The organism is Amycolatopsis sp. EV170708-02-1 (assembly GCF_022479115.1).
Taxonomy (GTDB): domain Bacteria; phylum Actinomycetota; class Actinomycetes; order Mycobacteriales; family Pseudonocardiaceae; genus Amycolatopsis.
Genome location: NZ_CP092497.1, coordinates 6609144 through 6724486 on the forward strand (window position 1 = coordinate 6609144; position 115343 = coordinate 6724486).

A 115343-nucleotide genomic window follows, 5' to 3' on the forward strand; every position below is an offset into this window, starting at 1 on the left:
GTCGTCCGGTCAGTCACGTGACATCGCCACTCACGAGGTTTGGAAGAATGCCGGTATGAGCGTCTCCCCTGAGAAGCGGCCTCTGGTCGCCGTCGCCGCCCTGGGCGGCACCATCTCCATGGTCCCCGGTGACGGCGAAGACCACGCCGTCCCCCGGCTCACCGCCGCCGACCTGCTCGGCGACCTGGGCGAGAACCTCGAGATGGACGTCCGCGCGGAGACGCTGGCGGGGATTTCCAGCGCCTCGATGGACTTCGCGACCCTGATCCGGACACGGGACTGGGCCGCCCGGGCCGTCGACGAAGGCGCTGAAGGCGTCGTCGTGATCCAGGGCACGGACACGCTCGAAGAGACCGCGTACTTCTTCGAGCTGACGTGGGCGTCCGAGGCGCCGATCGTGATCACCGGTGCGATGCGCAACCCCAGCCTGCCCAGCGCCGACGGCGCGGGGAACATCCTCGCCGCGCTGACCGTCGCCGCCGATCCCCGCAGCCGGGGACGCGGCTCGCTGGTCGCGTTCAACGACGACGTCCACGCCGCACGCTGGGTCCGGAAGACGCATTCGAGCCATGTCGAGGCGTTCTCCTCGGCTCCCGCCGGCCCGCTCGCGCTGGTCAGCGAGGGTTTGGTGCACTACTTCCACCCGGCGGCCGCCCGCCCGGCGGCGCTGCCGCTGGAGAACGCGGACTTCTCCGGGCTGGTGCCGATCGTCGAGAGCGGCGTCGAGGACACCGGCGAACTCCTGGAAACGCTGGTCAAGGCCGGGGTCAAGGGAGTGGTGCTCGCCGCGAACGGCGCCGGGCACGTTTCGGCGGGAACCGCCGACGTGATCGAGCGGGTCCTGCCGGAGGTGCCGATCGTGGTCGCCGGCCGCACCGGGGCCGGGCCGACGTTCCGCGGCACCTACGGCTTCCGGGGCTCGGAGTCGGATCTGATCGCCATGGGCGCGACGATGGCTGGCTGGCTGGACCCGCGCAAATCCCGGCTCCTGCTGCACACCCTGCTCGCGACCGGCGCCTCCCGTGAGCGCGTCGAAGCCGAATTCCGCCTGCGCGGCGACCTCGCCTGAAGCCCGCGTTCAGTCGCGGATCGGGCCCGTGACGGGGTCCAGGTGGTACGGCCGCATGGCGCGGGGCCGGTGCCGGTAGACGTGCACGCTGACGGCGGGATCCGGGCTGTCGTTGCGCACCTCGTGGACGTAGCCGGGGCCGAAGACGCGGGACTGCCCTTCCGACAGCGAGTGCAGCTCGGTCACGGCCCGGCCGTCCACCGCTCGCCGGGCGACGGTCTCGCTCAGCTTCCCGCTGACGACGGTGAACGCGCCCGCGGCGAATTCGTGGTCATGCAGGTCGGTGTGCTGGCCCGGCAGCCAGCTCATCAACCAGATCTCCTGCAGTTCGTCGGCGTCGACGAGGGCCGAGAAGCGCTCGTCGGGGTCGTAACGCAGCAGGTGCCGCCAGCGGTCACGGTCCGCGGCGAACTCGAGCGCGACGCGCACCGGGTGGCGCAGGGCGGGGTTTTCGGGAATGACGAGCGTGTTGTCCGGGACGGCGAACATGGAGGTGTCCTCGCAGAAGAAAGAAGGTGTCGAACTGGGCCGGGGCTGGGTTCACCGACAACAGCGACACGCGCACGCGACCGCACCAAGACCCGAGAGGCCCCGCGACACAGTCATCCCACGTGCGAACATGCGCCCAGCGAACCAGTGCGGGGCCCGGCGGTCAACAGATCTCATACCGTGGACCGTGAGTTCCGCACCTGGCGTCCATGCTCGCAGCACGGATCCGCCCCGGTCTGTCGCGATAGTGCGGTCTTCCAGTGTCTGTCGGTGAACCCGCGTCCGCGATCGACGTCGGCAGGGCGGGTTCACGCGTTGTGTCCCTTTCGCGAGATACGTCGCAGCTCCGCCGACAGGCTCTCAGGACCACTCGTGCTTCTGCGACCGCCCGAGCAGCTCGGCTCCCGCGCGCCGCGGGTCGACGCCTTCGTGGCACACGCGGTGCATCGCGTCGGTGATCGGCATGTCCACCCCGAGGCTCATCGCGAGTTCCCGGATCGACGTGCACGATTTGACGCCCTCGGCGACCTGGCCGCCGGTGGCCGCCAGCGCCTGCTCCAGCGTGTCGCCCCGGCCGAGCCGCTCGCCGAAGGTCCGGTTGCGCGACAACGGCGACGAACAGGTCGCCACCAGGTCGCCGACGCCCGCGAGCCCGGCGAAGGTCAGCGGGTCCGCGCCCAGTTTCGCGCCGAGCCTTGCCATCTCCGCGAGGCCGCGGGTGATCAGCGTGGCCACGGTGTTCGCGCCGAGCCCGAGCCCCGCCGCCATCCCGCAGCTGAGCGCGATGACGTTCTTGCACGCCCCGCCCAGCTCGCAGCCGACGACGTCGGTGTTGGTGTACGGCCGGAAGTACTGGTTGAAGCTCGCCCGCTGGATCGCCTTGGCGTTGTCGTGGTCGGTGCAGGCCAGTACCGCCGCCGCGGGCTGCCCCAGCGCGATCTCCTTCGCCAGGTTCGGCCCGGACACGACCACGATCTGCCCGTCGTCGACCCGCGCGATCTCGGCGATGACCTCGCTCATCCGCTTGAGCGTGCCCAGCTCGACACCCTTCGCGAGGCTGACGAGGATCGCGTCGGAGGGCAGCAGACCGGACCACTCCGACAGATTGGTCCGCAAGGTCTGGCTCGGCACCGCGAGGACCACGGCCTGCGCACCGTCGAGGGCCTCGGCCGGATCGGCTGTCGCGGTGATCCGCTCCGGCAGTCCGATACCGGGTAAATAGGACGTATTGAGATGCCGCTCCCGGATCTCGGCCGCGACCTCGGGCCGCCGGGCCCAGATGGTCACGTCGCGCCCCGCGTCGCCGAGCACCTTGGCGAACGCCGTCCCCCACGATCCGGCGCCGAGCACGGTCACCCGCTGGACCTCGGCCATCAGGCGTCGTCCTCCGGCTTCTTCGCGGGCGGTTCCTCCTGCCGGATCTCCGCGAGCAGCGCGGTGATCTCCGTCATCATCAGGTCGGTGACCTCGCGCAGCTTGGACGCGCTGCGGGTCGAACCCTCCTTGTAGGCCGAGAGGTCCATCGGCTCGCCGACCAGGTGCGTGATCTTCTTGCGCGGGAACGGCGTGAACTTCTTCGTGTAGCCGTTGAAGATGTGGTTCGTGCCCCAGCGGGCGATCGGGATCACCGGCACGTCGGTCTCCAGCGCGAGCCGCGCGGCCCCGGTGAACGGCTTCTTGGGCCAGCCGTCGGGGTCCTTGGTGATCGTCCCCTCCGGGTAGATCACCACGACCTTGCCGTCGCGCAACGCCTGGTGGGCGGCCTTGAGACTGTCGCCCGCGGCGGCCGAGCCACGGGAGACCGGGATCTGGCCGGCGCCGACGAAGATCTTGCCGAAGAGCGGCGCCCTGGTCAGGCTCTCCTTGCCGAGGAACCGCGGCACCCGCTTCTGCCGGTGCACGAACACCGCGTCCACCGCCGGATCCATGTGGGACACGTGGTTGAGCAGGAGGAGCGCGCCGCCTTCGCGGGGGATCCGCTCGGCGTTGCGGTAGACCCGCTTGCCGATGGCCGTCGCCGGGTAGAACAGTGCGGCGGCGATGCCCACCCAGATGCCGCCCTTCTCACGCCGGGCCAATTCGTCCTCCTCGAAGTCACACGTGTCGTCCCAGACACCTGATCCTGCCGCGCGCGTACGAGCGCGGTCCAGGGAGGGTCGGGTAAGAAGTGAGATGTGGACAGTGTGGGCTTCGACCTGATCGTGCCGATGAAACGCCCCGCGCAGGGCAAGTCACGGCTTCGCGGCGCGGTCGTGCCCGAGCGGCACGCCGAACTGGTGCTGGCGCTGGCCTACGACACCTTGTCCGCGGCGACCTCGGCGGACGGCGTGCGGCGGGTGCTGGTGGTCGCCGCCGACCCGGCGTCGGTGGCGGATCTCACCGAGCTGGGCGTCGAGATCGTCACCGAACCGTCGCACGGCGGATTGAACGCGGCCCTGCGCCACGGCGAGGAGCTGCTGCGCCGGGACACGCCGTCCGGTCTCGTCGGCGCACTGCAGGCCGACCTGCCCGCGCTGCGGACCGAAGACCTCACCGCCGCGCTGGCCGAAGCTGCCGGACGACGGGCGTTCGTCGCGGACCGGCAGGGAACGGGCACCACCCTGTTGCTCGCGGGCGACGGCCAGGCACTGGCGCCCCGCTTCGGCGCGGGTTCCGCGCGGGCCCACACCGTCTCCGGTGCGACCCCGCTCACGATCGCGGCGGAATCGCTGCGCGCCGACGTGGACACCGCGGATGATCTCGCTCACGTCCGCACCCTCGGTGCCGGAAAGCGCACCTCGACGCTACTGGGAACACCCTGCGTGGTGATGTGACGAGAGTTCACCCTGCCGACCCGCGCGCGGCGCACATAATCGCCCCGAGTGGTGAACAATGAAGCCCGTGAGCACAAATGACGGCGGCACCTCGAACTCGGCAAGGAAGCGGAAGACCTCCGCCGCGAAACCGGAACCGGACAACGGCACGGCGAAACCCGCCCGCGCGCGGAAGACGACCAGCCCGGCCCCGCGCACGGCCGTCCGCGCGACGCGCGGTGGTTCGGCGAGCCGTCCCGCCCAGGAGTTCCGCGCGCTGCCCGCCGCGCCACCCGCGGTGACGGCGGCGCCCACGGCCGCCGGGAGCCTTCCCGACGACCGGTACTTCAACCGTGAGCTGTCGTGGCAGGACTTCAACGCGCGCGTGCTCGCGCTGGCCGAGGACGAGTCTCAGCCGCTGCTCGAACGCGCCAAGTTCCTGGCGATCTTCGCGTCCAATTTGGACGAGTTCTACATGGTGCGGGTCGCCGGGCTGAAACGCCGCGACGAGACCGGCCTCCCGGTCCGCAGCGCGGACGGGCTCACCCCGCGCGAACAGCTGGCGTACATCGCCAAACGCAACCAGGACCTGGTCGAGCGGCACACGAACGCCTTCGAGCTGCACCTGCGGCCGCAGCTGGCCGACGAGGACATCCACATCGTCGGCTGGAACGACCTGACCGGCGCCGACCAGCTCCGGCTGTCCAACTACTTCAGCGAGCAGATCTTCCCGGTGCTCACACCGCTGGCCGTGGATCCCGCGCACCCGTTCCCCTACATCTCCGGCCTTTCGCTCAACCTCGCGATCACCGTCCGGGACCCGGAGGCCGGCACCGAGCGGTTCGCGCGCGTCAAGGTGCCGAGCAACGTGCCGCGCCTGATGCGCATCGAGCAGCAGCCGCGTGAGGTCCGCACCGCGACCTTCCTGCCGCTGGAGGAACTGATCGCCGCGCACCTCGGCGAGCTGTTCACCGGCATGGAGGTCACCGAGCACCACGCGTTCCGCGTCACCCGCAACGCGGACTTCGAGGTCGAGGAGGACCGGGACGAGGATCTTCTCCAGGCGCTGGAACGTGAACTGGCGCAGCGGCGGTTCGGCCCGCCGGTGCGGCTCGAAGTGGCGCAGGACATGAGCGAGCACATGCTCGAACTGCTGCTGCGCGAACTGGAGGTCGACCCGCGCGACGTCGTCGAGGTCCCGGGTCTGCTGGATCTGACCTGCCTGCACCAGTTGTCCGGCGTCGACCGGAAGGAACTCAAGGACCGCCCTTTCGTTCCCGCCACGCATCCGGCGTTCGGTGAGCGCGAGACGCCGAAGTCGGTGTTCGCCACGCTGCGCGAGGGCGACGTCCTCGTGCACCACCCGTACGACTCGTTCTCCACCAGCGTCCAGCGGTTCATCGAACAGGCCGCCGCGGACTCGAAGGTGCTGGCGATCAAGCAAACGCTGTACCGCACCTCCGGCGACTCCCCGATCGTCGACGCGCTGATCGACGCCGCCGAGGCGGGCAAGCAGGTCGTCGCGCTGGTCGAGATCAAGGCACGGTTCGACGAACAGGCCAACATCACCTGGGCCCGCACGCTGGAACGCGCGGGCGTGCACGTGGTCTACGGGCTCGTCGGGCTGAAGACGCACTGCAAGGTGTCGATGGTGGTGCGCCAGGAGGGTTCGACCATCCGCCGCTACTGCCATATCGGCACCGGCAACTACAACCCGAAGACGGCGCGCCTGTACGAGGATCTCGGCATCCTGACCGCCGACCCGACGATCGGCGCGGACCTGACGGATCTGTTCAACGTGCTGACCGGGTACTCCCGCCAGGACACCTACCGCAACATCCTCACGTCGCCGCACGGGATCCGGCGCGGCATCGTGCGCGCGATCGGCGAGGAGATCGAGCTCGCCCGCGCCGGCCAGACGGCCGGGATCCGGATCAAGTGCAACTCGCTCGTCGACGAGCAGGTGATCGACGCGCTGTACCACGCCTCGCAGGCCGGGGTGCCGGTCGACATCGTGGTGCGCGGGATCTGCGCGCTGAAGCCGGGCGTGGAGGGGCTGAGCGAGAACATCCACGTGCGCTCGATCCTCGGGCGTTTCCTGGAGCACTCGCGGATCTTCACCTTCCTCGCCGGCGGCACGCGATGGATCGGCAGCGCGGACATGATGCACCGCAACCTCGACCGCCGGATCGAAGCGCTGGTGCGGGTCAAGGATCCGAAACTCACGGCGCAGCTGGACTACATCTTCGAATCCGCGCTGCACCCCTCGACCCGGTGCTGGGTGCTGGGTTCCACCGGCGAGTGGACCCCGTTCCCCGCGTCCGGGGACGACGTCCGCGACCACCAGGTCGAGCTGGCGAAGCGGCACGGAGCGGCGGGATGAGCGGGACCGTGCGGGCGGCGGGAGCCGTTCTCTGGCGCCGTCAGGGTGACCGGATCGAGGTCGCGCTGGTGCACCGGCCGCGGTACGACGATTGGTCGCTGCCGAAGGGAAAGCTGGATCCGGGCGAGACCATCGCGGGCGCGGCGGTCCGGGAGATCGGTGAGGAGACCGGGTTCGAGGCGGTGCTCGGCCGGTATCTGGTCCGGACCGGATACACCGTGGCGGGAGTGCCGAAGACCGTCGACTACTTCTCCGCCCACGCGGTTTCCGGCGCGTTCGCGCCGAACGAGGAGGTCGACGAGCTGCGCTGGCTCGACACGGAGTCGGCGGAGAAACTGCTGACCCGGCCGGGCGACGTCCGGGTGCTGCGCGAGTTCTCCGCGCTGCCGCCGGAACTCACCACGGTGATCCTGGTGCGGCACGCCAAAGCGGGTAAACGCGACGAGTGGAACGGCGACGACGACCTGCGGCCGCTTTCGGACGCGGGCCAGCGCCAAGCCGAAGCACTGCGTTCGCTGCTGCGGCTTTACGCGCCCGGCAGGGTGCTCTCGGCGCCGCGGCTTCGGTGCGTCCAGACGGTGAACGGGCTCGCCGAGGATCTCGGGGTCGAGATCCGGCACGAGCCGCTGCTGTCGGAAGAGGGCTACTGGCCGGACCCGGTGCTCGGTGTCGCGCGGCTGCTGGCCATCGCCGGTGACGGCGGGACGCCCGTGATCTCCAGCCAGGGCGGGGTGATCCCGGACGTCGTCAGCGCGCTGGCCGACCGCGACGGCGTCGACCTGACCGCCGCGCGCGGCGGGGTGGTGCCGTCGAAGAAGGGCTCGTTCTGGGTGCTGTCGTTCCGGGCGCCGACCGAAGAGGACGGGCCGGTGCTCGTGGCGGCGGACTACTTCGCGTCGCCTTTGCCCACGCCCGCTCCCGCACACCCCTGACGCTTTACCCGTGCTTGGAGACGCAACTCGCGTGTCTGAAGCCGTAACTCGCGAGTTACGCTTCCAGGCACGCGAGTTCCGTCTCCAAGCACGCGAGTTACGCCTTCAAGCACGAGGAAATCCGCAGCCGCTCCCCCACGTGGGTGACGTGCCTGCTCCGGCTGTGCCGATGCCGTCGCTCCACTGTGGAGCCGGCGATCGGGACGACGCGTCCATCGGGGTGACAGGGAAAGCCCGGGCGAAGCGGATTCTTTTCCGCTGACTTCGCCTCACCGGGCGAGAATCGCATCACATTCGCCCACAGGGCGGCGCGGATCCATGGCCGGACAAGATCCCCGAAGGCCGCGCGCGAGCGTGTCAGAGCGAACCAGGGGGCCCCGGAAATGCGGCAAGGCCCCGCGCGGGGCGCGGGGCCTTGCCGTTGGCTCTCTCGTGGAGAGGGAGCTTACTTCTTCTTCGCGGCAGCCGAAGTCCGCTTGGCCGGAGCCTTCTTCGCGGGAGCCTTGGCAGCGGTCGCCTTGGCGGCCGGCTTCGCGGCGGCCTTGGTGGCGGTCGCCTTCTTGGCCGTGGTGGCGCGAGTCGTGGCCTTGGCGGCGGTCTTCGGCGCGGCCTTGGTCGCGGTCGTCTTGGCCGCGGCCTTGGTCGCGGTCGCCTTGGCGGCCGGCTTCGCGGCGGCACGCGTCGTCGTGGCGGCGGCGCGCGTCCGCGTGGTGGTGGAACGCGTCGCGGCCGGGCGGCTGGCGGCCGTCCGGGTCGTCGTCGCGCGGGTGGCGGTGGCACGAGTGGCGGTGCCGGCGGTCGCGCGCTTCACAGCGGTGGCCTTCGGCAGCTTCTTCGAACCACTGATGACGTCCTTGAAGGTCGTGCCGGCGCGGAACGCGGGCACGTTGGTCTTCTTGACGCGAACGGTCTCACCGGTGCGCGGGTTCCGCGCGGTGCGGGCGGCGCGGGCGCGCTTCTCGAACACACCGAAGCCGGTGATGTTCACCTTCTCGCCCTTGTTGACCGTCCGGATGATGATGTCGACAAGGCCATCGACGGCCTCCGACGCGACCTTCTTGTCGCCCAGGCGCTCCGACAGCGCCTCGATCAGCTGGGCCTTGTTGGCCATTCCAGTCCTCCAAGAAGAACTACTTGTACACGGCCCCGTCGGCCGACTTAGCGCACACGGTATTACCAATGCAGCACAAATTCCAAACGACGCGCGGAAATTTCCCTTGTCTCGGGGGCTGTTCCGCCTCCCGAGGGACCCCTTCAGGGCCTCTCGAGGTGCCGTTCGGTGTGGTTTCGGGGCTGTGTCGAGGACCCCCTGCCGGGGCGCGGATTCCCTGCTCAGCAAGGGAATCCGGCCCCTTCGGCCGGTGCTAGGAGGAGGCCGCCGGGAGGGTCACGGGCTTCCAGGAGGGGCGCCCGGTCTCGAAAGTGTCGATCTCATCCGCGTGGCGGAGTGTCAGGGCGATGTCGTCGAGCCCTTCGAGGAGCCGCCAGCGGGTGTAGTCGTCGATCTGGAAGGGCGCGGTGAAGTCCTTGGCCCGTACCGTCTTCGACTCGAGGTCCACCGTGACCTCCGTCCCGGGCTCGTTTTCGAGCAGCTTCCACAGCAGTTCGACGTCCGCCTGCTCGACCTGAGCGGCGACAAGGCCCTGCTTGCCCGAGTTGCCGCGGAAGATGTCCGCGAACCGGGAGGAGATCACGACCCGGAAGCCGTAGTCCATCAAGGCCCAGACCGCGTGCTCGCGGGAAGAACCGGTGCCGAAGTCCGGGCCCGCGACCAGGACCGACCCGTTCCTGAAGGGCTCTTGGTTGAGGATGAACGACTCGTCGGACCGCCAGGCGGCGAAGAGCCCGTCCTCGAAGCCGGTGCGGCTCACGCGCTTGAGGTAGACCGCCGGGATGATCTGGTCAGTGTCCACGTTGGACCTGCGCAGCGGGACCCCGACGCCGGTGTGGTGGGTGAACGCGTCCATGTTGGGAACTCCTTCGCGGATGTCAGCGATGTCAGTGCCGTCAGCGGGCGGCGGCGGGCTGCAGGTCTTCGGGGCTGGACAGCGTTCCCCGCACGGCCGTGGCGGCCGCCACGAGCGGCGAGACCAGATGCGTCCGGCCGCCCTTGCCCTGCCTGCCTTCGAAGTTGCGGTTCGAGGTCGACGCGCTGCGCTCGCCCGGCTTGAGCTGGTCCGGGTTCATGCCGAGGCACATCGAGCAGCCGGCCTGACGCCATTCCGCGCCCGCTTCGGTGAAGACCTTGTCCAGCCCTTCGGCTTCCGCCGCCTGGCGGACGCGCATCGAGCCGGGGACGACGAGCATCCGCACCGAATCGGCGACCTTGTGCCCGCGCAGGACGTCCGCGGCGGCCCTCAGATCCTCGATCCGGCCGTTCGTGCACGAGCCGAGGAAGACGGTGTCCACCGCGATCTCACGCAGCGGCGTGCCCGGCTTCAGGTCCATATAGGACAGGGCCTTCTCAGCGGCGATGCGCTCGTTCTCGTCGCCGATGCGCTCCGGGTCGGGCACCTCGGCGCCCAGCGGGAGCCCCTGGCCCGGGTTCGTGCCCCACGTCACGAAAGGCGTGAGCTCGTCGGCGTTCAGGCGCACCTCGGCGTCGAAGACGGCGTCGTCGTCGGTGCGCAGTTCGCGCCAGTTTTCGACGGCGGCGTCCCAGTCCGCGCCCTGCGGGGCGTGCGGACGGCCCTTCAGATACGCGAACGTCGTCTCGTCCGGCGCGATGAGCCCGGCGCGCGCACCGGCTTCGATGGACATGTTGCACACCGTCATCCGGGCTTCCATCGACAGCTTTTCGATGGCTTCGCCGCGGTACTCGAGGACGTAGCCCTGCCCGCCGCCGGTGCCGATCTTCGCGATCACCGCCAGGATGATGTCCTTCGCCGTGACGCCGGGCCGCAGTTGGCCGTCGACCGTGATCGCCATCGTCTTGAATGGACGGAGCGGCAGGGTCTGCGTGGCCATCACGTGTTCGACCTCGGAGGTGCCGATGCCGAAGGCCATGGCGCCGAAGGCCCCGTGCGTCGAGGTGTGACTGTCGCCGCACACCACGGTCATCCCGGGCTGGGTCAGGCCCAGCTGCGGGCCGATGACGTGCACGATGCCCTGCTCGGCGTCGCCCATCGGGTGCAGCCGGACACCGAACTCCTTGCAGTTGGCGCGAAGGGTGTCGACCTGGGTACGGGAAACGGGATCCGCGATCGGCAGCTCGATGTCGATCGTCGGGACGTTGTGGTCCTCGGTCGCGATGGTGAGGTCGGGGCGGCGCAGTTTCCGGCCGGCCAGGCGCAGTCCGTCGAACGCCTGCGGGCTGGTGACCTCGTGCAGCAGGTGGAGATCGATGTAGAGCAGGTCGGGCTCGGCCCCCTCGCCGCGCCGCACCAGGTGCGACTCCCACACTTTCTCGGCCAGTGTCCGGGGCATTTCCGGCTCCTCACATGCGATGGAATAGGTGCTTCCCACCATCTGGACATCTCAAACTTCGGGAAGATAGTATCGGCTTGTGGGACAGCATAGCGGTATCGGAGTACTCGACAAGGCCGTGGCCGTGCTTCAGGCCGTGGCCGAAGATCCTTGTGGCCTGGCGGAACTGTGCACGCGGACCGGATTGCCGCGCGCGACGGCGCATCGGCTCGCGGTCGGCCTGGAAGTGCATCGCCTGTTGCGCCGCGGCCCCGACGGCCGCTGGCGGCCGGGTACCGCACTCGCGGAACTGGCGGGCGGCTCGACCGACCCGCTGCTCGACGCGGCGAGTTCGGTGCTGCCGAAACTGCGCGACATCACCGGCGAAAGCGTGCAGCTGTACCGCCGCGACGGCGTCCAGCGCGTCTGCGTTTCGACGGCGGAACCGCCGAGCGGGCTCCGCGACACGGTGCCGATCGGTTCACGGCTGCCGATGACCGCGGGCTCCGGCGCGAAGGTGCTCGCCGCGTGGTCGGATCCGCACACGCAGCGCACGATCCTCACCGAGGCGGTGTACGGGGAGCGCACCCTGCTCGAAGTGCGCCGTCGCGGCTGGGCCCAGAGCGTGGCCGAACGGGAACCGGGTGTGGCGAGTGTCTCGGCGCCGGTACGGGATTCGACGGGCACCGTCGTCGCCGCGGTGTCGGTTTCCGGGCCCATCGAACGGATAGGGCGCAAGCCGGGGGCACGCTGGGCCGCGGACCTCCTCGCCGCCGCGGACGCGCTGCAGGAGCGCCTCTGACCCTCGAAACGAGTGAAGGCCCCCTGCGCGGTGCAGGGGGCCTTCACTCGTACTTCCGAAGGGTCCTATCAGAACTCGTCGGCCTTGGTCAGCTCGTGTTCGAGGGTGTCGGCACGCGCGACGAGGGACTTCAGCGGATGTTCGAACTCGTTGACCAGATTCAGGTCGACCAGCGGGATCGTGTGCTTGAGCAGCGCGACACCGTCCACCACCGCCGCGCCGCCGACCGAGTCGCCGCCGGCCAGTTCGAGCAGGCGCCGCAGATCGATCTTGTCGGCCCAGCCGACCGGGGACGAGATCTCCACCCACTCCGCGCCGTCGTGGTCGGGCAAGTGGTGCAAGGACACCTGCTGGCCGCGGCCGTCGCCGGTGTCGACGCGGAACCGGAGCCAGCCGTCCCGCTCTTCGAGCACCTCGTACCGCGCCCGGACGAAATTGATCACGCCTGCCCAGATGGACACCCTCGTCACCTCTCGGTTTCGCCGCCTCGTGCGCTGTCGAGCATGGCACATCCGGGGCGCGTGGGGCCCGCGGGAGGGAGCTGAAGGGGACTTTCGCCGCGTCTCACGCCGCCAAGGACGCTTTCACCACGTGGCATGCGGTGAAAGCGTCCTTCAGTCGCCGTGACCTGAGTGGCGTGAGTGACTACTGAAGCGGCGCCATCCGGTAACCCGACCCTCGCACGGTGTGGATCAGCGGCGGATCCTTGAGCTTCCGCCGCAGGCGCGCGATCACGACGTCCAGCACGTTGGACGCCGGATCGGCCATCTCGTCCCACGCGTACCGGATCAGTTCCCGCCGCGAAACCGGCCGCCCGGTCGCGGCCATCAGCCGCTCCATGACGAGATACTCCTTGCGGGTCACGGTGAGCAACACGCCCGCCCGCGAGATCTGGTGCCTGCCGGTGTCGAGTTCGACGTCGGCGCAGCGCAGGATGACCGCCTGCCCGGCCATGTCCCGGCGGCACAGGCTGCGCACCCGCGCGATCAGTTCCGGCATCGCGAAGGGCTTGACCAGGTAATCACCGCCGCCGACGCGTAAACCGTCGATCCGGTCGGCGACGCTGTCGCGGGCGGTCAGGAACAGCACCGGCATCGGCCATCCGGCGCTGCGCCGGTTACGGACGTACGCCAACGCGTCGCCGGAAGGCAGCATCCGGTCGAACACCGCGCAGTCGTAGGCGTTCACCATCAGCGCCTCGTCCGCGCCCGGCAGGTCTGCGGCGGTGTCCACCGCGAAACCGTCGCCGCGCAGGGCGAATTCCAGCGCCACCCGCAAGTTTTCGTCGTCCTCGGTCACCAGCACCCGCACACCGGAACGTTAGCGTGTGATCGCGGCCTCGACATCGGCCACGTGCAACCCGCGCAGTTCTTCGACCGCGGGCATCCGGCCCAGCAGCCTCAATCGTTGTGACTGAGCCGTGCGCGCCTTCTCGAACAGCAGGCGCGCATCCCGCGCGTTGCCGAAGTTGACGTCGCCGGAAACGCGCTGGAAGTGGCCGGTCAGCACCGGGCCGGCGTCGGGATCGAGTTCGTAGTCCCCGGCGGCCGCCATCCGCCCGAAGATGGCGAGCAGTTCGCCGGGGCTGTAGTTCTCGAACTCGATCGTCTTGCCGAAGCGGGACGCGAGACCGGGGTTGGCGGCGAGGAAGTCGACCATCTCGCCGGTGTATCCGGCCACGATCACCGCCACCTCGTCGCGATGTTCCTCCATCAACGGCACCAAGGTGTCGATCGCCTCCTGGCCGAAATCGCCGCCGGAGCCGGCCAGCCGGGTGAGCGTGTACGCCTCGTCGATGAACAGGACACCGCCTTTGGCCTCCTCGAAGACCGTCGCGGTCTTCTCCGCGGTGTGCCCGATGTACTGTCCGACGAGATCCCTGCGGGACACCTCGCGGAACTGGCCGACCGGCAGGACTCCCAGCGCCTTCAGCAGTTTGCCGTAGATCCGCGCGACCGTCGTCTTCCCCGTGCCGGGCGCACCGGCGAAGATCAGATGGTGCCCGGCCGCCCCGACCGGCAGCCCGGCCCGGCGGCGCCATTCGTTGACCTGCAACTCGTCGACCAGTGAACGGACCTCTTCCTTGACCCCGGGAAGGCCGATCATCGAATCGAGTTCGGCGAGCATCTCCTCCAGGGCGCCGTCCCCCACCGCGCCGGGCTCCGCGGTGTCCCCGACCGTCGGCGTCGCCCCCTCGGCGATCGCGATCCCCGGTTCCGCGGTGTTCGAGACCCGGCAAGCGGAGATCTCGCCGCCACAACCGGACGCGAACGAGATCCCCGGGCCCCGGGTGTCGGTGACCGTGCACCGTTTGATCACCGGTACCCCGTGGTGCGCCACGGCGATACCTTCGTGACCGGTGTGCGAGACGGTGCAGCCTTCGACGACCGGCCGGGCGTACTGGTAGACGTAGACGCCCCTCAGCCCACAGCCGGTCACCGTGCACCCGGTGACGACGGGATCAGCGCCCTGCCCGACGGTGATCCCGTCTCCCAGCACGTCTTCGACGGTGGTGTCCGCGATCCTCCCCGGCGCGCCGTCGACGAGGATCCCCTGCTCCGCCGCCGAGATCACGCAACCGCTCACGGCGAACTCCGTAGTGCCGCGGATCGCGATCGCCGGACCGCGCCCGCCGGAGACGGTGCAGTTCCGGACGGCCAGCTCCGTGTCGTCGGCCTGGATGGCGGACGCGCCGCCTGCCAGGACTTCGATCCCTTCGAGGGCGAGAGCTCCGCCAGTGGCACGGAAAACGGGCCGGTCGGCTCCTCGGCCGTCGACGACGACGGTGGCGCCGTCCGCCGCGGCCAAGGTCACCCGGAGACCGGCGAGCTCGATGGTCTCCGCGTATTCTCCGCCCGCGATGGTGATGACGGCACCGTTAGAGGCGTCAGCCAACGCGTCGCCGATGGTCGGGTACGCGCCGGGCCGCTGGGCCACCAGCAGGACACGACCGGGAGTCGAGGTGGTCATCAGCCTGCCTTCGCCATCAGCCAGCCACGGTCGACGGCCTTGGCGCCGGCCTGGAACCGGCTGCGAGCGCCGAGCCGGTTCATGATGTCGGCGACCATCCGGCGCACAGTGCGCACGGAGACGCCGAGCCGCGCGGCGGCGGATTCGTCGGTCGTGCCGGAGAAGAGCAACGTCAGCAGTTCCTGTTCGCGGCAGGTCAGGATCGAAGCGTTCTCGGGTTCGGGGAGCTCCAGCGGGACGAGCGGGGCGGCGGTCTGCCAGATCCGCTCGAACAGCCCGACCGTCGCGGTGACCACGCCGGGCAGCCGGAACACCGCGGAACCGGCCTGCCTGCCTTCCGCCGGAAGGACGACCGAGGTCCGGTCGATCACCAGCGCGTCCATCGGGACCTCGGCGTCGGTCCGCACCTCGGCACCGGCCCGCGACAACCGGTTCAGCGCGCCGGACATCCGCGCGGAGTCGGGGAAGAGCACCTTGTGGCGTACGCCGGGGCGCACGTTCGCGAGCGCGATCCGCTGGAACGCGGTGTCCGTCCCCGTGCTCATGACGAGCACCTCGCCGGTCGCTTCCGCGAGCAGTTCGCCGAGCCCCGCCCGGTCGCTGCCCGGGCCCGCTCCCGTGACCAGACTGAGCTGGCCGGTCTGCACGGTCATCGCAGGTACCTCCCTCTTCCCCCGGCGCGGTGCCGCCGACGACGTCCTGTTCATGCCAGTTCCCCGCCGTCCGGGCGGCCACGGGCACCCGACGCGTTAGCGTTCAGGGGCACCGGGAACTGCACGCGTCTACTTTCGCTGTCCGAACATGAGGTTTTGATGACACGGGTGATGGTCGTCGAAGACGACGGGAATCTGCGGCTCGCACTGGTCACGCAGCTGCGCGCGGCCGGCTTCGCCGTCGACGAGGCGGGCGACATCGCGACCGCGGACCGGCTGCTGCGCGGAACGCACCACGACTGCGTGGTGTTCGACCGGATGCTGCCGGACGGCGACGCCATCGAATACGTGCACATGCGACGGCAGCTGGGCTGGCGGGCGCCGGTGCTGTTCCTCACCGCCCGCGACGCGCTCGCCGACCGCGTGGCCGGTTTCGAGCACGGCGGCGACGACTACCTCGTGAAGCCGTTCGTGATGGCCGAGCTGACCGAGCGGGTGGCGAACCTGTGCCACCGGTCGGCGTTCGACCGGCCCTCGGTGCTGCAGCACGAAGACCTGGTGATGGACTGCGCGCGTCGTGAGGTGCGCCGCGCGGGCGTGCTGCTCACCTTGACCAACAAGGAATACGCGGTGCTCGAATACCTGCTGACCAGGGCGGGCCTGCCCGTGCAGCGGGCCGATCTGATCGAGCACTGCTGGGACGCGCAGGCCGATCCGATGTCCAATGTGGTCGATGTGGTGGTGAAGCGGTTGCGCCGCAAGCTGAAGGAACCCGAACTGATCCACGCCGTCCGCGGCCTCGGCTACCGGCTGGGCGCCCGGTGAACACCCACTCCTCGGCCGACCGGCTGCGCAGGCTGCGCTGGACGCTCACCGCGTTGTTCACCGTGATGAACACGCTCGGGCTGGTCGTCTTCGCCTGGCTGCTCATCGACGAGGACGGCGACCAGGGTGAGGAACGGATCGACGCCGCGCTGAACCAGGTCACGTCTTCGGTCAGCAGGCTGGTCGAATTCGACGGCACCGTCGGCTTCGGTCTGGTCAACACCGACGTGCTGAACGACCGCTGCCCCCAGTTCGCGATCCTGTCCGGCGGGGCGCCCGCGTTCCAGCCGCATTTCTCGCGGGCGAACTGCGTCCCGATGAGCGCGCAGCTGTTGAACGGCCTGGCGACCGAGGCGGTGAAGACCGGCAAGCTGGTGCAGGGACACCAAAAGGCGACCGACGGCGCCATGGTCAAGGTCCGCGCCGAACCGCTGCGCGACAACGACGGCAAGACGTTCGCGGCCGTCGTCGCCGTGCAGTCCACCGAGGCCGAGGACGCCGCGCACACCCAGTTCACGCTGCTGGTGATCGGCGGCACCGTGCTGCTGGTCGCGATCCTGGGCTTCGCGGGGCACCTGCTGTCCGGCCGGTCGATCCGCCCCGCGGCCGCGGCCCTGCAGCAGCAGGAGGTCCTGCTCGCCGAAACCGCGCACGACCTCCGCACCCCGGTCGCCGCCCTGCGCGCGCTCGCCGAAACCGCGATGGCCAACCCCGCGCAGTCCGCGGAACTGTTGCCGCGCACCGTCCGGCTCGCCGCGAGAATGGGCGGGATCATCGACGACCTGCTCGTCCGCGCCCGGCTGGCCGCGGGCGTGGAACAGCTGAGCATCCAGCCGATCTGGCTCGATCAGCTGGTGGTGGGCATCGTCGAGGACACCGCGACCGACGGCGCCGAGGTCACCGTCACCGCCGCGCCCACGAAGGTCAACGCCGACCCGGCGCTGCTGCAACGGGCGATCGGCAACCTCCTCGACAACGCCATGCGCTACGGCCGCCACCCGGGCGCGAAGGCGTTCGTGCACCTGACCGTCGCCGGCGGCACCGTGACCGTCGCCGACCACGGCCCGGGGATCGACGCGACGCTGGCGGGCGACGCCTTCGACCGGTTCGCCAGCACCGGCGGGTCTTCGGGGCTCGGGCTCTCGATCGTGCGGTGGGTCGCGCAGGCGCACGGCGGCACGCTCGCGGTGTACAACGCCGACGAGGGCGGCGCGATCTTCGAACTGCGGTTCCCGGTCAGCCCGAACTGAGGAGGGAACCGCGCCGGCCTCACCTCTCAACGCTCCCCTGGCTCCGCGCCGTCGCGGAGCCAGCCGGGAACGTGCTCGGCCTCACGCGGGTACATCCGCAGTTCCTCTTGGAAGAATCGCGCGTCCGGGCGGTGATCCCAGTCCGGCTCGTCGTACCAGTCGTATTCGGCGCTGAACTTCCCGCTGACCACGAGGTGGAACCTGACGGACGTCCAGGTCCCCTCGCCTGGCTTGTACATGTCGCCCCGCAGACTGGTGAAGAACTCGACCGCCCCCGGGGGTTCCCACTCGATCATCTGCCCGAAGACGGTCATCACCTGCGCACGGATCTCCACATAGCCGCCGACCGAACGGAAGTCGACGAAGAGCTGCTGCCAGTCGACCGGAAGACGCTGGATCAGGTGATCGCGGAACGCCGTGACCACCTCACCGAGCTGTGCCTGGTTCAGCGGGATCAACTCGGTGACGTCCTTTTCCGGCGGAGCGGGGCGGTCCTTCCATTCGGGCAGCTTGTCGCGCAGCCACCCCGGCGTGTGTTCGAGATCCCTCGCGAACAGCTTGAGATCCTCCGCGTAGCTCGAATCCTCGATGGCCGGATTCCACTCCGGTTCGTAATCGCGGTTGTAGCTGCGGAAGAACGCGCCCGATGACTCGAGGGTGAACCTCGCGGAGAACCAGGCACCCCGCTCCGGATCACGCCGGTACTGCGCGACACGCAAGCGCGCGAGAGGCCGGTTCAGGTCCACCGGTGGGGCGATCTCCAGCGTCGAACCGTCCTCGCGGAGAACGGTGAGCGCCAGGTCCTGCACAGGGACGGTCATCCGGCTGATCAGGTCGATACGGCGCCAGCCGCTCTCCCCGACGAGGTCGACGAGCGCGTTCCCCACCCGCTGCTCCAGCTCGACCGGATCGTCGTCAGCCCCTGAAGTCCTTGGGCCAGAGTTCGACGTTGTGGTCATTGGGGAAGCTCCTCACGTGGATGGTCGTCCTGCCGTTTTCGTCGACTTCTCGCCACCGGACGTGACGTGAATGCGCGTCGTCCACCCCGCGGTCACGAAGCTCGAAGACATCTTCCCAAACGACATCACCCGCGGCGTCCTGGCGACGTTCGAGTGCGAAGAAGGTGTCGTCCTTCGGAGTGAGCGGTGTGTCCTCGTTGCCTTGATTCTGTCGGCGCCCTTCGGTGCCCTGGTTGATCGCCTCGCCGCCGCCACCCGCGCGGTACCGCGGTGGTGGCCACCGTCGTCGATGTTCTTGCCGATACTGCCGTCGGGCTTCACCTCGGGACCACCGCGCGCGCCGACCTCGCTCTGTGCCTTGCCGTCGCGCCGCAACTGGGAGGCGCCGTCCGGATCCGGCACGCCCGAAGTCGCCACGGTGTTGCCCCTGGCGTCGGTGCGATGGAAAGCGGTTCCGCCGTCCACACTGACCACCGCCGACCTCGGCGGCCGGTTGAGGTCTGCGTCGAACGGCTTTCCGGTGTGCACATGGGTGACCGTTCCGGCGGGTCCGGTCTGGAAAGTGCCGTACGGCAGGCCCTTGTGATCGATGAGGGTGAACCGCGTGTTCGGCGGGAGGTCGGTCCGGTTCGCGAACGGTTTGCCGTTCTTGCCGCTGAACTCGTTCGCCACCCGCTCGCGTTGCTGGGGCGACCAGTCCCCGGTCTCCCCGCGGGTGAACGTCTTGTCCTTCGCGTTGTAGGTGACGTCGTTGTCGGGATTCGGCCAGTTCTGCTCGGGGTTCTCAGCCTTCTTGGTCCCGTAGAAACCGTCCTGGGTGACGTCCGCTCCCGCCTTGGTGCCGTGTTTGATCTCGGGGTTCGTCCGGCCGCGCTGGCCGGTCTCGGCCTCGACGTGCGTGATCTTCCCGTCCGCGTCGGTGTAGTGGGTCGCGCGGGGTTGCCCGTACTCGTCGGTGACCGTATGCGCCCTGTTCGGTTCCAGGGTCGGGTTTCCGTCCGCGTCCAGCTTGGGGTTCCCGGCGGCGTCCGTGTGCTTCCGGTTGAACGCCTCGGATTGACGGACCTCGCGCTCGTGAGGTACCGGCGGGCCCTCCGTGCGAGGTCGTTCGTACTTCACTCCGGGCTCAGGGATCCCGTCGCCGTCGACACGGTATTCCTGGTGCATCGGCCCGCGATCGACCCGGTAGTTGGCGTCGCCGACCCGGTTCGCCAGTTCCGGGTTCGTCCTGCCCGGATGCTGATCGGTGTCGATCCATTTGACCTTGCCCGTTCCGTCGGTCTGGAAGGTCCCGCGCGGATTCCCTTCGGCGTCGACGACGTGGTACCGGGTGTCCGGCTGCAGATCCGTGCGGTGGCTGAACGGTTCGTCCACCTTCGGCGCGGGGACGTCTTCGTTCGGTACTCGCACCGTCTTCGACGGGACGCCCGGTTCTTCGACGTCCGCGTTGCGGGTCACGAACTGCTTGCCGTGGACGGTGTCGACCCGCTTCGCCGACGTCGTGGTGTGGGTCGTGCCGTCGGCCCTCGTCGCGAACGAGTCCACCCGGTGGCCTGCCTGGACGCGGTAGTCGGCGTTTCGGGCGGGCCAGGCGACTTCCGGGTTGATGTGGTGCCGGTTGTTCGGCACGACGGCCTCGACGTGCGTCACCACACCGCGGGAATCGGTGTAGGCATGGCTCCGTACGGTGCCTTCGGGACCGTAGACGTCGTACCGGGTGCGAGGGCTCAGACTCTCCGCGGAAGCGAAGAACGAATCGTTCTCGCCCAGATGCCTCGGCTCCACCCGGTCGAATCCGGGCTCGTGCCACCTCGTCTGGATCTGCGGGTCCAGATCGGGGTCGGGAGCACGATGCGGGGCGAGTGGATCCTGGTCCGGGATACCCGTTTCCTCACGTGGAGGCGGTGAATCGCCGGTGTCACCGCCGTCGTGGTGGTTTCCACCCGGTGCCACGGGGTCATCCGGATTGATGACGGACTCGATGTCCCGTACCGGAGGAACGTGCTCCTCCGGAGCCCGTGGCGCAGGGACTTCCCCGTCCGGCGCGCGCGCCGGCTGCGGATGACTGGGGTGGTCTCCTCCTCGTATAGGAGGCCCCGACCGCCCGGAATTCAGGTCCAGGAAAGGATCGCCCATCGGCATCCTCGAGCCCGGACGGCGCGGCCCTGGTTCCGGCCACAGGCCGCCCGAGCCCACGGGCGAGCGAGTGGGCGGCCGCGGCGTCTCCGGCGCGGGACCTTCCGCACGGGCCGCCGCCCCGGACGAAGGCGTTTGCCCGGCCAGTTCGGGCTCGCCTTTCGGGGGCGGCGCGTCCGGATGCTCGGCCGGGCGAGGTTTTCCGGTGTCCAGGTCGAGGTCGACGAGGTCAGGGTCATGCCGCGGCGGTAGTCCGGGATCACCGTCCGGCAGGGATTTGGGCGGGGCCACCTCCTCGGGCGCCGCTTCCTTGTCCTTGTCCTTCGGGGTGGCTTCCTTGGGCGGAGGCGTATCCGTCACCTTGCTGGTGGGCAACGGGGTGTGCCCTGTGGCGCCGTCTTCGACGGTGTGCACGAGGCCGAGCACCCTGGCGACCGTGTAGAGCGCCTTCTGCCTCGGTGTCTGCGGGTTGACCGGCGTGCTCCCCGCCCAATCCTCCTGCGCCTTCCGGACGGTTTCCTTCTCCGGGAGCCCCACATGTTCGCGTGTGTCGGCCGGGTCGACCCGGTCGGACATCCTGACTTCACCGGTCTCGGGATTGATGGTGGCCGTCGGCTCGTCGGCGTCCCGCGCGCGATGTCCTGTCGCTTCGGGACTCCCCGGCGAGCCGTCCGTCCGGGAGTGATGGGACGGCGCTTCGGAAGCCGCGGGGCTCTCGCCGCGAGCCGCCGGTGCGGGAGTCTCGTTCGCTTTGGGAGCGGGGGAACCTTGCTCGCCTCCGGGAGTGCGGTGTGAGCCAGGGTCCATGGCTTCGCCGACCGAACCGGGTCGTGTCGGAGGCTCGGGCCGGGTGACGGGCTCGGGCCGCGTGGGAGGGTCCGGCCGGGGCGAAGGTTCGGGTCGGGGCGAAGGGTCAGGTCGAGCGGAGGGTTCGGGCTCCCGTACCGGGTTTCGCTCCTCGGGCGCCCTGCTCGGTCGCCGTTCGTCGGGAATCTGGTCCGGTGTCCGGTCACCGGGCGGCCGGTTCGGCGGTCCCTCGGGCGGCGGCCCGTCCGGTGTCCGGTCACCCGATGGGTTTGCCGGTGGTGTTTCGTCGGGTGTTCGCGGGTTGTGCGGCGGAGGCGGGGTGTCCCCGGCGTGCGCCGGAACCCCGGCGGGCGAATTCCCGAGCCCGACCTTCGCGAGCAGAGAGTCGACACCAGGGATCTTGCGGACGGCTTTCGCGGCCAGTTCGGTCCCGGTGGGGATCTTCGTGATCGCCGTCCCCGCCTTTTCGGCGACACGGCCCGCGGCCGCGACGGCACTGACCTTGCTCCCGGCCGCCGCGGTGCCCGCGCCCCGGATCGCCGCACCGGCGCCCTTGGTGCCGAGCACCGCGCTGGCGATGTTGAAGGTGGCCTTACCGGCCGCCCGGGACGGATCCTCGCTCCAGGTGTCCCAGGCGACCATGGTCTTGCCCGCTTCGACCAGCGTCGAGCCCATTTCGCCGCGCTCGAACCCCGGGAGGCCGACGGTCTGGTCGAGCTGGGCCAATCCCGGGGTCGAATAGGTCGCCACGGCAAGGCCGAACTTGCCCAGTCCCTTCCACGCTTCACCGAAAGTGGACCAGGAGAAATGGCCGTCGCCGTAGCCCGCCAGCGCGGCGAAGCCCACGAACATCTCGACCGCGCCTTCCCACACACCGACGAAGAAGGAGCCGAGTTCTTCCATGCCGTCGACGAACCCGCCGAGGAATCCCTCTCGTGGCTTCTTCGGCGGTTTGGTCTCCTCGCCCGCCGGTTTGCCGACCTTGCTCGCGTACTCGGTCAGCAGGGTGCTGAGCTGATGGGCGACCTGGATGGCGAAAACCGTCCGCGACGCCCAGCTGGTGCATCGGTCGAAAAGTTCGTTGTTGTCGGAGATGTGCTTCCTGATCGCGTGCTTCGCGGCGACGATGAGGTTTCCGTAGTCCCGGCACGCCGCGGACAGGCTGTCCATCGCGCCCAGCATCTCCTTGACGCCCGGTTCGCCGGGTGATCCGTTGTTCAAGGAATGAATGGCGTAGAACAGCTCGAAACCGGCGGCGTCCGACCAGACCTTGCGCAGCTCCGCCGCGGCACTGTCGGAGAGTTGGATGGCGGCACGCAGCGCGTTCGCGGACGCGGTCCACGCCGTCGCCAGATCCCAGGCGGCGGTCTCGCTGTCCGAGGGCCAGATCGCTTCCTTGGTCTGGCCGCCGTTCTGGACCACCCAGTTCCAGAGGTCCCCGTCCGGCTCGACGATATCGGTCATGACGGCGGCGGTTTCACCGCTCGAATCGGCCGGCGATGGTGCTGTCGACGGCTTGGTAGGCCTGCACCGCCTGGCCGCCGTTGTCCGCCAGCTGCCGGTAGATACCGGGAATCTGGTCCATGGCCCCGGCCACCGCGGTCCTCGGTGTGGTGTAAAGCGCGGTGAACGCGCGCCCCAAGGGGCCTGTGCCGATCTGGCCGGGGGCGTCGATCTTGCCACGTTGGAGCGCCCAGGCCGGGTCGAGCTCGTCACCCGCGGCGCGCAGCCTGTTCAACTGCCCCGACGTCTCTTCGGGGAGCATGTCGATCTTGCCGTCGCCGTTGCGGTCGATTCCGGTCATCGAAGCCTCCGGTCCAGTTCGTGCAGCAGCGGGTCGAAGCGCAGATCCGTCGTCTCGGGAGTGGCGTCGGCGGGCAGGAAGCCCGCGACGATCTCCATGACCTCTTCCTGGGAGCGTTCGACGGCCCGATGGAAGGTCTCGGTGATGTCCCGTGCCAGCGCGGCCGAATCGGGCGCCCGGTAGATCCGCGGGTCCAGCCACAGTTCGACGAGCTCACCGGCCCCGCCGACGGTCACGCCGATCAGTCCGTCGTCCGATTCGGCGGTGGCCCGGATCTCGGCCATCCTCCGTTGAGTGGACCGGATGTCCTGGGCCAGTCGCCCGTACTCGGCCCGCATGTCCAGCCGGAACGGCGAATCCATGGCACCTCCCCTGTTCGCGTCCCGGTCAGCTTGTCCGCGTCCGGCGCTTCGCGGGGCGGCGTGACCTGTTGCTGTCACGCGGGTTCATCGCCTCGTTGCGCACACGACCATGTGAGACGAGGAAAGGAGCCGACCGGATGACCTTCGACGTCGTCGGCCTGTGCCGCCGGGAACCCGATGCCGACGCGCTGATCTCGGCGATCCGGGCCGCGAGCCCACTGTCCGAAGTGGAAGTCGACGAAGACCGCATGCTGTTCCTCCTGCGGCATCCCGGCGGACGGGTGGTGCTGACCATCGAGAACGCCAGGTCGGTCCGGGTGCCGGGAGAAGTGCGGCGGCTACTCGGAATCGACGTGCCGCCGCCGGTGTGGTGGGTCGAAAGCCGGGCCCCGGAAGACGACGCCGAGGCGGAAGCGATCGCGCGAGGATTCACCGCCGCCCTGGTCGCCGTGACCGGCGGATCGTCGTGGTCGAGCCGATGACCGGGCATCCGGGCGCATGGGCCCGTGCCACGCCCGAAGCGATCGTCGTCGAACAGTTCCGTGACGTGGTGCCGGCTTCCACCTGGCTCATCGACGCGGCCAGGACGGCCGTCGAAAGCGGGCGAGCGCTGCAACTCGTCACCGGTGCACGAAGCGGGCTCACCTTCCCGATGGAGTCCCTGTTGGGGGACGCGGGCGCCGGTTGGGTCGTCCGCGACGAAAACGGGGGGCATCGCGACGGCTTCCTGGGGCTTCCCCTGGACTGGAACGGCTCCCGATTCGTTCCCGAGAAGGGTGCGACGATCCCTCCGCCGAGGAAGTACTCACCGGGAAGCGGAGACCTCGAAGTCCGGATCACCACGCCGTTCCCGGCGGGGGAACCGCTCAAGCTCGGCAGGAGTACCGACACCGCGATGCGCGCGCTCACCGGCACCGGCCCGACCGGCTGGGGTGTCGCGGAACCGGTCACCGAACCCTGGTCGGTTTCCGGGATCTCCGCTCATTGCACCCGCCGGGCACCGGCTTCGGCGATAGTCGTCGGGGAAGGTGTGACCGGCAGGCTGCAGGTGTCGCAAGGGGACGACGTCGTCGTCGAGGAGGTCCGGCTGAGCGGGCCTGCCGCCGGATCCGTCGACACCCGCCGCATCGAAGACCTGGCCGCCGAATGCGCGGGCACCGTGAGGCGGATGATCGTCGGCGCGGCACCCGGGCGGACCGAGGGGGTGCGTTCCGCGATCCCGGCGCCGCCCGCGCTGCCCTACGGAGTCCTCTTCGGACATGAACTGGTCTCCGCCGCCGGAATCGCACACGCGCACCGGACCCCGGCCGCGCGGGTGAGGCTTCTGGGTGCAGGCGATCGTAAAGCCGTCTGGTGCCGGTTCGACGGCGGTGCTTCGGCGCCGTTCGAGCAACTCACCGACATCCTCCACCACTATGCGACACCCGCCGGGAGCTGAAACCGTGAAACGCACACTGGCGGCCACCGCACTCGTCGTGACCGCCCAAGTCCTCGGAACCGCGCCCATCGCCGAGGCGGCACCCCCGCCGGGTGCCTGTCAGAATCCGGAACCGGCACGGTCCGCCGTACCGGCGCAACCTTGGGCGCAGCAAGTGCTCGATCCGCGCCGGGCATGGCCGCACAGCCGGGGCGGCGGGGTACTGATCGCGGTGGTCGACTCCGGTGTCGACGCCGACCACCCGCAGCTCCAGCGTCCGGGGAAGGTCCTTCCCGGCCGGGACTTCTATCTCGCCGGCACCTTTCCGGGATCCTTCGACTGCGTCTCACACGGAACGGGGGTGGCCGCCATCGCCGCCGCGGATCCGGTCTCCGGTATCGGTTTCCACGGTGTCGCGCCGGACGCGCGGATCCTGCCGGTGCGGATCAACGATCGCGACGTCGGCGACCAGGGCGAGTCGTTGCGGATCGACCCCCAGGTCGTGGCCAACGGCATCCGGTACGCCGCGGATCAGGGCGCCAGGGTGATGAATCTTTCGTTGTCGGGGCACGAGGATTTCGCCGTCATCCGCGAGGCCGTCGCCTACGCGGTCGCGAGAGACGTCCTGGTGGTGGCCGCGGCGGGCAACGGACAGCGCGACGTGAACACCGAGCTGCCTTCGTATCCCGCCTCCTACCCCGGCGTACTCGCGGTGGGCGCGGTGGACATCGACGGCGCGCGGATCCAGGGTTCTCAGGTCGGTCGTTACGTCGATCTCGTCGCCCCGGGCGCCAAGGTGCTGACCGCGACGAGAGCGGCAGGCCACGCCTATGTCGACGGCACGAGTTTCGCCGCCCCGTTCGTGGCCGGCACCGCCGCGCTGGTTCGCTCCGCCTGGCCCCGCCTCAATGCCGCCGAAGTCACGCAACGGCTGGTGGCCACGGCAAACCCGGCCCGTGGCGGGCAGGGGAGTCCCGCCTACGGGGCCGGTCTGATCGATCCGTACCGAGCGGTGACCGACGGACTCGATCCGCAGAAACCGGCGGCTCTGCCCGCTTTCGTCCCGTCACCTCCTGACCAGGCGCGGCTCGACAGGGAAGCCTCTGACGAGCGCGCGGCGAAAATCGCGAAGTGGCTCACCATCGCAGCGGTGACCGGAATCGCGCTGGCGGCGCTGATCGCGGTCGCCGTGCCCCGAGGGCGCCGCCGTCGCTGGCGGCCCGCTCGCGCGGAGGCAGTGCCCGATCAGCCCGCCGTCGTCGAACCGCCGGAACAGGTGTTCCTGATCTCGGAGCCGTGATCGCCGTCCATGAAGAATCCCCGGAGCGCATCGCTCCGGGGGATTCTTCATGGACGGGAAAAACGATCAGCCGAACAAAGCACTGCATTTCGCGACAGTGTGCTCGTAACCGTCGGCCGCGCCATTGGTGACCACGCCCTTCTGCTGGCCACACTCGATGTCCTCACCGGCGATCTTCTGGTCGCGCATCAGCGCCGCGTAGCCGTCGACGTTGTTCTGGCCCTCCCAGAACTCCTCCGCACGCAACGCTTCGTGCCGCTGGTCGTCCAACGACTGGCTGTGCTGAGCCATCGTGCTCTGCAGGTTACCCGCGATCGCGCGCAGGTCCCCGAAGTTCGCCGAAATGAGCGAGTCGGACATTTGATCTCCCTTTCAACTCCTACGATCAGTTGATGACCGAGCCGATGGCGTTGCTCCACTCGTTGTCCACGTCGTCGTAGTTGACGTGCACCTGAGTGATCTTGTCGGACATGACGTCCACGTTCTCGGTGTTCCGGCCCCAGTTCCCTTGCCTGGTGATCTCGCCGGCCTCCGACATCCGGCTCGCCTTCCCCTTCCAGCTCGCGCTGTACCCCTGGACGGCGCTGAGGCTCGACTGCACCTGTGCGTTGATGTCCTCACCGATCGCCCGCGTCTTCGCCGCATACGCGGCCATCGCCGCGGTATCGCCGGAGAAAAAGGTCACTTCGTCCTCCATTCCACGACATGAGTGCTCCTTACCCTGGCCAAATTAGTGAGCGATCAGGGCACTTTCCGGTGGTCGGCAGCTTCCTGCCAGCGCGGTCCCGGAGCCGCCGCGGTGGCCGACGATCGATCTCGTGTCGACAGTCGTGGTGAAGCGCCCCACTCGCAGGCCGGGCCCGGAGATGCCGTCCGGTGAGCTGATCCTTCAGCCGCCGCCGGAGATCCCGCCCCCGCCCGCGCGGCAGTGGGCCCAGGTGCTGATGGTGCTGCCGATGGTGGCGATGACGGCCGGGATGCTGCTGATGTACTCCGGCAACATGGGTGGATCGATGCGCTTCGCGATCTACGGGATCATGGGTGTCGGCATGCTCGGCATGGTCGTCATGGGCTTCCTGCAGGGTGGTGGCCCGAGCAAACGGGAAATGGGACACGCCCGGCGGAAGTACCTGCGGCATCTGGCCCAGCATCGGCTGCGCCTGCGGCGTTCGATCCGCAAACAGCGCGAAGCGATGGAGTACCTCCACCCGGATCCGGCCTCGTTGTGGTCGCTCGCCGGAAGCTACCGCCTGTGGGAGCGGCGCAAGGAGGATCCGGACTTCGGCGTCGCCCGCATCGGGCTGAGCCCGCAGAGCCCGGCGACGACCCTGGTCGCTCCCGACACCAAACCGCTCGAAGAACTGGAGCCGCTGTCCGCGCTGGCGCTACGCCGGTTCATCACCACCCATTCCACTGTGGACCGGTTGCCGATCGCCATCGCGATCAACGGATTCAGCCGGATCTACCTGCGGGGAGACCGGGAGGCCACCCTCGGCATGCTGCGCGCGACCTTGGCGCAGCTGGCGACCCTGCATTCCCCCGACGACCTGCGCGTCGCGGTCTGCACGGACGAGGAACACCGGGCCGTCTGGGAGTGGACCAAGTGGCTGCCGCACGCCCTGCACCCCGAGCGTTCGGACGCCCTCGGCCCGCTTCGCCTGGTGGCACCGAGCGTGCCGGCGCTGGAGTCGATACTCGAAGAGGAGCTGGCCAAACGGCCGAGATTCGATCCCGAATCGGATGTCCGGCTGCCCGGGCCGCATCTGGTGGTGGTGCTCGACGGCGGCGCCGTCGCCGGCTCGTCCCACCTCATGACCGGGGGCGGGGTCGAAGGCGTGACGGTCGTCGACCTGACCACGATGCCGCCGCGGGCACTCGACCGGACCACCGTCGTTCTCGCCGTCGACGCGGACGGCGGGATGCTCAGCGAGACGATCGACGGCGAAGCCCCGCTGGGGAAGGCCGATCTGCTCGGACCGGTGGCGGCCGAAGGGCTCGCCCGCCAGCTGGCGCCGCTGCGACTCACCGCGGGTTTGCGCGGCGAAGCACCGATGAGCACCGAACTCGGGCTGGCCGAACTGCTGGAGCTGGGCGACCCGTACGAATTCGATCCGGCCGACACCTGGCAGCCGAGGCCGAACCGGGACCGGCTCCGGGTCCAGTTCGGCATCCAGGCCGACGGCGCCCCGATCGAACTCGACCTCAAGGAGTCGGCGCAGGACGGTATGGGGCCGCACGGTCTGCTGATCGGGGCCACCGGCTCCGGGAAGTCGGAACTGCTGCGCACGCTGGTCCTCGCGCTGGCGGTCACCCATCCGCCGAGCTCGCTGAACTTCGCGCTGGTCGACTTCAAGGGCGGTGCCACGTTCGCCAGGTTGGACGCGTTGCCGCACACCAGCGCGGTGATCACCAACCTCGCCGACGAACTGCATCTGGTCGACCGGATGACCGACGCGATCAACGGCGAGCTGATCCGGCGTCAGGAACTGCTGCGGGCGGCGGGGAACTTCTCCTCCTTGCGCGACTACGAGAAGGCACGGGCCGCGGGTGCCCCGCTGCCCGAAGTGCCCACGTTGCTGGTGATCTGTGACGAATTCTCCGAACTGCTGTCCGCCAAGCCCGATTTCATCGACATGTTCGTCCAAATCGGACGTGTCGGGCGCTCGCTCGGTGTGCATCTCCTGCTCGCTTCACAGCGTCTCGAGGAGGGCAGGCTGCGTGGCCTGGAAACCCATCTGTCCTACCGCGTCGGGCTCCGTACGTTCTCCGAGATGGAGAGCCGGGCGGTGCTCGGGGTCACCGACGCCTTCAAACTTCCGCGCGCGCCCGGGCACGGCTTCCTCAAGGTCGGCACCGAGCCGATGGACCGGTTCCGCTCCGCCTACGTCTCCGGGGTGTACCAGCGCTCCACGGGCGGAGGCGTGCCCACGACGCTGGGGGAACGCCTGGTGCTGCAGGAGTACACCACCGCCTACGTCGCCGAGGAACTCGACGTCGAGCCGGAAGAGTCCACCGAGCAGGACGACGACACGGCCGTCGGTGAAACCCTGCTGGACATCCTGGTCGACCGGCTCGAAGGACAGGGGACCCCGGCCCATCAGGTCTGGCTGCCGCCGCTGGCGGAATCGCCGACGCTGGACGCGCTGCTGCCCCCGCTGGTCACCGATGCCCGGCGCGGGCTCTCCGCCGGCGCGAGTGGTTCGCTGCGGCCGGTGCTGGGCACCGTGGACCGGCCGTTCGAGCAGCGACGCGACCCACTGGTGCTGGACCTGACCGGCGCCGCCGGGCACGTGCTGGTCATCGGCGCTCCGCAGACTGGGAAGAGCACTGTGTTGCGGACGCTGATCGCCAGCCTCGCCCTCACGCACACGCCTCGCGAAGTCCAGTTCTACTGCCTCGATTTCGGCGGGGGAACGCTCGCGTCGATCGCGGGCCTGCCGCACGTCGCCGGCGTTTCGGGCAGGCTCGACACCGGCGCCGTCCGGCGGACGGTGGCCGAGGTGTCGACGATCCTGGCTCAGCGGGAACGGCTGTTCGCCGAACAGCAGATCGACGGCATCGCCACCTATCGCAGGTTGCGCGCCGAGAACCGGTTCCCGGCGGAACGACACGGCGACGTCTTCCTCGTCATCGACGGCTGGCAGACGCTACGCGGCGATTTCCCGGAACTCGAAGAGACGGTCGGCGACATCGCCGCACGCGGCCTTTCCTATGGCGTCCACGTCGTGGCCGGGTGTTCTCGTTCGTTCGACCTGCGGATGAACGTCCGTGACCTGTTCGCCAGCAGGCTGGAGCTGAAGATCGGCGACCCGATCGACTCCGTCATCGACCGTCGTGCCGCGATGAGTGTGCCCGCCGACGCGCCGGGCCACGGCATCGCCATGAGCGGGCACCAGATGCTGATCGCGCTGCCCCGCATCGACGGTGTCACGGAGACGGACGACCTCGCCGACGGCGTCGGCGCGCTCGTCGAGGCGGTGCGGACGGCGTGGCCGGGCGAACCCGCGCCGTCGGTCCGGCTCCTGCCGGGAATCCTGCCGTACGAGGAACTCCCTCCCACCGACGGTGTGGACGGCGAAGAAGCGGGGCTCGCGGTCGGTATCCACGAAAGCGACCTGTCACCGATGCGACTCGACTTCGCCAGCGATCCGCACTTCTTCGTGCTGGCGGACACCCAGAGCGGCAAGACGTCGTTCCTCCGGGTGCTCGCCAAACGGATCCAGAAGGCCTACACCCCGGACGAAGCCCGCATCATCCTGGTCGACCACCGCCGGAGCTTGCTCGGCGAAGTGGGCGCGGACCACCTCCTCGGCTACGGCACCAACGACGAGCAGAGCGGCCGAATGCTCCTGGAGACGGCGAAGGCACTGTCGAAGCGGCTGCCGGGGCAGGACGTCACCCCCGAGCAGTTGCGGAAGAGGAACTGGTGGGAGGGGCCGGAGATTTTCGTGCTCGTCGACGACTACGACATGGTGGCGACGCACAAGGAACATCCGCTCATGGCGTTGCTGCCGCTGGCCGCACAGGGTTCGGACATCGGACTGCACGTGGTGCTGGCCCGCCGTACCGGTGGTGCGGGCCGCGGCTTGTTCGAACCTTTCCTCGGCAGGCTGCGGGAAGTGGGCACGCCCGGCCTGATGATGTCCGGCGACCGTGACGAAGGCCCGCTGCTGGGCGGCATGCGAGCGCAGGTCCTGCCCCCGGGCCGGGGCTGGCTGGTGGACCGCCGCGGCCAGAAGGGGCTGGTGCAACTCGCCTGGCTCCCGCAGCGGGAGTGACCGCTTCCTGTCGCCGCGCCCTGTCCGGCGCCCGGAAGTGTTTGCCTGTCCTCAAAACGACGTGAGGAGTGACGATGAGCGGTGACGAGATCAACGGCGACACCGACGCCATGCGGGAGTTCGCGTCCCGGATCATGGGGAGTCTCGACAAGCCGCCGGTCAGCAACATTTCCCGGAACGACGGCGAGTCGACACCGTGCGCGGGCGGGCTGGACGACTTCTGCATGCATCTCGCTATCGCGGAAGGCACAACCATCAGGAAACTCCAGACCTTCATCACACAGGCCGAACAGGGATTCGCCGCGTACAGCGCCTTTGTCCAGCAAACGGCCGCGAGCTATCTCCGTGCCGACGAGACGGCGCGCCAAGAGATCTTGAACACCTTCGTCACGCGGCGTCCGGAAGGGCTCCCGTCGGTCGATCCCCGGCTCCTGGCGCCACGCGCCGGACAACACTGAGGGGACTCCATGGCGTCCATCGAGGAGATGTACAAGCAGCTCACGACCGAGGTGAACACCCATATCCCCAAGCTGGCGGCCTCCAGCTGGCTGTGGAGAGAGGCGAGGGCCTGGATCGACGAGCAAGCGACTCTCCTGTACCAGCAGGCGAATCAGCTCGTCACCCAGGATCGGTGGCCCGACGCCGCCGGGCGTCAGTTCCTGGCACGAGTGGGCCGGGACGTCGGCGTCATGCGGACCTGGACCGACGACACCGGCATGGCCGACTCGATCCTCGACAACCGGGTTCCCGTGCCGCAGACGATGTCCACGCCGAACGTGCTTCAGGGCATCACCGATCTGGACGCAGCGCTCTGGACGGTCCATCGCGAGGTGGAAAAGCAGGTCATCCACTACAACGGGCTGTCCGAAGAGGACAGGGGAAAGCAACGGCAGGACATCGAGAAGGCCATCGCCGCCGAGATCGCCAAACTCGCCCAGCCGTACGAGGCGGCGGCACGGGCCATGTGGAACGCCGTCGGCAGAGACTGGGAGGGACCGCGGGCCGCGACGTCCGGGCAAGGAAACCCCGGACCGGCCACGAACGGCGTCCCCGTCTCCGGTGCCGCTTCTCCCAGTGCCTCGCCCTCGCCTTCTTCCCCGCAGCCACAGGAGCCCAGTCCCACCGAGGAAGAAGCCCCGGAGGCGACGGATCCGCTCAAGGACGCCCTCGAAGCGGCTCCCGGCGCCCTGGACGCCCTGAGCCAGGTCATGCAGTCGGCACAACAGCTGCTGGGCGGCGGCACGGCCTCCCCCAGCCCCACACCGCTCAGCCCGGTCGATCCGCTCGGCACGGGGAATTCCCCGACGCCCGCGGAAGTCGCGGACCGGCTCGCGGAGCTCGGTGGTGACGGCGCAGGGCTGCCGAGCCTCGCCGGCGGCGGGGTGAGCCCTGTCGGTACTTCCGGGGGCGGAGCCGGTGGTGTGCCTTCCCCGGTGACGCCGCTCGGTCAGCCATCACCCGGCGGCCTCGGCACCACCGCCTTCCCGGCGGTGGCTTCGATGTCCGCGTCAGGTTCCGGCGGCACCGGGGCGACAGGTGCTCCCGGCGCGATGCCGCCCCAGCAGCAGCAACCACAACGCGGCGGCGCGAGGACGGGCGACGGGATCAAACCCGGCGCCGCCGAGCACGCCGCCACCGGACGGTCCAGGGACCGCAAGACCGGTGCGACCCCAGGGGTTTCCCTGCTGGGCCGGTCCGGACGTGGCCGTCCGGCCGGAAGGCACACCGAACCGGCCCCGGCACCGCGCCGGTGGGACCGGGAAAACGACACGGTCCAGCTGCTCGACGAAGAGTTGTGGCAGGTCGAACAGGAAGACACAGGTCCGCGCTATCGCGCCGGACAGTGAGGAGGGGTAGATGCCCGATCGAATCAACGCGGACACCGAGTCGATGAGCGCTTATTCGAGTCAGCTCACCGCACCGGAGATGCCGCCGTCCCTGGCCCGGCTGGGAACACCGCCGAATCTGACCGGCCTCTTCGAAGGCATCGCGATGTCGGTGCTGGACAAGGCCGCGACCGCGAGCATGGCCGCGTTCATGACGAAGATGACCGAAGAAATGGTCACCGACTCGACGAAGGTCAAGACCGCCGCGATCACCTACAGCGCGGCGGACGTCACCAGCGCGCTCGAACTGGCCACATCCGCCACGAAGGTGCTCAAACAGGGCATCGATCTGGTGAAGCAGACCGCGGGCTCCGCACAGCAACCGTCCACCGCCACCGAAAAACCGGCCGAGGGGTCCGCGGGCGGCGCCCCGCAGGACCTGGTCTGAGGAGCTGATCATGGCTGTTCCCTACAACCTGCTGCCGATCGAGGCACATCTGGCGATGATCACCGCCGAGCAGGCCAATGTCGCCGTCCTCACCGACGCGGCTCGCATGTGGACCGAATCCCGTGCCTGGATCGAAAGCGCGTCGACCGAATTGCACACCAGGGTGGGCGAGCTTTCGCCGACCTGGCAGGACGACGCGGGCCGCGCCCACGAGGAAAGGGCGCAACGCTCACTCGCCGAACTCCAGTTCTGGGGCGAGCGGATCGATCTCGCTCAGCCGGCCGAGACATTGACGACGCTGGCGAGCGGTATCCAGGAGACGATGCAGGAAGTGTCGTTGCTGCACAGCCAGTACATGGCGGCGATCGCCAATCCGCTGACCGCCTGGGCGGCTCCGCTCATCCAGCAGGCCTCGGGTGCACGGATGACCGCGCTCGGCGCACAGTTCGACATGTCCATGCTCAAGGTCGTTTCGGCTTCCGGGATCCAGCAACCCGATCACATGATGCCCGAGACCCCGCAGGCCTCGGCGGAGGGGAACTCGCCCGCCGACTTCATCAAGGCCGCGGAAGCGGGCATGAACGCGCTGTCCGAAGTGCAGGGTCTGGCCGAGTCCCTAGGTGTCGGCGGCGGCAGCGGCGGGACGGGCTCGGACATCTCGGTGCCAGAAATCCCCGGCTACGACGGCGCGTCAGGTGTTTCGCTCGCCGGCCTCGCCCCGCTGCCGACCGCGGCCGGGGCGGTCCCCGCTCTCGGCGGTTTGCCGGGCGGTTCGGGAGCGCCGCCGGTTCCGACGGGGCTGCTCGGCGGCATCGGCGTGGCGGGCGGGGCGGGACTTCCGGTGGCGGCAAAGCCGATCGGGACCAAAAAGGCGCCCAGCCTGGCTTCCGAAATCCAACCGGGGGCGGCGGGCTCGTCCACCGCGAAGGCGACGACGGGCCCGATGTCCCCGATGGCGCCGCCGCACGCCGGTGGGCAGAACACGGCGAGCACGCTCAGGCCGTCGTCGAGCGACCAGCCGGTCGGGCGGAACGGGTCCGGCCGCCGGGCGTCCTCGGGCGGCAGCGACGGGGTTCCGGCGAAGCTGCGCGGCCGTGCGGCCAACGGCAATCCGGACGCCGGGTTCACGCTGACGCGCGGCCGGCGGCCGGGTGAGTCGGAGTCCGGCTCCGTACAGATGCTCGACGAAGACCTGTGGCGGACGAACCCCCGCTGAGCCGCTGGACGTGAAGGCCCCCTTCACTGCGCTAGACGCAGTGAAGGGGGCCTTCACGTCGTTTCAATTCCTGGCACATGGCGTGATGGAAGACGGAACTCGCGTGATTTAGGAGCGAACTCGCGTGTTTGGAGGCGGAACACGCTGAGACCGGATCCGCATCGTGTGTTCCGCCTCCAAGCACGCATGATCCGCCTCCAAGCACGCGAGTCACGCGCCGGGACACGGGAATCCGGTCAGCCGCCCAGGGTTTGGCGCCGCGCGGCGGCCGGGTCGAGGCTCGGGCCCTCGGGCAGCCGCGCCACCAGGCCGGCGGGCAGCCGCACCGGACGCGCCGACGGGTAGCCCAGCATCTTCAGTACATCGGGCGAAGCCAGCGGATAACGGCGCCCCATGTCGGTCACGACGGTAAGCGTTCCGGCGGGTGCCTGTGCTGAGGGCATCGCTTCGACGACGATCGCGCTGCCGGGCGGCACGTGGACGCGGTCCGCGAGCGGGGTCCCGGAGGCGGTCCGGCGGGCGGTGGTGGACATCGGATCCGCGGGCGGCATCGCCGGATCGACGGTCAGGGCGGGCGCCGCGGCGCCGTCGCCGAAGGTCGCGCACACGGTGGTGTCCTGATCGCGCAGGCGCGCGATGGCCGGACGGGTGGCGGGTGCGGCGCCCGCGTCGGCCTGGACGGGGTCCAGTTGCCGGGACATGGTCGCCAGCGATGGCGGCAGCGGCACGGTTTTCGGTTCGCCGCCGGGATAGGCGGCGAGCATCTGGGCGCTCGCGCGCTGGACGTCGTACTGCAGTTCGCTGATCGGCCGCAGGGCGTCCCGTTCGGCCAGATAGTGCTGCTGTCCCCCGCCGGAGGTCTGCACCATCAGCAACATCCCGTTCCGGATGTCGGTCCGGCCCGGCACCGCGGTCGACACCTCGCCCGCCGCGGCCACCGGCAGCGGGCCGATCGGCGTGCCTTCGGGGAGCACGTCGAGCCACGCCCGGCCGACCCGCGCCCACGGCTCGGCGGTCAGCGCGAGCCCGGTGCCGACGGCGCCGTAGTCGGTGATCCGGTGCCGGTGCCCGCGCCACACGACGAACCGGTCGCCGGTCGACGTCGATTCCACCAGCAGCGCCTGGTCCCCCAGTTCCGCGCCACCGGACGGCGAGGCGCCCGCCAGCAGCACCGATTCCTCGATCCGGCTGCCCGCCAGGTCGCTCGCGGGCGCGGAGCACAGCGACCACGATCCGGTGAGCAGTTTTTCGGGGCCGGGCAAGCCGTCCGGCGCGTCGGCGATACCGATCCGGGGCCCCCGCGGGACTCCGGCGAGTGATTCGCGCGAAACCCGTTCCGTGGTGCCGTGTTCGCCGAGCAGCAGCAGCGCGGACGCGTAGTTCGCGACGGGATGCAGCCGTTCGTCCAGGTAGACGTACCTGGTCCCGCTCTCCTTCTCCACGATGACGGCGGCGTTCTTGCGCCAGGCATTGTTCCCGCCGGGCACGATCATCCCGTAGACCCCGACGCACGCCAGCGCCACGATCGCCAGTGCGACACCGGCGAAAGCGGCACCGGAGGGACGGCGGAACGGCGGCTGCTCCGGGTCGGTCTCCCTCGTCACGAGCGCGGAGATGGCGCGCTGCACCAGGAATTGGTACGCCTGCAGCTGATCCCGTTTGGACGCCATGGTTTCAGCCCCCCAGTCCGCGCACGTAGCCGTACAGGCCGAGCACCGAGCACGCCACCGGGACGACGGCGATCGTCACCAGGATCTCGAAGTACTCGGCGATCCTGCCGAGATACGGGTTGGCGGCGCGGGTGCTCAGCACGACGCCGGAGGCGATCACGCCCGCCGCCACCGCCAGCGACAACGGCCCGGCCAGGACGAGCAGCAGCGAGCGGTCCGCCATGAGCGGGCCTGCCAGCAGGCATCCGGCGCCGAAGATCCCGGCCACCAGGATCGGCGTCCGTTGCCGCAGGATCGGGTACAGCCGTGCCCGCACCAGGAATCCGGCCGCGAGCAGGGCGACGAGGACGACCGCGGCTTCGCTGTCGCTGCGGATCAGTTGCAGCTGGCAGTACATGGCGACGATCGCCGCCCCGCCCAGCATCCCGGTGAGCAGCGCGTCCGCTCTGGCGACGGCGGCGTGCACGAGTTCGAGCGGTGGCTGGGGATCGTCGCGGACCAGATCCGCGGTCGACCGCGGCAGCACCGGCATCGGCACCCGGCCGAGCCGCAGCGAGAGCGGCGCGAACGTGGTCGAGAGCACGAGCACCCCGCCGCCGATCACCGCCGCCGACCGGTAGCCCGCCAGATCGTCGAAGGTGGCCAGCCAGCCGCCGAGCACCCCCAGGAGGCCGACGGTGGCGGCCCCCGCGAACAGGGCGGGCGCGGCGGTCACCCCCAGATGACCGACGACCGCCGCGAGCAGCAGCGCCGCGCTCGCCAGCAGCAGGTGACCGGCGGACAGCGCGCCGATCGGATCGTCGCCCGCCAGCAGCAGACCGCCGCCGGCGAAGGCGAACGGGAGCGCGACGGCGGCGAGCACCGCCCCGGCCCCGGCGTCGCGCAGCGCCCGTGCGAGCAGGACACCCGCCGCCAGCAGCAACGCCGAGACGGCCAGCGCCCAGGCCGCCGGCGCCGTCCACGCCGGGCCGGCGCGCAGCACCGCTAGCAGGCCGAAGGACATCGCCACCGCGCCGACGGCCAGCCCGGCCTGCCGCGTGTGCCGCGGCCCCCAGGCCTTGCCGGTACGGCCGGAACCGGTGGCGATCGCGTCCACGAGGTCGTCGTACTCGGGCTCCGGCCATTCGGCGCGGCGCGGCGTCAGATGGAGGATCTCCCCGTCCCGGACGCGATGCGCGCCCAGCGTCCGGTCCAGATCGAAGGCCGTCCCGTCGGCGCGGCGCAACTGCCAGCCGCCGCCGGCGACCCCGTCGTCCGCCATTCCTTCGCCCGCCCGCGCGAGCAGTCCGGGGAGGATTTCGGCGACGGACGCGTGTTCCGGCAGCGCCATGTCGATGCGCCGGTGCGGAGTGGTGATGGTGACCCTGACCAGGCCGGCAGTCTGCATGGGAAAAGGGTCGGCCAGCGACGGGCCCGCCGGGCACCGGCGGCAGGAACCTGCCGCCGGGAAAGTACTCCGGATCCGGACCTCTTGCGCGACAATGGGGTCATGAGCATCGAGACAGGGCTGCTCGCCCAGGGCCCCATCGCGACCGTGTACGCGGGCAAGGATCCCGCCACGGGCAACGACTTCGCGATCAAGATGTTCCCCGGCACCTTCGACCGCGAGACCTCCGCATGGCTCGAACGGGAGCGCAAGGCGCTGGCCGCCGTGCGCTCGACGCGCTCGGTCCTGCAGATCGACGACGTCCTGACGCTTCCCGACGGCCGATCCGGTGTCCGCCGCGAACTGTGCGCGGGTTCACTGGCCGGTGTGCTGGATTCCGGCGCCCGGCTGGGTGTTCCGGACGTGCTCGCCCTCGGCGCCGCGATCGCGTCGGCGCTCGCCGCTGCGCACGGCGCGGACGTCCTGCACGGCGGTGTGAACCCGCACAACGTGTTGTACCGGGCGTCCGGCGAGTTCGTGCTCGCCGACTTCGGCGTGGCCCTGCGGCGGCGATTCCCGCGCGACCCGATGTACGCGGTCGAGTACACCGCCCCGGAAACCCTGCGCGACGACACGCTTTCCCCCGCGTCCGACCTTTATGGACTCGGCGCGGTGCTCTACGTCGCGTTGACCGGAACGCCGCCGTTTCCGCGCCACACCGGGCAGCAGCCGGGCGAGCGGATCCTCCAGGTGCTGCGGGAACCGGTCGCGCCGATCCAGGTTCCGGGTGTCCCGGGTGAACTCTCCGCCACGATCCTGCGGTTGCTGGCCAAGGAACCGGCCGACCGGCCGCAGGACGTCGCGTCGCTGGCACGGCTGTTCACGAAGCTGAGCCGTCCCGGCGGCGAGGTCGTCACCGGTGATTCCTCAGACCTGCCAAGCGAAGAAGACGTCGAAGTCGAATTCGACGACTTCGCCGACATCAACCGGCCCGCCGCCCCGGTCCACGCCGCCCCGGCGCCGGTCCAGGTGGTGCAGGCGCCGCCGCGGGGCGGCCGCACCCTCATCCGCGAGTTCAGCGGTCCGCTCAAAACCGAACGCGGGCTTCCCTGGAAGCCCTTCGCGCTGGCGGGCGCCGGGGTGCTCGCCGCCGGGCTGGCCGTGCTGCCGCTGGTACTCGGCCCGGCGGAGATCGGCGGGCAGGCCGTCCCGGTGGCGGCCGCGATCCCGCCGCCCGCACCGGCTTCCGCGCCGGCGCCGGACGTCAAGCTGGCCCTCGCGCCGCCGAAGGACCAGAGCGATCACGTGCAGCTGACCTGGACCGCGGAAGGCGAACTGGACTTCGTCGTGATCATGGCGGGCGAGCGGATCGAAACGAAACAGCTCGTCGCGCACCGTCAGCGCAGCCTGGACGTCCCCGTCGACCCGGCGCGCCGATACTGCTTCCAGCTCAGGGCGACCGACGGACGGCACATCTACACCACCGAGCCGGTCGCGATCCGCGGCGCCCGCTGCAACCCGTGAGCTGAAGGGGACTTTCCCCGCATAGGACGCGACGAAGGGCGCTTTCCCCGCATGGCATGCGGGGAAAGCGTCCTTCAGCCCCTCCCCCGGGACTTGATCGGCACCAGGGTCCGCGGCTCGAGTGCCGCCAGCACCCGAGCCGCGAACGGTCTGGTGGCCAGCCCCCGGCGCACCTCGCCGACCTCCTGCCACGCCCGCCGGACCGAACCGTCCCCCACCGGGACGCCGGACCACAGCGTCACGTCCAGCACCTTCGCCAGCCGGGCGACCGGCTCGCGGATCCCTTCCCCGGCAAGCGATCCGGCCGATTCGGCGAGATCGCGCGGGGTCATCCCGATCCGGAACGGCACGCCGTGCGCGCGCAACCGGTCGCGGATCTCGTCCCACGCGCCGAGCACCCCTTCGGCACCGGACCGGCGACGCCGCCGCCGGGCGCGGACGACCTTGGCCACCGGGACCCCGACGAGCCAAAGGAGTCCGAAAAGGACGATCGCGGCGACGAGCGACGGCCACCACCAGCTCATCCCCGCTTCGGCGCTCTCGTCCTCGGCGGATTCCGCGGGCGTGCCCGGCGGGAGCTGGGGCGGCCGCAACTGCTGTTCGGCGGGGAGCTGGGCCCTCGCGCGGGCGACCGCCTTGCCGGGCCCCGCCTGGCTCCGCTCCGCCTTACCCGCGGCGGCGGTCGGGTCGAGCGCCACCCAGCCCGCCCCGGCGACCGCGACTTCGGGCCACGCCAGGACATCGCGGTTGCGGACGACGTGCATCCCGCCGTCGGTCTCGGCCGTGCCCCGGAACCCGACGACGAGCCGGGCCGGGATACCGCTCATCCGCGCCAGGACGACGTACGCGGCGGCGAACTGCTCGCTCGTCCCCCGCTTGCTCTCCAGCAGGAAATGCCTCAGCTGCGGCCAGCCGTGCCCGGTCGGCAGCTCCTCCGTACCCGTCGCGACCTGATAATTGGTGCTGAGGAAGCGTTCCAGCTGCAACGCGGACTGGAACGTCGGGCGCAGGCCGCGCACGGCGTCCTTCGCCACGTTCTCGATGTCGGGCGGCACCGTGCCGAGCCCGCCGAGCCCGCCCGGCACCCCTGCGTCGATCTCCCCGGCGCCGAGATCGACCTCGGGTGAAGACCAGCTGAGCCGGTAATTCCGCTCCTGGCCCGTCGACGGCGATTCCATCATCAGGGTGCCCGCCGACTCGTCCACCAACGGTGTCAGACCGTCCACTCCGGTCAGATCCTGATGGCTCGGCAGCCACGGTCCCGAAAGCCCGCGCACCTTCAGTTCCGCGCTGCCACTCACGCCGGGCGCGCCTTCGAGGCCCGCGCCGAGCCGCCGGAGCCGGGAGTCGGACAGCCAGTTCGCCCCGTCGAAACCGTTCAGCACGATCAGGCGCCACTGATCGACCGGGGTGTCACCGCGGTAGCGGAACACCTCCTCGCCCGGCCGGATGAGCCGCTGCGCGATCTCGTCCAGCGGGTTGCCGACCCGGCTCCTCGGCGGCGGCGCGGCCTGCGTGTCCTTGAGCGTCAACGGATCGCGGCCTGCCGGGTCGAGCCCGGCGAGCGCGACCGCTCCGGCGACGAGGGCGACCACAGTGGACAGTGCGGGCCAGATCGCCGAGCCGGTCACCCGCCAGGAGAACCGGGGGCCACCGGGCGCCCGGCTCACCGACCGGACGCGACGGCCCGACCACAACAGGAGCCCGGCGGGCAGCGCGTAGGCCAGCGCCGCCACCACCGCGAAGACACCCGTCACCGCCTGATACGCCTGGGCGAGACCGGCGACGGCCAGGCTGGGCACGAGCGCCACGAGCGGCTTTTTGAGACGCAGCAACAGTTCCAGGCCGAGCACGACGGCGAGCAGCACCGAAAGCGGCACGAACAGCAGCTGCTCGGGGATCGGCCGCGCGGGCCAGGTGGACTGCAGCGTGAGCCGCCAGCCTTCGGTGAGGCCGCGTGCCAGCCCCTGCAGCGAAGCGCCGGTCGGCAGGAAGGCGAGCGTGGTCGAGGCCAGCACCGTCTCGATCAGCCCGAGCAGGCCGAGCAGCGCGACGAGCAGCGGCCGGTAGGGGGTCAGCTTGGGGAACTTCGCGGTCAGTTCGGCGCAGCCGTACGCGACGAGGACGACCACGAGCACCGGGACGAGCAGCGCCGCCCAGCCGAACACGGGCGCGAACAGCAGCCCGGCGATCCCGGTCGCGCCGAGCAGCGCGGCGACCGCGATCCGGTCGAATCGGTCGCTCATGCCTTCCCCACCAAGGTATTCCACTGTGCCGCGGCACCGGCGGCGTCGACCGCGACGATCAGGCCGCGCGAGCCGGCCGACGGCCTGAGGTCACCGAGCCGGACCACGGTGTCGGGCCGCCAGCGGGCGGCGTGACCGAGATCGGCGTCGGGGCCGGTGATCAGCACGAGCACCCCGCCGGGGCGTTCGGCGGCGGCCAGTGCCGAGGGCAGCAGCGGCGCGTCGTCCGCCGCGTCCTGCGTGACGAGCGCGAGTTCGTCCAGCAGTGTCCGTGCCGCGCGCACCCCGCTGTCGGTCAGCGTGTCCGCACCCGCGGCGGTGATGAAGCGGCAGTGCTGCCCGGCCGACGCCGACGCGTAGAACAGGGAGGCCGCCACCTCGACGGCCTCCTCGAAAACCGCCGGGCTCATCGACGCGGGCCGCGTGTCGAGCACGGCGGTGAACCGGGGCTGGGCGGGGTCGGCGTACTCGCGCACCATGAGCCGTCCGGTCCTGGCGGTCGCCTTCCAGTGCAGATGCCGGACCTCGTCGCCGACCACGTACTCGCGCACCGCGCGCAGATCCGCCGAACCGCGCAGCGGCGGATCGGTGATCGGGCCTTCGTGGTGGTGCCGTGGATGACCGGCCTGCGCCGCGCGCACCGCGTGCCGCCGCGGGTGCACCCACAACCACGCGGAACTCCCGACGGTCTGGTCGCCGCGCGCGAGGTCGAACAGGTCGGGCCGGTGCACGACGAGCGGGCCGACCCGGAGTTTCCCGCGTCTCGTCGTCGGCAGCTCGTAGTGGTACGTCGCTTCCGCGCCGGGCGCGAGCGGGCGGACCCGCAGGCTGTGCGTTTCGCCGCCGATACCGTCCGCCGCGGCGAAACCGCCGTGCCGCCGCGAATCGGTGTTGCGCACGACGAGCGAGGCCAGCGCGGGTTTCCCGCGCTCGACCCGGTCCGGCTGGACGGTCCGGCCGATCTCCACCCTCGGCCGGAACCGGGTGGTGGCCAGCGCGATCAGCACCGCGCCCGCCGCGATCCCGGCGAAGGCACGGAAAAACGTGTACCCGGCCAGCTCGCCGAGGGCGTAGAACCCGGCGGCGAAGGCCAGCACGATGACGCCGCGGCGGGTGAGCCGCACGCCTACCTCCCCATCGCGGCCATGGGCGCGGCCGTGGCGCCCAGGAGTTCGTCGACGATGTCGGCGGTCCGCCGCTGGTTGAGTTCGGCGTCGGGGGTCAGCACGAGCCGGTGGTCGAGCACCGGATGCGCGACGTCCTTGACGTCGTCCGGGGTGACGAAGTCGCGGCCGAAGGTGGCGGCGAGCCCCTGTGCCGCCCGGATCAGCGCGATGCTGCCGCGCGGGCTCGCGCCGTAGCGGACGTCGGGATGCGAGCGGCTCGCCGCGGCCAGCCGGACCGCGTAGTTGACGATCTCCGGCGCCAGATGGGACTTCCGGACCTCGTCGATCACGGACTGGACGTCGGCGATGCTCAGTACCGGCTTCAGTTCGTCCGGCGTCACCCCGGCGCAATCCCCCATCACCACCCGCATCTCGGATTCCAGATCCGGGTAGCCGACCGAAATACGCATGAGGAACCGGTCGAGCTGCGCTTCGGGCAGCCGGTAGGTGCCCTCCAGCTCGATCGGGTTCTGCGTGGCCACCACGAGGAACGGCCTCGGCACCGCCTGTCCGACCGAATCGACGGTGACCCGGCGTTCGGCCATCACCTCCAGCAGCGCGGCCTGTGTCTTGGGCGTACCCCGGTTGATCTCGTCCGCCAGCACCACGTTGGCGAAGATGCCGCCGGGGTGGAACTGGAAGCGTTCGTTGTTCTGGTGGTAGACCATCACGCCGGTGATGTCGCCGGGCAGCAGGTCGGGGGTGAACTGGATCCGGCTCCACCGGCCGCCGATGCTGGCGGCGACGCAGCGCGCGATCGTCGTCTTGCCGACGCCGGGCACGTCCTCCATCAGCAGATGCCCTTCGGCGAACAACGCCGCCACGGTGAGCCGGACGACCTCCGGTTTCCCGCGCACCACCGATTGCACGTTCTCGGCGATCTGCTCGAAGGCGACCCTGGGTGTGAGCGTCACAGAAGTTCCTTTTCCTTTCGTCGGCGCAGGCCGACCATCGCGATCGGCCCGAGCCAGATCAGCGAGCCACCGGGGGCGCCGCCGCCCGCGCCGGGCGAACCGGTCCAGCTGTCCGTGCCGGTTCCCCCGGACGTCTTGATGGTGGCCGTCACCGTGATGGCACCGAAATAGACCACGTTGTTGATGTTCAAGCTGGTGGCGCCGGAGCAGGCCTTCGAGGCCGAACGGGCGCCGTTGAACTCCGCCTGGCAGGTCGCGGCCGCGCCCTTTCCGTTGGCGTTGACCGAAACGATCAGTCCCGTGGTGCCGACGCGGACACCGGAGATGGTGATCGACGGCGGATCCGACGGCACCGGCACGGTCACCTTCCGGCTGCCGGTGGCGCCGTTGATCGCCGCTCCCGAGCCGAACTTCGTGACCGCGCGGACCGTGACGGTCGCGGTGCCGGTGACCCCGGTGAACTCCGCGGACGTGGCCGAAACCGTGCGCTGGCCCTTGCCCGTCACGCTCACCAGGTAGTGCACCAGCGTGCCGCCGCGGAGGTCGGGCTGGGTCCAGCTCACCGAAACCTTGCCGGCAGCGGTGGCGTTCGCGGTGACGACCGGCGCCCCGGCAGGCCGGTTCGCGGGTCCCGGGATGACCGCCTTGGCGCTGGCGCCGACCCCGAGGCCCGCCGAGTTCTCCGCGACCACGGTGACCACGTACGGGGTTCCGTTGGTCAGCCCGGAGATCGTGGTTCCCCGTGACGATCCGCTCACCCGGGTGGAACCGCCGGTCCAGGTCACCCGGTAGGCCGTGATCCGCGCGCCGTTCTCCGCCGCCGGGCTCCACGAGACCTTGATCGAGCCGTCCCCCGAGCTCGCGCTCACCTTCCTCGGCGCGCCGGGCGGAGTCGCCTTCGCCACGGGAGGGGGCGGGGGCGCCTGCTGCGTGTTCGGCGGCGCCTGCTGTTGCTGTGGCGGGGGCTGGTCGCCGGACGGTTCCGGATCGGCCGAAGGCGCGCCTGCGGTCTGGGTGTTGGCCGCCTTGTCGACGTCGACGTCGACCACCGTGCCGTCGTCACCGTTGACGACCAGCACGTGCGAGCCGTCGGAACTGTCGACGTAGATCCGGTTGTCCTCGCCCTTGGCCAGCCTCGGCGGCGTGCCCTGCCCGGGCACCTTCGCGGTGGACTTGAGCTTGCCGTCGGCGTCGTAGGTCAGCACCTCGCCGCGGGTTTCGTCGACCAGGGCGACGACGTTCGAGGAGGAGAGCGGGCCGTTGAACCGGCTGCCCTTGGTCAGCTCGACCGAAATCGGCTTCGCGGAGGGGCGGTCCTGGTCGAGGCCGCTGATGTCGATGAGGTGGAGCTGGTTGCGCTCGGGGTCGGCGATGGCCAGCCGGTCGCCGACGGCGCTGTTGGCGACCTGTGCCGACGGCGAAAGCTTGATGCCGAGCGGAAGGCCGTCACCGAGCCCCTCCGGGCCGACGCGGTGGAGGCTGTCGCCGGTGGTGTCGAGCACGACCGGCCGGTCGCCGACGAGCGTGAGCCCGCCGCCGTGCCCCGGCGGGAGCTGAGCGGGGCAGGTCATGACGGCGGCGCCCTTGGGCAGATCGCAGACCGCGCCGTTGTCGACGCGGTGCGCCCACACCGTCCCCTCGGTGGTCGCGACCGGCCGGGACAGTGGCCCCCCTGCGGGCACTGTCGCGGCCGGGTCGCCGAGCCGCACGATCTGCCCGGCGTTGCGGTAGACCAGGTACGGGCCACCCGCGATCTCCATCACGAACGGCGTTTCCGGCGCGGGCGGCGGCGTGGACTCCGCCACGCTCAAGGTCGCCTTGTCGAACTCCGTGATGCGGTTCCGCTCGACCACGTAACCGGAGCCGTCCCCCTGCGCGACCTGGCTGCCGTTCGCGCCGGGCACGTCCGCGCGCGCGTCGACGCGGTTCGTCGAGCCGTCGATGTGGAACGCGGACTGCGCGGCGTCGTTGTAGACCCAGTGGCCGACCTGGACGAACTCCAGCCGTTCCGGGGTCGCCGCCTGTCCGGTCACGGCCAGCCCGATCAGCGCCAGGCAGCCAGCGACCACCAGCGCCACGGCCATTCTCGTCCTGGCGACCACGCTGAACCGCTTCGTGCCCCGCTCGTCGGTGTTCACGCGATCAAGCTAGAGAGCGACCATGAAATTTCGATGAAACCCCTGTCTCGCCGCCCGCGGACGCCGTGTCATCGAAACCTCATGTTCGCCGGGAAGGCTCGGGCGGACCCGGTTCGAGGAGGCAGGACGATGACCGATCTCGGCGCGGCGAGGGCGGACGGGCGGTACTCCGCACCGCCGCCACCGCTTCCGCATTTCGCCCCGGCCGTGCCGCGGGCCCAGGCCGTGGCCGATCCGCTCGCCTACGCCGCGCCCGCCGCGCGGGCCGCCGCCCGTGAAGCCGCGCTGGCCGCGCTCACGGCGGCTCGGCAGGCGGAGCAGCGGCCGCGCTGGTCCGCGGCGGCGCCCGTCGCCGCTCCTGCGCCCGGCCCGCCGCGGCCGAATCCGCCGTCGCCCGGCCGAGGACGGCGGCCCGGCCGGATCGGCGGGATCGGGGTGGCGCAGATCGTCTGCTGGCAGCTCGTCCTCGTCGCGCTCGTCCTGGTGGCGGGGCGGCCCTGGCCGCTGGCGGCCGCGGTGGTCACCGCCGCCGTGGTGGTCCTCGCGCTCACCGCCGTGCGGATTCGCGGACGCTGGCTCTACGCCTGGCTCGGTTCGGCGTCGGGCTACCTGACCCGCGACCGCGACCGGGATCTCCGGCACGCGGGCGAGGCGGGCCGGGCGCTGCTGCGCCTGCTGTCGCCGGAAGCGACCGGGATCACCGGCGAGATCGGCGACGAGCCGGTGTTCATGGTCAGCCGCGCCGACGGGATCACCGCTGTGCTGCAACCGAAATCCGCCGCGCGCGAGCAGCCGATGCCGTCGCCGGAGACCTTGCTTCCGCCGTCACGCGAGCAGGCATTGGACGTCGCCGCGCAGGTCATCCACCACATCGGCGCGGACCGCTCGCGGCCGCCGCGGGGCTGGGTCGCGCTGCAGGCCCTGCGCACCGCCGACGTCCACCGCGACGCCGATGTGCGGCAGGCACTCGGGAACACGGTCCGGCGCGTGCGGCGGCAGCTTCGCCGCGACGGCCTGCCGGTGCGGGCGCTCAGCGAAAACGAGGTCCTCGGCACGCTCGCGTCGCTCGCGCACGTCACGGCGGGCCGGGCGCGGATCCGTGAAGACTGGCGGTTCTGGCACAGCGGGCAGATCTGCCAGGCCACGTTCCGCCTCGACGGCTGGGACGCGCTTCCCCCGGTGCTCGCGGCGGATCTGTCACGCCGTCTGCTCGCCGCGGCCCCCGGATCCGCGGTGACCCTGGCCGTGACCGCGCGCCGGGGCGCCGCCGAGACCGAACCCGGCGTCAGCGCCGCGATCCGGATCGCGGCCGCGGGGGCTCAGGCGGTCGACCACGCGGTGCGGGACCTGGAACTCGCCGCGCGCCGCGGCGGGATCACCCTGGACCGGCTCGACGGCAGGCACGCCAAGGGAGTGGCCGCCACCCTGCCGATCGGGGTCAGTTGAGCACGACGATCGCGGCGGTGAGCGCGGTCGCGTACAGCGTCCAGGCGAGGTACGGCACCAGCAACGCGGCCGAGACCCGGGAAGACCGGCGGAAATACAGCGCGGTGACGACGATCGCGACATCGAGCAGGACGATGTCCACCAGCGCCAAGCCGTACGCGCCCGCCGCGAAGAACAGCGGCGTCCAAGCGGCGTTCAGGACCAGTTGCCCCGCGTACCAGGCCAGGGCCCGGCGGTCGCCGCCGGATTTCCAGTACAGCCAGCCCGCCACCGCGATCGCGAGGTACAGGACCGTCCACACCGGACCGAACAGCCAGGCGGGCGGCGCGAACGACGGCAGTTCGAGTCCACTGTAGACGGATCGGGCGCCGGCCGCGGCGAGCCCGCCGACGACCGCCACCACCGCGACCGCCGCCAGGAACGGGAGGAACGCCAGCGGCGCGCGGAGCCGTCCTGGGATCGTGGTCATCGTCCGAGCGTACGGGCGACGGCACGGGCTCGCGCGCTCAAAAACCCGTCGCTTCCGCGCGGGGCAAGGCTTTACGATCTTCCCGCGATGAACGACGACACTTTTCTCGCCCACGTGGCCGACGGCCTCGCCGCACTGCCCGCCGTGCACGCCGTCACGCTCGGCGGATCCCGCGCCCAGGACACCCACGGTCCCGGCAGCGACTGGGATTTCGCCGTCTACTACCGCGGCGGCTTCGACCCGGCCGACCTGCGCGCCGTCGGCTGGGACGGCGAAGTCTCCGAGATCGGCGCCTGGGGCGGTGGCGTGTTCAACGGCGGCGCCTGGCTCACGATCGACGGCAGGCACGTCGACGTCCACTACCGCGACCTCGACGCCGTCGAACACCATCTCGCCGAAGCACGGCAAGGCCGGTTCCATTGGGAGCCGCTGATGTTCCACCTCGCGGGTGTGCCGAGCTATCTGCCCGTCGCGGAACTCGCGGTCAACCGCGTGCTGCGCGGCGACCTGCCCCGACCGGACTACCCGGAAGCGTTGCGGGAGACGGCCCCGGAGATGTGGCGGGGCCGCGCCGGGCTGACGCTGCGGTACGCCCGCGGCGCCTTCGTCCCGCGCGGGCAGGCCACGGAGGTCGCGGGTGCGCTGGCCACCGCCGCCATGGAGACGGCGCACGCGGTCCTCGCGGCCCGCGGCGAGTGGGTCACCAACGAGAAACGCCTGCTGCGGCGCGCGGACTTGCGCGGGATGGACGCGATCCTCACCGGTTTGCGCGCGGATCCCGACGTCCTCGCCAAGGCGGTGGACGACGCGGAGACGCTGTTCCGGACGGCCTGATCCCTGTGGCGCGGGTCACGGAATGACCGGCGATCTTCAGCGCTACAGAGAGATGAGACCCGTTCCGTACCGAGGGAGAGACATGTCCGCCACCGCCACGCCGGAAGAGACCGCTCTGGCCGTCCCCGCGCTCGACGATTTCGACTTCCCGCTCACCGACGGCGCCGCTTGCCGCATCGACGACCCGGACTGCGAAGCCTGCCAGTAACGCGCTGTCCGTGAAGGCCTCCTTCCCTACCCTGAAGGTAGCGAAGGAGGCCTTCACCACCTCGCCGACGCCTCTGCCCGGTCGGACGCGTCGCGAAAGCCACTTTCGCGACGTCTGATGTCCCGAAAGTGGCTTTCGCGACACTGCCACCGCGGCTTCACCGTGAGGATTGGCGATCCCGCCGGTCGACGACGGCGTCCCGCCGGACCTGCTCGGTGTACATGCCGATCTCCCCGAGCCGTTCGGCGAAGCCGGTGTGCTCGCGGGGCAATCGGGCGCGCAGGTCGGCCAGCGGGGCGAGGAGACCGGTGACGTCGTCCTCGCCGAGCACGGCGCTCAGCCTGTCCGCGCTTTCCCTTGCCTCGGCGTCCAGCCCGGGCAGCGCGCCGGCCTGGCCGGCGAGTTGCCGCAGGATCGCCGAATTACGCCGGGCCCACTCGGCGACCGCGCGGTCGCCCGCCCGCCGGTCGCGTTCCGCGTCGACCCTGGCCTCGCCCGTGCTCTCACCACTGACGGACGGGCGCAACCGCAGGAACCGCCGCTCCGCGGCCTGACGGCTCGCGACCCCCAGCGCCGGGGCGAGCGCCGTCCAGCTGGTCCCGCCCGCGCGAGCGGCCGCGATCAGCTCCGGTTCCCAGGCGGCCAGCTGTTCACGGACCTCTCTCAGCGCCGCCAAAGCCGCCAGCAGCCGCTCCGGTTCCGTGACGCCGGAACGGGCCTCTGCCACGACGTCGCGCACCGCGCGCACGGTCCGGGAGGGGTCTTCGTCCATCATTGTCATCCCATCGACGACTCGGCAGTTGTCATCGTTTCGATGACATGTTAGAACAGTAGTGCGTGTTGACACCAGAGACAACGACCCCAGGAGGTGGAACCCGATGTTGATGCGCACCGACCCGTTCCGCGAGTTCGACCGGCTGACCCAGCAGATGTTCGGCACCGCGACCCCGGGAACCTGGTCCAAGCCGGCCACCATGCCGATGGACGCCTACCGCGACGGCGACGAGTTCGTCGTCTGCTTCGACCTTCCCGGCGTGGCCGCGGACGCCATCGAGCTGGACGTCGAGCGCAACGTCCTGACGGTCAAGGCGGAGCGGCGGCCCGCGCCCGGCAAGGACGTCCAGATGCAGGTCTCCGAGCGCCCGCTCGGCGTCTTCTCCCGCCAGCTGTTCCTCGGCGACGCCCTCGACACCGACCACATCGCGGCCGGATACGAAGCAGGCGTGCTGACCCTGCGCATCCCCATCGCCGAGAAGGCCAAGCCGCGGCGCATCGAAATCTCCGGCGCCACGTCCGACCGCAAGGAGATCCAGGCCTGAGTGTCCTCTCCGGTGCGGGGCCGCCGGGCCCCGCACCGGACGAGACCGGGGAAGAAAGGGAATCCTCGTTGCTCACCATGCCGGTCCGCCACCCCCACACCCGTGACGCCGTATGGGGCTATCTCGGCGAGATCACCAAGGCCCTCGGCGTCGGCCTCGAGTCCTGCACCGTCGACCTCGACGACCCGGTGTCGGCGTATGTCGCGCTCGACGAGCGGCTCGCCACCCATCCGGAACGCGACGTCGCCCTGCTGTGGGACGAGGTCCGCGGGTGGGGTGTGGCGATCGAGACCCATTCCGGCGAGGACCTCATCGTCCTCCGCTACCTGGGCGGGAAGTCCGCCACACCACGCCCCGCCGAGGTCGCGCGCTTCGTCGAGGCCGTCCGCGAGGACGACCATCGCGCCGGGCAGCTCACCCCGCCGGATTTCCGTGTCCTGCCCGGCGGGTGATCGCGGCTCGCGCCCGTTCAGCCGGTGAGATCGCCGCGCAGATCCTGCAGGATCTTCGTGAGCAGGCGGGAAACGTGCATCTGGGAGATACCGACGCGTTCGGCGATCTGCGATTGGGTCATCCCCTCGAAGAACCGCATCGTGACGATCGCCCGCTCCCGTTCCGGCAGCCGCCGGAGCAGCGGGACCACGGTGTGCCGGTCCTCGATGTGCTCGAACCGGGAATCCAGTTCCCCCATCACATCCGACAGGGGAAGCGAGCCCTCGCCGTCGTTGACCGGCCGGTCGAGGGACGAAGTCTGGTAGCTGTTCGCGGCGAGCAGGCCGTCACGGACGGTTTCGACGTCCACGTCGAGATGCCCGGCGAGCTCGGACGGGGTCGGCGCGCGGCCGAGGGTCTGGGTCAGTTCCGTCGTCGCCCGCGTAAGCCGGGTGCGCAGTTCCTGCATTCCGCGCGGGACGTGCACCGCCCAGCCGGTGTCGCGGAAGAACCGCCGCACCTCGCCCATGACCGTCGGCACCGCGTACGCCAGGAAATCCCCGCCCTGCGCGGGATCGAACCGGTCCACGGCCTTCATCAGGCCGATCCGCGCGACCTGGATCAGGTCTTCCCTCGGCTGGCCCCGCCCGCTGAACCGGACGGCGATGTGCTCGGCGACCGGCAGCAGTTCGAGGATCAGGCGTTCCCGCAGGCGCCGCCGGTCCGGGTGACCGCCGGGCAAGGCGGCCAGTTCGTCGAACCATGCGCGGCAATGCGAGTAGTCGTCCTTCCGCCGCGTCCGGCGGTCCCGAGGGGCGGGCATCCTCGGCTCCCCTGAGACGAGCCGGGTGTCGCCTTCCGTGAGGAAGGGCGCACTCATCGAACCAACCTCCGTCCCTTGTGGACTGACATGGGTCCGTCCGTTCGTCACCGGATTGATACCCGGTGACCGGCCAGGGCAAACATCGGTCCGCGCGTCGACCTGGACGGGTGATCTTTGGATTACCAGCGGATCGAAGGGGTATCCGCAGGTCACGACGAAGGAGGAGCCGTGCCTGAACAGAGCTGGAGCGACAAACGCGAACGTCAGTACGAGCACATCAAGTCGTCGCAGAAGAAACGCGGCGCGAGCACCGGCCGCGCCGAGGAGATCGCCGCACGCACGGTCAACAAGAACCGCGCGCGATCAGGTGAATCGAAGACGGCCAGCAAGAGTTCGACGAAGGACACCTCCCCGCAGAAGCGCGGCGGGCAACGGTCCGGCAACCGGAAGGGTCCCGGCGGGCCGACCAAGGACCAGCTCTACAACGAGGCCAAGAAGCGCAACATCAAGGGCCGTTCAAGCATGACCAAGAAGGAACTGCAGAACGCCCTCGGCCGCTGATCGGAGGCAGGATGGACCACTCGCGCGCCCCGGTGCTGGAAGCCATCGAGTCCTATCGCCGCGCGGGCGGGCTGGCCTTCACCCCGCCTGGCCACAAACAAGGCCGCGGGGCGGATCCCCGCGTGCTGGACCTGCTCGGCCACGACGCGTTCGCGTCGGATCTGCTCGCCCTCAACGGTTTGGACGACCGCCGGATGTCGCGTGGCGTCCTCAGCCGGGCGCAGGAGCTGATGGCCGACGCGGTGGACGCGGAGCACACTTTCTTCTCCACCTGCGGGAGTTCGCTTTCGGTCAAGAGCGCCATGCTCGCCGTCGCCGGTCCCGGCGAACGGCTCCTGGTGTCCCGCAACGCCCACAAATCCGTCGTCGCCGGCCTGGTGATCAGCGGGGTGCATCCGGTCTGGGTGCGCCCCCGGTACGACGAGGAGCGCCATCTGGCGCATCCTCCCGGCCCGGAAGAGACCCAGGCGGCGCTGGCGGAAGCTCCCGACGTCAAAGGCATGCTGCTGATCACGCCGACCGACTACGGCACCTGCGCCGACATCCGGGGCGTCGCCCGTGTCCTGCACGACGCCGACAAGCCGCTGATCGTCGACGAGGCGTGGGGCGCGCACTACCCGTTCCACGACGACCTGCCGACCTGGGCGATGGACGGGGAAGCCGATCTGTGCGTCACGAGCACGCACAAAATGGGCGGCGGGCTGGAGCAGGCCTCGGTGTTCCACCTGCGGGGTGACCGGGTTTCCCCGGATCTGCTCAAGGCCAGGGAGGACCTGCTGGGCACGACGAGCACTTCCGCCCTGCTGTACGCCTCCCTGGACGGCTGGCGCAGGCAGATGGTCGAGCACGGCGGAGAACTGCTGAGCAAGGCGCTGACGTTGGCCGCCCGGGCCCGCGAAGAGATCGAAGGCATCCCCGGCCTGCACGCGCTGGCGGAGGAGTTCCATCCACTCGCCTTCGAACACGACCCCCTCAAGATCGTGATCGACGTCGCCGGGCTCGGCATCACCGGGTACCAGGCGGCCGACCATCTCGCCGAACGCCATCTGCACACGGGGTTGTCCGATCACCGGCGGATCGCGGTGCAGGTCACCCACGCCGACGACGAGGACACCGTTTCCGCCCTGCTGCACGGCTTGCGGGGGTTGACGGAGCATGGCTTCGAGCGGCGCCCGCCGGTCGACCTGCCTTCCGGGGCGGAGCTGACGCTGGAAACGCGGATGCTGCCCCGCGACGCGTTCTTCGCCGACGCCGAGCGGGTGCCGCTGGACAAGGCCGAGGGACGTGTCAGCGCGGAGATGATCAGCCCCTATCCGCCCGGGGTGCCTGCGATCGCTCCCGGTGAGGTGTTCACCGACGCGATCGTCGACTATCTCCACACCGGCGTCCGGACGGGCATGTTCATCTACGACGCCGCGGATTCCGAGCTGGGAACGGTCCGCGTCGTCGCTTAACGGCTTGCGATCTTCAGCGTCGGCAAGAGCCCGGTGAGCTCGATGGCTCGGCGCAAGACCTTGGAGGGCACGAAACTCAGCTCGATCCCGGACTCCTGGCAGTGCCGGTTCAGCTGCACCAGCACGGAAAGCCCCGACGAATCGCAGAAGCCGACACCGGTCATGTCGATCACCGCGGTGCCGGGGCCGTCCGCCAGCAGCTCGAACAGCTCCGCCCGGAGCCGCGGGCTGGTCGAAATGTCGATGTCACCCGCCACTTCGACGGTGATCGCTGCTGCGGAGCGAGCCGTCTCGGCCACGACGAGAGGAGCGGCCTGCCCGGCTTCGGAGTCGATCGCCATCCATCGACGGTAGAAGGGTGCGGTCCGGTCCGCAACCGTCGCGCCGGTCCTCGGTTCGGGAACGGGCTATCCTCGCCGCATGGCCTGCCGTATCACCGAACTCATCCTCGACTGCGCCGATCCGGTCCGGATGGCGGCGTTCTGGTGCGAAGTGCTCGGGTACGTCGAGATCGGCAAAGACGGCGAAGACATCGAGATCGGCCCGCCCGGAGTCGGCTTCGGCGGCCCGCAGCCCACGTTGATCCTCAGCCGCAGCGACGATCCGAAACCGGGCAAGCTCCCCCTGCACATCGACGTGAACCCGACCGACCGCGACCAGGATGCGGAACTGGAGCGGTTGCTCGCCGCCGGAGCACGGCCCGCCGACGTCGGCCAGACGGGGGAAGAGTCGTGGCACGTGCTCGCCGACCCCGAAGGAAACGTCTTCTGCCTTCTCCGCAAGCGAGTGGAACCGTCCACTTAGGACGGTCAAGGGTTGGCCGACGACGCCACCGGGTATCCGGCGAAGGACACCGAACCCCGACTGGGATGGTCAGCTGATGGCGGACGAAGGACTGTGGCAACGCGACAAGGACGAATTCGGCTCCGGCGAGTACGCCCCGTCGGGCCCGCTGGCAGGCCAGTTCGTCGAACTCACGCGCCTGCTGCTGGCCGCTTCGACACCGGCCCAGGTCCTCGAACAGGTCGTCGCCGCCGCGTATCGGGTGGTCCCGGGCGCGGATCTGGTGTCGGTCACCCTCCGTGCCCCGGACGGGACCTTTCACACCCCGGTTTCGACCGGCGAGGTGGCGCTGGAACTCGACGAGGTGCAGTACCGCGCCGGAACGGGACCCTGCGTCGACGCGGCCGACCGCGGAAGCCCCGGCTACATCCGCAGTGAGGATCTGAAGGCGGAGAAGAGGTGGCCGGACTTCTCCGCGGCGGCCGTGCGGCACGGGTACACCGCGATCCTGTCCACCGTGCTGGTGCCCGACGCGCGCCCGCCCAGGGTGCCCGGTGCGCTGAACATCTACAGCCACCGCCCCGGCGCCCTCGACTCGCGGGCCCAGGACACCGCACTCCTGCTGGCCACCCACGGCTCACTCGCGCTGGCGAGCACCGCCGCCGTGAGCCGGGCGGAGCTGGAGACGAGCCATCTCCGGCGGGCCGTCGAATCGCGTGACGTCATCGGCCAGGCGAAGGGGATCCTGATGCAACGCCGTGGCCTGACCGCCGACGAGGCCTTCGACCTGCTGCGCCGGACATCCCAGGACCTCAACGTCAAACTCGCCGAAGTCGCCCGCACCCTGGCCACCCGGCATACGGAGCTCGACACCCCTTGACGCGGGAACGTCGCGAAAGCCACTTTCGTGACGTGTGACGTCCCGAAAGTGGCTTTCGCGACACAGCCACCGAAAAGCACCCTTGACGGACGAGCCGCGTCAGCCGAGGTCGAACCGGTCCAGTTCCATGACCTTGGTCCACGCCTTGGCGAAGTCCGCGGCGAACCGCTCCCGCCCCGCCTGACCCGCGTAGACCTCGGAAAGCGCCCTCAGCTGGGAGTTCGAGCCGAAGACGAGGTCGACCGCGGTGGCCGTCCACTTCACCGCGTCCGTGGCGGCGTCGCGGATCTCGTACACGTTCTCCTCGGACTCCGACACCTTCCACCGGGTGCCCGGGGAGAGGAGGTTGGTGAAGAAGTCGTTGGTGAGCACGCCGGGCCGGTCGGTGAGGACGCCGTGCCGGCTGTCGGGGGCGGTGATCCCGAGCGAGCGCAGGCCGCCGACGAGGACGGTCATCTCGGGCGCGGTCAGGTCGAGCATGTAGGCCCGCTCGACGAGCAGGACCTCCGGCTGCAGTTTCTCCTCGGGGCGCAGGTGGTTGCGGAACCCGTCGGCCCGCGGTTCGAGCAGCGCGAACGACTCGACGTCGGTGTCCTCCTGGGTGGCGTCGGTGCGGCCCGGGTGGAACGCCACGTTCACCTCGGTGCCGGCGTCGCGCGCGGCCTTCTCGACGGCGGCCGTGCCCGCCAGCACGATCAGGTCGGCCAGCGAGATCTTGGCGCCACCGGCGTCGTTGAACTCGCGCTGGATGCCCTCCAGGGTCTCCAGCACGCTTGCGAGCCGCTCCGGCTGGTTGACCGCCCAGTCACGCTGGGGCGCCAGCCGGATCCGGGCACCGTTCGCGCCGCCGCGCTTGTCGGTGGACCGGAAACTGGCCGCCGACGCCCACGCGGTGCCGACCAGCTGGGCGACCGTGAGCCCGGACTCGAGCACCTTCGTCTTGAGCGCGGCGATGTCGGCGTCCCCCACGAGCTCGTGGTCGACGTCCGGCACCGGGTCCTGCCACAGCTGCGGTTCGGGCACCCACGGCCCCAGGAAGCGGCTGACCGGGCCCATGTCGCGGTGCAGCAGCTTGTACCAGGCCTTGGCGAACGCGAGCGCGAAGTCGTCCGGGTTCTCCAGGAAACGGCGCGAGATCTTCTCGTACTCCGGGTCGACGCGCAGCGCCAGATCCGTGGTGAGCATGGTCGGCTTGTGCTTCTTGGCCGGGTCGTGGGCGTCCGGGATGATCGCCTCGGCGTCCTTGGCGACGTACTGCTTGGCGCCGCCGGGGCTCGTGGTGAGCTCCCATTCGTACCCGAAGAGGATCTCGAAGAACCGGTTGCTCCACTGCGTCGGCTTGTCGGTCCACGTCACCTCCAGACCGCTGGTGATCGCGTCGGCGCCCTTGCCGCTGCCGTGGGTGCTCAGCCAGCCGAGGCCCTGCGTCTCGAGCGGGGCGGCTTCGGGCTCCGGGCCGACGTGGTCGTCGGCGATCCCGGCGCCGTGGGTCTTGCCGAAGGTGTGGCCCCCGGCGATGAGCGCGACGGTCTCCTCGTCGTTCATCGCCATCCGGGCGAAGGTCTCGCGGATGAAATGCGCCGCCGCGGCGGGGTCGGCGTTGCCGCGGGGGCCCTCGGGATTGACGTAGATGAGGCCCATCTCGGTCGCGCCGACGTCCGAGACCATCTCGGTGTCGCTCGCGTAGCGCTCGTCACCGAGCCAGGTGTCTTCCGGGCCCCAGAAGATCTCTTCGGGCTCCCAGGTGTCCACGCGGCCGAAACCGAAGCCGAAGGTCTTGAACCCCATCGACTCCAGCGCGACGTTCCCGGCGAGCACGAGCAGGTCGGCCCACGAGATCCGCTGGCCGTACTTCTCCTTGACCGGCCACAGCAGCCGCCGCGCCTTGTCGAGGTTGGCGTTGTCGGGCCAGCTGTTGAGCGGGGCGAACCGCTGCGCGCCGTCACCGGCCCCGCCGCGGCCGTCGTGGATGCGGTAGGTGCCCGCGGCGTGCCAGCTCATCCGGATCATCAGGCCGCCGTAGTGGCCGAAGTCGGCGGGCCACCAGTCCTGCGAGGTGGTGAGCACCTCCACGATGTCCCGTTTGAGCGCCTCGACGTCGAGCTTCGCGAACTCCTCGGCGTAGCTGAAGTCCGCGCCGAGCGGGTTGGACTTCGACGAGTGGACGTGCAGCACCGAGAGGTCGAGCTGGTTCGGCCACCAGTCCTTGTTGGTGCGCGGGCGGCCGCCTTGCTTCGGCGTCGGCGAATCGATCGCCGGGTTCTCGCTCTCGCTTCCGTGCGCGGTCACGGAGTCGTGGGCCACCGGGCAGCCCTTCTCCGGGTTGTCACTCATTTCTTTCCTTCCGGGCAGGCGAATTCATCGCTGGACAGAGTCGGCCGCGCAGCCGGGGCACAGGCCCCAGTAGACGACCTCCGCCTCGTCGACCACGAATCCGTGATCGCCCGAAGCGGTGAGACAGGGGGCATGGCCGACGGCGCAGTCGACGTCCGCGATCGCACCGCAGGAACGGCACACGACATGGTGATGGTTGTCCCCCACCCGGGTCTCGTACCGGGCGAGCGTGCCGGCGGGCTGGATACGCCGGATCAGACCGGTTTCGGTGAGTGCCCGCAGCACGTCGTACACCGCCTGGTGGGAGACCGTGGGAAGGTCGGCCCGCACCAGCGCTATCACCGTTTCGGTGTCGACGTGCGGATGATCGCGCAGCGCCGCGAGCACGGCCAGCCGGGGCCGAGTCACGCGCAGCGAAACCGCTCGCAGCTGTGCCTCGAATTCGGACATCACCAAGGACGATAAGAGCGTCTTTGGAACGGGTCAAATCAAGAACCCCGGGGAGTGACGGCCGGTTTCGAACGAGGCGGCCCCGGGTAGCCGGTGACCGAGCCATGACTTGCGTGAGGTGAGTCCATGACAACTGCAGGAAAAGGCGACCCGCCGGACCGCATCGGCACCGCCGACGTCGAATGTCTCGAAAACGCGGTCGATGTCCTGCGCGCCTTGGACTATCGGCAGGGCGGCGCCTTTTCCCACGACGCGGTGCGAGTGGTGAAGTCGGTGAGCCTGCTGCTCAATTGGGGCGCGGTACCCGGCGGGCTCCGATCACGGTTGCTGACCGTGCTCGCCGATTTGCACAATCTGCTCGGCTGGACGGAATTCGACATCGGCCGCCGCGTTCCGGCGCGGCTCCGGTTCGACCGCGCGCTCGGTCTCGCCGCCGCGGCGGGCAACGACAATCTGATGGCCAACATCTGTTACCGCCTCGGCAGGATGGCGCTGCACCATGACGACGTCGAGGGCGGGCTGGACCATCTCCGCCAAGGCCAAGCCGCCGCCCACCGCTCCGGTTCCCTGCGGGCACAAGCGATCCTGACGATCAACGAGGCCTGGGCGCTGGCCAAGGCGGCCGACGAGCGCGCCGCTCTCGCGAGCCTGGCAAGGGCGGAGTGTCAGTTCGAGTGCGCGGACAGCTGGGCGGCGGCACGCCCTTGGGAAGCGTTCTTCGGCACCACGGACATGGCCGCGATGCGAGGGACCGTCCTGACCGAATTGGCCAGGACGGTCTCCTCCCGGCACAGCGAGGAGGCGATCGTGCGGCTGAGCGACGCCGTCGGCGGCTACGGCGCCGAAATGTCCCGCAGCCTCGCGCTCACCTTGACCATGCTCGCGCAGAACCACGCGCTCCAGGGCGATTTCGACGAAGCCGTCCGCACCGGCACCGAGGCGCTGGACCTCGCGCGCGGCCTCGGCTCCACCCGTATCAAGGACCGGCTCGCGCCGCTGGCGGCCCTCCTGCGCGGACACGCCGATCCGGCGGCCCGCGACCTGCTCGCCCGGATCGACGGCTACCGCGCCGAACCGAGCCCCTGACCGACTGCTCCGAAGGGACGGCGAAATGATGGTCCTCATCGGCGATCGTGGTCGCTAAGCTGCCGCCGTGAGCGAACCCTGGAGCGTCGCGGGCAGCCGCGCCCGAGCGGCGGAAGTGCGGCATCTCAACGCGATCTGCCATCTGGCGCCGCACGATCACGCCGCCGCTCCGTCGGGTCCGCTCAGCGGGATCCCGTTGGTGGTCAAGGACAACATCCACGTCGCGGGGATGCCGAGCACCGCGGGGACCCCGGCCCTGGCGCGGCACGTTCCGCGCGAGCACGCGACCGTGGTCCGGCGGCTGGCCGAAGCGGGCGCCGTCGTCGTCGGCAAGGCGACCATGCACGAGCTCGCCCTCGGCATCACCTGCGACACGACCCCGCTCGGCCCGGTGCGCAACGCCCTGAACCCGTCCCGGTTCGCCGGCGGCAGCAGCGGCGGGACCGCGGTCGCCGTCGCGGCGGGCATCGTGCCCGCCGGTCTCGGCACCGACACCGGTGGTTCGGCCCGCGTTCCCGCCGCGCTCAACGGGGTCTGCGGTTTCCGGCCCACCACGGGCCGGTACCCGTCCGACGGGATGACACCGTTGAGCAGCACACGGGACACGGCCGGGCCGATCGCCCGCACGGTCGCCGATCTCGCGCTCCTCGACGCGGTTCTCGCGGCGGAAGAGCCGGAACCCCTGATCGACCGCCCGCCGATCCGGCTCGGTGTGCCGCACGGTTTCCTGACCGGCGACCTGTCCGAAGACGTCGAAGAACTCTGGGAGGCCGCGCTCGCCACCCTGGACGCGGCAGGCGTCACCCTGGTGCCGCTCGACGACACGCCCCTCGCCGAACTCGTCGCCGATCAGGGAATGCCGCTGGTGATCCACGAAGCGGGCACCGGGCTCCGGTCCTACCTCGCCGAGTACGTACCCGACGTCTCGTTCGAGCGGCTCGTTCGCGAGATCGCCGCGCCCGACGTCCGGGCGATCTTCACCGAGGCGGTCGTGCCGGGCGTCGAGCCGCCCGTCTACGAAGCGGCCCTCGCCACCCGGTCCGCCTTGCGCCGCGCGTACGCGAAGATCTTCGACGAGAGCGGCATCGACGCGCTGGCCTTCCCCACCACACCGGCGACGGCCCGGGAGTTCTCGGCCGTCGGGAGTTTCGTTCACCGCGGACGCGAGGTCCCGACCTTCCCCACCTTCATCCGCAACTGCCAGCCCGGCAGCATCGCGGGATTCCCGGGCCTGACCGTCCCGATGGGGCGCGCACGCGACGGGCTGCCCGCCGGGCTGGCACTCGACGGCATGCTCGGCGAAGACCGGAAACTGTTGGCGGCAGGGGCTTTCGTCGAACGGGTCCTGCGGCTCCGCGATCAGGCGGGGTGAGCGCTGGAGGCGTGTCGCGAAAGTGGCTTTCGCGACGTGTGCGCGGACGTTGATCAGGCGAGGTGAGCCGAGACCGCGGCACCGGCCACACTGGCGCGTGAAGGCCCCCTTCCTTGCGCCTGGGTACAGGAATGGGGCCTTCCCGTACCCCGCTAAGCCCGGATGCTGGCCTGAAGGGCGTCGATCAGCGCGGCCGCGGCGGGCGGGTCGGGCGGGTCTCCGTAGGTGACGGCGTAGATCTGACGGGGGTCTTCGGCCAGTTCGGTGGCGTGGACACCGGGCATCCGATGCGCGCGCAGCGCCAGCCGGGGCAGGGTGGTGACACCCATCCGGGCCGCGACCAGTGCCTGCATGACGACCATGTCGTCGCTGACCATCGAGATACGCGGGGCGAACCCGGCCCGCCCGCAGATCGTGACGAGTTCGTCCTGGCATCGGGCGCAGCCGCCGATCCAGGTCGAGTCGCGATGATCGGCGATGGTCTGCCCCGGTTCGCTGGTGAGCAGATAGATCGGGTCCTCCAGAAGATGCACCAGCCGGAGCCCCCGCTCCTCGCGTGGCGTGTCGGGGTACCGGAAGATCAGGGCGACGTCGATCCGCCCCTCCCGCAGCATGCGCAGCGCCTCGCCCGGATGTTCGTCCACCAGACCCAATTCGAGTCCGGGATGGGCACGGGCCAGCGCGGCGGCCGCCTCGGGGACGATGGTGCTCAGGATCGACTGGAACCCCGCCAGCCGGACCCGTCCGGCGCGCAAGCCCACCTGCGCCGCCAGCTCGGCCTCGGCGCCTTCGACCCGGCCGACGATCTCGGCCGCGCGGGCGGCGAGCAGTTCCCCTTCGGGAGTGAGCCGGATGCCGCGGCCGGCGCGCTGGACCAGCTTCGCGCCCGTCGCGGCCTCCAACCTCGCGAGGTGATGGCTCACCGCCGGCTGCGTGTAGTGCAGTTCCTTCGCCGCCGCGGTCATCGAACCGTGCCGGGCGACGGCAGCGAGCACCGTGAGCTGCACCAGATTCAGCATGGATAAAGAATATCCATACGAAGGAAAGAACATCGTCATTGGACGCCGATCGGACTGCGGGCCACGATGAGAAGCGACGAGAAGGGAGCACGAAAATGACCGTCACCACGCTCAGGCCCGGCCTCCCGGAGCTGATAAAACGTCTGCGCCAATGCACCGGGAAACCGTCCGAACCCCTTGTCACCGCACAGGCCGCGGCGACCGTTCTCACCGAACTCCGGCCGACTCCGCGGCTGCTCACCACGGCGGAACGCGCCGGTTCCCCCGAGGGATACACACGCACCACGCTGCACGCCGAGTCCGCCTTTTCGATCGTCGCGCTGGTCTGGCGGCCCGGCCAGCTCACCGAGATCCACGACCACCTGGTGTGGTGCACTTTCCTTGTCCTCCAAGGAACCGAGACCGAGAACATCTTCGACATCGACGGCGACCGGCTGGTCCGGACGGCGCAGCGGCAACGCCCGGCGGGCTCGGTGAGCGGCGTCGCGCCGCCCGACGACATCCACCAGGTGCGCAACGCGGGCGACACCGTCGCCATCACGCTGCACGTGTACGGCGCCGACCTCAGCAAGGGAACCAGCGTGCGCCGCAATTACCGGATGCGCGCCGGAGCCCGGTAAAAGGCGCAATCAGTGAGGCCATTTCGCCTATTCAGCCCGGCGCCGATATCGCCGAACGATTCCAGGGCAGTGCGAAATGGCATCCCCCGCCACGGTTTCATCAGGCGTTTCGGCGCCGCATGCCGATGGTCCCGGGAGCGGTCTCGACGAACCCGTGGCGTTCGTAGAGCCGCCATCCGGGGGGATCGCCGAGCAAAGTGACATAGGCGCCCGGTGCCACGGCATCGATCCCGGCCAGAAGGGCTTCGAGTACGGCGTCCCCGATGCCGCGCCGCTGATGGGCGGGGAGCACGGCCATGTCGACGATGTGGAAGTACCACCCGCCGTCGCTGATCACCCGGCCCATCCCGACGGTCTCGCCGGTGGGCCGGTGGATCACCCGCACCGACGCCCAAGCCCCGTCGATCCCGCGCTCGGCCTGCTCCTCGGGCGGTTCGCTGAGGCCTGCCTCGCGGCGCAGCCGCAGATAGTCCTCGACCGACGGGGAGCCTGCCTCCAGGCGGTAAGAGTCGTCCATGACGGGCTTGACCTTTCTCTCACACCAACGGCCTACAGCCTCGCACGCGGCTCCCGGCGGGCAGCGGCGGCGCCTCGGATCGGCCGAACCGGTCGTCCACAATGGACCATCGGCGAATTCCGCGGCCACCGGAGCGAGCCGGGGAAAAACGACTTCACGAAGGTGATATCGGCCGCCATCGGGTTTTCCGACGAAATCGACCAGGCCGGTACAGCGCGCACCGGTTCGAGCCGGAACCCGTGGGATCATCCTTCTCCAAGGCGGCCCGGCGACACAACGAGGTGCGGCTTTCCACGTGTCCGGTGCGGCGCGTTCGGAATCTGTATCCCCGTTCCGCCGTCCGGCCCAAATCCGGCGCCCCGCGTGGCGGCTTTTCGCCCGTGTCACCCGATTGATGGTCCTCACTCGCGCGGATAAGCGGGAAGATCAATGCCGGACCGCGACGAAAGAGGATTCGGCGGAAAATGAGTACCGACGTCGCCGCGACGGTCGGTTCGACGGATCGCCCGAGCGAGCGAACCCGTTATCGGCGAATGCGAGCGCCGCCCGGTGTGGCCCGACCGCACGGCCCGGGCCACACCGGGCGCCCGTCGATACCCAAGGGGAACCATGAACCGCGTCACCACGCTCGTTGTAGACGATCAGCCCCTCATCAGATACGCGCTCAGCAGATTGTTGCGGGATTCGGCGGGGTGGGGGCGGTGGCCGAAGCCGCGAGCGAGCCGGAAGCGTTGTGGCAGTGCGAAAAACGCCATCCCGACATGGTCATCACCGAGCTGTCGATCTGGGGTGAGCCCGCCGGGACCGCGATCTGCCGGTTCGTGAAGGAACAGTTCGAACGGGCGACCGTGCTGGTCTTCGCCGGTGATTCGTCGCCATCGGCCATCGCCATGGCGCTGAACGCGGGCGCCGACAGCTTCGTGCACAAGTCGGCGAGCGGCGGCCAGGTGATGTCGGCGGTGCGCTCCACGCTCGCCGGGCAGCGTGTGTGCCTTCAGGCGGGCGGAACACCGCCGGCGGTCACCGAGGCCGTGCACTACGCGAGCGCGATGACCAGACGGGAAGAGGAGATCCTCGCGCTGATCCTCTACCGGTGGTCGAACGACGAGATCGCCGAAGAACTGCACCTCGCGACGCAGACCGTGAAGAACTACGTCAGCCGGATCCTGCAGAAGCTGGGTTTCGGCAGCAGGCGCGACCTGTTCCGGACCCTGCGGTTCCGGCCGGGCGGCAACCCGATGCCGCGGCTGGAGACGGCTCCGTGCGAAGGCGAGTTGCACACCGCGGATGGGCTGGCCGGGTACCGGCGCTAGACCGGCCGGGTGAGCGATGTACCGGAAGTACCGAGACCGGACGAGCTTCGGTACCCGCCGTATCCTGTGGCACCGAGATCGTTTTCCTAGCGTTGCTGTCATGACGAAGCCAGGTTCCCTTTTCCTGCTCCTCGCGCTCGCCGGAACCCCCGTCCCGGACACCGTCCGGTCTTCGTCGGCCAAGATCCACGGGGTGCTCGGCGGCCCGGCGGGCTACATCGACCTCCGCAACACCGGCGCCACCACCCTCGACATCGGCGGCTGGTCCGTCCAGGCGTGCACGGGCGGGGCCGCGCCGGTCGAACTGGCCACCATGCCCGCCGGGAGCGAGCTCCCCGCCGGTGAACACTTCCTCATCACCGCGCAGGGCTTCGGCGGGCCGGTGCGGCAGCTGGTCGTCGAGACGATCGCCGGTGACGGCGAGATCCTGCTGGACCGGCGCGGAGCCAAGGTCGACAGCGTCGGATGGGCGCCGTCGTCGCCCTGCCGCGAGAACCAGGCCGCCGTCCCCTGTCCCGGGCTCGCCCAGGCGAGGAACGCCGTCAGCCGCGACACCGACGACAACAAGGCCGACTTCGGCTGCGTACGACCAGCCGGCTGAGAGCGCCCCGCCAGTACGAGAAAGGTACGGTCGTGATCGCGAACAGCGAAGGCGGGGAAGCGACCCCGCTGTGCGAATTGCTCACCGGACAACGAATCGCGAAAGGATGGTCACAAGGTGACCTGGTCGCGAAGCTGCACACCCGCTCCGGCAACGACAGCGTGACCCGAGAAGAGATTTCGCGCTGGGAGCGAGGAAAACGCATTCCCGGCCCGTATTGGCGACAGTGGCTCGGCGATGTGCTGGACACGTCCAGCCGGGAACTCGAACTCGCCGCGGCGGTCGCGAGAAGGCGGCGCCGGACAATGACCGGCTGACGAAAAGTACCGGGAAATTGGCCCCTTCCCGGCGGCACCCCGGTTCTCGCATGATTATGTGGTCGGCACCGGCGAAAAGAATTCCGGCCCGACGGAACAATCCCCCGAAATCAAGCTGAAAGGAATTTCCCGTGCGACGAATTCTGGGCGCTTCGGCGGTGTTCGCGATGCTGGCGATGGGTATGGCGGGCGGTGTCGCGAACGCGGCGGGCGAGAGCGAGGGCGCCGAAGCAGCCCCGCTCGTCTCGTCCACCGTGGTCATCAACGAGGTTTCGACCCGCGGCGTGAACGGCCTGCTCGACGAGTTCATCGAACTGCGCAACGTCTCGAACCAGCCGCAGGACGTGAGCGGCTACGTGATCCGGATCTACTCGCCGTCGAACGTCGTGACCGACACGATCGTCATGCCGGCGGGCACGATCCTGCAGCCGAAGGGCAACGCCGGCCAGTACGCGGTGCTGGTCGGACAGAACTTCTCCGGCACCATCGTCGACCAGACCTACGTCATCCCCTTCACGCTGACCGGCGCCGAAGGCATCCCGACCGCCGGTGGCCTTTCGCTGCAGAACATGGCGAGCGCGAAGATCGACGGTGTCGCCTTCAGCAACGCGGTCGTGACCCCGCGCGAAGGCCAGGCCGCGATCCCGGAGAACGCCGTCACCGATCAGCTCAACGCGGCGAACACCCGCAACATCCTGAGCACCGACACCGACAACAACCGGCAGGACTTCTCGCTCCAGCTGCGCACCCCGGGTCTGTAAGTCCCACGGGACCGACCCGTCCGAACCGGGCCCGGACCGCCGCCGGCGGTCCGGGCCCTTCCATGGCGGTATCTCGCCAACGGCGACATACCGCCAGCGAGAATTGTGTTCATCTCCGAACTCCTGCCTCATCCTCGGGAAACTCCATCTTCGCGGCGGCCGTGCCCACGGCCGCTTCTCACTATCCGAGGAGCGTGAGGCTCGATGTTCCCCCGTTCCCCTCATATGACGAGACACCCCTGGCACCCGGTGGCGATTTCGGCGGCCTCCGCACTGGTCGCCCTGACCCCTCTCCCGGTGATCGCGGCCGCCGCGACCGCCGCCGTGTCCGGCCCCGTTCCCGTCACCGGGCGGCCGGACGTCCATCGCGTCACGTTGCTCACCGGCGACGTGGTGACCTACGAACGAGACGGCGCCGGGCACGGCACCGCACAGGTCGAACCGGCGGTGCGGCCGGACCGGCCGAGCCCGGCGTTCCAGATCACGAGCACGGCCGAGGGGCTGATGGTGTATCCGTCGGACGCGCTTCCGTTCGTCGGCAAGGGATTGCTGAGCCCGGAGCTGTTCAACGTCACCACGCTCGTCGGAGACCGGCGTGACGACGCGGCGAGCGCCACGATCCCCGTCATCGTGCGCTACGGCGACCGGTCGGGGCTATCGGCTCAGGCCCTCGACGCGAAGGCGAAGACGCTTCCTCAGACCCAGCGGCTCACTCCGCTGGTGACGGCGAACGGAGTGGGGGTACAGGTCAAGAAGGCGGGGACGGGCGAGTTCTGGCGTTCCCTCGTCGCGTTCGACCCGGGCGGGAAACCCGTGCTGAGCCAAGGGATCGCGCAAGTCCGGCTGGACAGGAAGGTCCGGGTGACGCTGGACCGGAGCACCGCGCGGACCGGCGCGCCGTCGGCGTGGAGCGGCGGGTGGACCGGGAAGGGGACCACGGTCGCGGTGGTGGACACCGGGATCGACGAGCACCATCCCGATCTGGCAGGCAAGACGGTCGCCTCCGCGGATTTCAGCGGGGAAGGCGACGTCGTGGACCGCCATGGCCACGGCACCCACGTCGCGTCGATCGTCGCCGGCACCGGCGCGGCCTCGGGTGGCCGGTACAAGGGTGTGGCTCCGGACGCGAATCTGGTGGTGGCCAAGGTTTTCGACGCCTCCGGCGAGGGTGACACCACGCAGGTCATGGCCGGAATCGACTGGGCCGTCGCGCAGGGCGCGAAGGTCGTGAACCTCAGCCTCGGCGCCGGAGTCAGCGACGGGGCCGACCCGATGAGCGAGCAGGTCGACTCGCTTTCGGCGAAGTCCGGCACGCTGTTCGTGGTCGCGGCCGGGAACTCCGGACCGGGCGACCGGACCGTCACGACGCCGGGGGCGGCGACGTCCGCGCTCACCGTCGGGGCGGTCGGCAGGGACGACGAGATCGCGTGGTTCAGCAGCCGCGGCCCGCGGTTGCGGGACGCCTCGGTCAAACCGGAGATCACCGCGCCCGGCGTCGGGATCGTCGCCGCCCGGGCCGCGGACACGGCACTGGGCGAACCGGTGGACGGCTCCTACACCGCCGCGTCGGGCACCTCCATGGCGACTCCGCACGTCGCGGGCGCCGCGGCGATCCTGCTGCAGCAACGGCCGGGGCTGACCTGGCAGGCATTGAAGAACACGCTCGTCACCACGGCCGAGGACGTCGGCCTTCGCTGGTTCGAGCAGGGCGCCGGGCTCCTCGACGTCGCGCGGGCCGTGTCGCAGCAGGCGACCGGCACCGCCGTCGCGAGCTTCGGCCGTAACGAGCGGACGGCCAACGCCTCGGCGCAGGTCGTCCGGCAGCTGTCGTACGCCAACGCCGGGGATCGGCCGCTGGTATTGAACCTGAAGCTGACCGTGCGGCCGTGGGACGGCGGCGCGGCGCCGGGGACCGGGATGCGCCTGGAGAAAACGGAGCTGTCGATCCCGCCGAAGTCGAGCGCCACCGTCGACCTCGCCGTGAATCCGAACGAAGGGACGGCGGGCGTCTACGGCGGCGCCGTGGTGGCGACGACCGCGGACGGGACCAACGCGGTGAGGACGCCGGTGAGCACCTACAACGCGGCCGAACTGTTCCCGGTGACGATCCGGGTCCGGGATTCGGCGGGTGGGCCCGCCCAGGCCGCGTCGGCTCAGCTGATCGACGACGAGGCCGGTGCCGGTAATCGCAACGATCCGTTCCTCGACCAGGTCAGCCAGCAGATCGGCCTGGTCGACGGGGTCGGCCGGGTACTCGTGCCCGCCGGACGCTATTCGGCGCTCGGCTGGGTGATGGAACGCGGGCTGACGGTGCGCCGCTGGTCGGCGATGAGCGCGGCGCAGGTCCCCGTCACGGGCCCGGCGGAGATCGCGCTGAACGCGGCGAACGCCGTCCCCGCCGGGCTGAGCACGCCCACTCCCACCGATCTGCGGGACCGCACGGTGATGCTGCGGCGCGTGATCCCCGGCGGAGCGGGCGTCAACGGCTACATCGGCGAAGCCGGGCTGGTCTCGGGCACGGGCTGGGAAGTGCGAGTGACCCCGGCGGCGGCCACCTCGGCGGGCGCGATCTCGTTGCAGGACAGCGCGACACTGGCCCAGACCGCGGTCGAGCTGCGGATCGCAGGGGGCAGCTCGGCCGTGCTGAACCCGGCATACGACGTGCCGACGTTGACGGCGAAGTCGCCCGGGGAACGAACGCTGCCGGTCGTGTTCGGCGGCGCGGGTGATCTCACCGGCCTCGACGTCCGCGGAAAGGCCGTTCTGGTGAGGATTCCGGTCCCGTCCGGGGCACCGGACCCGGTGGGCGCGGTCTCCGCCGGCATCGCGAACGCGGCACGCGCGGTGTCCGCCGCGGGTGGGGCGGCCTTGATCCCCTACGCCGGTTCACCGGGCTCGCTGAGCGTTCCGGGCCTCAGCAGCGCGGTGGTGCCGACCTTGTCCCTCGGCTGGGACGAAGGCGAAAGGCTGCGGACCGCCGGTGCCGTTTCGGTGCGCTTGCTGGTGCGCGCGGCTCCGGACGTGATGTACAACCTCAGCTACCTCGACGCCAACGGGGTGCCGAAGGAGCTCGTCCGGCGGGTCGACCAGAAGACCTTGGTCGCCACGAAAACCGGCTACCAGGCCGAAAAACCGGGGCTGACCGGGCAGAAGAACTGGTACGCCTTCCCGACCGGCCGGTGGAAGACGCAGGCGGTGCAGGGCACGAAGATCCCGGTTCCCGGCGCGTGGACCGAATACACCGGCCCGGCGGACGATCGGCTGGTCTGGAAACGGGTCGTCACGCTGTCCGGCGACGACGCCGCGGGCCGTCGCGCCGCGCTGAGCATGAACGCGCAGAACATCTACCGCCCGGGCGAGCGGTCGAGGCCGGACGAGTACTGGTTCCGCGCACCGCTGCACAGCGGCGCGGTGGAACTGCCCGCCGACCATCCGGCCCGCTATCCGGCGACGGCCACGGGCTGGGCGGTGCTGTGCTCGATGTGCCGGGGCGGCACGGATCCCGATCTGTTCGTTCCGGGCCTGCAATGGATGGACGGCACGGCCGGTGCCGGTTCGGGCGGGCATTACTCGAATCCCTACGAGAACGCGCGGTACTTCGCGGCGACCACGGCGCGGCTGTACCGCGACGGGACCGAGATCCCGCGCTCCAATGCGGACGATCCGCTCGCGCTCATCCCGGAGTTCCGGCTCGCGCCCGTCCCCGCCACCTACCGGCTGGACGTGACCGACGTGATGCCCGGCCAGGCGCAGGTCGGCGTCCCGAGCGGAGCACTGTTCCAGCACGCCCCGAGGACGGATACGTCGTGGACGTTCGCCTCGGCACGGTCCGACGCCGCAGCACCGCTCGGGTTCTCCTGCCACGGTTCGGGCAGGTCGTGTTCCTTCCAGCCGCTCATCCGGCTGGACCACCGGCTGCCGCTGGATCTCGGCGGCCGCGCCCCGGCCGGACGTCCGTTCACCTACAACATGTTCGCCGGCTCGCACAGCGGCGCACGGGGCGGCGGACCGGTGACGCGGCTGACGGTCTCGGCGTCGACGGACGGCGGGCGCACCTGGACGGCGGCGGCCGTCCGTCCGGACGGGAACGGGCTGTGGTCGGTGACGGTGACCCATCCGCGGCTCGCGGCGACCGACGGGTTCGTCTGGCTGCGGTCTGAAGCACGGGACGGCTCGGGCAACACCGTGACGCAGACGGTCCAGCGGGCCTACGCGCTCACGGACGCGGCGAAGGTGAACCCGCGCGCTCGCTGACGTCGTCCTCGATCGCGGGCTGGGCCGACGGCAAGGTGACCCAGCCCCGGGTGGCGACCTGGAGCCCGGCCTGGAACCGGGTGGTCGCGCCGAGCGCGGTCATGAGATCGCGGAGACGCCGCTGGAAAGTCCGGTAGCTCATGCCGAGCTGCTTCGCGATGCTCCGGTCCGGCAGCCCCGTGGTCAGCAAGGCGAGCAGGCGGGCGTCGTCGGAGGGCGCGACGTCCGCCAGTTCGGCCGAACCGGGCAGGCGCAGCGGAAGCCCGCTCTGCCAAAGGAAGGCGAAGACCGCGCCGAGCGCGTCGAGCAGAGCGCACGGGTGGATCACCAGTGCCGCGCCGACCTCGGGGAGATCGGAACGCAGCGGCACCAGCCCGACCCGCTGATCGACCACGATCATCTTGAGCGGGGCGGTGGTGACCACGCGGGCCTCCTCGCCGAGGGCGAGGCCCGCCTCGAGGTCGGACGACAGGTCGTGCATTTCCAGCGCGCTGCGCTCGTAGACGCCGCGAAAGCGCACACCCCGGCCGAGGAGATCACGTTCGGCGGGGTGCAGCACACTCGGCGTTCGCGCGTAAGGCGGTTTGTCGACGAAAGCGACCTCCCGCTCGGCCGAGCGCAGCAGCTGCTCCGCCCGCTCGGCGATGAGCGCGTCGCCGTGGATCACCTCGATGAGATCGACCGGGCGTTCGCCGGAGGTCGCCCGGTACCGCTCGCGCAACCGGTCGGCGACCAGCCGCGCGCTCGCGAGTTCCCGCTCCTTCAGCCGGAGCATCGCCTCCAGCGCGATCTCCGGCCGCACCGCCGAATACGCCGCCACCGGGCCGGGAAGCTTGACGAGCAGTCCTTTTTCGGCCAGCGCGCGCAGCACCCGGAGCAGCCGTTGGTGCGGTATCCCTGTGCGTTGCCGGATTTCGGCGACGGTCAGCGAACCGGTGCCGGCGAAAGCATCGTAGACCTCGACGTCGGTTTCACTCAGACCGATGATGTCCAGCAAATCGTCTCCCGCCGCAGCCGCGGTCGCCTTCACCCGACCATACCGCCGGAATCAGGCGGGCAAAAGGCACCGCGTCGCGCGCCGACCGTCCATTGTGGTCAGTCGTACTCGGTGGCGAGCATGTCGCGCAGCCATTCGTGGAAGCGCCGCTCGATGTGCCGCAACGCGGTCTGGGCCGCTTCGGCGTCGCGAGCGAGGCAGGCTTCGGTGAACGCCGCGAACTCACGGCCGAATTCGATCCCGCTGCCGGTGACGACGTGCCGCGCGTGGCGGAGGTAACGCTGCTGGCGCCGCCGCCACGCCATGGCTTCCTCGTAGAGGTGGGCCCGATCGGCCCGCCGGTAGACGAGATCGCGCAGCTGGAAGGACGACTCGACCAACCCCTCCTCGTCCGCGGCACGGACGGCGTCCTCGCGCACGTGTGACAGGCGGGTGATCTCGTCGAGGTCCTCGTCGGTGAGCTTCGGGACGCCGATCTCGATCAGGCGGCGCTCCAGTGCCCCGCAGACCGTCATCACGACTTCGCCGTCCTCTTCGGTCAGCGGCGCGACGCGGCTCCCCAGCCGAGGATGCGAGACCACGAAGCCCTCGGCCTCCAGCCGACGCAGAGCCTGGCGGGCGGGGGTGAGGCTGACCCCGGCCCGGTCGGCGATCGCCGCCATCCGCAGCCGCGTCCCCGGCGTCAGCCGGAGCTGCACGATGTCGTCGCGGAGGGCGTTGACCACCGCCTCCTCGACCGATTGGACCTCGACCCGGGTCGTGTCGAGCGGGTCTTGTGCGGCACGGGTCATGTCGCCTACCGTACCGCACATGATTTTTGATCAAAAATCAAAAGTATCGATCGCAGGAGCGTGACCATGACGCGAGTTCTCGTCACCCGGCGTGATCAGGTGACCCATCTCAGCCTCAACCGTCCGGATCGGCTCAATGTGCTCGATCCGGCCGTCTACGCGGAGCTGTTCGCCGCGCTCGACGCCGCGTATGCCGATCCCGAGGTCCGCGCGATCGTGCTGTCCGGGGCCGGTGAGCACTTCTGCGCGGGGTTCGATCTGGGCGCCTCCGACGACATGGCGGCGCGGGAGCCGGTGTGGGCGCAGTGGGAAGGCATGACCAGCCAGCGCGCGGCGATGGCCGCGATCGGCGACTCGCCGAAGCCGATCGTGGCGGCCGTGCGGGGTTATTGCCTGGGCGGCGGGTTCGAGCTGGCGAACTACTGCGACTTCATCGTCGCCGCCGAGGACACGGTCTTCGGCGAGCCGGAGGTCCGGTTCTCCCTCGTGGCCCATCCACGCTTGCTGTACTTCGTGCCGCTGCGCAAGGCGAAGGAGATCCAGCTGCTGGGCGAGACCTTCGGCGCGGCCGATGCCGAACGCCTGGGCCTGGTCAACGAGGTCGTACCCGCGGAGGAGCTCGAAGACCGCGCGATGGCCTTCGCGCGACGGCTGAGCCGCGTTCCGGCCGAGACCTTCCGCCACACCAAGACGATCATGAGCCGGGTACTGGAAATGCAGGGAATGGGCGTCGTCGAAAGCATGATCGCCAGTGACTTCGTCGTCAGCAAACTGACCGAAACGGCGGACCGCGCCCGATTCCGCGAGATCCGCGAGACACAGGGACTGCGTGCGGCGCTGGCCTGGTCCCGCGCCAAGGACGGTGCAGGAGCGGAAGCCCCGCGGCCGAGCGTGACGCGATGAACGGCGGCATCGACGGCGCGCAGTGGGAATCGTTCACGGCGCCTCGCCGGATCGCGGTGGTGGGGGCGTCGCCCCGGCCGGGCCCGATGAACTTCGCGCAGCGGCTGTCCCGCAACAACGCCCATCTCGGGTTCACCGGCGCGACCTATTTCGTCAACCCCCGCCACGACTCGATCTTCGACCGGCCGTGCTACCCCGATCTGGGGGCACTGCCCGAAAAGCCGGACGTCTGCCTGATCAACACCCCCGCACGGCACGTACTCGGCGCGGTGGACGACGGAATCGCCGCGGGCGTCCGATCGTTCGTCGTGCACTCCGGCGGCTTCGGCGAGACCGGCGCGGAAGGCCATGGCCTGCAAGCGGAGCTGCGGGCACTGTGCGACGAGACGGGGGCCGCACTGATCGGCCCGAACTGTCTCGGGATGTACCACTCGCGCGGGCCGGTCGCCCTCTACGGCGCCGACATCCCGCCCGGGATCCGCCGGGGCGGGCTGGCCGTGCTGTCCGGCAGCGGCTCCGTCTCGGTCGGCATGATGCAGCTGGGCCAGGCCGTCGGCCTGCACAGCGTGGTCTCGACCGGCAACGAAGCCGTCACCACCGCCGAGGACATCCTCGAACACCTCGTCGAGGACCCCGAGGTCACCATCGTCGCCATGTTCGTCGAGGCCCTGCGCCGTCCGGACAAGTTCCGCACCCTCGCGCGCCGCGCCAACGCCCTCGGCAAACCCATCGTCGCCCTCAAAGCGGGAACGTCGGAAAAGGGCGCCGCCGCGGCGGGCAGCCACACCGGGGCGATGGTGGGCACCGGAGCCTCCTATCGGGCCTTGTTCGACGACCTCAACGTCATCGCGGTCGACGACTTCGAGGAACTGCGCGAGACGGTCCGGGCGCTCGCGGTCCTCGGCGGGCGGGGCCCGACGGGCCCCGGCGTGGCGGTCGCCGGGATGTCGGGCGGGAAGCTCTCGGTCGTCGTCGATCTCGCCGAGCGCCTCGGGATGCCCGTCGCTTCCCTGGCGCCCGAGACCATCCACCGGCTCGACGACGCGTTGGCCCTGCCCGCGGGAACCAGTGCCCACAACCCGGTCGACGTCGGCGCCGGCTTCCGCTCCGGGAAGCCGGCCACCGAAAACCTCGCCGACTGCGTGCGAATCCTGGCGTCGGACCCCGTTGTCGGACTGGTGCTGGTCCAGCAGAGCCTCAGCGGCAGCGGTCTCTCGCACGCGTTGGAACGGAGCTGGGCACGCGCGGTCGCCGACGCGGCCGCGGACGTCGCGGAGCCGGTCGTCATCGCCTCCGAATTCCCGGTTCCGCCCGAGCACGGCGAGCCCGATTCCCAGCCCCAGCCGCCCGCCGGCTCCGTCCCGGTGCTCAGCGGCCTGCGGCCCGCGCTGTGCGCGGTACGCGGGCTCACCCGGTGGCATCGACGGGCGAACCGCCCGTGGACTCCCCCTGCGACCACGGGCCCGGCCGTCGATCCCGCGGCGCTCCTCGATCGGCTCCAGGACCGGCACGGGCTGCTCACTCCCGCCGAGACCGAACGGATCCTCACCGCCTACGGCCTGCCCGTCCTGCCCACCCGCCACCTCTCGGCGGAAGCCGAGCTCGACACACTCGACCTCGACTTCCCTGTCGTCGCGAAGGTGGTTTCGCCGGACATCGCGCACAAGAGCGACATCGGCGGCGTCGTTCTCGGCATCGCTTCCCCGGCCGAACTGCGCGCGGCCTACCGCCGCATCGACGACAACGTCCGGAACGCCCGTCCGGACGCCCGTGTCACCGGTGTCCTGGTCGCGCCCCATCTCGACCGCGGCGTCGAGCTGTTCATGGGCAGCCGTGTCGAACCAGGACTCGGCGCCACGGTCGCCGTCGGGCTCGGCGGCACCCTGGTCGAGCTGCTCGGTCACCCCAGCGTGCTGGCCGCCCCGCTCGACCACACCACCGCTCACGAGGCGATCACCCGGATGACCGGCGCGAAGATCCTGGACGGATTCCGCGGCGGGCCCACCGCGGACGTCGGCGGCCTCGCCACCACCCTGTGCCGGCTCGGCAGGCTCACCAGCGACCTCGCCTGCCGCCTCGTCGACGTCGACCTCAATCCGATCATCGTCACCCACGACCATCCCGGCGGCCTCGTCGCGGATGCCAGAATCGTCCTCGACTAGGAGGCACCGATGTCCTCGACGGCGCACGACATCGACACCAAACGATCACGGGTCGTCACCGCGATCGCGATCGGCAACTTCATCGAATGGTTCGAATTCGGCCTCTACGGCTATTTCGCGGTGAGCATCTCCACGACGTTCTTCTCCGGCGCGGCCGAGGGAACGGCGCTCATCTCGACTTTCATGCTGTTCGGGATCGCGTTCGTCAGCCGCCCGATCGGCGCCATCCTGTTCGGCCGCTACGGCGACCGCGCCGGCCGCCGGGGCGCCCTGTCGATCTCCATCATCGGCATGTCGATCGCCACCGCCCTCATCGGCGTGATCCCCGGCGACAAGACCTTCGGCCTGCTCGCCCCCGCGCTGCTGCTCGTGATGCGCCTGGCCCAAGGCTTCTTCGCCGGCGCGGAAATGGGTGGAGCCGTCACCGCGCTGGCCGAATACGCGCCACCCGGGCGCCGGGGCTTCTACTCGGGTTGGAACGGCTTCACCCAGCTCGTCGCCCAGGTGTTCGCCGCGCTCATCGGGACCCTTCTGAGCAGCGTCCTCACCCCGGCGGCACTCGACGGATGGGGCTGGCGGATCCCGTTCCTCCTGGCCCTGCCGCTGGGCCTCGTCGGCCTCTACATGCGCACGAAGCTGGCTGAATCGCCCGAATTCACCAGCGCCGGTCAGGCAGGCCAGACCACGCGCAGCCCGCTGGGCGACGTGCTGCGTCTGCATGGGCGAGCGCTGCTGAAAGTCTGCGGCCTGACCGTCGGACTCACCACGACCACCTACATGCTCGTCGGCTTCTTCCCGTCCTACCTGGTCAAAACCGCCGGGCTGACGTCGCGGCAGATGTTCACCGCGATGCTGATCGGGTTGACCGTCGCCGCCGTCCTCGTCCCGATCTGGGCCCGGCTCTCCGACGCCTACGGCCGCAAGCCCTTCCTCGTCGGCGGTGCGCTCGCGGTCACCGTGCTGACCATCCCGGTGTTCCACCTCGCCGGCAGCGGCGGCTTCACGCCGGCCCTCACCGCCTCGGTGATCGTCGCCGTCCTCCTGTCACCGATGCTGGCCGTGCAAGGCATCGCCGCGGCCGAGCTGTTCCCGACCGCCGTCCGCTACACCGGCGTCTCGATCGGCATCAGCGTCGTCATCTCCCTCATGGGCGGCTCGACACCCTTGATCCTCCACGCCCTCGTGCGCGCCACCGGCAGCAGTATCGTCCCGGCCGTCTACATCACCACCGCGGCGGCGCTCTCCCTGATCGCCGCGCTCACGCTCAAGAACAAGGCGGGCCAGGCCACCACGCCGAACCGGACCGAAAACACCGCGGCCGCACCGACGTCACCCTGAATCACCGCGTGGCCGCGGTCGAGGCCCGTCCCAGCCTCGACCGCGGCCACGCGAATGTCCAAAGTCGACACCGGTGTTCTTCCGCACTTCACCTGGCCGCAAACTCCGGGGCAACGTCCTCGACAGGCGGGGTGAAACCACTCCAAAGAGTGATCCGACTTACCCCGTGAACCTTGTCTTATCACCACGGTTCGAACCGGCACCGATTTTTTTCACCTGCGTGAACACGGATCGCCGGTTTTCCCTGATTCCACAGTGGACACTCAGTGGTCGCGGAATTTCCCGTCTGCTACGTTGCGACAGGCTGAGTGACGAACCCATTTCATGAACGATTTTCGTCCGCTCCTCGCCATCCGGGTGCCGGAACCTTTTCCGAGGAAGTGGGTACATGCTCCGTACTGGCCTCTTGGTCGTCTCACGCGTCATCGAGATAGCGCTGGTGCTGCTGGGTGTGGCCGTCGTCGTCTTCGACAGCGGCGTCTACCTGGCGTTGTGGGATCTGGTCGCGCTCGTCTACCTCGTGATGCGGATGAGGCGGCTGTCCAGGGCGAAACGGGCGAGCGACCCGGCCGACACCGCGTGGCTGCGCTCCACCCTCGGGCGGCGCAGCGGGCTGCTGTTCACCCTGTTCACCAGCCTGGTCGGCATCTCGGCGGGATTAATGATCGTGCTGGACGGAGCCGGCGAACTGGAAGCCGTCGTGGCCAAGCTCATCGGCACTCCCGCAGTGGTCTTCGCGTGGGCCATCCTGCACTTCGGGTACGCCGAACGCTACGCGCGGGACTACTACAACGCGCTGCCGGAGCGGGTTCTGGTCTTTCCGGAGACCGAGCGGCCGACGCTGGTGGAGTTCGCGTACTTCTCGTTCACGCTCGGCACCTCGTTCGCGGTGTCCGATGTGGAGACCAGGGGGACCGCGATCCGGCTGCGGGTTCTCACCCACAGCGTGCTGGCGTTCCTTTACAACACCGCGATCGTCGGTATCGCGGTCGGGGTGATCAGTGGCAAATGATCGAAACAAGGGGAAGGAAGGAAATGGTCCGGAGGAAACTCGTCGCGGTGGTGAGCGTGGCCGCGGTGACCGGTGCGCTCACGATCGCCGTCGCCGGAGTGGCGAACGGCGCACCGGCGGTGGCCTGGTCGCCCTGTACCGAGGAAATCCTGCAACGGTTCGACTGCGCCACGGTCAAGGTACCGATGGACTACTCCCATCCCGACGGCGAGCAGATCTCCATCGCGATCAGCCGGTCCAAGGCCACCGAACCCCAGCGCCGCCGCGGGGTGCTGTTCACCAACCCCGGCGGTCCCGGCGGGACCGGCCGCGACCTGTTGTACAACTACCTCGACACGCCCTTGTCCAAGATGTACGACATCATCGGTATCGACGTCCGCGGGCTGGGTGCCTCGACACCTTTGAACTGCGAGGTGCCGGTCACCCCCGATCCGTGGTCGTCGACGCGTCCGGCTGACACCGAATTCCCGCGCATCACCGAATACGAGAAGCAGTGGGAAGAAGGCTGCGTGCGTGGCGGCGGCCCGTTCCGCCACCATGTGACCACCCCGAACACCGCCCGCGATCTGGACCGCGTCCGCGCGGCACTCGGCGAAGAGAAGATCAACTACCTCGGGGTGTCCTACGGAACGTGGCTCGGCGCGGTCTATGGGCAGCTGTTCCCGCACCGCCTCGACCGCAGCGTGCTCGACTCGTCCCTCGACCCCGGCACCACCTGGCACGACCAGGCCTACGACGTGGTCGACACGACGAAGGCCAACTTCGACAAGTGGGCAGTGTGGACCGCGCGACGCGACTCGACGTTCCACCTCGGCGACACTCCGGGGAAGGTCCGTGCCGCCGTCGACGACATCGCCGGCAGGCTGGCCGCCGGGCCGGTCGGCGGGATCGAGAACCAATCCCAGTTCGACATGATGATCGGCCAGTTCACCCGCTTCCGGCAGGTGTGGGCGTCACTGGCGAAGAACCTGCAGAAGGTGCAGGCCGAACTCCCGCTCCCCACCGGAGACCCGGCACTGGCCGAAAGCAACCGCCGCGCGGCCGCGGCGGCCACCAGGCTCACCGAGCAGGCCACAACCGAGAACGGGGTCTACCGGACCATCCTGTGCGACTGGGCCTGGCCGGCCGACCTGAACAGCTACTACCGCGACATGCGCCAGGTGCGCGACACCGTCCCGTTCGGCAGCACCGTGCCGCAAATGGCGCCGAACAACTGCTTCTTCCACCAAGGCGATCGTGAACCGCTACCCGTGATCGGCAAGGCGCGGTACCCGAAGGGACTCGTCCTGGCCGCCGAAGGCGACACCCAGACCCCGCTGGTCAACGGCCAGGCCATGGCCAAAACCCTCGGCAGTTCGCTGATCGCGGTACGCGGCGAGGGCCAGCACGGCCAGTACGCCGCGGGCGGCGGAGACCCCGACATCCCGGTCAAACGCAATCCCTGCGTCGACGACAAGGTCAACGCTTACCTGATCGACGGGAAACTGCCGCCGCGGCGCACCGACTGCGACAGCGTCAATCGGCCCGCCGCGATCCCCACCGACCCGAAACCGGGCATCGAAGACCTGATCGCCGACCTCGGCAACATCGCCGAACAGCTCCTCCACGCCGTGCTGCCCCGCCCGGCCCGCTGACCGACCGGTACCGCCGGTCCTCTCGACGCGGCCACCGAAAAAGAAGAACGTCCTTGCGCACGAACGAGTTCGGCGGAGGCCGGGGCCTCGGCACCGCCTCCCTCTTCGAAAGGCCTGATTCCCGCGAGATCGTGTTGATCACGGTCGAACGAAAAAACCCACCCGAACAAGCGACTGCGGTCACGGCGCGACGTGAGAAGTATTGGAGCGGACGAACACGCCGACTGGAAGGCCGGACGACAGTGAAGCGCTCGACCGTCATCGCAGTCCGTTCGGGTGGTGCGGCACGACCGGTGCACCGAGGAGCATGGTCATGCTCGTGACCACCCTGATCATCGGGATCGCCCTGCTCGGCGGCCTGGTGACCAACCGTGTCATCCGGGCGCGCAAGTCGGCCGACGACGGCGAATCGCCGTCCGTCACCGACCTGATCAGTCCACTTGAGACCTTCGCGGTGCTGATGCTCGCCTTCGTGATCGTGGTGGCCGCGGAATCCTACGGGGAGGCCGAGGACGGCGCGTCCGCCGAAGCCGAGGTGGTCGATCATTTCTTCGAAACCGCCGAGTATCTTCCCGAGCCTTTCCGCCGGGAATTGCAGGCCGGCGCGGTCTGCTATACGCGCGCCGTGCACGAATTCGAGTGGAAAGCGCTGGCCGACGGACAGTCGGCGAAGGAGCCCAGCGTGTGGTCCTCGGGCTTCCGTGACACGTTCAAGCAGATCCCCGAACGTGACGGCGTCTTCGAGATCCTGGTTCAGGCCGACACCGACCGCTCGGTGGCCCGGTCCACGCGGATCGCCGAAGCCGACCCGTCGATTCCCGACATCGTGTTCTGGTTCATGGCGCTGGCCCTCGCGCTCACCATCGCGGCCTACGCGTACTCGCTGCCGAAGCGCAAAGCCGGATTCCACATCCTCGCCGTGGTGTTGCTCAGCGCGCTGTTCGCCTCGTCCCTGGCCCTCGTGAAGGACATCGACACACCTTTCGGCGGTCTGGTCAGAATCGAGCCCACGCAAATGGAGAAGACCGAGAACGACATCACGGAGGACTTCACGAAGGCCTACGGGCCGGACCGTCTCCCTTGCGACGACCGGGGTCTCCCGGTGGCCGCGCGCTGATTTCCGTGCCGAGCGCGGTATCGAAAGGTACTCACGGGGGTCGTGAGTGGCAATGATCGTTCTAACCATCCTTACCACTCACGACCCCGACACGGCGGCCCGGCTCGGAACCTGCCAGGTTGCCTCACTCCGTGACCGATCAGCTGATGAAGCCCGCCGATTTGAGCCAGTCGCGGGCGACCGTGGCGGGCTTCTGGCCGTCGACGCTGACCTTCTTGTTCAGGTCCGTGAGCGTCGCGGTGTCGAGCTTCGCGGCGATCGGCGTGAAGACCTCCTCCAGCTGCGGATATTTCTGGGCGAGCGGGGTGGCGATCGTGATCGCGGGGTTGTACGTCGGGAAGAAGTGCTTGTCGTCCTCCAGCACGGTGAGGTTCTGCCCGGCCACGCGCCCGTCGGTGGAGGCGACCGAGCCGAAGCCGCACGGTTCCCCCTTGCCGATGCTCGGGTAGACGACGGCGTCGTTGAGCAGGTGCACGTGCGGGTCGGGCAGGGTGAACCCGTAGGTCTTCGCCAGGCCGGGGAACCCGTCGTCCCGGCTCTTGAACTCCGGCCCCATACAGGTCGAGGCCGCGGCCGGGTCCCGCTTCACCAGGGCCGCGTAATCGGACAACGTCTTGACACCGGTCCGGGCCAGTGTCGCCGGGTTGCCGGCGAGAGCGTAGGTGTCGTTGGCAGGCGAGCGTGCCCACCACGTGACGCCGTTGGCGATGTCGGCTTGTTTGACCGCGTCGTACTGCGCCTGCGGGTCGCTGATCGGCTCGGTCCGGTTGAGGTAGCTGATCCAGGCGGTGCCGGTGTATTCCCAGTACAGGTCGACCGCGCCGCTGGTGAGCGCCTGGCGGACGTTGCTCGAACCGGTGATGTTGGTCTTGTCCTGCGGGCTCGCCCCGGCCGCTTGCACTGCGACGAGGGCGATCTGGCCGAGCAGCAACTGCTCGTCGAACTCCTTGGAGCTGACGCGGATCTGGGCGCCGTTCAGCGCGTCGATCTTCTTGATGGACCCCGCGCCCACCTGGGCGCCGGTCTGGTCCTCGCCGATCGTGCAGCCAGCCGAGAACGCCGCCGCCACGACGAGGGTGAGCACCGCGGCGGTCGTGCGCTGGAGCATCCGCATGGGTTGGTCCTCCTTGAGGTCGGTCGAGCTACAGGCCGCGCGGGTGCAGGATCTCCTCGGCGACCAGCCCCAGCCAGTCGACGAAGAGAGCCAGTACGGCGACGATGATGCCGAAGGTCAGGCTCAGGATCGGGCGGTACAGCCCGATCCCGGCGACAAGCCCGCCGCCGAGACCGCCGCCGTCGATGAACGTCGCCAGGGTCGCGCTCGCGACCGTGAGCACCAGCGCGGTCCGGATCCCGGCGAGGATCACCGGCACCGCCAGCGGCAGTTCGATCCGCCACAGGATGGCCGTTCTGCCCATGCCCATGCCGCGCGCGGCGTCGACGAGGGCCGGGTCGACACCGTCGAGCCCGACGATCGTGTTGCGCAGCACCGGCAAGGTCGCGTAGACGACGAGCGCCGTCACCGCTGTCGCGGTGCCCGTGCCCATCCAGAGCGCGAGCAGCACGACGAGCCCGATCGACGGGATCGCCTGGCCGAGGTTGCCCAGCCCCAGCCCGATCGGCCTCGCCCAGCGGGCGCCGGCGCGAGTGAGCAGGATCCCGAGCGGGAGCGCGATCGCGATGGTGCACGCCGTCGAGATCGCGGTGAGCCGCAGATGCGCGCCCAGTTCGGTGAAGATCTCGCCGGCGTTGAGAAAACGCTGTTCGATCGAGTCGATCGGATGCGCGCGCACGATCAGGAAGAGCGCCAGCAAGGTGAGGGCCAGCAGGACCGGGCGCACCAGCAGCCCGAGCCGGCGCCGTCGAGGCCGCGCGGGCACCGTGGTGTCGGGACCCGGCGCAGGCGCCTCCTCGGCGCCCGGGATCGCGGGCGCCTCGCCGGTGGGCTTCAGCGCCGCGACGAGGCCGGGCACATCGCACACTCCCAGCGGCCGCGCGGCGCCGTCCTCGGTGACCACGACCGTGGTGCTGCCGGTCCGCACCATCACGTCCAGCACGTCTCGCAGGGTGGCGCCGGGCCGGACCCGGGCAGGCCGTCCGGCCCGGCCACCGGCCGGAGCTCCACGTCACCCACCCGGATCAGCGCGAGCCGCTTCAGGTTCCGTTTCGGCCCGACGAAGCTCGCGACGTAATCGTCCGCCGGCGCGGCGAGGATCGCCTGGGGCGTGTCGTACTGCGCGATCACCGACCGCGGCCGCAGCACGGCGATCCGGTCGCCGACCTTCAGCGCCTCGTCGAAATCGTGCGTGACGAACACGATCGTCTTGCGCACTTCCCGTTGCAGGCGAAGGAATTCGTCCTGCAACCGGGCGCGGGTGATCGGGTCGGTGGAGCCGAACGGCTCGTCCATCAGCATGACCGGCGGGTCCGCGGCCATCGCCCGCGCCACCCCGACGCGCTGCTGCTGACCGCCGGAAAGCTCACGCGGGTACCGGTCGCCGTGCTCGCGGGCCAGGCCGACGACGTCGAGCAGCTCGCGCACACGGCCGGCGACACGTCGCCGCGTCCAGCCGAGCAACCGTGGCACCACGCCGATGTTGGCGTCCACCCGCAGATGCGGGAAGAGCCCGATCTGCTGGATGACGTAGCCGGTGTTGCGCCGGTGTTCGTCGAGATCGAGCGCCGACACGTCGGTGCCGCCGATCGTGACGACACCCGCGGTGGGCTCGACGAGCCGGTTGATCATGCGCATGGTCGTCGTCTTGCCGCATCCCGACGGGCCGGTCAGCACGACGATCTCGCCCGCGGGGACGCGCATCGTCAGGCGTTCGACCGCTGGTACCGCTCGTCCGGGATAGTGCTTGCTGACGTCGCGCAGCTCGATCGTCTCGCCGCCCATTCCGGCGGCTCCCCCGGTCGTCGCCGAAGCCGCCGCCCGGCGGGCACGGGGACGGCGCCGGGTGGTCAGCTTGCCGACCACCACGAAGGCCAGGTCGAACAGCAGCGCCAGCACCATGATCCCGAACGTTCCGGTGAGTACCTGGTTCAGCGAGTTGACCGAGCCGAACCGGCCGAGCCCGTCGAAGATCTGGTTGCCGAGGCCGGGGCCCTTGACGTACGCGCCGATGGCCGCGATGCCGATCGTGATCTGCGTCGAGACCCGGATGCCGGAAAGGATCACCGGCCAGGCGAGCGGCAGGCGTACGCGGAACAGCAGCCGCACGCGGCCGAACCCCATGCCACGCGCCGCGTCCACCACGGCCGGGTCGACGCCACGCAGCCCGACGATCGTGTTGCGCGTGATCGGCAGAAGCGCGTAGAGCACCAGCGCGCACAGGACATTCGTCAGCCCCAGCCCGAACGGGCCGATCAGGATGCCCAGCAGCGCGATCGACGGGACGGTCAGGAACGCCGCCGTCGTCGTGGTCGCCATCGCGCCGAGCCACCGCCGCCGGTAGGTGAGCAGGCCGATCGTCATTCCGACCAGCACGGCCAGCGCCATCGCCGCCAGGGTGAGATCCACGTGCAGGATCGCGTCGTTCACGACGTCGATCCAGTTCTCTCGGAGGTACTCCGACAGGCTCAGGGCGCCGCTCCTCGACGTCGCGGACGGAAAGTTGCCGACCACAGCCCAACATGCCGGCTGGGTTCCTGTCCACAGTTCAATCAGTGATTGATTCGGTGATGGGATTATGGTGTGCTGCTCGAATGCCCACCACCGACGTCACCACCCGGGAGCGACTGCTGACCGTCGCCGAGCGCCTGTTGCTGGAATCCGGCTACGACGCGGTGTCCGTCCGCGCGATCAACAGCGCGGCGGGCATGAACCCGGCGGCCGTGCACTACCACTTCGGGTCGAAGGACGCCTTGATCGCCGCGCTGCTGGAGGCCCGGCTCGCGCCGGTGTGGCAGCGGCGGCTCGACGAGGTCACGGAGCGGCGGCGGGGCGGCTGGGTGCCCACGGTGGCGGAGCTGGTCGATCTCGTCGTGACACCCCTTGCCGAGCTGGCCGAGGACCCGGTCGGGCGGCTGCGGTTGCGGCTGCTGGCACGGTTCGTGCTGGGGCGGCGGGAGCCGTCTTGGACTTCGAGGTGGTTCGCGCTGGGGCCGTGGATCGAGCTGCTGCGGGACGCGCGGCCGGAGCTGTCGAAGGCGGACGCGGCGCACCGGTGGCTGCTCGCCTTCGGCCTCGTGCTGCAGTTCTTCGCAGGCAAGACGCCGGGCGAGGTACCGGCCGGGACGCTGCGCGCGTTCCTCGTCGCGGGCTTGGCGGAGTCATGACCGACGTCTTCGCGCCCGCGCGGCTGGGCCCGGTGCGGCTGCGCAACCGGATCATCAAGGCCGCGACCTTCGAGGGAGCGACCCCGGACGCCGTGGTCACCGATCGGCTGATCGAGTTCCACCGGCGGGTGGCCCGCGGTGGTGTGGGGATGACGACGGTCGCTTACTGCGCGGTGTCTCCGGAGGGCCGGACCGACCGGCACCAGATCTGGATGCGTGAGGAGGCGGTGCCCGGGCTGCGCCTGCTCACCGACGCGGTGCACGCCGAGGGCGCGGCGGTGAGCGCGCAGATCGGGCACGCGGGGCCGGTCGCGAACGCGGCGTCGAACCGGTCGCCCGCCTTGGCACCGGGGCGGTTCCCGAATCCGCTGGGGATGCGGATGACACAGGCCGCCACCGAGGCCGATCTGGCTCGGGTCGTGCGCGCACACGCGACAGCGGCGCGAGTGGCGATCGAAGCCGGCTTCGACGCGGTCGAGGTCCACTTCGGACACAATTATCTGGTCAGTTCGTTCCTCAGTCCCCGGTTGAACCGCAGGCGGGATTCGTACGGCGGATCGCTCGAGAACCGGGCCAGGCTGGCGCTGGAGATCGCGCGGGCGGTCCGGGACGTGGTCGGCGACCGGATCGCGGTGACCGCGAAGCTCAACATGGACGACGGGGTGCCGGGCGGGTTCTGGCTGGACGAGAGCGTGCGGGTCGCGCGGTGGCTGGAGGAGGACGGCTCCGTCGACGCGCTGGAGCTGACGGCGGGCAGTTCGCTGCTGAACCCGATGTACCTCTTCACCGGGGACGCGCCGGTGCGGGAGTTCTCCGCGCGGTTCCCGCGGCCGTTGCGGTGGGGCGTCCGGGCGGCCGGCGGCGCCTTCCTGCGCGGTTACCCGTTCCAGGAGGCGTATCTGCTGGACAGGGCACGCCAGTTCCGCGCGGCGCTGGATCTGCCGCTGATCCTGCTCGGCGGGATCACGCGGCTGGAGACGATGGAGCAGGCGATGGCGGAGGGTTTCGCGTTCGTCGCGATGGCGCGGGCGCTGCTGCGCGAGCCCGATCTGCCGCTGCGGCTGCGGTCCGGGGCCCGCTCGCTGTGCGTGCACTGCAACAAGTGCATGCCGACGATCTACCGCGGGACGCACTGCGTACTGGCTCCTCGATGACACAGCCGATCGCCGGCGGCTCCGCATCGGTACCGTGATTTCGCATGACCGACTCCGAAATCGAGATCACCGCGGGCCTGGTCCATGCGCTGCTGCGGGAGCAGCATCCGGATCTCGCGGGGCAGGAAATCCGCGAGGTGGCGGGCGGCTGGGGCAACCAGATGTGGCGTCTCGGGGACGAGCTGGCCGTGCGCATGCAGCGGATGGACCCCACCCCTGAGCTCCAGTTCAAAGAGCGGCGATGGCTACCCGTGCTGGCCCCGCGCCTGCCGCTCCCGGTGCCCACCCCGGTGCGGTTCGGCGAACCCTCCGAACGCTTCCCCAAGCACTGGACCGTGATGACGTGGGTTCCCGGCGAGCCGCTCGACCACGGCACGATCAGCCGCGGCACCCACGCGGCCGACACGCTGGCGCGTTTCCTCCGGGCGCTCCATGTGGAGGCGCCCACCGAGGCACCGATCGCAACGGACCGCGGTGCCCATCCCAGGAACTGCGCGGAGGACTTCGAGGACTTCCTGCAGGCCGTCGCCCCTGACGACATCGCCGACGTCCGGGCCGTCTGGGACGACGCCGTCGCGGCCCACGCGTGGGAGGGCCCGCCGGTGTGGGTGCACGGCGACCTCCACCCGCGAACGTCGTCGTCTCGGACGGAACGCTCTCGGGCATCGTCGACTTCGGTGACCTGTTCGCCGGCGATCCGGCGTGGGACCTCGCCGCGGCGTGGGTGCTGCTCCCCGCGGGCACGGCCTCACGGTTCTTCGACACGTACGCGCGAGCGGACGAGGCGGCGATCCGGCGCGCCCGCGGGCTGGCCGCGATGAAGAGCCTCTTCCTGATGCTCATGGGGCAGAACGGAGATCGAGGCCTCCCCGGCGGCAAGCCTCACTGGGGACCCGCGGGCCGGGCGGCACTCGATCGCGTTCTGAAGGGCGTTTGACACACGCTTCCGAGCGATCCGATGCCGCGGCAAGGGGGCTCTCACAGTACCTGTATCGCCAGGGTCTCCCCGACGTCCAGGACGCCTGTCAACCTGTTCCGGCACCCGCTCCCACGACGGAATGGACGAAGGCCAATGGCGGACGACCAGTTCACCGGTCACTCGGGACTTTTCGACCTGAGTGGCAAATACGCCCTTGTCACCGGCGGCACCAGGGGCATCGGGATGATGATCGCGCGCGGCCTTCTGCAGGCGGGCGCCCGCGTCGTCGTCAGCTCACGCAAGGCGGACGCGTGCGCGGAGGCACAGCGTCTGCTGTCCGGATTCGGTGACGTTCAAGCGATTCCCGCCGACCTGTCCAGGTACGACGAGTGCCGGCGCCTCGCCGATCTGGTCGAGGCCGGCTCGGAACGCCTGGACATCCTCGTCAACAACGCCGGGGCGATGTGGCGCGAGCCGCTGGAGACGTTCCCCGTCGAGGCATGGGACTCGGTGATCGACCTCAACCTCAAGTCGCCGTTCTGGCTGGTGCAGGCGCTGCTGCCCGCACTGCGCGAGGCGGGCACCGCCGATGACCCCGCGCGGATCATCAACATCGGCAGTATCGCCGCCATCCACGTCGCCGAGGCGCCCAACTACTCGTACGCCGGCAGCAAAGCGGCACTCCATCAACTCACCAGGGTGCTCGCCAGGGAACTGGGCCCACAGCACGTCACGGTGAACGCGGTGGCCCCGGGAGTGTTCCCGTCGCAGATGATGGCGGCCACGATCGACGCCATCGGCGACACGATCGCGGCGAAGGCCCCTCTGCGCCGGCTCGGCCGCGCCGACGACATGGCAGGTGTCGCCGTGTTCCTCGCCAGTCGGGCCGGGTCATACCTGACGGGCGCCATCGTCCCGGTCGACGGAGGCACCGCCACGACCGCATCGGGTACCTAGGTCCCTTCGTGAATACCTCCGAGCCGGGTCTCGACGGGGGTACCGGCAGAACCTCCCTTCGCCCGCGGACAGCGCCTATGGTGAAGGAGTGGTCAAGATCGATCTGCGCACCGAGATCAAGGAGTTCCTGAACTCGCGTCGCGCGCGGATCACGCCCGAGCGCGCCGGGCTGCCCGCGTACGGCGGCAACCGCCGTGTCAAAGGGCTGCGTCGCGAAGAGGTAGCTCTCCTGGCAGGGGTATCGGTCGACTACTACGTGCGGATGGAACGCGGCAGCCTCACCGGCGCCTCCGACGGTGTGCTCGACGCGCTGGCCTCTGCCTTGCAACTCGACGAGGCCGAGCGCGATCACCTCTTCCACCTCGCACGGCAGTCCAGGGCGCCCGGCGGCCCACGCCACCGGAGACCCGCCGTGACGGTGCGTCCGGCGCTACGGCAGGTGCTCGACGCCGTCACCGATGCACCGGCGTGGATCTGCAACGGCCGTTATGACGTGCTGGCCACGAATCACCTTGCCCGCGCACTGTATTCACCGGTGCTGGCCGGCACGCGGCGGCCGGCGAACACCGCGCGGTTCGTGTATTTGGATCCCGAAGCGGCGAAAGCGTTCTTCGTCGACTATGACCGGATCGCCCGCGATGTGGCCGCGAAGCTACGCATGGAAGCCGGCCGCAATCCGCACGACGAGGAACTGATCACCCTGGTCGGTGAGTTGTCGACACGCAGTGAACTGTTTCGGCAGCGGTGGGCGGCTCAGGACGTTCGGCTCCACCGGTCCGGACGCAAGCGTCTGCACCATCCGGCGGTGGGCAGGCTCGACCTGGACGTCGAGTCGATGGAGCTGCCTGCCGACCCCGGCCTGCTCCTGACCGTCTACACCGCCCCCGCCGGCACGGCGACCGCGGACGGCCTGGCCCTGTTGGCGACGTGGGCGGCCAGCCAGGAGAAGCCGGCGACCGGGATTCAAGCACTCGGCTGACATTCCGCCCCTTCAGCCCGCGGCCCAGGCGATCAGCTTGCCCATGTTGGCCACATAGGTGCCGGTGCTGATCACCGGCGGCCGCTCCTTCGGCCGGTACGGCGGCTCCTCGGGCGGGGTGAGCGGATCGTAGGGCGAGGTGTCGTACAGGTCGCCGACGTGCTTGCTCATATACGCCTTTCCTGCGTAAGGCGTGGCCGGCGAAGGACCGCGGTACGGGTTGGTGATCGCGTCCGCCGGGGTCAGCCAGTAATCGTTGCCGCCGAGCCCGCCGGCCAGCGCCGTCGCCTCCGCGTCGGACACGGCCGGCAGCTGTGACGGCGCGCCGAGGAAGAGGTCGGTGAGCTGAGGCTCGCGCGGGGTGAAGTAACGAGGCAGCGGGACCGGGACGCCGCTGAGCGGCGAGCGCGCCTTCAGATCCGCGACCTGCGCCGGGGTGAGCGCGCGCAGTTGCTCGTAAGTGGCGCGCAGGGCGGCGGTGTCGATCACCCGGCCGCCGGAATAATGGCTCAGCGTCGCGCGGTGGTCGTTGTCGGTGTAGTAGGCGCCGTTGCGGACGTTCGAGCCGAAGCGGTGGACGAACCGCGCCCGGTTGGTCTCCAGATCCACGAAGGTGGGATGGGTTCGCCCGGCCAGCAACGGGTTCTCGGCGTGCTGCCGTGCGGTGAGCGGGCAGCTGTCCAGCCACGCGATGGCTTCAGGGACACGGTCGAGGAATCCTCGATCACCGGTGAGCCGGAAGTAGTGGAACAGCTGCTGCACATTGGTCTGCGTGGTGTGCGTGGCCAGGGCGCGGGGTTCGTAGGATCGCGCGCCCGCCGGAGCGCCCGCGGGCCTGCCGCCCGCGGCCCTGGTCAAATGCTGCAACGCCCACCCCGCCTGCGGTCCTGGCTGCTGCAGGCGGCGCAGGCAGCCCATCGCGCGCCGGATCGGCCCGGCCAGCCCCGGTTTGTCCAAAGTGGACATGCACATCAGCAGGAACTTGATGTTCTCGCCGAGGACGTCGTCGTTGAAGGTGACATGGCCGGTGTAGTCACCGTCCTCCATGCCGTGCCGGACGCCGTCGGGCAGCCACGGGGGCCGCACCTCGGGCCACGGCGTGTCCTTCACGGCCCCCGCGAACCTGGGGAAACGCTGCGGCCAGCCGCCGTCGGCGATCCCTCCGCGAATCTGCGCCTTCACCACGAAGCGCAGGGCGCGATCGAGAGCCGCGCCGAATCGGTGATCGCCGCGTTCCAGGTAGAGGCGCAGGATGAGCTGGGCGGCGGAGGACGTGCCCGCGTCGTCGAAGGTCGCGTTGCCGTAATAGTGCTGGAACTCCTCCAGCCGCCAACCGTTCGCGCCGACGGTGTCGTACCACTCGCGCAGCGACTTGGTACCCGCGAAGTCGTGCACGTAGTTCCAGCCGCCGACCGGCAATTGGGCCTCCGCCAAGGCGAGGCCGGTGCGCGAAGCGGCGCGGTAGAAGGATTCGTCACCGGTGGCGTGGTAGGCGTCGAGCAGGCTGTGCCCGATCGACGGCGTTCCCGGCGGCTGCACCCAGCACATGGTGCGCTTGGCCGCCATCTCACCCCAGGTCTGGGACAGGTCGGGCAGATAGCTCCAGACATAGGCGCCGCGATAGGAGAGCTCTTCGTCGAAGAACGCCGCGGCCCGGCGCATGGCCGCCGGAATCCCCGGCACGGCGGCCTGAACGGTCTGGTGTCCACCCGCGAGGACGGCCACCGGCACAGCGGTGGCGAGGAGTCCGAAGCTGCGGCGCGTGAGGTTCATGATCGCATCTCGATTCACATATCTGAACGACGTCCACACTTGTAAACGCATCGTGATAGCTGGGAGCGCTCCCGTCAACCCCGGATCGTCCGCCTGGAGCAATATCGGCGAATCACGGTGCGGCTGGCCTCACGATTCATCAGTGTGAACCGGGAATCGGCGATCGAGGGTTGACGTGACGCCGGTTCGTTGGTCTCCTGTTCTCGGCACTTCGCCATCGGATCCGAATCAATCCTTTTAGGACATTCCTGTTTCTTCATCGACCGCAAGGAGGCGGCGTGATGAATGTGCGTCCTTATCGATTTCTTTCGATTCTGGCTTTGACCGTGATCACTTCGACCACCGTGGTGACCACCGGCGTCAATGCGGAAATCTCCGCGCAGGCGGCACCGATCGGCTGGGCGAGCCAGAACGGCGGCACCCACGGCGGCGGCGGCGCACCGCCGATCACGGTGACCTCGGCGTCGGCGTTGAGCTCGGCGATCAGCGGGACCACGGCGGCGGTGGTGCGGGTCTCCGGCACCATTTCCTGCTCCGGCATGCTCAGGGTGGGGTCCAACAAATCCATTCTGGGCAACACCGGCGCGACGATCGACGGCTGCGGCCTGACCCTGAGCGGCTCCAAGAACGTGGTGATCCAGAACCTGTCCTTCCGGGACTGGGACGACGACGCGATCAACATCGAAAAGGCATCGACCAACGTGGTCGTCGACCACAACACGTTCACCAACGGATACGACGGCGCCGTCGACATCAAGCGCGCTTCGGATTACATCACGGTGTCCTGGAACCGCGTGCACGGGCACGACAAATCGATGCTGCTCGGGCACAGTGACGACAACGGGAGCCAGGACATCGGCAAATTGCGCGTGACCTATCACCACAATTACTTCGACGGCTCGGGGACACGGCATCCGCGCGTGCGATTCGCCAATCCGGTGCACGTGTTCAACAACTACTATCGAGACAACGAGTACGGTGTCGCGTCCACCTGCGGCGGTGGCGTCCTCGTCGAGAACAACCACTTCGACAACGTCGACGAACCGACACTGGTCGGCTACGCGGGTTCACCGGCAGGCACCCTGGTGCAGCGCGGGAACCTCTTCACCGGATCCGGCTCACCGCAGGCGAGCGGAAAGGTGGCCGGGATCCCGTACTCCTACAGCCTCGAGTCCGCGAGCGCGGTGAAGGGCAGCGTGACCGCCGGAGCGGGAGCGGGCAAGATCCTGCCCTGACCGGCCGCCGCCCCGGAGTCCGCAAGCGCCGGGGCGGCGCTCCGGCGAGTCCAGGACGGCGCCGAAAGCACACACCTGGCGTAGTTCCCCTCGGCCCGAGCACGATGCGGTCTCCCCTGGTTCGTCGGCCGGAATGGACGGACCTAAGGATCCCGATTACGCGGTTTCGGGTGCCAGGCTTGTTCGCGATCTTCGCGCCAAGGTGGCCCATCGAACAGACTCTCCGGACACCGCCTAGCCGAGACTGGCTCGCACCTCTTTCGCTTCCTTCAAACGCGGTGCGTACGCGGGGTCGGCCGCGGCGAGCTGCTCGAAGAGGTCGACTGCCTGTTGAGCGGGCTGTCTGGCCTCGTCGTTCCGGCCCGCGCCGATGAGGAACCTCGCCAGCAGGAGCGCGGCTTCGGCCAGTTGCGGCCGGTAAGCACCACCGCCGTCCAGAAGTGCCTGATAGATGTCTCGCACTTCCCTCTGCGCCGCCGCCGCGTCAGCGGCTTTCCCCGCTGCGGAGAACCGGTACGCGAGGTTGTTCAACGCCCAGGCGAGGCCGCCCTTGTCCCCGATTTCCCGGTAGACGGCGACACCGTCACGCGCCGCCTGGATGGCCTCCTCGTGCAGACCCGCCTGCTGCGCGAACGACCCCAGAATCACGTAGGCAGTCGCCAACGCCGGTCGTTGCGCCGGATCCACCGAGGCCAGCTCCCGGTACAGATCCCGGCTCTCCCGCTGCGCCACCACCGCGTCCAACGCCCTGCCCGCCGCCGAATTCCGATAGCCCAGATTGTTCAGTGCCCACGCCAGGCCGGGCTTGTCCCCGAGTTGCCGATAGACGGCGACACCGTCACGCCCGGCCTGGATCGCCTCCTCGTACAAGCCGGCCTGCTGCGCGAACGATCCCAGAACGACATGAGCCAAGGCCAAGGCCCGTCGTTGCGCCGGATCCGCCGAGGCCAGCTCGCGGTACAGATCCCGGCTCTCCCGCTGCGCCACCACAGCGTCCAACGCCCTGCCCGCCGCCGAATTCCGATAGCCCAGGTTGTTCAGTGCCCACGCAAGGTCGGCTTTCTGCCCGAGTGCGCGGAAGCGGTCGATGGCGTCCTTCGTGACGGCGATCGCTTCGTCGTGCTCACGCGTGTTGGTCAGGAACGAGCCCAGGACGACGAGCGAACGTGCCAGGTCCGAGGCGCCACCGGACCGCGCCAGCGACCGCCACAGGTTCACCACCTGACGTTGCGCCACCACCGCGTCGGTGGCCTTGCCCACCCTGGACACTTCGTTCGCGAGTCTGCCCAGCCGTCCGGCGAGGGTCACCATACCGGCCCGTTCGCCCGGCCTCGGCTCGTAACCGGGTTTCGGCCACTCCGTCGTGGTGACCGGGCCACCGGTCAAAGCCTTGCGCGAGAACCGGCCCTCCGATGGCCGGACGACGGCGGGATCGGCCTTGCCGTCGCCGTCGTAGTCCGCGGGTGCCGGCAGATCACCGGGGCGTCCGAGGCTCGTCGTCCGCTCCGGCCCGCCGGTGGAGGGCCGCACGGTCCACGTGCCATCTTCAGGCCGCCAGAACGCCGTGTCCTCCTTGCGGTCTCCGTCGTAGTCGGCGTTGACGGCGATCTTCGGCGGCACGGGATCCACCGGTCCGCCGACGTCGGCCGCGGGATGGATCGTCTTGGTGACCAGCCACAGGTTCCGCACCTGGTCCCGCACGTCCGACAACGTCTCGTCCGCACCGTCCTTGCGGGCCTTGAACGCGACCGTGTACCGCTCGTTCAGTTTCGCCAGCCGACTTCGGCCGTCCTCGGCGAGACAGGCCAGCAGCGGGTCATCGGTCCGGATTCCCTCGGGTTTGACACAGGGATTCTCCCGTGCGGACAGCAGTTCCTGCTTCCAGGCCGGAAGGCCGCCCGCGAGATTCGACGCGGCGGTCTCGTAGATCCGGGACAGCTGATCGGGCACGATTTCGTCCGTGGCGTTGGCGAAGATCCCGAACGCGCCGTACAGCAGGCCGCGTAGCTCCTTGTCCGATCGCAGCGACTGCGGGAAGCCGAGTTCGGTGTAGGTGCGCAGCAACCGCGCCTGCATGTTGAGCGCGGCGCCTCGATTGGTGGTCTTGAGGTACTTCGCGTTGTCGAGGTAGTAGTTGGTCCTGTTCTGGTTCAGGAACGTGGTCATCCGGTTCACCGCGTCCTGCTCGGTCTCCGGCCGCTCGCCGATCCGCACGTTCGTGTCGAACGCTTGGTGCAGACCGGTCTTCCAGCCCTTCACGACCTCCTCGAACTGGTTCGGCCGGTTCGTGCAGTAGGCGGGCCCGTTGTGGATGTCCTTGCAGTACTGGAGCTGCATCCCCTTCTTCACCGTGGCGGTGCCCCAGCGGCTGGGCAGCGGAGGCGCGTCGGACCATTGCAGCCCCTGGCTGAAGGTGACCTCGAGATCGCCGTAGGTCCACTTCTCCGTGCAAGGCACCGGCCTGGGGTCGGCTTCGCAGAGATCGGTGCGCTCCACCACGTGCTCGTCGACGAACCTCGAATACCAGCAGATGCTGTAGTGCGGCGGGTTCACGTGCACGTTCCTGGCGAGCATCTGCGCCGGGGCAAGCATACGTCCCCGCATTTTCGCCGGAGTCTCGATGTACTCGTCGAGGTTGCCCGAATCGCATTTCATCGCCTTGGGCAGGCCGTCGAGGCCGGCTCGCTCGATGAGCGCTGCCTGGGCAGGTCCGCCCCAGAGGTTGTAAGCACCCTTGGTGACATCGTGTTCCCGGTTCTGCGCCTCGTCGATCAAACCGTTCAGCGTGGTCCCGTACTCGTTCAGCAACCCGGCGAACAAGGCATTGACCCCACCGTCGGCCTTCGGAGTGCCGAACGTCTTGGCCGCTTCGAGGATCGCGCGGCCTTGTCCGATGACGTGCCCGGGCCGCTCCCACCGGTTCCCGGGCTGCCCCGGCGGATTCGTGCCGGGTTTGTTGGCCCAGTTCGGATTCTGCGCGGAAAGCAGGGTGTACGCGGTAGCGCCGATCTTCCACATTTCGGGGTTGCCGGTCGGGCCGACCTCGGGCACCTCCTGGTTCCAGCCCTTGCGGACCATGAGCCGGGACAGGTACCGGATCACGCCGAACGTCCCGAAGTCACGCAGGTTCTGCAAGACCGAACCATCCTCTGTGGACGTTCGTTCGACGGCACGTAGGCACCCTCGGACTTCGGCAGGTCGACACCGGCCGGGTGGAACTCCTCTTCTGCCTGCTTGTACATGTCATAGGTGAACTCGTCGCCGGGGTGGTAACGCAGATAGTCGATCTTCGCATCGGCCTGCTTCCACGCGTCCTTGGCGTACAGGCCGGCCAGCGCCGCGGTGACGTTGACGCCGATGTTGTCCACGCGGTCTTCGATCCGGGTGAGCTGACCGGCGACGTCCGTCAGGTTGTTCTTCACCGTGGTCACGTCGCCGGTGAGCCGTTTCAGCTGGCCGACGATCTCGGTGTACATCGCGCTGAGCCGCCGGTCGATGGCGTCGAAGCGCTCGTTCATGTTCTCCTTGAGCTCGTCGAGCTTCTTGTGCAGGGCCTCGATCTCCTTGAGGATCAGCTCCTCGACACTCGGCCCGGCCGAGGCGAACAGGCCCACCAGGGTGCTGACGGCGCTGAGCACGTTGCCGGTGAAGGCGACCGAGGCCATGGAGAACACCGCGTCGATGGCTTTGAACGCGGTGATGCACTCGTTGACCGCGGTGGCCACCTGGAGCGCACCGCTGGCGAAGGCCTTGAGGTCCCGTTCGGCGCCAGGGTCACCCACCGCGCCGAGGAAGAACGCGTAGCCGTCGAGAGCGCTCTTCGCACCGTCGATCCACTTCTGGCGTTCCTTCTGCTCGGCTTCCAGGTCTTCCTTGGGCTTGCCCGGTTCCGGCTTCGCGTTCTTCAGTTCGTTGAACCAGAGGTTGCGCTGATCCACCGTCTTCCGGATGGTGTCGGCCATCGCCTCGTCGGTCACGATCCGGAGCCTGTCCGGCTTGGTCTGCACCTCCAGGAACGGCTCGATCTTCAAGTGATGCTGGAGCACGGTGGTGTTGCTCAACTGCACGGCGGAGGCCCTCGCGCTGATGCCGATGTCCTTACCCGCGCCGTCGTCCCAGGCCGCGGTGAACTTGGCGTCGCTCCGTGCGGTCTTCCCGACACCGGACCACACCGAGGCCTGAGCCGACTCCAAGCCGGCCCGCCACGACGAGATCCGCAGCGCGCTCTCCAGCCGGTCCTTGACCGACCCGGTCGGCGGTACGACGTCGCGTGCGATCAGCGCCGCCAGCAGTTTGCCGACCTCGGGGCCGCGCACGGCCGCGTCCGGCACCGTGTGCAGCACGGACAGCGCCGCACCCGCGATCTCGTGGTCCTCGGTGAGAGAAGTCCGCTCCGGCAGGGCGTCGTGGATCGCGCCCTGGACCAGTTCGAAGTGATCGGTCAAGGTCTTCTGGTCGGCACCCGGATGGGTGGCGTGCCAGTCGAGCAGCTCAGCGCTGGCCACCAGATGCTTGGTGTAGGTCTTCGTGTCGTCGATGGTGCGGACGTAACCGGCGAGCAGGACGTCGGCCAGTTTCGCGGTGTCCACGACGGATGCCTCGGCGACCGCCGGAGGAGCGGTGACGAGCGTGATCCCGGTCGTCACCGCCACGACGGCGGCGAGCAACCGGCGTCCAGGACGGACCCCCATGTGTTTCCCCCTGTGCTGACTGCGGGCTCGAGCACACACAGCTTGCTGTGGTGATCAACTCCGGGGCCACACCGATGGGACGGCATAGCGGGCGACGATCTACGCACCAACGGGCAACCCCCTCCGCCGGAGGTGGGCCGAGCGGTGAACGTCGTCGCTTCCCGGCTTCGCCTCGCGCAGGTCCGCTCCTGGTCCGCGCTATGACGACGGTCCCACCGGGGAGACGATGCGGGCCAGCAGGTCGACGAGTTGGTCACGCTCGGCCGGCGTCAGCGCTGAGGTCAGTTCGTCGTTGGCTTCGTCGCCCAGCTTTTCGGTACGGCGCAGGCGCCGGCTCCCGGCGGCCGAGATGGATATGGCGTTCTTGCGCCGGTCGGCCGGATCGGGGGTGCGGGCGATCAGACCCTCTCGGTGCAGATCGTTGACGATCGCGACCATGTCCTTGGGGTCGACGCGCAGGGTCCGGCCGAGATCCGCCTGAGACACCGGCCCCAGCTCGGCGACGGAGGCCAGCACCGCGTGGTGCATCATTCGCAGGCCCTCGCGCGCCAGCGCCTCCGCCACCAGCCGATGACCGCGGGCCGCGGCACGGCCGAGGAGCCAGCTCGGGAGAGCGCGGATGCGGGCAGGGGCGTACGGGACGTCGACCATCCCGACAGGCTACCGAAAATCATTGGGAGTACCCAACAGAATCCGTTATCGTTGGGACTACCCAACAACCTGGAGGTAGTCATGCGCCGAGTCCGCTTCTACGAGTACGGCGGTCCGGAGGTACTCCGCCTCGAACAGGCCCCGACACCCGAACCGGGGCCTGGTGAGCTCCTGGTGCGGACCGAGGCCATCGGCGTGACCTTGCCTTCGGTGCGCAAAGTCCGCGGCGAAGGTGACCGCGCGCCGCTCCCGGGCGTGCTCGGCGGGGAGATCGCCGGGCAGGTTGTCGCTGTCGGCCCGCAGACGACCGGCTTCACGGTCGGGGACCGGGTCACATCGCTGACCTTCACCGGCTCCTACGCCGATATGGTCCTCGCTCCCAGCCACATGGCGAGCCGCATCCCCGACGACGCCGGCTGCGTCCAGGCTGTCGCGCTGGTACGCAGCGGACACGTCGCGCTCGGCGCGCTGTCGACCGCCAAGGTCACCGCGGCCGAATCCGTACTCGTCACCGGCGCGGCCGGCGGCGTGGGGCACCTCGCGGTCCAACTGGCGAAGATCCAAGGGATCAAGCGGGTCGTGGCGGCCGTCAGCTCCCCCGGCAAGGCGGACTTCCTGCGCGACCTCGGAGCCGACGAAGTCGTCATCTACGACAGCGACCACTGGGGCGAGCCCGTCGACGTGGTGCTCGACGGCGTCGGCGGCGAGTTGCTCACCCGCGCCGTCGCCGCGCTGAAACCCGGCGGACGGCTGATCTTCTTCAACTCCGGCGGCGGCACGGTGCCCGCCTTCGATCTGCTCGCCGGCTCCAAGACCATCACCGGCTTCACCATGGCCCGGTTCGCCGGCACCCAGCGCGAACTCTACGACCGCCACCACGGGCAACTGTGGCAACTCCACCAGACCGGACGGCTACGAGCCGCCGTACACGCCGAAATCCCCATGTCCGACGCCGCGTCGGCGCACGAAATCATCGAGGCCCGCGCCAACATCGGCAAAGTGGTCCTCCGCCCCTGATCCGCCGCTTGCGAGACCTCCGCCCATCGGCGGAGGCGGGCGTTCGTGGCGAGAACGTGTTCTTACAACGCCGTCGATCCGATGGGCGCTGCGATCACCGACCGGGCAAGGAAGTTAGCGCCGGAGCGGCCGTCCGGACCAGGCTCACAACAAAGGAGACTCCGGCCCCGCAAGAACAACCACGGCGTCGCCGACCTGCCGTACGTCCATTCTGGAAGCCGACGCGATCGACCGTCCGAACTGGACAGCGTGCGGCAGCGATCGCCGAGATCGAACGTGAGCAGGAAGCCTGCGGCGAACAAGAACACCGTTCAAGCCGAGACGGCTCGGCTGGACGCGCAAGACATCGAGACTCCGGCACCACCCACACCCTCGGACCCGCGCCTTCCGGCCGCCGTTCCCTACTTGCGGGTCAACTTGGCCAGGGCGCTCTTCGAGGTGACTCAGCTCACCGTGCAGTCGATAGCGGAAGCAGGAGAAAGGATCACAGACGCCATGCCTGGCTACTGAAATAGCAAAAGCGTCGATCAAAATGATCGGCGCTTTTCGTGCTGTACCCCCGACGAGGTACGGACAGCAACCACGCGTCCTCTCAGCCCCCTGAGCTGCAACTTTCCGCCACACTGAGGATCAACCGGCTGCGCCGGGACCGCGGTGGAGCCACATCATGAACAGCATCCGTCGGGACCTCTCCCTCTGGATTCAATGCGGTTGCACCGCCCTGGTCGCCCTCGGGGCCGCCTATGCCTCCTACGTCCATGGGCGTCAGTTCGCGCTCCGGTTCGGCGCGGACACGACGACCGCCTCGATCTGGCCGCTCATCGTCGACGGCCTCCTCACCACCGCGACCGTCGAACTCTGGAAGCCCAGTCGCGACGGCTCCAGCCGTTGGCCGGCCTGGGCAGCGTTCGTCTTCGGCATCGCGCTGTCCCTCTGTGCGAACATCGCCTCTGCTCCGGTGACGAGCGCCTTCGGCGTCGCCGTCGCCGCATGCCCACCGCTTGCTCTGCTACTCGCCGTCGAACTCCTCAACCGAGCACTCAAACGCCACCGCACCGAACCACCAACGCCCTCACCCTCCGACCGCATTCACAAGGAATCCGAACCCCTCACCCCAAACCCGGCCACCCTTCGGCCTACTACACCAAACCCGACGGACCAGCCGGTCAAGCCCAGCGCCGAACAACTGATGTGGACCCACTACCAGCGCGAGCACACCCAAGGCCGAACACCCACCGGCGCCGAACTCGACCGCATCGCCGGAACCCACAACTACGGTCGCCGCATCCTCCGAAAATGGCGCAAAGAAGGCACACTCCCGCATACAGCCACAGCCAACTCCGAACCACACCCGCCATACGAAACGCCGTCAGGGCCCCAAACGACGACATCAACGAACCCACGTCCACAAGCGGACATCCTCGGGCGAGAACTCGCCGAATCGATGCCCTGAGGTTCGAGCCAACGTCATGATCAGCATGAGGACATTACGACAACCAAACGGAACAAACCAGCAGTATGATCTTCAAAGGACCAGGTCAGTTTGTGTCGTCCCCGCGCGAGCGGGGTTGGCCCCTTGTCCGCCGTCATCTGGATCAGCCGGTTGTAGTCGTCCCTGCGCGAGCGGGGTTGGTCCCTTGTAGAGCGGTTTCCGCGCGATCCACCAGCGGTCGTCCCCGCGCGAGCGGGGTTGGTCCCGTTGGTTGTGGGCGCGCTCGTCATTGTGGCGCGTCGTCCCCGCGCAGGCGGGGCTGGTCCGTTCCACCGGCCGGAAGGGCCCGCGCTCGCCGAGTCGTCCCCGCACAGGCAGGGCTGGTCCCAGCTCCGGATCCTGGCGGCCCTGGTAGAAACCGTCGTCCCCGCGCAGGCGGGGCTGGTCCCTCGGTCACCATCCGGCGTTGTCCGGCGTTGAGGTCGTCCCCGCGCAAGCGGGACTGGTCCCCAAAAGACCGGGATCGCGTCGTAGTCGCGACCGTCGTCCCCGCATAGGCGGGGTTGGCCCCTGGTAGCCGCCGTACTTCCCGATCAGGTACAGGTCGTCCCCGCGCAGGCGGGGCTGATCCCTTGGCGCGCATCCGGTCGATGCTTTCTGACTGCGGTCCCTCCTCGCGCTCGCGAGCTTGGTTCCGACGTCTGGTGCACGCCAGCGAGACCGACTTGTCGTCCCCACAAGCGGGGTTGGCCCCACGGCGCGGATCAGCTTGTCCAGATCCGGCTTGTCGTCCCTGCGCGAGCGGGGCTGGTCAGCCGGGGAGATCCTGGTTCGGGACCATGTGAAGTCGTCCCCGTACGAGCGGGGTTGATCCCTCGATGGCGGAATTCATGATCACGCTGATTACGTCGCCCCCGCGCGAGCGGGGTTGATCCCGGCCGCCACAACAAGACGTTCGTGAAGCGGCGGTCGTCCCTCACGCAGGCGGGGATGGTCCGCTCACCGAGTTCCCGCGAGCCTGGCGTCCTGGGTCGTCCCGCGGATATAGGGTTGGTCCGTCCCGCCGGGACCCTGGTGCACACGGTGATCGCGTTGTCCCCGCACAGGCGGGGATGGTCGGTGGCCGCTTGGTACGCATTCATCTTCGGCATCTCGCTCTCCCTGCGCGCACATCGCCTCCACACCCGTGACCAGCGCCCTCGGCGTCATCACCGCCGCTTGCCCACGCCTACGCCAGCCCCGGGCAACCCTCCGCAGGCGACACCAGGCCCGACGGACCAGCCCTTCAAACCCACCGCCGAACAACTGATGTGGACCCACTATCAGCACGAACCCACCCAAGGCCGAACGCCATCCGGCGCCGACCTCGACCGCGTCGCCGGAACCCACAGCTACGGCCGCCGCATCCTTCGAAAATGGCGCAAAGAGGCACGCTCCCGCTCTCAGCCCATGACACCCCTGAACCGCACCGAGCACGCGAAACACCGTCAGTGCCCCAGACAACGACACCGCCGTACCCACTACGCACACCGACACCGCAATACGAGAACTCGCCGAATCAACAACCTAGGGCTCGGTTCGACCCTCTTGGTCAGTCTGAGGGCTAACAGGCTGAAGAAAACCAGCAGTACGATCTTCAATGAGCCAGGTCAGTCCGCGTCGTCCCCGTGCTAGCGGGGTTGGTCCCAGCGGCACTCCGAGCGTCCGGTCCAAATGGCCGTCGTCCCCGCGCGAGCGGGGCTGCCGTTGACCTAAAAGTCAAGGCAGCAAGCCACACGCTCGATCCGGCCGTTTGTCGTGAGCAGTGAGACAGACCGGCCTGAGACGAGCTGGTTCGGCAGGGGGTGGCTTATAGCATTGTGTCTGCGATGAGGTCGAGTTCACCTGCGGCGCTCGACGAGCCCGGCAGGGTCGTTCGCTGTGGGTTTGACGGACACGGCGGGCTGGTGTCTCTGAATCCTGGCGAGGAAGGCGTGGTCGAGGCGGCGGCATTGCGCCGGTTTACTTGTGCTCAGCAGGCGTGATCGTAGCCTGGCACGAGATTCCGGGGTTCGGCCATCGTGGCTTTCCGTTTCGCGGCCGCTCGAGAGACCAGGTAGTCCCGAGCTCGCTCGGCTTATCCCTCAACCGCACCGGAATCGGACCTCCCGGTCAGGACGGTTCCAGCTGCGAATACCGGCCGAGCCAGCCTGTCGCTCGATAGTCGCCTCGCCAGGTGAAGGCGGCCACCTGCGTGTCGTCGTCGGCCTGGACGGACCCATTTCCCTGCGACAAGCCAACCCGAGAGAATCTTCTGCCCGACCAAGCCACGACGACACTCGAATCCGGTGCCGAGACCGCGATCAGGTCCTCGTTTCTCTCGATGACGACGTCGGTCGCACGTTCCCTCAACAAGGCGCGATAAGCCTCGTCATCGAGACGGCACTGACTCGGAACCCCTCTGGCCGACCAGTCAGGGCCAGTGATCCCCCGCGCTCTCGCGGCGCTCCAGAGCGCGGGAACGAGATCTTCGGCGTGCGTGGGGGTGGCCATCTGCTCGCACATCCACAGCAGCCGGCCGGCTCCGCGGGGCGGCTGGCATCGTCGCCATTTCACGCGGCGGCTCAGGTCCGCCGCGACGACCGCGCTCCAGGGGTGGACAGTCCCGAGCTGCCCCTGGCAACCGATCCAATGGAGATACCGGGGTGCGTCCTCCAGCACCGGATACAAAGCCAGATAGGGGAGCCCGGCGATCGTCTTGGCCCCACGACGGAACGCTTCCGGCGTACTCGCGACGAGACCGAGTGCGACCCTGGCCAGATCGCCCCGCTGATAGACGCCCGAGCCGTCCGGATGAAGCAACCGGTTGACCACGGCCTTCAGTTCTTCGTTGATCGCGCTTTGGGCGAGCTTGGGCACCAGCCCCGCGATCAGGTCGATGACCGTGCGTTCCGCTTCATCCGGCGAATCCGGTAACGCGCTCTCAGCGAGAGCCACCCTGATCTCGTGTCCCACCGCTGCGGGCACCATGAGCCGCGCCGTGACCTTTCCCAGGTCCGTCGGTGCGAGCATGAATTCACCGTCGACCGCCTCGGCTCCGCTGATGAACCGGCCTTCGACGAGGAACCGGACGGCCTCGCGGAGGGGTTGCAGGCTACGGCTGCCTTGATGGCACGCCAAGGTGCCGACCCACCAGTCCTCGGCCTCACGTAGTGAGGCGATCCGCCGCTGGACCACTTCGGCGAGAACGTGATCCGGCAGACTGGCCTCGATCCGGGAGCGCACGGTGTTCCCGGCGACGAGTTTGGCCTGCCAGCGCTGGCGCTCTTGTTCGGTGACGATCATGAAAGCCCAGCCATCGCGCTCGCCCTGCCCCACCCGGCCGGCCCGGCCGAACATCTGCTGGACGGTCGCCACGTCGATCGGATTCATCCCGACCTCGGTGTCCTGCACGATGACCGCCCGCGCCGGAAGGTTCACTCCGGCGGCGACCGTCGAAGTGGCGACGAGAACATCGATTTCCCGGGCGCGGAACGCCTTCTCCGCCTCCCGTTTGTGATCCCAGCCCTTGTAGTGAAGACCTATCCGTGCTTCGCGGCAAACTTCGTGCAGCCGGTCGAGATCGTCCGGGTGCACGCCATCGGTGCGTACCCCTCGGGAACCGGCGATCACGAGAGCCGTACGCCTGACCCCGCGCTTACTTCCGCAGAACACCAGCGCGCTACCACCGTCCTGGGTGACCATTCCGGTGAGCGCGTTCGCCACCCGGATACGTGCGCTCTCGACCAGCGACCAGTCCCGATGAGTGGCGATGACCGGCAATTGCCAGGTCAACGTGCTGGGCCGCCAGGCCACCCGCACAAGCCGCGCCCCCAGCCACGCCGCGATCTCGTCGGCGTTGGCGACCGTGGCCGACAAACCCACGATGCGCACCTGGTCGTTGCCACGCATCCTGGCAAGGAGCGCTTCCAGGACCGGGCCACGTTCAGGGTCGCCCAGTAAGTGGATCTCGTCGACGATCAGGCACGCGACTTCGGCGAGAGCTTCGCGCAAGGACGATGCCCGGCACATCGCCTCGAATTTCTCGGTTGTCGCCACCCAGACGTCCGCTTCCCGGACACGTTCGACGTCGACGCTGTACTCGCCGGAAAGCCGCTCGACTCGGAGGCCCTCTCGACGCCACTGGTCGAGCTCGCGATCAAGCTCGTCCGTCAGTGACCGTTGCGGCACCAGCCACGCGGCCTTGCGGCCTTCGCCGAGCACGGCTCGAAGTGCCGCGACCATTCCGACCGTGGTCTTGCCCGCGCCGGTGGGCGCGACCACGACAACGTGCGTCGATTCCCCCAAGATCGGTGGAACGGCTTCCGCTTGAGCGGGATTGAGGGAGGGGTACGGCAGAAAACGAAGCCAATCGCGGGGAACGAGTTCCTCCGCCGGTATCGAAGACGCGGTCTCGGCGGTACTGGTGTGACTGTCCCACAGCACTTCGAAGGCGTCCCGGGCGATGGCTGCTTCCACACCCGTGGTGCGGAACGGTTGCCGTCGCGCGGATCGCGCCAGGTAACACTCCGAAACCTGCGAAGCTCGGTGGGTGACGATCTCGTCGTCCACCAGGTAACGCACCGTACGCCAGTCGACACCGTTCGCCGTCAGCTTCGCCCTGAGATCATGGAATTCACCTGACGCGGGGAGGAGAACACGAGCATCGGCACCGGCGGGAAACACCGGTAGCTCGGCTCGCGGGTCAGCGATTTTAAGCCAGTAGTGCTCCGGCGAAGGCGAGGAGCACGTGTCGCCGGAACTCCGCTCGTCACCCGATCCGTTGTCCCCCGGCACACGTGGCACGTTAGCCGATCACCGTCCGCCGTCGATGCCCGGGCACGAGCAGGTTCGAGCTCAGCGGCCCCCGACGAGGAGGCTGCCCATCCACCGCCGCCATCCATAGCAGACATTTCGCTGGGATGCCCAGCGTTTTTGCGCGAGAATTGTCTGCCCGCATGGACACCGCGAGATGGCCTACGCTTCGAGGTACATGGCACCCGACCGAATTCCCGAAGCCCGGACACCACACCCAGTGAAACCTCGCTTCCGGGGATTCAGCTGAATCTCGGGCCATGTTGGGAAAGAGCAACGGCCCGCTCCAACACACACCCCGGATGCAGGGGCGGGCCGTTGTTCGTCTGACCGACATCAATCAGTACAAGCGTGACGGCGACGCACTCCAGACAGGGTATTTCGCAGTCGGCGTTCAAATCGAATGTCGGTTTGCCGAAGCCGCCTAGATTTCTACGACGGAGCGGCCCTCTCAGCCGGCGGCGGGCTTCTTCTTCCGCGTCGAACGCTTGCGCGCTGCTTGCACCGGAGCGTCTTCGACGGTCTGCGACGCAGCCACCTCCGCGGCATCGAAGGCTTCATAGATCTCGTTGGGGATCCGGCCGCGGTCGGCGACCGCGTATCCGTTGTCACTAGCCCAGGCACGGACAGCCTGCGTGCGCTCACGGTCAACCGGCCGCTTCGCACCATCAGCGGCACCCGCGATCGTCCCCTGCCCGGCGGCGACCTTGAGCCGACGCCCACCGACGCGCTTGCCTGCTTCGACATACCGCGCGAACTCCTCGCGCAGCACCTCGGCGTTCTCGTCCGACAGGTCGATTTCGTACGAGACGCCATCGAGTGCGAAGGGAACGGTCTGGGTGGCGGTCCCGCCGTCGAGATCGTCCACGATCTGAACGACGACTTTCTGAGCCATGGAGTGCCTTTCATCAAGTCATACAGCGGTTTCCATACCAACAATCGAAGGTGATCCTAACGGACGTTCACCGGATCGGCGGTACACCCACCGCGACCGACTGCTGGGTGTCCGAGTCCGACTGCCGTGAATGAAACTCCAGGCTGGGGCACATGCCTTCATCGGACCGTCACGCCGACCACCCTGGAGGCCTTCGTGAGGGACGAAGACGCATTGCCACGCAAAGCCTGGACACCCCGCGAGGCCGCGCTACAGCTCGGCATCCCCTACGAAACGGTCTTGCGCCTCATACACGAAGGCAAGCTGGCGGCTGTCACCGCCGGTCGCTACTACCTCATCCCAGACACGGCGATAGACAGCTTCTTGAACCCCGGAGGTTGAAGCAACCTCATCTCTCGAGCAAGAAAGCGCCAACGAATATGGGACGTCCTCCCACACCTGTCGGCACGTATGGCGTCATCGCGACACTGAAGTTGCCACCGACGAGATCCGGCCGACCGCGCTACCAGGCACGTACCTACTTCCGAGCCGGGGACGGGGCGCGGCGGCTCGTCCGGCGAGTGGCCGCCACGAAGACACAGGCCGTTAACCGGCTGAAGGAGGCGCTGCTCCAGCTTTCCGACTCGGCCACAGGCGACGACATCGGCAAGGAGACCCGGCTGGATGTCGTCGCCGACCTGTATCTGGAGGAACTGGAACTGGAGGCCGAACTCGGCAACCTGGCGGTCGGCACCGTGAGTCTCTATCGCCGCGTACTGAAGAATTGGGTCCGTCCCGCTTTGGGGCGCCTCCAATGTCACGAGGTCCGGGTATCCCGATGCGACCGGGTCGTCAGGAACGCGCGGATGAAGAGAAGCTACGACACGGCCAAGCTCGTCAAAGCGGCGCTGGCCGGCGTGTGCGACTACGCGGTCCGGCACGGCGCCATGGACGTGAATCCCGTCCGCTCGCTGAGGCGCTTGTCGCGGGGAGGCAAGAAGGAGATCCTCGCATTGACCACGAATCAGCGTATCGATCTTCTCGCCAAGCTCCGCGTCTACGGACCGACTCGTCAAGCCGACTCGCGAGGGCGATCGCTGGGCCGCCGGGGACGCATCTGGCTGGACCTGCCGGACATCATGGAGGCGATGCTGTCGACCGGCGTCCGCATCGGGGAACTGCTCGCGATGTTCGGATCGGACGTCGCCCCGGCTGCCTCGACCGTGACGATCGGGCATCACGTCGTCCGCGTCACCGGGTCAGGACTCTTACGCGAGCCTCTACGCAAGGGCGGGGTCGACGGCTTGCTGCTCATCGTCCCGGAATGGTCGATGGCGATGTGGGAGCGGCGCCGCGCGGCCGCCTGCGATGGCCCCTTGTTCGCTTCGTTCGCCGGCGGGCTCCTCGATCCGTCGAACGTGATCAACAGGATCGAAGAGGCGATGAAGGCGATCGGCTACGGGTGGGTCACCAGTCACGTGTTCCGGAAGACGGTCGGTCTGGTGCTCGACGAAGCGGACCGGCCGTCCTCGGCGATCGCGGACCAGCTGGGCAACACCGTGGCCGTCGTCGAACGTCATTACCGGAAACCGAGGGCGTCGAACCAGGCCAACGTGGCGGCCCTGGAGGGGATGCTGGACCCCGCCGGTTTGTAATCGCTAAATCATCCCTCGGCACGACACGAGCCCGGAAAACGAAGAAGCCCAGGTCGTTGACCTGGGCTTGTGCTCCCCCGCTTGGACTCGAACCAAGAACCCTCCGGTTAACAGCCGAATGCTCTGCCAGTTGAGCTACAGGGGATTGTGCTCCGTACCAGCCGGATCGCTCCGACCGATGAGAGAACTTTAGCCCATGCCCTCCGGCGGCCGCGCACCCACCCCCCACTTTCGACATCACCTCGTCAAGCTCGCGTTTTGAGGGACAATGACAGCCGGAGCAAGATCGAACGGAGGCGTGGACTCGGATGAAGATGTTCCTGCTGGGTGCGGCCGCGGGCTATGTGCTGGGCGCGAAGGCCGGCCGCGGGCGGTACGAGCAGATCGTGCGGACCTACCGCAAGATCGCCGACCACCCCATGGTGCAGGGCGCCGCCGGGGTCGCTCGCGCCAAGGTCGGTGAGCGGTTCGGGCGGCCTCAGCGCTGACCCCGGACCGAAAGGGCCCTTCACCGCGTCCGACGCGGTGAAGGGCCCTTTCGCTGCATCTGACGCGGTGAAAGTCCCTTTCAGCCCACGACGGCGACCACGAAGACCCGCCGGAACTCGAACCAGGTGGTCCCGTCGGGGCGCGGCGGGTAGGCCTCGTCCAGTTTGCGGGCGATCTGCGCGCGGAAGTGGTCCCAGTCCTCCCCCGAGAGGGCCTCTTTGACCGGGCGCCGACGTGCCGGTGATCCATTCGAGTACGGCGTCCTCACCGGTCAGCCGCTGCAGATACGTCGTCTCCCAGGCGTCGACGGCGCATCCCGCGTCGGCGAGCAGATTCCCGTAGCCGAGCGGGCTGTCGACGGCTTCGTTCTCCCGCAGGACGACGTCGGCGAGGCGCGGAGCCCACTCGTCGGTGCGCGCGAGGGCGCGGACCAGGGCGTGCGACGGGGCGTCGAAGTTGCCGGGGACCTGGAACGCGAGCGTCGCCCCGGACGGCAGGAGGTCCACCCAGCGGCGGAGCAGGTCACGATGTTCCGGGACCCACTGGAGCACGGCGTTGGAGATGACCACGTCGGTGTCCGGTTCGGGTACCCAGTCGTTGACGTCGAGCACGCGCGCGTCGACACCGCGTGACCGCGCGGCTTCGACCATTTCGGGTGAACTGTCGCTCGCCTCGATGATCGCGTCCGGCCAGCGTTCCGCCAGGCCGGCGGTCAGATTCCCGGGGCCGCAGCCGAGGTCCGCGACGCGCCGGGGCGCCTTGGCCGGTATCCGCCCGACGAGGTCGTGGAACGGCCGGGCCCGCAGGTCGGCGTAGTCGAGGTACTTGACCGGATCCCACATGGCGCCTCCCAGCGATACAGTACGAGCGTACTGCTAGCTGTCCGGCTTCGCCAGCTTCCCGGCCGCCTCCTCGGCGATCGCCTTGACCACGTCGACGTCGGTGCCCGGATCGGGCCGCACCTGCAGCACCGTGCCGTCCCGGCCGGGGACCTTGCGCTCGACGAACCACGCTCCCCCGGTCCCGAGGTCCTTGCGGTACCGCCCCCGGATCGAGCCGTCGACCCGCTGCCGGATCAGGATCGGGACCTTGCCGGGCCGGGCGAGCCCGAACCGGACGGGGGGCTTGTCGGCCAGCAGCACGGCCTCCCCCGCCGTACCGGTCTCTTCGGACTCGGTCAGGGTCAGCACTCCGGTGGACCAGGCCGCCTTGCCGACCAGATGCCAGCCGACCCGGCGCGGCCCCGGGATCCACAGTCCCAGCGGCGTGACCAGCAGATACCCGCCGCCTTCGACCGCCGCGCTCCCGACGACGTGCTCGCCGTCGTCCAGCGAGCCGTCGAAATCCGCCGGGACACGGTCACCCAGCAGGTGACGCAGCCAGCCCATGCTCAGTCCAATCCGCCGATGGCCTGTTCCTTCAGCGCCTTCCGGTACTGCTCGAGCGCGACGAGGTCGCCGAACAGCGCGCGGTAGTCGTCCGGCGCCTCGACCGGGGAAAGCCGCTGGAGCTTCGACTTGATCTCGTTGATCTGGCGGCCGACCAGGCTTTCCTGCACCGCCGCGAGCTGCGCGGAGATGTAGCGCGAGTCGACCTCGCCCTTGGCGCGCAACGGTTCCACCGAAAGCTCGCTGAGCACTCGCCGCACCGTTCCCTGCGGGCAGTGCGGGGCCGCCGCGTCGAGCAGGGCAGGCCCGGTCAGCCCGGAACCCGCTCCCCCGGCGGACAGCAACGCCTTGTGGATGGCGACGTAAACCGGATGGGTGAAGGCGTCCTCGGGCAGCGCGTCGTACTCCGCTCCGGCGAGCATCGGCTGCTGCAAAGCCGCCTTGAGCGCCTCGCGCTGCGCGATGAACCGCGGATCGCCCGGCGCGGGCCGGGGCAGGTCCTCTTCGGCGGTGGCGGTCGCCGCGGCGGCGGGCCGCCGGACCTCGACGGTGGCGGAGCGTTTCGCCGCCGCCCCGGCGCTGCCGCGCACCCGGTTCACCACCTGCGCCGCGTCCTGCCAGCCGACCCACCAGGCGAGTTTCGACGCGTAACCGTCGCGGCTGGCCCGGTCCTTGATCCCGGCCACCAGCGGAACGGTCTTCTGCAGCGCCGCGACCTGGCCGTCGACGGAGTCCAGGTCGAAGGCCTTGAGCATGCTCTTGATCGCGAACTCGAACAGCGGGATCCGCCGCGCGACCAGGTCGCGCACCGCGGTGTCGCCCTTGGCGAGCCGCAGTTCGCACGGGTCCATGCCGTCGGGGGCGACGGCGATGTAGGTCTGCCCGGCGAAGGTCTGGTCGCCCTCGAAGGCCTTCAACGCCGCCTTCTGACCGGCTTCGTCACCGTCGAAGGTGAAGATCACTTCGCCGCGGAAGGCGTCGTCGTCCATCATCAGCCGCCGGAGGACCTTCATGTGGTCCTCGCCGAACGCCGTCCCCGACGACGCGACGGCCGTCGGGACCCCGGCGGCGTGCATCGCCATCACGTCGGTGTAGCCCTCGACGACGACGACCTGATGCCGCTTCGCGATCTCGCGTTTGGCCAGGTCGAGGCCGAACATCACCTGCGACTTCTTGTAGATCGGCGACTCCGCGGTGTTCAGGTACTTCGCCGAGACACGGTCGTCGTCGTAGAGGCGCCGCGCGCCGAACCCGACCACCTCGTTGCCGACGTCGCGGATGGGCCACAGCAGCCGCCGGTTGAACCGGTCCATCGGCCCGCGCTGTCCCTCCTTGGCCAGCCCGGCGGTGAGCAGTTCCTTGACCTCGAATCCGCGGTTGAGCAGATGTTTGGTGAGCTTGTCCCAGCCCGCCGGCGCGTACCCGCAGCCGAACGTCTGCGCGGCGGCCGCGTCGAAACCCCGTTCCGACAGGAAGTCCCTCGCCGCGCGCGCGTCCGGGGTGAGCAGCTGCTCGGCGTAGAACTCCTGGGCCGCGCGGTGCGCCTCGATCAGCCGGGCGCGGGTGCCGCGATCACGCTGGACGCTTCCGCCGCCGCCTTCGTAGGTGAGCCGGAAACCCACCCGATCCGCGAGCCGCTCGACGGCCTCCACGAACGAGATCAGGTCCATCTTCTGGATGAACTTGATCACGTCACCGCCTTCGCCGCAGCCGAAGCAGTGGAAAGTGCCGTGCGTGGGGCGCACGTTGAACGACGGGGTCTTCTCGTTGTGGAACGGGCAAAGCCCTTTCAGGCTGCCCCCGCCGGCGCTGCGCAGCGCCACGTAATCACCGATGACCTCGTCGATCCGGTTGCGCTCGCGCACCTCCGCGATGTCGCTTTCCCGAATCCGTCCTGCCACGCTCATCACTCTAGTTCCCGCTCTCCGAGCACTGTGCGGCACACTCGGGGAATGAGCACCGCCCTGGACGAACTCGCCGGGAACTTCGCCGCGCTGCGGCCCCATCTGGTGTCGGTCGCCTACCGGCTCACCGGCACGCTCTCCGACGCCGAGGACGCGGTCCAAGAGTCGTGGCTGCGCCTGAGCGGCATGGACGAACGCCGCCGCTCGGCCATCGAGGACCACAAGGGCTGGCTGACCACCGTCGTCAGCCGGATCTGCCTCGACCGGCTGCGGTCCGCGGTGGTGCGCCGCGAACGGTACGTCGGGGAGTGGCTGCCCGAGCCGGTCCTCGGCCCGCTGGGCACCCCTTCGTCGGAGGACCCGCTGGCCGTCGCCGTCCGCGACGACGGCATGCGCATGGCGGCGATGGTGGTCCTCGACCGGCTGACGCCGGAGCAGCGTGTCGCGTTCGTCCTGCACGACGCGTTCTCGGTGCCGTTCGGCGAGATCGCCGAGATCCTGGGCTGCACGACGGACGCCGCGCGCCAGCACGGTTCCCGCGGCCGCCGCGCGGTCGCCGACGCCGATCCGCCGCCCCGGACGGCGCTCGCCGAGCAGCAGCAGATCATCGAGAAGTTCATGACGGCGATGCTCACCGGCGACATCCAGGCGGTGGCGGAGGTCCTGCATCCCGACGTCGTCCTCGTCGGCGACGGCGGCGGCAAGGCGCGCACGGCGGTGCACACGGTCGCCGGGTTCGACAAGGTCACCCGGCTGTTCCAGGGCCTCATGCGGATGTACGACCCGGCCGGGATGGAGCAGGCGCGGTTCGCGCTGGTCAACGGCGACCTCGGGATCTACCTCCCGCCGCAGCCCGGTTCCGAGCGGTACCGGGCGCTCGACGAGCACGTCGACGCCTTCGTCATCCGCGACGGGAAGATCGTGGCGATCTACGACATGGCGAACCCGGACAAGCTCACCACCGCGCGGACCCGCGTCGACTCCTGACCGCGTTTAGTCCTCTGAATGCGCCCAGGCGCATTCAGAGGACTAAACGCGGGACGTCAGGGAAGCGGGATCTTGCAGGCATCGCCCGAGGTGAAGCCCTGCGCGGTGATGTCGAGCGCGCTGTTCATCCTGGCACGCATGTTCTCGAGGCCGATCTGGTAGGTCAGCTCGATGACGCCCTTGCGGCCGAATTCGCGTTCCAGCTCGGCGACCTGCTCGTCGGTGGCGGTCACCGGGCTCGCGGTCATCGCGTCGGCGTACGCGAGCGCGAGCCGCTCCTGGTCGGTGAAGGCGGGCGACTTCGCGTAGTCGTCGATGTTCTTCAGCCGTTCGATGTCGAGACCCTCGTGCAGTTGCAGCATGGTCCCGAAGTCGATGCACCACGAGCAGCCGAGCTGGGTCGCGACGCGGTACACGGCCAGTTCGCGCACGTTCGACGGCAGCGTCTTGCTGGCCTTCTCCGCCATCATCTCGTGCATGCCGTTCGCCCGGAGCAGGGCCGGGTGGTGCGCGTAGACGGCCATCGGCTCGGGCACGGCGCCGAAACGCTTGCCTGCGAACTTGTAGAACAGCTTCAGCAGGAAGCCTGCTTCGGCGGTCTTCACGGCGGGAATGCGCGGCATGGTGTCCTCCTCGTGCGAGTGCGTTCACCGACTGGACGAGACCGACGGCGCGGACGTGACAGCACCGTCGGTGACGCGCGCCACGCCGCCATTTTCGCCTTTTCGCCGGAACCGCCAGTCGATCATCGAAGGTAGGCTGGCAAGTCGGCACTTTTCCTTCCACCGAGGAGGACCATGCTCGCCGTCGAGGATCCCGCCACCGGACAACGGATCACGACCGTCCCCGACTGCGGGCCGACGGAAGTCGACAAAGCGGTACGCGCCGCGGCGGCCGCTTCCCCCGCTTGGCGCGCCGCGGACAGGCGGGCGGCCTTGATGTCGTGCGCGGTCGTAGTCGAGGAGGCCGCGCCCGTGCTGGCCCCCGTCCTCACCGAGGAGCAAGGGAAACCGCTTCGCGAAGCCGAAGCCGAGTTCGCCGGAGCGGCGGCGAGGTTCCGGTACTTCGCCGGGGCGCGGCTCGGATCCGGGGCCGTCGGCGACGGACCGGTCGCCGCGATCGCGCCGTGGAACTTCCCAGTGCAGCTGGCTGTCGCGATGCTCGCTCCGGCGTTCGCCGCAGGGAACACGGTGGTGCTCAAGCCTTCGCCGCGCACCCCGCTCACGACGCTGCACCTCGGTCGGATGCTGGCGGAGGTGCTGCCGCCGGGCGTGCTGACCGTGCTCACCGGCCAGGACCCGCTCGGCGAGCTCCTGATCGCGCATCCCGGGATCCAGCAGGTCGCCTTCACCGGCTCGGCCGAAACCGGGAAGCGGATGGCGGCCGCGCCGGAATGGCGACAGCTGATGCTGGAACTGGGCGGCAACGATCCCGCGATCGTCCTCCCCGGCACCGACCCGGCCGCCATCGCGGAACGGCTCTTCTGGAGCGCTTTCGCCAACTGCGGCCAGATCGGCGTGGCGGTCGAGCGGGTCTACGCCGTCGGACCGGTCCACGACGGTGTCGTCGAAGCGCTGGCGGCCATGGCGGCAGGAGTCGTGGTGGGCGACGGAAGGACACCGGGGACACAGATCGGCCCGGTCAACAACCGGCCGCGCTACGACCGCGTCACCGGTCTGACCGAAGAGGCGCGGGCGGGCGGCGCGCGGCTCGTCACCGGCGGACCGCTCGACGGGCCGGGGTACTTCTTCGCCCCGGCGATCCTCGCCGAAGCGCACGACGGGATGCGAGTGGTGACCGAAGAACAGTTCGGGCCGGTGCTTCCGGTCGTCCGATGCTCCACAGTGGACGAAGCGGTCGGGCTCGCGAACGCCACGGCGCCCTGCTTGTGCGGATCGGTGTGGGGCGCGGACGAGGAGCACGCCGCCGAAGTCGCGGCACGGCTCGCCTGCGGCACGGTCCGGGTCAACGAACACCGCGCCGGGGAGCCGTTCGCCGGCTCGCGGTGGTCCGCGAGCCGGCAGGACCTCAGGGAGTGATCGTCCGGACGTCCCACACCCAGACGCCGTCGACGAATTCGGCGGGCTTGCGCAGCAGAAGGTCCACGGTGGTCCGGAAGGCGTCCTGGTGTTCGCGCGGGATCAGCACGAGCACGTCGGCGTTCCAGTACCGCAGATCCGCCAGCGCCTGCACCCGCTGCGATTCGGTGATCGTCGCCGGCACGCCGGTCTGCTTGATCTGGTCGAAGATGATCGACGTCGGCCGCTGGATGGCGCCGTAGCGGCCGCGTTTGTCGTCGGGCCCGCTCGGGCCGACGAAGTAGCCCTCCGGCATCGAATAGCCGAGCCCTGCGTCGATCTGCCAGTGCAGCGGTTCGGATTCGCCGGAACTCGGCAACGGCACGGGCACCACGGTCCCGCCGGGCGCGACGTAGCTCCGCCAGGTGCCGTCGGCGAGGAACCGCGGTGTCGGCGGCCGTTCCTTGACGATCAGCTGCGTCGGCGCGATCGGCAGCAGGACCGCGATGACGACGCCGATCCACAGCAGCCGCAACGGGAAACGCCGCTCCCCCGGCACTTCGGGCAGCTTCGACGCGACCGTGCAGACGCGTTCGGTCGCCAGCGCGAGCAAGGCGCCGATGAGCGGGATGCAGCCCATTGCCAGCCGCGACTCCAGCAGCGACTCGAACAACGGCAGCTCCGAGAAGAGCTTCCACGGTCCCGGGATCCCGGTCTCCTCGTGCACCACGATCAGTTGCACACCAAGGGAAAGCCAGGCCATCACGAACATCGAGATCGCCAGCGCCCGCGCGAACACCTCGCGCCACAGCCAGGCGGTGACGACCACCATCAGCACGATCAACGGCCAGCCGAAGAAGGCGTTCTCCTCGGTGCGGTTCATCGACACGTCCGCGGCCGCCTGCGGCTGCCCGGCGACCGACTGCGTCGCGAACCGGGTGAACGCGGCCGTATCGTTCCCGACCGGGCCGTGCTCGATCGCCTGATAGCTCTGCGGGCCGAAGAACTGCCACCACAGCGGGAAAGCGCACAGCACCAGCGCCACGAGGACGCCGATGCCGACGCCGATCCCCAGCGGTTTCGCCATCGGCGGGAACTCGCGGTAGTTCGTCGCGAAGTAGGCGATGGCGAAGATCGCGAACGCCATCGCGAAGATCAGCAGCGGTTCTTCGCCGAGGAAGATCTGGTACGCCGCCAGCAGGCCGAGGAAGATCCCGTTGCGGACCGGGCGTTCGCCGCGCGCGATCTTGAAGACCTTCAACGCGATGAACGGCAGGACGAACCACGCGACGAAGTTCGGGTGCGCGTTGCCGTGCGAGATCATCGGCGGGGCGAAGCCGGCGAAGGCGCCGCCGATGGCCGCGCCGACCCGGTGGGTGACCAGATGCCGCGAGAACACCCAGTACCAGGCGGCCGCCGTGCCGGCGAGGCCGCCGGTGAGCGCGATGGCCCAGGTGACCGTCGGGCCGAAGGTGAGCGTGACCGGTGAGAGCGGGATGCCGATGCCGAGCATCGCCGTGTTGGCCATCAGGTTCACGCCGAGCGGATGGTTCTGGAAATGCGAACTGAGCGGATTCCTCAGATGCAGCACGTTGTCCGCGGTGACGGAGAAGAACCACTCCCACAGGTTCTGATCCGACGCGCTGTTCCAGAGATAGCCCTCCTTGAGGTCGAGCCAGAGCCCGTTGTAGAGCAGGAAGGCGAACAGCAGGAAGCCGCCCATGATGGCGGCGTCGGCGGCGGCGAACCGGCGAGGTCTCGTGGGAGTGTCCCCGGCTTCCACGTCCGCCGCCTCAGCCTGGAAAAGACTCACTGACCGTCCTCACGGCTCGACAACGCGGGCGAGAAAGTAGATCACACCCGTCGAGGCATGCCTCACGAGCAGAAGGAAGGGGCGATCGACGGCGACTTCCAGGGGTTCGTCGACGATCAGCGACGTCAGCCGCATCAGCACCGCCGTCGCGGCGGCGCCTTCGAGGCCCTCCTCGTCGATGCGGAGCACGGACTGGTGGAGCACCTCGGACACTTCGAGCCGGTCGTCGTCGGCGAGCCCGGTGAGGTCGGCGCCGCCGGTGAACATCGTCCGCACGCCGAGTTCCTGGAGCTTCGACGTCAACGGGCTGTCGACGTCGAGGTCGAGTATCGGCAGGGACAGCGCGATCGTCTTGGACCGCGTGTTCTCCAGCAGGCCCGCCAGCTTCGCCGCGTCGAGCTCGGCGTCGTCGAGGTCGCCGTCGGGCAGCAGGACGATCGCCTCCACCCCGCCCTCCGCGCCGAGGCGGACGACCTGCCAGCCGTCCTCGTGGGTGTGGTCGAGCTGTTTTTCGAGCCACATCGTCGGCACCGTACGGGTACCCGACGGCGCGTGGAAGTCCGCGGGCGCGGTGTTGTCACGCGAGAACGGAGTGGTCCAGGCGGTTTTGAGATACAGGGCGTTGACGATCGCGGCGACGGTGTCCCGCGCGACCGTCCCCGGCTTCAGCAGTTCGGGGATCAGCTCGCGCGTGGCCTCGGCGACGTCGGCGTTGATCAGCCGTCGCGCGGCCTCCGGATCTTCGCCGAACGGGGCGCTCTCGACCTTCCCGCCCGGCCAGGTGGCGAGTTCCGCGCGGAAGGAGTCTTCGAGCGGGAGCCCGTCCCAGGCCCAGAGCG

The 115343-nt window shown here is 69.4% G+C and carries 97 protein-coding genes, 1 tRNA gene and 2 pseudogenes (1 of these 100 only partly in view); 52 read left to right on the top strand and 48 right to left on the bottom strand.

All coding sequences use genetic code 11. The features are described 5' to 3' along the window. Nucleotides 1-55 precede the first annotated feature (55 nt). Nucleotides 56-1069, top strand: a complete 1014-nt coding sequence (locus MJQ72_RS30035) for an asparaginase (RefSeq protein ID WP_240594421.1) — start codon at nt 56-58, stop codon at nt 1067-1069. A gap of 9 nt (nt 1070-1078) precedes the next feature. Here MJQ72_RS30035 and MJQ72_RS30040 read toward each other — a convergent pair whose 3' ends face one another. The 3 genes from MJQ72_RS30040 to MJQ72_RS30050 form a co-directional block, all read right to left on the bottom strand. Then, on the bottom strand, nt 1079-1558 hold the full coding sequence (locus MJQ72_RS30040; protein ID WP_240594422.1) for a cysteine dioxygenase family protein: 480 nt from the start codon (nt 1556-1558) through the stop codon (nt 1079-1081). A 360-nt stretch (nt 1559-1918) separates the two neighbouring features. After that, nucleotides 1919-2932, bottom strand: a complete 1014-nt coding sequence (locus MJQ72_RS30045) for an NAD(P)H-dependent glycerol-3-phosphate dehydrogenase (protein WP_240594423.1) — start codon at nt 2930-2932, stop codon at nt 1919-1921. Beyond that, nucleotides 2932-3636: a 1-acyl-sn-glycerol-3-phosphate acyltransferase gene (locus MJQ72_RS30050; protein WP_240594424.1), complete on the bottom strand. Its 705-nt coding sequence runs from the start codon at nt 3634-3636 to the stop codon at nt 2932-2934. Before MJQ72_RS30050 ends, MJQ72_RS30045 begins: the two co-directional genes overlap by 1 nt. Nucleotides 3637-3741: 105 nt before the next feature. Here MJQ72_RS30050 and cofC point away from each other — a divergent pair, with 105 nt between their 5' ends. From cofC to MJQ72_RS30065, 3 genes are read left to right on the top strand one after another with little or no spacing between them, the layout of a single operon-like run. Beyond that, a complete protein-coding gene (cofC, locus tag MJQ72_RS30055; RefSeq protein WP_240601453.1) occupies nt 3742-4371 on the top strand; it encodes a 2-phospho-L-lactate guanylyltransferase in 630 nt (209 codons plus the stop codon). Between the two features lie 58 nt (nt 4372-4429). Beyond that, a complete protein-coding gene (locus MJQ72_RS30060) occupies nt 4430-6733 on the top strand; it encodes an RNA degradosome polyphosphate kinase (RefSeq protein ID WP_240594425.1) in 2304 nt (767 codons plus the stop codon). Then, nucleotides 6730-7665: an NUDIX hydrolase gene (locus MJQ72_RS30065; RefSeq protein ID WP_240594426.1), complete on the top strand. Its 936-nt coding sequence runs from the start codon at nt 6730-6732 to the stop codon at nt 7663-7665. Before MJQ72_RS30060 ends, MJQ72_RS30065 begins: the two co-directional genes overlap by 4 nt. Nucleotides 7666-8110: 445 nt before the next feature. Here MJQ72_RS30065 and MJQ72_RS30070 read toward each other — a convergent pair whose 3' ends face one another. The 3 genes from MJQ72_RS30070 to leuC form a co-directional block, all read right to left on the bottom strand. Continuing rightward, complete coding sequence (locus MJQ72_RS30070; RefSeq protein WP_038509495.1) at nt 8111-8776, bottom strand: HU family DNA-binding protein; 666 nt, start codon at nt 8774-8776, stop codon at nt 8111-8113. Nucleotides 8777-9029: 253 nt separating this feature from the next. Further along, nucleotides 9030-9632, bottom strand: coding sequence for a 3-isopropylmalate dehydratase small subunit (leuD, locus tag MJQ72_RS30075; protein ID WP_240594427.1), 603 nt, complete (start codon nt 9630-9632; stop codon nt 9030-9032). Between the two features lie 40 nt (nt 9633-9672). Then, nucleotides 9673-11091: a 3-isopropylmalate dehydratase large subunit gene (leuC, locus tag MJQ72_RS30080; protein ID WP_063273592.1), complete on the bottom strand. Its 1419-nt coding sequence runs from the start codon at nt 11089-11091 to the stop codon at nt 9673-9675. 79 nt (nt 11092-11170) lie between these two features. On the opposite strand from leuC, the gene MJQ72_RS30085 reads away from it, so the two are divergent. Then, nucleotides 11171-11872 (top strand): IclR family transcriptional regulator, encoded by a 702-nt coding sequence (locus MJQ72_RS30085; RefSeq protein WP_007031477.1) that lies wholly within the window; start codon nt 11171-11173, stop codon nt 11870-11872. A 68-nt stretch (nt 11873-11940) separates the two neighbouring features. Here the strand turns inward: MJQ72_RS30085 and MJQ72_RS30090 are convergent, their stop codons facing one another. From MJQ72_RS30090 to MJQ72_RS30105, 4 genes are all read right to left on the bottom strand, one after another. Next, nucleotides 11941-12333 (bottom strand): CesT family type III secretion system chaperone, encoded by a 393-nt coding sequence (locus MJQ72_RS30090; RefSeq protein ID WP_240594428.1) that lies wholly within the window; start codon nt 12331-12333, stop codon nt 11941-11943. A gap of 184 nt (nt 12334-12517) precedes the next feature. Further along, nucleotides 12518-13183 carry a response regulator transcription factor gene (locus MJQ72_RS30095; RefSeq protein WP_016336452.1) on the bottom strand — a complete coding sequence of 222 codons (666 nt, stop codon included), beginning with the start codon at nt 13181-13183 and terminating at the stop codon, nt 12518-12520. Between the two features lie 9 nt (nt 13184-13192). Next, nucleotides 13193-14842, bottom strand: a complete 1650-nt coding sequence (locus MJQ72_RS30100) for a right-handed parallel beta-helix repeat-containing protein (protein ID WP_240594429.1) — start codon at nt 14840-14842, stop codon at nt 13193-13195. Then, nucleotides 14842-15495, bottom strand: a complete 654-nt coding sequence (locus MJQ72_RS30105) for a helix-turn-helix transcriptional regulator (RefSeq protein WP_240594430.1) — start codon at nt 15493-15495, stop codon at nt 14842-14844. The genes MJQ72_RS30100 and MJQ72_RS30105 overlap by 1 nt, the downstream gene beginning before the upstream one ends. Before the next feature lie 159 nt (nt 15496-15654). On the opposite strand from MJQ72_RS30105, the gene MJQ72_RS30110 reads away from it, so the two are divergent. Both MJQ72_RS30110 and MJQ72_RS30115 read left to right on the top strand, forming a co-directional pair. Continuing rightward, nucleotides 15655-16320 carry a response regulator transcription factor gene (locus MJQ72_RS30110; protein ID WP_240594431.1) on the top strand — a complete coding sequence of 222 codons (666 nt, stop codon included), beginning with the start codon at nt 15655-15657 and terminating at the stop codon, nt 16318-16320. Further along, nucleotides 16317-17570: a sensor histidine kinase KdpD gene (locus MJQ72_RS30115; protein WP_240594432.1), complete on the top strand. Its 1254-nt coding sequence runs from the start codon at nt 16317-16319 to the stop codon at nt 17568-17570. Before MJQ72_RS30110 ends, MJQ72_RS30115 begins: the two co-directional genes overlap by 4 nt. 26 nt (nt 17571-17596) lie before the next feature. Here the strand turns inward: MJQ72_RS30115 and MJQ72_RS30120 are convergent, their stop codons facing one another. Genes MJQ72_RS30120 through MJQ72_RS30135 form a run of 4 tightly spaced genes read right to left on the bottom strand, consistent with a single transcriptional unit; the run spans nt 17597 to nt 23638 of the window. Next, entirely contained in the window at nt 17597-18529 is a 933-nt protein-coding gene (locus MJQ72_RS30120) for a hypothetical protein (RefSeq protein WP_240594433.1), read from the bottom strand. A 12-nt stretch (nt 18530-18541) separates the two neighbouring features. Continuing rightward, a complete protein-coding gene (locus MJQ72_RS30125) occupies nt 18542-22936 on the bottom strand; it encodes a hypothetical protein (protein WP_240594434.1) in 4395 nt (1464 codons plus the stop codon). A 13-nt stretch (nt 22937-22949) separates the two neighbouring features. Beyond that, a complete protein-coding gene (locus MJQ72_RS30130) occupies nt 22950-23276 on the bottom strand; it encodes a hypothetical protein (RefSeq protein WP_240594435.1) in 327 nt (108 codons plus the stop codon). After that, nucleotides 23273-23638, bottom strand: coding sequence for a YbaB/EbfC family nucleoid-associated protein (locus MJQ72_RS30135; RefSeq protein ID WP_240594436.1), 366 nt, complete (start codon nt 23636-23638; stop codon nt 23273-23275). Before MJQ72_RS30135 ends, MJQ72_RS30130 begins: the two co-directional genes overlap by 4 nt. A gap of 137 nt (nt 23639-23775) precedes the next feature. Here MJQ72_RS30135 and MJQ72_RS30140 point away from each other — a divergent pair, with 137 nt between their 5' ends. From MJQ72_RS30140 to mycP, 3 genes are read left to right on the top strand one after another with little or no spacing between them, the layout of a single operon-like run. After that, entirely contained in the window at nt 23776-24120 is a 345-nt protein-coding gene (locus tag MJQ72_RS30140; RefSeq protein WP_240594437.1) for a hypothetical protein, read from the top strand. Then, nucleotides 24117-25076, top strand: coding sequence for a DUF6177 family protein (locus MJQ72_RS30145; protein ID WP_240594438.1), 960 nt, complete (start codon nt 24117-24119; stop codon nt 25074-25076). Before MJQ72_RS30140 ends, MJQ72_RS30145 begins: the two co-directional genes overlap by 4 nt. Before the next feature lie 4 nt (nt 25077-25080). Continuing rightward, nucleotides 25081-26355 (top strand): type VII secretion-associated serine protease mycosin, encoded by a 1275-nt coding sequence (gene mycP / locus MJQ72_RS30150; protein WP_240594439.1) that lies wholly within the window; start codon nt 25081-25083, stop codon nt 26353-26355. Between the two features lie 66 nt (nt 26356-26421). Here the strand turns inward: mycP and MJQ72_RS30155 are convergent, their stop codons facing one another. Then, complete coding sequence (locus tag MJQ72_RS30155; RefSeq protein ID WP_240594440.1) at nt 26422-26715, bottom strand: hypothetical protein; 294 nt, start codon at nt 26713-26715, stop codon at nt 26422-26424. A gap of 25 nt (nt 26716-26740) precedes the next feature. Continuing rightward, the gene (locus tag MJQ72_RS30160) at nt 26741-27040 is read right to left on the bottom strand and encodes a hypothetical protein (RefSeq protein WP_240594441.1); all 300 of its coding nucleotides are present in this window, start codon (nt 27038-27040) and stop codon (nt 26741-26743) included. A gap of 133 nt (nt 27041-27173) precedes the next feature. On the opposite strand from MJQ72_RS30160, the gene eccCa reads away from it, so the two are divergent. From eccCa to MJQ72_RS30185, 5 genes are all read left to right on the top strand, one after another. Next, on the top strand, nt 27174-31133 hold the full coding sequence (eccCa, locus tag MJQ72_RS30165) for a type VII secretion protein EccCa (RefSeq protein WP_240594442.1): 3960 nt from the start codon (nt 27174-27176) through the stop codon (nt 31131-31133). A gap of 74 nt (nt 31134-31207) precedes the next feature. Continuing rightward, the gene (locus MJQ72_RS30170; RefSeq protein WP_240594443.1) at nt 31208-31591 is read left to right on the top strand and encodes a hypothetical protein; all 384 of its coding nucleotides are present in this window, start codon (nt 31208-31210) and stop codon (nt 31589-31591) included. Nucleotides 31592-31600: 9 nt separating this feature from the next. Then, entirely contained in the window at nt 31601-32980 is a 1380-nt protein-coding gene (locus MJQ72_RS30175; RefSeq protein WP_240594444.1) for a hypothetical protein, read from the top strand. 10 nt (nt 32981-32990) lie between these two features. Beyond that, nucleotides 32991-33407: a hypothetical protein gene (locus MJQ72_RS30180; RefSeq protein ID WP_240594445.1), complete on the top strand. Its 417-nt coding sequence runs from the start codon at nt 32991-32993 to the stop codon at nt 33405-33407. A 10-nt stretch (nt 33408-33417) separates the two neighbouring features. Then, nucleotides 33418-34623: a hypothetical protein gene (locus MJQ72_RS30185; protein WP_240594446.1), complete on the top strand. Its 1206-nt coding sequence runs from the start codon at nt 33418-33420 to the stop codon at nt 34621-34623. Nucleotides 34624-34859: 236 nt separating this feature from the next. On the opposite strand, the gene eccB is transcribed toward MJQ72_RS30185, so the two are convergent. Continuing rightward, on the bottom strand, nt 34860-36293 hold the full coding sequence (gene eccB, locus MJQ72_RS30190; protein ID WP_240594447.1) for a type VII secretion protein EccB: 1434 nt from the start codon (nt 36291-36293) through the stop codon (nt 34860-34862). Nucleotides 36294-36297: 4 nt separating this feature from the next. After that, nucleotides 36298-37680, bottom strand: a complete 1383-nt coding sequence (gene eccD / locus MJQ72_RS30195; protein WP_240594448.1) for a type VII secretion integral membrane protein EccD — start codon at nt 37678-37680, stop codon at nt 36298-36300. Between the two features lie 102 nt (nt 37681-37782). Between eccD and MJQ72_RS30200 the strand changes: the two genes are divergently transcribed. Further along, a complete protein-coding gene (locus MJQ72_RS30200; protein ID WP_240594449.1) occupies nt 37783-39183 on the top strand; it encodes a protein kinase domain-containing protein in 1401 nt (466 codons plus the stop codon). Nucleotides 39184-39257: 74 nt separating this feature from the next. Here MJQ72_RS30200 and MJQ72_RS30205 read toward each other — a convergent pair whose 3' ends face one another. From MJQ72_RS30205 to MJQ72_RS30220, 4 genes are read right to left on the bottom strand one after another with little or no spacing between them, the layout of a single operon-like run. After that, nucleotides 39258-41429 (bottom strand): transglutaminaseTgpA domain-containing protein, encoded by a 2172-nt coding sequence (locus MJQ72_RS30205; RefSeq protein WP_240594450.1) that lies wholly within the window; start codon nt 41427-41429, stop codon nt 39258-39260. Beyond that, on the bottom strand, nt 41426-42553 hold the full coding sequence (locus tag MJQ72_RS30210; RefSeq protein ID WP_240594451.1) for a DUF58 domain-containing protein: 1128 nt from the start codon (nt 42551-42553) through the stop codon (nt 41426-41428). The genes MJQ72_RS30205 and MJQ72_RS30210 overlap by 4 nt, the downstream gene beginning before the upstream one ends. Before the next feature lie 2 nt (nt 42554-42555). Then, nucleotides 42556-43509 carry a MoxR family ATPase gene (locus MJQ72_RS30215; RefSeq protein WP_038509449.1) on the bottom strand — a complete coding sequence of 318 codons (954 nt, stop codon included), beginning with the start codon at nt 43507-43509 and terminating at the stop codon, nt 42556-42558. After that, nucleotides 43506-45647, bottom strand: a complete 2142-nt coding sequence (locus MJQ72_RS30220) for a fibronectin type III domain-containing protein (RefSeq protein ID WP_240594452.1) — start codon at nt 45645-45647, stop codon at nt 43506-43508. Before MJQ72_RS30220 ends, MJQ72_RS30215 begins: the two co-directional genes overlap by 4 nt. A 129-nt stretch (nt 45648-45776) precedes the next feature. On the opposite strand from MJQ72_RS30220, the gene MJQ72_RS30225 reads away from it, so the two are divergent. Beyond that, nucleotides 45777-47093: a type VII secretion protein EccE gene (locus tag MJQ72_RS30225; RefSeq protein ID WP_240594453.1), complete on the top strand. Its 1317-nt coding sequence runs from the start codon at nt 45777-45779 to the stop codon at nt 47091-47093. Here MJQ72_RS30225 and MJQ72_RS30230 read toward each other — a convergent pair. Continuing rightward, nucleotides 47086-47562, bottom strand: coding sequence for a TspO/MBR family protein (locus MJQ72_RS30230; protein WP_240594454.1), 477 nt, complete (start codon nt 47560-47562; stop codon nt 47086-47088). The two genes, MJQ72_RS30225 and MJQ72_RS30230, sit on opposite strands and share 8 nt — an antisense overlap. Nucleotides 47563-47649: 87 nt before the next feature. Between MJQ72_RS30230 and MJQ72_RS30235 the strand changes: the two genes are divergently transcribed. Further along, complete coding sequence (locus MJQ72_RS30235) at nt 47650-48396, top strand: nucleotidyltransferase domain-containing protein (RefSeq protein ID WP_240594455.1); 747 nt, start codon at nt 47650-47652, stop codon at nt 48394-48396. Between the two features lie 82 nt (nt 48397-48478). Continuing rightward, nucleotides 48479-48604 carry a hypothetical protein gene (locus MJQ72_RS44705; RefSeq protein ID WP_007031507.1) on the top strand — a complete coding sequence of 42 codons (126 nt, stop codon included), beginning with the start codon at nt 48479-48481 and terminating at the stop codon, nt 48602-48604. 157 nt (nt 48605-48761) lie between these two features. On the opposite strand, the gene MJQ72_RS30240 is transcribed toward MJQ72_RS44705, so the two are convergent. Then, nucleotides 48762-49376: an HSP18 transcriptional regulator gene (locus tag MJQ72_RS30240; RefSeq protein WP_240594456.1), complete on the bottom strand. Its 615-nt coding sequence runs from the start codon at nt 49374-49376 to the stop codon at nt 48762-48764. Nucleotides 49377-49482: 106 nt separating this feature from the next. Between MJQ72_RS30240 and MJQ72_RS30245 the strand changes: the two genes are divergently transcribed. Both MJQ72_RS30245 and MJQ72_RS30250 read left to right on the top strand, forming a co-directional pair. Continuing rightward, nucleotides 49483-49923 (top strand): Hsp20/alpha crystallin family protein, encoded by a 441-nt coding sequence (locus tag MJQ72_RS30245; protein WP_240594457.1) that lies wholly within the window; start codon nt 49483-49485, stop codon nt 49921-49923. A 77-nt stretch (nt 49924-50000) separates the two neighbouring features. Continuing rightward, the gene (locus MJQ72_RS30250) at nt 50001-50375 is read left to right on the top strand and encodes a DUF6292 family protein (RefSeq protein WP_240601454.1); all 375 of its coding nucleotides are present in this window, start codon (nt 50001-50003) and stop codon (nt 50373-50375) included. Between the two features lie 17 nt (nt 50376-50392). Here MJQ72_RS30250 and MJQ72_RS30255 read toward each other — a convergent pair whose 3' ends face one another. Then, the gene (locus MJQ72_RS30255; RefSeq protein WP_240601455.1) at nt 50393-51178 is read right to left on the bottom strand and encodes a SigB/SigF/SigG family RNA polymerase sigma factor; all 786 of its coding nucleotides are present in this window, start codon (nt 51176-51178) and stop codon (nt 50393-50395) included. Between the two features lie 228 nt (nt 51179-51406). Between MJQ72_RS30255 and MJQ72_RS30260 the strand changes: the two genes are divergently transcribed. Beyond that, nucleotides 51407-51739 (top strand): plasmid stabilization protein, encoded by a 333-nt coding sequence (locus tag MJQ72_RS30260; RefSeq protein ID WP_240594458.1) that lies wholly within the window; start codon nt 51407-51409, stop codon nt 51737-51739. An 11-nt stretch (nt 51740-51750) separates the two neighbouring features. Beyond that, nucleotides 51751-53193, top strand: coding sequence for an aminotransferase class I/II-fold pyridoxal phosphate-dependent enzyme (locus tag MJQ72_RS30265; RefSeq protein ID WP_240594459.1), 1443 nt, complete (start codon nt 51751-51753; stop codon nt 53191-53193). On the opposite strand, the gene MJQ72_RS30270 is transcribed toward MJQ72_RS30265, so the two are convergent. Then, nucleotides 53190-53534 (bottom strand): STAS domain-containing protein, encoded by a 345-nt coding sequence (locus tag MJQ72_RS30270; protein WP_240594460.1) that lies wholly within the window; start codon nt 53532-53534, stop codon nt 53190-53192. The two genes, MJQ72_RS30265 and MJQ72_RS30270, sit on opposite strands and share 4 nt — an antisense overlap. A gap of 79 nt (nt 53535-53613) precedes the next feature. Here MJQ72_RS30270 and MJQ72_RS30275 point away from each other — a divergent pair, with 79 nt between their 5' ends. Then, a complete protein-coding gene (locus MJQ72_RS30275; protein WP_037342001.1) occupies nt 53614-53997 on the top strand; it encodes a VOC family protein in 384 nt (127 codons plus the stop codon). A 76-nt stretch (nt 53998-54073) separates the two neighbouring features. Beyond that, nucleotides 54074-54856: a GAF and ANTAR domain-containing protein gene (locus MJQ72_RS30280; protein ID WP_240594461.1), complete on the top strand. Its 783-nt coding sequence runs from the start codon at nt 54074-54076 to the stop codon at nt 54854-54856. 99 nt (nt 54857-54955) lie between these two features. Here MJQ72_RS30280 and katG read toward each other — a convergent pair whose 3' ends face one another. Both katG and MJQ72_RS30290 read right to left on the bottom strand, forming a co-directional pair. Further along, nucleotides 54956-57190, bottom strand: a complete 2235-nt coding sequence (gene katG, locus MJQ72_RS30285) for a catalase/peroxidase HPI (protein WP_240594462.1) — start codon at nt 57188-57190, stop codon at nt 54956-54958. Nucleotides 57191-57214: 24 nt separating this feature from the next. Then, entirely contained in the window at nt 57215-57640 is a 426-nt protein-coding gene (locus tag MJQ72_RS30290; RefSeq protein ID WP_240594463.1) for a Fur family transcriptional regulator, read from the bottom strand. A 126-nt stretch (nt 57641-57766) separates the two neighbouring features. On the opposite strand from MJQ72_RS30290, the gene MJQ72_RS30295 reads away from it, so the two are divergent. After that, the gene (locus MJQ72_RS30295; protein WP_240594464.1) at nt 57767-58726 is read left to right on the top strand and encodes a hypothetical protein; all 960 of its coding nucleotides are present in this window, start codon (nt 57767-57769) and stop codon (nt 58724-58726) included. Between the two features lie 67 nt (nt 58727-58793). Then, nucleotides 58794-60098: an amidase family protein gene (locus MJQ72_RS30300; RefSeq protein ID WP_240594465.1), complete on the top strand. Its 1305-nt coding sequence runs from the start codon at nt 58794-58796 to the stop codon at nt 60096-60098. Between the two features lie 152 nt (nt 60099-60250). On the opposite strand, the gene MJQ72_RS30305 is transcribed toward MJQ72_RS30300, so the two are convergent. After that, the gene (locus MJQ72_RS30305) at nt 60251-61117 is read right to left on the bottom strand and encodes a LysR family transcriptional regulator (RefSeq protein ID WP_240594466.1); all 867 of its coding nucleotides are present in this window, start codon (nt 61115-61117) and stop codon (nt 60251-60253) included. 95 nt (nt 61118-61212) lie between these two features. On the opposite strand from MJQ72_RS30305, the gene MJQ72_RS30310 reads away from it, so the two are divergent. Beyond that, a complete protein-coding gene (locus MJQ72_RS30310) occupies nt 61213-61737 on the top strand; it encodes a cysteine dioxygenase family protein (protein ID WP_240594467.1) in 525 nt (174 codons plus the stop codon). A gap of 100 nt (nt 61738-61837) precedes the next feature. Here MJQ72_RS30310 and MJQ72_RS30315 read toward each other — a convergent pair whose 3' ends face one another. Continuing rightward, entirely contained in the window at nt 61838-62254 is a 417-nt protein-coding gene (locus tag MJQ72_RS30315; RefSeq protein WP_240594468.1) for a GNAT family N-acetyltransferase, read from the bottom strand. Between the two features lie 701 nt (nt 62255-62955). Here MJQ72_RS30315 and MJQ72_RS30320 point away from each other — a divergent pair. From MJQ72_RS30320 to MJQ72_RS30340, 5 genes are all read left to right on the top strand, one after another. Further along, nucleotides 62956-63567: a response regulator transcription factor gene (locus MJQ72_RS30320; RefSeq protein ID WP_240594469.1), complete on the top strand. Its 612-nt coding sequence runs from the start codon at nt 62956-62958 to the stop codon at nt 63565-63567. A 100-nt stretch (nt 63568-63667) separates the two neighbouring features. Beyond that, nucleotides 63668-64168 carry a lamin tail domain-containing protein gene (locus MJQ72_RS30325; RefSeq protein ID WP_240594470.1) on the top strand — a complete coding sequence of 167 codons (501 nt, stop codon included), beginning with the start codon at nt 63668-63670 and terminating at the stop codon, nt 64166-64168. A gap of 32 nt (nt 64169-64200) precedes the next feature. Beyond that, a complete protein-coding gene (locus MJQ72_RS30330) occupies nt 64201-64485 on the top strand; it encodes a helix-turn-helix transcriptional regulator (protein WP_240594471.1) in 285 nt (94 codons plus the stop codon). A gap of 131 nt (nt 64486-64616) precedes the next feature. Next, nucleotides 64617-65246: a lamin tail domain-containing protein gene (locus MJQ72_RS30335; RefSeq protein ID WP_240594472.1), complete on the top strand. Its 630-nt coding sequence runs from the start codon at nt 64617-64619 to the stop codon at nt 65244-65246. Between the two features lie 225 nt (nt 65247-65471). After that, nucleotides 65472-69500 (top strand): S8 family peptidase, encoded by a 4029-nt coding sequence (locus tag MJQ72_RS30340; RefSeq protein WP_240594473.1) that lies wholly within the window; start codon nt 65472-65474, stop codon nt 69498-69500. On the opposite strand, the gene MJQ72_RS30345 is transcribed toward MJQ72_RS30340, so the two are convergent. Continuing rightward, nucleotides 69463-70497: a helix-turn-helix domain-containing protein gene (locus MJQ72_RS30345; RefSeq protein ID WP_396427015.1), complete on the bottom strand. Its 1035-nt coding sequence runs from the start codon at nt 70495-70497 to the stop codon at nt 69463-69465. The two genes, MJQ72_RS30340 and MJQ72_RS30345, sit on opposite strands and share 38 nt — an antisense overlap. A 98-nt stretch (nt 70498-70595) precedes the next feature. Next, a complete protein-coding gene (locus MJQ72_RS30350) occupies nt 70596-71288 on the bottom strand; it encodes a GntR family transcriptional regulator (RefSeq protein ID WP_240594475.1) in 693 nt (230 codons plus the stop codon). 66 nt (nt 71289-71354) lie between these two features. Between MJQ72_RS30350 and MJQ72_RS30355 the strand changes: the two genes are divergently transcribed. The 6 genes from MJQ72_RS30355 to MJQ72_RS30380 all read left to right on the top strand — a co-directional run bounded on the left by MJQ72_RS30355 (nt 71355) and on the right by MJQ72_RS30380 (nt 79454). Continuing rightward, nucleotides 71355-72191: an enoyl-CoA hydratase/isomerase family protein gene (locus MJQ72_RS30355; RefSeq protein WP_240594476.1), complete on the top strand. Its 837-nt coding sequence runs from the start codon at nt 71355-71357 to the stop codon at nt 72189-72191. Further along, nucleotides 72188-74353, top strand: a complete 2166-nt coding sequence (locus MJQ72_RS30360) for an acetate--CoA ligase family protein (protein ID WP_240594477.1) — start codon at nt 72188-72190, stop codon at nt 74351-74353. Before MJQ72_RS30355 ends, MJQ72_RS30360 begins: the two co-directional genes overlap by 4 nt. A gap of 9 nt (nt 74354-74362) precedes the next feature. Next, nucleotides 74363-75691 (top strand): MFS transporter, encoded by a 1329-nt coding sequence (locus tag MJQ72_RS30365; RefSeq protein ID WP_240594478.1) that lies wholly within the window; start codon nt 74363-74365, stop codon nt 75689-75691. A gap of 388 nt (nt 75692-76079) precedes the next feature. Next, nucleotides 76080-76703, top strand: coding sequence for a DUF1345 domain-containing protein (locus MJQ72_RS30370; protein WP_240594479.1), 624 nt, complete (start codon nt 76080-76082; stop codon nt 76701-76703). A gap of 23 nt (nt 76704-76726) precedes the next feature. Continuing rightward, complete coding sequence (locus tag MJQ72_RS30375; protein ID WP_240594480.1) at nt 76727-78337, top strand: alpha/beta fold hydrolase; 1611 nt, start codon at nt 76727-76729, stop codon at nt 78335-78337. 313 nt (nt 78338-78650) lie between these two features. Continuing rightward, nucleotides 78651-79454 (top strand): hypothetical protein, encoded by an 804-nt coding sequence (locus MJQ72_RS30380; RefSeq protein ID WP_240594481.1) that lies wholly within the window; start codon nt 78651-78653, stop codon nt 79452-79454. A gap of 139 nt (nt 79455-79593) precedes the next feature. Here MJQ72_RS30380 and MJQ72_RS30385 read toward each other — a convergent pair whose 3' ends face one another. From MJQ72_RS30385 to MJQ72_RS30395, 3 genes are read right to left on the bottom strand one after another with little or no spacing between them, the layout of a single operon-like run. Next, nucleotides 79594-80568, bottom strand: coding sequence for a glycine betaine ABC transporter substrate-binding protein (locus MJQ72_RS30385; RefSeq protein WP_240594482.1), 975 nt, complete (start codon nt 80566-80568; stop codon nt 79594-79596). Between the two features lie 28 nt (nt 80569-80596). Beyond that, nucleotides 80597-81511 (bottom strand): ABC transporter permease, encoded by a 915-nt coding sequence (locus MJQ72_RS30390; RefSeq protein WP_240594483.1) that lies wholly within the window; start codon nt 81509-81511, stop codon nt 80597-80599. Next, a complete protein-coding gene (locus tag MJQ72_RS30395) occupies nt 81499-82998 on the bottom strand; it encodes an ATP-binding cassette domain-containing protein (protein ID WP_240594484.1) in 1500 nt (499 codons plus the stop codon). Before MJQ72_RS30395 ends, MJQ72_RS30390 begins: the two co-directional genes overlap by 13 nt. Before the next feature lie 164 nt (nt 82999-83162). Here MJQ72_RS30395 and MJQ72_RS44755 point away from each other — a divergent pair, with 164 nt between their 5' ends. The 5 genes and pseudogenes from MJQ72_RS44755 to MJQ72_RS30425 all read left to right on the top strand — a co-directional run bounded on the left by MJQ72_RS44755 (nt 83163) and on the right by MJQ72_RS30425 (nt 87744). Next, nucleotides 83163-83735 carry a TetR/AcrR family transcriptional regulator gene (locus MJQ72_RS44755; RefSeq protein WP_261367990.1) on the top strand — a complete coding sequence of 191 codons (573 nt, stop codon included), beginning with the start codon at nt 83163-83165 and terminating at the stop codon, nt 83733-83735. Continuing rightward, nucleotides 83732-84889, top strand: a complete 1158-nt coding sequence (locus MJQ72_RS30410; protein WP_240594485.1) for an NADH:flavin oxidoreductase — start codon at nt 83732-83734, stop codon at nt 84887-84889. The genes MJQ72_RS44755 and MJQ72_RS30410 overlap by 4 nt, the downstream gene beginning before the upstream one ends. A gap of 161 nt (nt 84890-85050) precedes the next feature. Continuing rightward, a pseudogene (locus tag MJQ72_RS30415) lies at nt 85051-85826 on the top strand (aminoglycoside phosphotransferase family protein). 135 nt (nt 85827-85961) lie between these two features. After that, complete coding sequence (locus MJQ72_RS30420; RefSeq protein WP_240594486.1) at nt 85962-86765, top strand: SDR family oxidoreductase; 804 nt, start codon at nt 85962-85964, stop codon at nt 86763-86765. Between the two features lie 88 nt (nt 86766-86853). Beyond that, nucleotides 86854-87744, top strand: coding sequence for a helix-turn-helix transcriptional regulator (locus MJQ72_RS30425; RefSeq protein ID WP_240594487.1), 891 nt, complete (start codon nt 86854-86856; stop codon nt 87742-87744). A 12-nt stretch (nt 87745-87756) separates the two neighbouring features. On the opposite strand, the gene MJQ72_RS30430 is transcribed toward MJQ72_RS30425, so the two are convergent. Then, the gene (locus MJQ72_RS30430) at nt 87757-89517 is read right to left on the bottom strand and encodes a pectate lyase (protein WP_240594488.1); all 1761 of its coding nucleotides are present in this window, start codon (nt 89515-89517) and stop codon (nt 87757-87759) included. Nucleotides 89518-89843: 326 nt separating this feature from the next. Between MJQ72_RS30430 and MJQ72_RS30435 the strand changes: the two genes are divergently transcribed. Continuing rightward, on the top strand, nt 89844-90752 hold the full coding sequence (locus MJQ72_RS30435; protein ID WP_240594489.1) for a polysaccharide lyase family 1 protein: 909 nt from the start codon (nt 89844-89846) through the stop codon (nt 90750-90752). 234 nt (nt 90753-90986) lie between these two features. On the opposite strand, the gene MJQ72_RS30440 is transcribed toward MJQ72_RS30435, so the two are convergent. The 3 genes from MJQ72_RS30440 to MJQ72_RS30450 all read right to left on the bottom strand — a co-directional run bounded on the left by MJQ72_RS30440 (nt 90987) and on the right by MJQ72_RS30450 (nt 96094). After that, nucleotides 90987-93887 carry a tetratricopeptide repeat protein gene (locus MJQ72_RS30440; RefSeq protein ID WP_240594490.1) on the bottom strand — a complete coding sequence of 967 codons (2901 nt, stop codon included), beginning with the start codon at nt 93885-93887 and terminating at the stop codon, nt 90987-90989. Beyond that, nucleotides 93851-95443, bottom strand: coding sequence for a hypothetical protein (locus MJQ72_RS30445; RefSeq protein ID WP_240594491.1), 1593 nt, complete (start codon nt 95441-95443; stop codon nt 93851-93853). Before MJQ72_RS30445 ends, MJQ72_RS30440 begins: the two co-directional genes overlap by 37 nt. 198 nt (nt 95444-95641) lie before the next feature. After that, nucleotides 95642-96094 carry a MarR family winged helix-turn-helix transcriptional regulator gene (locus tag MJQ72_RS30450; protein WP_240594492.1) on the bottom strand — a complete coding sequence of 151 codons (453 nt, stop codon included), beginning with the start codon at nt 96092-96094 and terminating at the stop codon, nt 95642-95644. 81 nt (nt 96095-96175) lie between these two features. Here MJQ72_RS30450 and MJQ72_RS30455 point away from each other — a divergent pair, with 81 nt between their 5' ends. Then, nucleotides 96176-97111, top strand: coding sequence for a zinc-binding dehydrogenase (locus MJQ72_RS30455; protein WP_240594493.1), 936 nt, complete (start codon nt 96176-96178; stop codon nt 97109-97111). A 667-nt stretch (nt 97112-97778) separates the two neighbouring features. After that, a complete protein-coding gene (locus MJQ72_RS30460; RefSeq protein WP_240594494.1) occupies nt 97779-98564 on the top strand; it encodes a DUF2637 domain-containing protein in 786 nt (261 codons plus the stop codon). A gap of 2130 nt (nt 98565-100694) precedes the next feature. Here MJQ72_RS30460 and MJQ72_RS30465 read toward each other — a convergent pair. Further along, nucleotides 100695-103358, bottom strand: a complete 2664-nt coding sequence (locus MJQ72_RS30465) for a DEAD/DEAH box helicase (protein WP_240594495.1) — start codon at nt 103356-103358, stop codon at nt 100695-100697. A gap of 469 nt (nt 103359-103827) precedes the next feature. Next, a complete protein-coding gene (locus MJQ72_RS30470; RefSeq protein WP_240594496.1) occupies nt 103828-104271 on the bottom strand; it encodes an Lsr2 family protein in 444 nt (147 codons plus the stop codon). Between the two features lie 195 nt (nt 104272-104466). On the opposite strand from MJQ72_RS30470, the gene MJQ72_RS45225 reads away from it, so the two are divergent. Together MJQ72_RS45225 and xerC are read left to right on the top strand one after the other, a co-directional pair. Beyond that, a complete protein-coding gene (locus MJQ72_RS45225; protein WP_396426885.1) occupies nt 104467-104652 on the top strand; it encodes an excisionase family DNA-binding protein in 186 nt (61 codons plus the stop codon). A 179-nt stretch (nt 104653-104831) separates the two neighbouring features. Further along, the gene (xerC, locus tag MJQ72_RS30475) at nt 104832-105905 is read left to right on the top strand and encodes a tyrosine recombinase XerC (RefSeq protein WP_240594497.1); all 1074 of its coding nucleotides are present in this window, start codon (nt 104832-104834) and stop codon (nt 105903-105905) included. A gap of 72 nt (nt 105906-105977) precedes the next feature. Here xerC and MJQ72_RS30480 read toward each other — a convergent pair. Beyond that, nucleotides 105978-106050: transfer RNA gene (locus MJQ72_RS30480), tRNA-Asn, on the bottom strand. Between the two features lie 163 nt (nt 106051-106213). Here MJQ72_RS30480 and MJQ72_RS30485 point away from each other — a divergent pair. Beyond that, on the top strand, nt 106214-106393 hold the full coding sequence (locus MJQ72_RS30485; RefSeq protein ID WP_007031230.1) for a hypothetical protein: 180 nt from the start codon (nt 106214-106216) through the stop codon (nt 106391-106393). Nucleotides 106394-106473: 80 nt separating this feature from the next. On the opposite strand, the pseudogene MJQ72_RS30490 reads toward MJQ72_RS30485, so the two are convergent. From MJQ72_RS30490 to dnaG, 3 genes and pseudogenes are all read right to left on the bottom strand, one after another. Continuing rightward, nucleotides 106474-107236, bottom strand: a pseudogene (locus tag MJQ72_RS30490) (trans-aconitate 2-methyltransferase). A 33-nt stretch (nt 107237-107269) separates the two neighbouring features. Next, nucleotides 107270-107782 carry a hypothetical protein gene (locus MJQ72_RS30495; protein ID WP_240594498.1) on the bottom strand — a complete coding sequence of 171 codons (513 nt, stop codon included), beginning with the start codon at nt 107780-107782 and terminating at the stop codon, nt 107270-107272. Nucleotides 107783-107784: 2 nt separating this feature from the next. Further along, on the bottom strand, nt 107785-109689 hold the full coding sequence (gene dnaG, locus MJQ72_RS30500; RefSeq protein WP_037342879.1) for a DNA primase: 1905 nt from the start codon (nt 109687-109689) through the stop codon (nt 107785-107787). Nucleotides 109690-109734: 45 nt separating this feature from the next. On the opposite strand from dnaG, the gene MJQ72_RS30505 reads away from it, so the two are divergent. After that, on the top strand, nt 109735-110673 hold the full coding sequence (locus tag MJQ72_RS30505) for a sigma-70 family RNA polymerase sigma factor (RefSeq protein ID WP_240594499.1): 939 nt from the start codon (nt 109735-109737) through the stop codon (nt 110671-110673). A gap of 56 nt (nt 110674-110729) precedes the next feature. On the opposite strand, the gene MJQ72_RS30510 is transcribed toward MJQ72_RS30505, so the two are convergent. Then, a complete protein-coding gene (locus MJQ72_RS30510) occupies nt 110730-111296 on the bottom strand; it encodes a carboxymuconolactone decarboxylase family protein (protein ID WP_037342876.1) in 567 nt (188 codons plus the stop codon). Between the two features lie 174 nt (nt 111297-111470). Here MJQ72_RS30510 and MJQ72_RS30515 point away from each other — a divergent pair, with 174 nt between their 5' ends. Further along, complete coding sequence (locus tag MJQ72_RS30515) at nt 111471-112712, top strand: aldehyde dehydrogenase family protein (RefSeq protein ID WP_240594500.1); 1242 nt, start codon at nt 111471-111473, stop codon at nt 112710-112712. On the opposite strand, the gene MJQ72_RS30520 is transcribed toward MJQ72_RS30515, so the two are convergent. Together MJQ72_RS30520 and MJQ72_RS30525 are read right to left on the bottom strand one after the other, a co-directional pair. Next, entirely contained in the window at nt 112702-114504 is a 1803-nt protein-coding gene (locus MJQ72_RS30520) for a glycosyl transferase (protein ID WP_240594501.1), read from the bottom strand. The genes MJQ72_RS30515 and MJQ72_RS30520 overlap by 11 nt on opposite strands. Nucleotides 114505-114513: 9 nt before the next feature. Continuing rightward, nucleotides 114514-115343, bottom strand: partial view of a serpin family protein gene (locus MJQ72_RS30525; RefSeq protein ID WP_240594502.1) — the 3' portion only. 247 nt of this gene lie beyond the right edge of the window; only the last 830 of its 1077 coding nucleotides appear in the window; its start codon lies off the right edge, out of view — the gene reads right to left on this strand; its stop codon occupies nt 114514-114516.

Bases quoted from the DNA above. Each gene is read 5' to 3' on its own strand.
- MJQ72_RS30430 (WP_240594488.1), bottom strand. From the start codon at position 89,517: ATGAACCTCACGCGCCGCAGCTTCGGACTCCTCGCCACCGCTGTGCCG.
- MJQ72_RS30360 (WP_240594477.1), top strand. From the start codon at position 72,188: ATGAACGGCGGCATCGACGGCGCGCAGTGGGAATCGTTCACGGCGCCT.
- MJQ72_RS30245 (WP_240594457.1), top strand. From the start codon at position 49,483: ATGTTGATGCGCACCGACCCGTTCCGCGAGTTCGACCGGCTGACCCAG.
- MJQ72_RS30180 (WP_240594445.1), top strand. From the start codon at position 32,991: ATGCCCGATCGAATCAACGCGGACACCGAGTCGATGAGCGCTTATTCG.
- MJQ72_RS30045 (WP_240594423.1), bottom strand. From the start codon at position 2,932: ATGGCCGAGGTCCAGCGGGTGACCGTGCTCGGCGCCGGATCGTGGGGG.
- katG (WP_240594462.1), bottom strand. From the start codon at position 57,190: ATGAGTGACAACCCGGAGAAGGGCTGCCCGGTGGCCCACGACTCCGTG.
- MJQ72_RS44705 (WP_007031507.1), top strand. From the start codon at position 48,479: ATGTCCGCCACCGCCACGCCGGAAGAGACCGCTCTGGCCGTCCCCGCG.
- MJQ72_RS30125 (WP_240594434.1), bottom strand. From the start codon at position 22,936: ATGACCGATATCGTCGAGCCGGACGGGGACCTCTGGAACTGGGTGGTC.
- MJQ72_RS30185 (WP_240594446.1), top strand. From the start codon at position 33,418: ATGGCTGTTCCCTACAACCTGCTGCCGATCGAGGCACATCTGGCGATG.
- MJQ72_RS30310 (WP_240594467.1), top strand. From the start codon at position 61,213: ATGACCGTCACCACGCTCAGGCCCGGCCTCCCGGAGCTGATAAAACGT.
- MJQ72_RS30250 (WP_240601454.1), top strand. From the start codon at position 50,001: ATGCCGGTCCGCCACCCCCACACCCGTGACGCCGTATGGGGCTATCTC.
- MJQ72_RS30200 (WP_240594449.1), top strand. From the start codon at position 37,783: ATGAGCATCGAGACAGGGCTGCTCGCCCAGGGCCCCATCGCGACCGTG.
- MJQ72_RS30170 (WP_240594443.1), top strand. From the start codon at position 31,208: ATGAGCGGTGACGAGATCAACGGCGACACCGACGCCATGCGGGAGTTC.
- MJQ72_RS30325 (WP_240594470.1), top strand. From the start codon at position 63,668: ATGACGAAGCCAGGTTCCCTTTTCCTGCTCCTCGCGCTCGCCGGAACC.
- MJQ72_RS30120 (WP_240594433.1), bottom strand. From the start codon at position 18,529: ATGACCACAACGTCGAACTCTGGCCCAAGGACTTCAGGGGCTGACGAC.
- MJQ72_RS30470 (WP_240594496.1), bottom strand. From the start codon at position 104,271: ATGGCTCAGAAAGTCGTCGTTCAGATCGTGGACGATCTCGACGGCGGG.
- MJQ72_RS30065 (WP_240594426.1), top strand. From the start codon at position 6,730: ATGAGCGGGACCGTGCGGGCGGCGGGAGCCGTTCTCTGGCGCCGTCAG.
- MJQ72_RS30135 (WP_240594436.1), bottom strand. From the start codon at position 23,638: ATGGATTCGCCGTTCCGGCTGGACATGCGGGCCGAGTACGGGCGACTG.
- MJQ72_RS30385 (WP_240594482.1), bottom strand. From the start codon at position 80,568: ATGCGGATGCTCCAGCGCACGACCGCCGCGGTGCTCACCCTCGTCGTG.
- MJQ72_RS30410 (WP_240594485.1), top strand. From the start codon at position 83,732: ATGACCGACGTCTTCGCGCCCGCGCGGCTGGGCCCGGTGCGGCTGCGC.
- MJQ72_RS30315 (WP_240594468.1), bottom strand. From the start codon at position 62,254: ATGGACGACTCTTACCGCCTGGAGGCAGGCTCCCCGTCGGTCGAGGAC.
- eccD (WP_240594448.1), bottom strand. From the start codon at position 37,680: ATGCAGACTGCCGGCCTGGTCAGGGTCACCATCACCACTCCGCACCGG.
- MJQ72_RS30380 (WP_240594481.1), top strand. From the start codon at position 78,651: ATGCTCGTGACCACCCTGATCATCGGGATCGCCCTGCTCGGCGGCCTG.
- MJQ72_RS30290 (WP_240594463.1), bottom strand. From the start codon at position 57,640: ATGTCCGAATTCGAGGCACAGCTGCGAGCGGTTTCGCTGCGCGTGACT.
- MJQ72_RS30270 (WP_240594460.1), bottom strand. From the start codon at position 53,534: ATGGCGATCGACTCCGAAGCCGGGCAGGCCGCTCCTCTCGTCGTGGCC.
- MJQ72_RS30130 (WP_240594435.1), bottom strand. From the start codon at position 23,276: ATGACCGGAATCGACCGCAACGGCGACGGCAAGATCGACATGCTCCCC.
- eccB (WP_240594447.1), bottom strand. From the start codon at position 36,293: ATGGCGTCCAAACGGGATCAGCTGCAGGCGTACCAATTCCTGGTGCAG.
- MJQ72_RS30205 (WP_240594450.1), bottom strand. From the start codon at position 41,429: ATGAGCGACCGATTCGACCGGATCGCGGTCGCCGCGCTGCTCGGCGCG.
- MJQ72_RS30255 (WP_240601455.1), bottom strand. From the start codon at position 51,178: ATGCCCGCCCCTCGGGACCGCCGGACGCGGCGGAAGGACGACTACTCG.
- leuC (WP_063273592.1), bottom strand. From the start codon at position 11,091: ATGCCCCGGACACTGGCCGAGAAAGTGTGGGAGTCGCACCTGGTGCGG.
- MJQ72_RS30295 (WP_240594464.1), top strand. From the start codon at position 57,767: ATGACAACTGCAGGAAAAGGCGACCCGCCGGACCGCATCGGCACCGCC.
- MJQ72_RS30445 (WP_240594491.1), bottom strand. From the start codon at position 95,443: ATGGGGGTCCGTCCTGGACGCCGGTTGCTCGCCGCCGTCGTGGCGGTG.
- MJQ72_RS30340 (WP_240594473.1), top strand. From the start codon at position 65,472: ATGACGAGACACCCCTGGCACCCGGTGGCGATTTCGGCGGCCTCCGCA.
- MJQ72_RS30280 (WP_240594461.1), top strand. From the start codon at position 54,074: ATGGCGGACGAAGGACTGTGGCAACGCGACAAGGACGAATTCGGCTCC.
- MJQ72_RS44755 (WP_261367990.1), top strand. From the start codon at position 83,163: ATGCCCACCACCGACGTCACCACCCGGGAGCGACTGCTGACCGTCGCC.
- MJQ72_RS30110 (WP_240594431.1), top strand. From the start codon at position 15,655: ATGACACGGGTGATGGTCGTCGAAGACGACGGGAATCTGCGGCTCGCA.
- MJQ72_RS30275 (WP_037342001.1), top strand. From the start codon at position 53,614: ATGGCCTGCCGTATCACCGAACTCATCCTCGACTGCGCCGATCCGGTC.
- MJQ72_RS30140 (WP_240594437.1), top strand. From the start codon at position 23,776: ATGACCTTCGACGTCGTCGGCCTGTGCCGCCGGGAACCCGATGCCGAC.
- MJQ72_RS30155 (WP_240594440.1), bottom strand. From the start codon at position 26,715: ATGTCCGACTCGCTCATTTCGGCGAACTTCGGGGACCTGCGCGCGATC.
- MJQ72_RS30100 (WP_240594429.1), bottom strand. From the start codon at position 14,842: ATGACCACCTCGACTCCCGGTCGTGTCCTGCTGGTGGCCCAGCGGCCC.
- MJQ72_RS30225 (WP_240594453.1), top strand. From the start codon at position 45,777: ATGACCGATCTCGGCGCGGCGAGGGCGGACGGGCGGTACTCCGCACCG.
- MJQ72_RS30455 (WP_240594493.1), top strand. From the start codon at position 96,176: ATGCGCCGAGTCCGCTTCTACGAGTACGGCGGTCCGGAGGTACTCCGC.
- MJQ72_RS30355 (WP_240594476.1), top strand. From the start codon at position 71,355: ATGACGCGAGTTCTCGTCACCCGGCGTGATCAGGTGACCCATCTCAGC.
- MJQ72_RS30420 (WP_240594486.1), top strand. From the start codon at position 85,962: ATGGCGGACGACCAGTTCACCGGTCACTCGGGACTTTTCGACCTGAGT.
- MJQ72_RS30235 (WP_240594455.1), top strand. From the start codon at position 47,650: ATGAACGACGACACTTTTCTCGCCCACGTGGCCGACGGCCTCGCCGCA.
- MJQ72_RS30035 (WP_240594421.1), top strand. From the start codon at position 56: ATGAGCGTCTCCCCTGAGAAGCGGCCTCTGGTCGCCGTCGCCGCCCTG.
- MJQ72_RS30060 (WP_240594425.1), top strand. From the start codon at position 4,430: ATGAAGCCCGTGAGCACAAATGACGGCGGCACCTCGAACTCGGCAAGG.
- MJQ72_RS30510 (WP_037342876.1), bottom strand. From the start codon at position 111,296: ATGCCGCGCATTCCCGCCGTGAAGACCGCCGAAGCAGGCTTCCTGCTG.
- MJQ72_RS30350 (WP_240594475.1), bottom strand. From the start codon at position 71,288: ATGACCCGTGCCGCACAAGACCCGCTCGACACGACCCGGGTCGAGGTC.
- MJQ72_RS30175 (WP_240594444.1), top strand. From the start codon at position 31,601: ATGGCGTCCATCGAGGAGATGTACAAGCAGCTCACGACCGAGGTGAAC.
- MJQ72_RS30370 (WP_240594479.1), top strand. From the start codon at position 76,080: ATGCTCCGTACTGGCCTCTTGGTCGTCTCACGCGTCATCGAGATAGCG.
- MJQ72_RS30485 (WP_007031230.1), top strand. From the start codon at position 106,214: ATGAAGATGTTCCTGCTGGGTGCGGCCGCGGGCTATGTGCTGGGCGCG.
- MJQ72_RS30375 (WP_240594480.1), top strand. From the start codon at position 76,727: ATGGTCCGGAGGAAACTCGTCGCGGTGGTGAGCGTGGCCGCGGTGACC.
- MJQ72_RS30450 (WP_240594492.1), bottom strand. From the start codon at position 96,094: ATGGTCGACGTCCCGTACGCCCCTGCCCGCATCCGCGCTCTCCCGAGC.
- MJQ72_RS30265 (WP_240594459.1), top strand. From the start codon at position 51,751: ATGGACCACTCGCGCGCCCCGGTGCTGGAAGCCATCGAGTCCTATCGC.
- MJQ72_RS30460 (WP_240594494.1), top strand. From the start codon at position 97,779: ATGAACAGCATCCGTCGGGACCTCTCCCTCTGGATTCAATGCGGTTGC.
- MJQ72_RS30365 (WP_240594478.1), top strand. From the start codon at position 74,363: ATGTCCTCGACGGCGCACGACATCGACACCAAACGATCACGGGTCGTC.
- MJQ72_RS30105 (WP_240594430.1), bottom strand. From the start codon at position 15,495: ATGACCGTGCAGACCGGCCAGCTCAGTCTGGTCACGGGAGCGGGCCCG.
- MJQ72_RS30070 (WP_038509495.1), bottom strand. From the start codon at position 8,776: ATGGCCAACAAGGCCCAGCTGATCGAGGCGCTGTCGGAGCGCCTGGGC.
- MJQ72_RS30040 (WP_240594422.1), bottom strand. From the start codon at position 1,558: ATGTTCGCCGTCCCGGACAACACGCTCGTCATTCCCGAAAACCCCGCC.
- leuD (WP_240594427.1), bottom strand. From the start codon at position 9,632: ATGGACGCGTTCACCCACCACACCGGCGTCGGGGTCCCGCTGCGCAGG.
- MJQ72_RS30305 (WP_240594466.1), bottom strand. From the start codon at position 61,117: ATGCTGAATCTGGTGCAGCTCACGGTGCTCGCTGCCGTCGCCCGGCAC.
- MJQ72_RS30505 (WP_240594499.1), top strand. From the start codon at position 109,735: ATGAGCACCGCCCTGGACGAACTCGCCGGGAACTTCGCCGCGCTGCGG.
- MJQ72_RS30515 (WP_240594500.1), top strand. From the start codon at position 111,471: ATGCTCGCCGTCGAGGATCCCGCCACCGGACAACGGATCACGACCGTC.
- MJQ72_RS30495 (WP_240594498.1), bottom strand. From the start codon at position 107,782: ATGGGCTGGCTGCGTCACCTGCTGGGTGACCGTGTCCCGGCGGATTTC.
- MJQ72_RS30145 (WP_240594438.1), top strand. From the start codon at position 24,117: ATGACCGGGCATCCGGGCGCATGGGCCCGTGCCACGCCCGAAGCGATC.
- dnaG (WP_037342879.1), bottom strand. From the start codon at position 109,689: ATGAGCGTGGCAGGACGGATTCGGGAAAGCGACATCGCGGAGGTGCGC.
- MJQ72_RS30230 (WP_240594454.1), bottom strand. From the start codon at position 47,562: ATGACCACGATCCCAGGACGGCTCCGCGCGCCGCTGGCGTTCCTCCCG.
- MJQ72_RS30240 (WP_240594456.1), bottom strand. From the start codon at position 49,376: ATGGACGAAGACCCCTCCCGGACCGTGCGCGCGGTGCGCGACGTCGTG.